The following is a 112,566-nucleotide window of genomic DNA, read 5'->3' as shown; positions in this document are numbered from 1 at the left end:
ATGTGCCCCTTGCTGATCTCCGCCGCGCGGGCGAGATCGACTGGTCGCATCCGGGCCGCGATCCGGGCGACCCGCAGGGCTTCCGGGTCCTGGTTGAGCGGTGCCCGGACGTGCTGCCGCCGGGGGCGCGAGCTGTGGTGCATGCTGTTGACATTAAGGCGAACTGTTCAAACTGTCTATAGCTTTCTTACAGTTTTTTCAGTGTCGCCAGCGAGCATCGAGAATCGCTGGCCAGGTCCCTCACCAGCCGTTACAGTTCGCCTTAGTTCGCACAGCGAAACACCGATCAGGCGAGGGACCGATGACCACACCGCAGATGCCCGAACCACCGCCGGAGGCGGTGCTTGTCCGGCGCGTCCGCAAGGCGAAACGGCTGTCCATTCCGCAGACCGCGCAAGCCGCCGGGATCAGCGCGGCCAGGCTGAGCCAGATCGAGAACGGCTACGAGACGAAGAAGGGGCAGTACGTGCCGGTGACCGCGCCGGCCGGAACGCTCGCGCACATCTGGGCCGCCCTGGAGATCGCGCCGGAGCGCCTGGCGGAGGTGGGACGTGACGATGCGCTGGGGATCCTTGCCGAGATCCACGCCGCCGACCACGTCGCGCAGGTGGCGCCGGCCCCGACGGTCGAGACGTGGAGGCAGCGCATTCTGGAGATCGAAGAGTTGTCCCAGAGCGAGCGCCAGGCCGTGATCACGCTGATCGAGGCGATGCGCTCAATCCAGCCGCAGGGCAACAACGGGAATGGAGAGACGCAGGCTCATTCCGCCTGATCATTTAATGATCATCATGCATAACGATCTGGTAGCGAACGCCTGAAAATGGCAATTGAACGTTAAATGGGGGGAACATCGGTTTCACGTGGGCGCCTGGGAAGCACACTGCACGTCCGTCGCACTATGCACAAAGGTGTGTACTCCATGCAACCCCCCAACGAAGAGATCCTGGATGTTATCCAAAGGCGTGTCCGCCGCATCACCGCCCTGTCCACCTGGCAGGAACGCGCCACCAGCTCCATCGTCACCATGGGAGCGGAACTCCAGCAGGCTCAAGAAGCCCTCGCCCGAGCCCAGGAGCTGATCGTCATTCAGCAACGGGCACTGGGCATCGACCCGTCCGATCCACCGCCTGAGCACCTCGTCGCCGCCTGGCGCACCGGGAGCCCCCGCTACGTCCCGGTGCGAGTGGAGGTCGACGGAGCGGACGTCACGCTCATCATGCGCGGTCCGGCCCGAGCCGCCGACCCGGTGCGGGAGTTCCACGACTGGCAAGAACTCAAACGTATCTGGAAGGAGGTTCACCACGAGATACGGAGCGGCACATGACGCACGTCATCCGCTACCGGGAGTTACCCAAGGACGTCGCCGTACAGATCGGCAAGCAGGAGCACGGCATCACGGTGATCGTCGTGAACTCCACCCTGCCGCACGATGAGCAGCGGGCCGCGGTCGCCGCGGCGCTTCGCCCCGACCGTCCTCTCGGCGCCCTGCCCTTACCTGTGCTGCTGCTGACGGCCGAGCGGCTGCGCGACCTGCTGTGGGCGCCGGTCGTCACCACCGCGACGTCCACGGCCGCCGCCGTAAGCATCTGCAGAGCGGTCATCCTGGGCGCACCCGAGCCGCGACCGGGCGACCGCCCCCCGCCCGTCGCTGTGGCCCCCGCCGAGGCGGCTCCCACCGCACAGTCCACCAGGCGCCCGTCACCGACGATCCGCTCACCCCGCCGGATCCCGGTGTCACCGGCACCGGATGCGGGCCGCTCCAGCCCTTCGTCTCCGGGCCGGTGGCCACAGCCGTCACCACCTCCGGATTCGCGGCCCACCACCTCCGCGCCGAGTCCGCACGCCGAGCCCACCACCTCGGCACCGACTCAGCGTGCCGAGCCGACCATGACGCCGAGCCCGCGCACCACGTCCACGGCCGAACTCCCGCCCGAGACCAGCGATCAACCGGCGCAGCAGCCGGCTGAACCTTCGGCACACCCGTCATCCGACACTCCGGAGGCCGACAAGCCCCTGGAGAACATCACCGCAGAGACCAGGGAAGCGGTGGGAGAGGTGGCGGGAAGCCTGAGGGACACCGTGCAGAGCACGGTGGAGGACGTAGAAGGCGTGCTCGGCGGCGTGACGGGAGTGCTCCTCCCGTCACGCTAGTTCTCCACAGGTTCGAGTCGGACACTGGCAGGGCCCAGCTCCGGGCCCTGCCACATGGCCGGGAACGCAGTCACCCGGACGCTCTCCGATCGGCCGCCCTCAGCCTGTCCAGCCATGTGTCGATCTCGCTCTGCCAGGCGACCAGACGGCGGCCCTGCTTCCACAGCGGCGGAGCGTCGGGGCCGCCCCGATGCCGCAGGTATCGGAGTGTGCTCTCCGGACGTCGGGTGTACTCGGCGATCTCGGGCATCAGCATGAGCCTGTCGTCGGCTGCCATGCCCCCTCCCTTCCTTCCCGGCCTGCCCGGCGTTCTCCGCTGGGCTGTCGCGCTGGCCAACGTCAACCGTGGTCTATCGGACACAGCCAACGCAGACCATCAAGACTAGAGGAAACTGAAAGAACTAGTGGACACTCATTCGCCATCCTGTTAAGTTCGCCCTAGTTCCTCTAGTCCCCCAGCAAGGAGAGGGAATGAAACGTGCAGGGGTGGTGAAGAAGCGGTGCGGCTGCCGCGACCCACAGACGAGAAAGCAGCTCGGCGACCGCTGCCCTCAACTGCGGGTGCACCTCAAGGACCGCAAGGGCGAACCCAAGCTCGGTAAGGACGGTCAGCCTCAGTGGCGCTGGAACTCCGGCCACGGCGCTTGGTGGGCTCGCTACAGCGCGCCGCCCGGCCCGGACGGCAAGCGCCGCCAGCCCTGGCTCGGCCCCTTCGACACCGAAGAGGAGGCGGCCAAGGCCCTGCGCAAGGCACTCACCGTTCTCGACGAGGGCGGCATCGCCCCCGACCGGAGCCTGACCTTCGGCGCCTACCTGGACCAGTGGGTGAAGGGCAAGAAGTCACTCAAGGACTCCACCCTGGAGTCCTACATCGAGACCGTCGAGCTGTACGGCAAACCGGGCCTCGGCCACCTCAAGCTTGGCGAAGTCAACGATCAGCACCTCAGCCAGCTCTACACGGCCATCGGGCAGATCAACAATCTTCCCGAGGGGGAGCGGCTGTCGGAGATGCTCCGCCGGCTACTGGCGGCCCGCGCGCTCGCGCCGAAGCTCCGCCTGGAGGACGGGGAGACACCGGGGCTCAAGCGCAAGAAGCCCTTGTCCGTCTCCCGCATCCACCGCATCCACCGGGTGCTGTCCTCCGCGCTCGGTACGGCGGCCAAGACCAAGAAGATCCCCCACAACCCGGCCCAGTACGTGGAGCTGCCACGTCTGCCCAAGCGCCGGCCGCTGGTGTGGACACCCGAGCGGGTCGCCCGGTGGGAGGAGACCGGGAAGGTCCCGGGCAAGGTCATGGTCTGGACGCCGGAGCTGTGCGGCCGGTTCCTCGACGTCGTCGAGGAGCGCGGGGAGCGCCTGTACTCGCTGTACCACCTCACGGCCACGCGCGGTCTGCGCCGCGGTGAGGTGTGCGGTGCCCGGTGGGAGGACACCGACCTGAGTGGCGCGAAGACCCTGAGCCTGCTGGAGTCCGACGACGAGGACGACGACGGCCTGAAGTCCGATCCGTCCTGGCGGACCATCGCTCTGGACGACTCCAACATCAAGCTGTTGAAGGCGTGGCGCGCGACCCAGCGGCGCGAGCGCCTGGCGGCCGGTGCCGACTGGATCGACAGCGGGCTGATCTACGCCGCCGAGGACGGGTCGGCGCTGCGCGAGGAGTACGTCTCCGAGCGGTTCACGGCCATCGTGAAGGCCGCGGGCCTGCCGCCGATCCGCTTCCACGATCTCCGGCACTGCGCGGCCACGCTGATGCTCGCCGCCGGGGTGGATATGAAGGTGGTCTCTGCCACACTGGGTCACGCCCGCTACAGCTTCACCGCCGACGTCTACACCTCGGTCGTGCCGGAGGTCTCCCGGGCGGCTGCCGAGGCGACGGCCGCGATCATCCCGAGAAAGAAGACGCAATGAGCCCGTGAAACCGCCTTGTGCTCACCTTGTGCTCACGTCAGTCCTGAACAGCAAAACAGGGGCTCCCTCCGGAAGATCCTTCCGGAAGAAACCCCTGGTCACAGCGGAGGCTCGGGGATTTGAACCCCGGATGGGCGGTAAACCCAAACCGCATTAGCAGTGCGGCGCCATAGACCTGACTAGGCGAAGCCTCCTGGTTGCCGTGTGGCTCAGCACAGAGTACCGGCCATCCGGCGAGGCGGCAAAGCGGTTGGCGATCGAGTCGCGGGTGGGGGTGATGGAAGGGTTGTCCACAGGCGGTGGATAACTCGATCCACATCTGTGGACAAACCTGCGACTTCCCAGCCGAGGAGGGTGGGGGGCCTGTGGATTCCCATTTCCCGAGACATGTCATCTCGACGGGTGATCGCCCGAAGGTCCCTCCACGCAGGGAAGGGGCATGGAGGGACCGAGCCGCCGTGACCCGCCGGGCCGAAGCTCCCTCAGTGAGGGGAAGGGACACGGCCGACAGTCGCCGCAACATCTCCGAGGGCCGAAGGGTCCTCCGCGGGGAAGGGACCCTCCGGCGATCGAACGATCAGGCGCGGTTGGCCTCGCCCTCGATCTCGATCTTGATCTTCTTGCCGACCAGGACGCCACCGGTCTCCAGAGCCTGGTTCCAGGTCAGGCCGAACTCCTCCCGGTCGATCTCGGCCGAGATCGAGAAGCCCCACAGCTCCTGACCCCACGGGTTGGTGCCGGCGCCGCCGTACTCGACGGTGATCTCGACCGGCTTGGTGATGTCACGGACCGTGAGGTCACCGAGCACGGTGAACGTGTCACCGGAGTGGCTGACGACGCGGGTGCTGCGGAAGGTCAGCTCGGGGTACTTCTCAGCGGAGAGGAAATCGTCGCTGCGGAGGTGGCCGTCGCGGTCGGCGACTCCGGTGTTGATGCTCTCGGTCTGGATCGTGAGCTCGGCGGAGGACTCCAGCGGGTTCTCGGCGATGGTGACGCTGCCGGAGAACTTCTCGAAGTGACCGCGGACCTTGCTCACCATCATGTGCTTGACGACGAAGCCGATCCGGGTGTGGGCGGCGTCGAGGGTGAAGGTGCCGGGGGTGGGGATCTGGAGGTTCTCCCAGGTCCGAGTGCTCATGATCTGCTCCCGAAGAGGTACTTGCCGTGCGGATGCTTGCGTCAACAGATTTCTACATGAGGAATATTCCTCACGTCAACTACCGTCGGATACAGTATGAGTGTGATCCCCTTTGACGATTCCCGGCTGACCGCAATGGGCCTCCTGGCGGAGGCGTACACCGGCATCGCGGTGAAGACGCACCGGTCGTTCGCGACGGCGGGGCTCTCAGAGATCGACTTTGAGACCCTGATCAGACTGGCGCGCTCACCGGGGGGACGCCTGCGCATGAGCGATCTCGCCGCCCAGACGAGCCTGTCGACGAGTGGGATGACCCGGGTCGTCGACCGCCTGGAACGCGAGGGCCTGGTGGCGAGGCAGTCATGCTCCACCGACCGGCGAGCCTCCTACGCGGCCATCACCCCGGCGGGCACCGACCGGCTCAGTGGTGTCATCCCGCAGCACCTGGCCGACATCGAGACCTGGTTCACCGGGCTCCTCACGCCCGAACAGCTCAGCGCCTTCCTGGACGCTCTCCGGACCATCAGGGACGCCGTCCGGCCGTGCGCCACCGCAGGTGCGGAGTCGGCCCTACCCGACACCGGCCGGCGGTGCGACGACACCGGCGCGGAGACCACCCGCTCCGGGTGAGCGATCCGCCGTACCGGGGCGACACCTGAAGCCTGCCGTACCGGAAGCGCCGCCCGATCCGCCGTACCCGCAGGGGACCCGGCTCGCCGTACCGGGGCGTCGGGGCTGCCACCCGGGCGTCAGGTCTGCGGTTCCAGGTGACGGGGGCGGGGCTCAGCCAGGACGAGGTCGCCGCGGAGTTTCGCCATCGCGCGCGAGACGGTGCTCTTGACCGTCCCGACACTGATGCCCAGGGTCGTGGCGATCTCCGATTCGCTCATGTCCTCGTAGTAACGCAGCACGATCGCGGTGCGCATCCGGGCCGGCAGCCGGTCGAGGGCCTGCTCGACCTGCTCGGGCAGGTGGGCCAGGCCGTCGGCGAGCACCGGCTCTGGAATCTCCTCCGACGGGTACTCCTCCAGCTTGCGCCGGCGCCACCAGGAGATGTTGATGTTGACCATCGCCCGGCGCACGTAGCAGTCCAGGGCCGAGCGGTCCTGGATGCGATCCCAGGCGAGGTAGGTCTTCACCAGGGCCGCCTGGAGCAGGTCCTCGGCATCGCTGGCATGCCCGGTGAGCCGGTAGGCGGCGCGCAGCAGAGCCGGGCCACGTGCAACGACGTACTCCCGGAATTCCTCGTGGGTTCCGCCGGTCACCGCCATCACCAGCCTGCGCTCCGAGTGCGTAACGTGGTCAGAATCGCAGCCTGAGCTCATAGTGTGGCTGAACCGGAATCTATGTTTCATCCCGTCAACGGCAAAGATCGGCTTCGATGGGCGGCAGGGCGTACAAGAACCATTAGGGGCTGTTTTGCTCGCAGATGGGGGCCGATGCCTTCTACGTGGGAGAGAAACTTTCATACCTGGTCGGAGACCTGGCGTCATTATTGGCCGAGCGACCAGCGACAGGCCACGAAGCATGTGACGCTGGCTGCGACAGCTCGCAGAACCTGGGGAGCGACGATGCCCTATCGCAGCGCCGATCGCCGCCGCACGCTGGCGGCGGCCGCGCTCGGCCGGACCGTGCAGGAACCCGGGCCGGTCTCCGAGGAGGGTGAGTCCTTCCGCGCGATCAGCGGCACGGTCGTCGACGTCAGCCCGCACCTGGTCGTCCTCGACACCCAGGACGGCCGTGAGGAGCGGCTGGTGATCGCGCCGTGGGCGACCGCCTGGCGCGGTGAGGTCGTCAACCCCGCGGACCTCCCCGCAGGCTCCAATGTGATCGTCAAGGCGTTGCGGTCGGGCCGGGTCGTGGATCGGATCTGGGCGGACATCACCCGGATCACCGGGGTCATCCAGTCCGTCGGCACCGAGGGCAAGGACCGCACCCTGGAGCTGTACTGCGGCCCGCACCGGGGGCGGCGCACGATCGTCGTCCCCTACCGCGCCTCGGGGCGGCTGCAGGTCCGGCATCCTAAGTTCGAGCCCGGCTACCTCTTCGACGCCATCGGGGTACGCGAGGACGGGGTCTCGTACGCGAGGTTGCCGGCCACCTCCCAGCCGCCCTACCGCTGGACCGCGGTGCCCCCGTCGCCGACCGGCTACGGCGGCGCGCAGTCGCGGATCTCGGGCACCGCGACCTGGGCCGACACCTTCGACGCGGAGGAGCAGGGGGTGGCCTACCCCATGCTGGAGCGCGCGGACGCGGCCTGCGACGACACGGGGATCTCCTGCACCGGGCTGCCCTACCTCGCGCTGGGCTCGATGGTCAACGTGCGCAACGTGTGCTCCGGACGCACGTCGGTGCTGCCGGTCGTGGCGTGCGGATGCATGGCCGGCCGGTTCTGCGACCGGTGCCTGGAATGCGGCACCTCCCCCCGCGGCCGGATCGTGGAGCTGTCGCCGAGGTCCTTTGTGGAGCTCGGCGGCGACCTGACCGCGGGATGCTTCAACGTCCGGGTCGGAATGGGGTGACACAGATGCTGACGACGATCTCCGCCGCGCAGCTGCCGATCTTGGTTCTGCTGCTGCTGGCCGGCACGGCCGCCAAAGTGTGGACGGCCACGCATGAAACCGAACCGGGCGCGTTGAGCAGGCTCGGACCGGCGGCGCTGGTGCCCGAGCGCTGGAGTTCGCCCACGATGCTGGCCTGCGCGCTCGGCGAGTTGTTCCTGGCGGGCGGCCTGCTCGTGACCGATCATCCGTTCTTCCGGTGGAGCACGACCGCGTTCTTCGCGGTGTCCACCTATGTCCTGTGGGAGTTGCGGCGGCGGCGCCCGGACGTGGGCTGCGGCTGCTTCGGCGAGGTCAGCGCCGTCCCCGTGGGGTGGCGGTCGCTGGGGCGGGCCGCGGTGTTGACCGGCATGTCGGCGGGACTGCTGGCCTGGACTCCGCAGGTGCCCGGCTGGGAGACGCTGACCGGCCTGGGGTGGGAGCACGGGCCGGCGGCGCTGGCCGGGCTGGTCGTGCTTGTCGTGCTCTCGCCCGAGGTGGACGAGAGCGTCGCCCGGCTCCGCCACCGCACCCCCTGCGAACAGCGGCGCCTGGACCCGGCCACCGCCCTCGGCCGCCTGCGGGCGAGCGCGGTCTGGCGCGCGCACACCGAGCTGCTGTCGGACACCGAGCCGGTCGACAGCTGGCGGGAGCTGTGCTGGCGGTTCTTCGTCTACCCGGGGCACAGCCCGGCGGGCGAGCCGGTGGACGTGGTCTTCGCGATCTATCTCAGTGGGCGGCACCCGGCGGTGCGGGTCGCGTTGGTCGGCTCCGACGGACAGCCGGTGACCACCGAGTCTCTGCCGGAATCTATGCCTATATCGGCTGGACGCTAGAGGAGCCTAGGTTTCCCCAGCACGACGATCGGGCTCTATACGGCTCTCTAGCTTCCCCACTAGAGAGCCGTATAGAAGACTACGGCCCGGGAGACAGTATATCGAACATGTGTTCAGATCGGCTGGGAACGCAGGAATCTTCCGAAGTGCGGCACGGTGAACGCGATCAACCCGCGTTCCGCGCTGTAGATCAGCCCTTTCTTGATGAGGCTGTCACGAGCCGGAGAAAGGCTGGACGGCTTGCGGCCGAGCCCCTCGGCGACCTCGGCCGTCGCCACGGGCTCGTCACCGATGGCGGCCATGGCATGCATGTAGTCGCGTTCGGCGGGGGTGGCCCGCTCGTAACGGCTGCCGAAGAAACCGACCGCGAGCTCCTCCTCCGCCTCGGGGGCGGAGACCCTGATGTCGTCGGCGGTGATCGGGCTGCGCAGCGCCAGGTCCCAGGCGACCTTGCCGTACGCCTGGACGAAGTAGGGATAGCCGTCGGCCGCCTCATAGAGCGCGTCGAGGGCTTCCTGAGTGAACTCCACCCCCTCGCTCTGCGCCGGGGCGATGAGTGCCAGATCGGCCGCCTCCCGATCGAGCCGGTCGATCCTGGCGTACCGGAACAGCCGCTCGGAGTAGCTCTTGCTGGCCGACAGCACACTGGGCAGATGCGGCAACCCCGCGCCGACCACGATCAGCGGGCCGCCGCTCTGGGAGAGCTCGTGGCAGGCCGCGCAGAGAGCCGAGATGTCGGCGGCCGGCACGTCCTGCATCTCGTCGATGAACAGGGCGATCCCGACTCCCAGATCGGTGGCGACGGCGGCGGCGTCGACGAACAGCTCGGTGAGGTCGATCTCCAGATCCCCGGAGTCGGCGCGGCCCCGCCCCGCGGGCACGTCGATCGCGGGTGACCAGTGTGAGGTGCCCTTGGCCGCCGACGGGTCGCGCATCGCGAAGGCCTTGAGCACGCCGAGGAACTCCTCGATGCGCTCGGGTGCGCGGTGTCGTGGCGCCAGCTCACGGACGGCCATGTGAAGCGCGGCGGCCACCGGGCGCCGGATCGACTGGTCGGGCCGGGCCTCGATCTTCCCGGTACCCCACAGCCGTTGCATGGCCATCGACTTGAAGGTGTTGAGCAGGACGGTCTTGCCGACGCCGCGCAGCCCGGTCACCACCATGCTGCGCTCGGGGCGCCCGCGGGCCACCCGCTCCAGGACGATCTCGAACTGCTGTAGCTCCCGGTCGCGCCCGGCGAGCTCCGGAGGTCGCTGCCCGGCACCGGGGGCATAGGGATTCCGCACGGGGTCCACGCTCTCGGACTTTATGACGGGATATAGCGGCCGACGTAGATTTCCGTAGAGAGCGCTACGGCGTGTCGCACCGTCTTCGAACGACACCCGGGGCAGCGGGGCACCGGTCGCCGGCGGCGTCGCGACAGTCACCATGACACACCCCTTCGCCTGGGAGAACGCGCCGCCCGAACCCGTGTTCGATCCGACGCCCACGACTGTAGCGCGGTTTCGAACACAGGCACGATACTTTCGATGAAAAGCTCCACCAAAGAACGAGAACCCGTACGCCGAGCGGGCCTCCGATCAATACAATTGATACTTGTCGCTTTTGTCCGACTTGAGAGATCTTTCGGAAGACAGGCGGGGGGCATCAGGTGGGAAGCTCCGGATCGGTGACACACAGGCGTGCGGCACTCGTGATCGTCACCGGCTGCCTGTCGGCGACCGCCTGCGGCGCGACATCCTCACAGCCCGCCACGCCGCCCCCCGCGGCACCGGCCTCGGGGACAGCCTCGGCGACGGCGGCCGTGCCGTCCCCGGCGCCCACGGCCGGTACGGCCATCCCGGAAGGCACTCCGGGACCGGCCACCCCGGGACCGGCCACCCCGGAAGGCACTCCGGGAGCGGACACCGTGACGCCGACCCCCACCGGCCCCCCGAAGTTCTCCGCCACGATCTCCAAGGTCTCCCGCGACCGGCTGAAATACTCCTGGCGACCCGGTTGCCCGGTCCCGGTCGGGGATCTGCGGCTGATCACGATGACGTACTGGGGCTTCGACGACAGGCCGCACACCGGCGAGCTCGTCGTGCACAAGGCCGCGGCCCAGGACATCGTCTCGATCTTCGGGCGCCTGTACGACTGGCGCTGGCCGATCTACAAGATGGAGCTCGTCGACGTCTACAAGGGCAGCGACTTCGCCTCCATCGACGCCGACAACACCTCGGCCTTCAACTGCCGCCCGGCGACGGGGTCGAGCAGCTGGTCCCGGCACGCGTACGGCCGGGCCGTCGACATCAACCCCCGCGAGAACCCGTACGTGTCCGGTGACGGCTCGGTGGCGCACAAGAACGCCCGGAAGTTCGCCGAACGCCCGGTCAAAGGCCCCGGCGTGATCAACCCCGGCGACCGGGTGGTCAGGGCCTTCGAGCGAGCCGGCTGGGAGTGGGGCGGCTACTGGTCGGGGATCAAGGACTACCAGCACTTCTCACAGACCGGCGGCTGAGGCCGGGGAGAACCTTCCCCCCTGACCGACTGCTCCCACCCGGCCTCGCCCTCGCCGGGACCCTGCCCGGCCCCGGCCGGTGGATGGTCGGGTTCAGCCGGGTACCGCCGAGGCGTTGGACTGGAGCAGGTTCCAGCGGTTGCCGTACAGGTCCTGGAAGGCCGCGACCGTGCCGTAGAACTCCTGCCGTGGGAGCTCCTCGAAGGCGACGCCCGCCGCCTTCATCCGTCCGTAGTCGCGGACGAAGTCGTCGGTGTGCAGGAACAGGCCGACCCTGCCGCCTACCTGGTCGCCGACGCGGGCCTCCTGGACGGGGGTGACGGCGCGTGCGAGCAGGACCGCCGTCTCCCTCGCTCCCCGCGGACGCACGGTCACCCAGCGACTGCCGTCGTCCTGGAGTCTGTCCTCCAGGAGTTCGAGACCGAGGGAACCGACGTAGAAGGCGATGGCCTCGTCGTAGTCCCGTACGACGAGGGAGACCAGCCCAAGGTACGACACGGGATCGTCGGCTCCGGGCGGCGCGGGCTCTCCGAGGGGCGGTGCGGACCCGGATCGGGCCCTGGCCCGGGCGGCCTCCTGAAGTCCGGTGATCGTCATGACGACCCGCGCCGCGAGCAGGGCCGCGGCGAACGCCAGCACGATGTCGGCGACCAGGAGGGCGGTTTTCAGGGCCTTCGCGTCGGTGTCCGCCACAGCCGTGGACGTGATCTCCGCACCCCACCACGCAAGCCAGGTCAGCCACCACGCCCGGACCTGACCGGAGGGGCGGATCCTGAGGAGATCACTGCCCGGCGGCAGGCCACCGGGCCTCGAAGTGGCCCGGATGTCGTCGACGATCCCCTTGGGGACGAACAGGTTGACCAGGGGGATGGACCAGCCGAGCACCATGAACGCGGCGGGGTAGGTGTGCGACACCCCCGGGGAGATCGCATACGCGTTGGCGCGGGCACGGAACAGCCAGCACAGGAAGGCGACCCCCGCCAGGAAGAGGACCAGGGAGTAGAGGAGCGTGTACAGGATGGACCACCGGTGGACCGCCTGCCACGACCAGTCGCTCTCCCGCAGGAAGTCGATCACCGGCTCCTCCTCGAGAAGGAGAAGCAGCGCCGAGATGCTGGACGACCCTATGGAAACCAGAACGGCCAGAATGACGAAGACCATCGCGAACGGGCGAATCGGCCGTAGAGAGCGGACGGGGGTGCGGGAGGTGCTCGACGCCATGGAAACCCTTCGGCGGGGGCTATAAACCCAGCCAGTATGTCGTATTTACATATAAGGCGTGAGTATTTCCTCATATCATACAGGCGTTCTCGATCACCCCGACGCCGGTCCGAACCCCGCGCTCTCTGCCTTCCGGGCCGCCGCTCTCGCCGTCCTCTGTTTCCCGTGAAACCTTTGCCCGGAGGCCATGGGATAGGAATAATGCATCCGTTTTCCATGACGTTCCTCCGATTTTTACGAATAATCGGACTGTGAGTGGATCGGCACCGCGGCGAAACCGCATCCACCGGCCCGTGGACCGCGCGGCGCTCCCCGGGACCGGTCGGTCCGAATGGGCCGGTCGGGGCATCATTGGCTCATGGCGGCCATGGACGGTGACGGCTGGGTCCGGTGTGACCGCGGGCACCGGCATCGGGGTGTGCACGGGGCCTCGGGGGTGCTGGCCGTTCACCACGACGACACCGGCGAGGCGCACGTCCTGATGCGGGAGCACTCCCCGCGGAGCCGCCACGGCGGCGGCTGGGCTCCACCGGGCGGCTGCCGCGACGGTCACGAAGACGTCGTGGCGAGCGCCATGTGCGAGGTCCGCAGGGTCACGTTCGACGGGAGCGGCCTGCGGGTTCGGGACGGGCTCCGGGTTCGGGACGGGCTCCGGGTTCGGGACGGGCTGCGGACTGGGGACGGCCTACGGGTTCAGGGCAGCCTACGGGTTCAGGGCGTCCACCTCGACGACCACGGTGGCTGGTCGTTCGGAACCGCGATCGCCGAAACCATGATCGCCGAAACCGCGGTCACCGCAGGCGCGGAACCGCCGGAGGTGGTCCCGGCCGGCGGCGGGCTGCGCTGGCTGCCCGCCGAGGAGGTCACCGCCATGGGGCTCCATCCGGATTTCGCCGGGGCCTGGCCCGCGGTCCGTCTCGCCCTCCGCCCGTGCTCGGTCGTCCTCGACGCCGCCAACATCGTGGGGGCTCGTGCCGAGCGCGGCTGGTGGGCGGACCGCGCCGCCGCCGCGGCGAAGCTGGTCGCCCAGCTCGGCGCCCGTGCCACGCTGGGCTTCACCGCCCCGGCGGAGCACGTGCCGCCCCTGGTGCGCTGGTTCCCCCGGATCATCGCGGTCGTCGAAGGCGCCGCTCGCGGCACCGCCCCCGTCACCGGGGTCGCCGTCGTCTCCGCCCCCGGCAGCGGGGACGACGCGATCGTGCGGGTCGTGCGGGAGGCACGCCCCTGGGAGCGTGTCCTGGTCGTCACCGCGGACAGGGAACTGCGCGAACGGGTCACGGAGCTGGGTGCCGCGGTGGCCGGGCCGCGGTGGTTGCTCTCGCAGCTCTGACTGTTCCGCGGGAGTACCTCCGGAATCTGGCACGATGGAGCGCATGCCCGAGCTTCGGACTGATCGACAGAGTGCCTGGGCCGGCGAGGAGAGCCCCCTTCCCCCGGATTCCTGGGGGCGTGCCGACTCGCCGAGGCGTGTCGTCCCGTGGGGGTTCGCGCTCGTCGTCGTCCTGCTGGTGGTGGGCAGGTTCACGCTCACGCCGTATCTGACGGCCCCCGCGCTCCAGACCTGGGCCACCATCTTCGTGGCGATCTGCGTGCAGGCTCTCCCGTTCCTCGTCTTCGGCGTGGCCCTGTCCGCGGCGATCACCGCGTTCGTCCCGCCGTCGTTCTGGACCAAGGCGCTTCCCCGGAGCCCGGCCGCGGCCGTTCCGGTCGCCGGGGTGGCGGGTGCCGTGCTGCCCGGCTGCGAGTGCGCGTCCGTACCGGTCGCCTCGGGGCTGATGTCCAGGGGCGTGACCCCGGCGGCCGCGCTGGCGTTCCTCCTCGCGTCGCCCGCGATCAATCCGATCGTGCTGGTCGCGACCGCCGTCGCCTTCCCGGGGCAGCCGATGATGGTGCTGGCCAGGTTCGGCGCGTCGCTGGTGGTGGCGGTGCTGGTCGGCTGGCTCTGGCTGCGGTTCGGCCGGAGCGAGTGGCTGCGTGTCCCCGCCCGGCCGTCGGGCGACGGGCCGAAGTGGGCACGGTTCGGCGAGGCCATGCGACACGACCTGCTGCACGCGGGCGGGTTCCTCATCGTCGGGGGCCTGGCCGCCGCCACGCTCAACGTCACCGTGCCCCGCGAGTGGCTGACCGCGGTTGCCGAGGTGCCCTGGCTCGCCATCCTGGTCATGGCGTTGCTGGCGGTGCTGCTGTCGATCTGCTCGGAGGCCGACGCGTTCGTCGCGGCCTCGATGACCGCGTTCTCACCGACCGCGAAACTGGCCTTCCTGGTCGTCGGGCCCATGGTCGACCTGAAGCTGATCGCGTTGCAGATCGGCACGTTCGGCAGGGCCTTCGCGCTCCGGTTCGTCCCGTTGACCTTCGTGCTCGCCGTGCTGGTGAGCACCCTCGTCGGATGGCTGCTGCTGTGAACCGTGTGACCCAGAACCTGGTCCTGACCCTGCTGGGCTGCGCCGTGCTGCGGATCTCGGCGTTCTCCACGACCTACCTCAACTACGTCAAACCGGGGTTCCGGCCGTTCCTGATCGGTGCCGGGGCGGTTCTGGTGATCCTGGGCGTCGCCGGGCTGTTCCAGGCCACCCGCGTGCGGGAGGCCTCCGGCGGGGACGGGGAGCGGGCCCGTTCCGGCGCGTCCGGGGAGCGCACCGGAGACGAGGCGGCGACGGAGTCAGACGATCCGTCGGAGGGCCCGTCGGGGGATCCGGCAGGGGATCCGTCCGGTGGGCTGTCGGGGGATCCGTCCGGCGGGTCGCCGGGGCGGCACGGTCATGACGCGCCGGGAGACCGTGCCGCCCACGGCCCTCATGACTCCCCCATCTCCCACGAACCTCAGGACCACCACGGCCACCACGGCCACTCGCACGGTGGCCCGCGAGTGGCGTGGCTGATGTGCCTTCCGGTGTTCGCGATCTTCCTGATCGCGCCGCCCGCCCTGGGTTCGTTCGCCGCCGCGCGCGAGGACATCCCGCCGCCCCGCGAGCAGAGCCTCAGCGCGTTCACCCCGCTGGGTGGCAACGGCACACTGGACATGACGATCGGCGAGTTCATCGGCCGGGCCTGGGACGACGAGAAGAAGTCCCTCACCGGCCGCGAGGTGAGGCTGACCGGTTTCGTCGTCCCGGCCAAGAAGGGGCAGTGGTACGTCACCCGCATGCAGATCGCCTGCTGCGCCGCCGACGCGTTCCCGCTGAAGGTGGCGGTGAAGGACCTGCCTGCCCCGCCTGCCGACACCTGGGTCGAGGTGACGGGCACCTGGATCCCGCAGGACTTCGGCAAGATGCCCAACGGAGTCGTCTACCCGCAGCTGGCCGGCAAGAGCCTCATGAAGATCGAAGCCCCCGACGAGCCCTACGAGTAGACCGGCGGGCCCCTCCGGATGGATGGACGAGCCCTACGAGTAGACCGGCGGAACGGAACGGGTGCGGGCCGAGCGGGCGGTGGACGCGGGCTCTGGAGGTCAGGCACGGGACGGCACCGGCTCCAGGACCACCTTCCGCTTCAGATCGCGGGTGGCGCGGTGGAACAACCAGTAGCTGACCACCGCGACGACGAGGAAGAGCAACCGGGCGGCTCCGGGGATGTCGAGGACGAGCAGGCCGTCGTTGAGCGAGTGGAGTACGGCCGCCGTGACGACGGCGGCGACCACGGGGAGCGTCACGGTCACCCGTCCGCGGGCCTGCCAGGCGCCGAAGGCCACCGCGCAGACCAGGCCGGTCCAGATCAGGTGCCCGAAGGGGGTGGTGAGGCCGCGCAGGAAGAGGACCGTTCCCGCCTCGACGACACCGGCGTCCGCGTGGATGCTCTTCCAGGCGTACGACATCGACTCCATGATGGCGAAGCCCGTGGCGCAGGAGAGGCCGAGCGCGACCCCGGCGGCCTTGACGAGGTGGCGGCCGGTGAGCGCCACGGCGAGGGGCGGGACGAGCTTCGCCGGTTCCTCGATCCACCCCACTCGCAGGATCGAGGGGCTGTGCTTGTCGGGGATGAGGACGGAGTCGAGGTATCCGCCGATCAGGAGGGCGACGCCGCCACCGAACAGGAACATCCCGGCCAGGGTGATGGGCGGCACGCTGGCGCCGAGCGCGGTGCGGTCGTGGATGGCGAGCAGGAGGGCGACGGGCCCGGCGGCGGCCCCGTAGAAGAACGCCGCCGGCAGGACCGCCCGGTTGCCGACCGCCTCCATCATGGCGATGAGCGAGAAGGACAGTGCGATCATGGCGATCCACACTCTGAACCATCTGTGACGGTAAAACCGTAAATGCTCTCGCATGGGGAGTAGTTCCCCGGTGAGCATTACCCGAATTCGGAGGAAAAGTCCATTATTACCTAAAAGACCGATTCTGCCACGATGGCGCCACCGATCACCATGAACACCAGCGGAACCAGCCACCTGCCCGTCCGCTCGACCAGGGCGACGACCTTCCCGTGCGACCCCAGCCAGGAGGCCGCCGCGCACCAGACCGCGACGAGCACGGCGAACACGGTCACCGTGACGAGGCTGGGGGCCGGGCCGATCGTGCGGAACATCGGGGTGTAGACGGAGATGTTGTCGGCCCCGTTGGCGACGGTCACCCCGGCGACCGAGAACACGCCGGAGGCCACCGGCTCCGGCTCGTCACCACCGCTCCTCCCCGCCCTGACCAGCCCCCGCAGGCCCATGCCGAACGGCACCAGGCCGAGCAGCCCCACCCAGCGATCGGGGACCACGGCCAGCCCGAGGGCAGCCACCGCGGAGACGGCCACCAGGGCGGCGATGCCCGCGTACTGGCCCGCGACGATCTGCCGGGGACGGGGAAGGCCCCTCGCCCGCGACGTCAGGAACAACACCGTGAGGATGAGGATGTCGTCGATGTTGGTACCGGCGAAGACCGCGGCGGCGGTGGCGATCGTTCGTCCCACGGGCGCATTATGTCTTCTCCAGAATGCTCGTCCCGGGGCGGTTCGGGAAACGGCGACCGTGGTCAGCCTTGCGCAGCGAGAGTTATGATCACGTCCATCCGCTCTTGTCGGCCGTCCGGGGACCACACGTGGGCTATCCGCAGCAGCATGGCCCGCCGCCGCGGGGTGAGACGGGGCGAGGGCTGGCCGCCATAGTGATCATGGCTGTCGGCGTGGTCATCGGAGCCGTCGTCACCGTGCCCATGGTGCTCGACCCGCCCTCCTCACCGCCGAGCACCTCCTCCAGCACCGGCGTGGCGCACTCGGAGACCGAGGTGCGGCAGGCCGCGCAGCCGGCGCTCGACGCCTACGCCGAGGGGGCCTACGGCGACTTCTGGGACCTGTGGACCCCGGAGGCGCAGGAACTGATCTCCCGCGGGGAGTACATGAGGCTGTTCATCGTGTGCCCGCCGCCGGGAGCGGTCACCCCCTTCGCGATCACAGAGGTCACGGTGACCGGTGACGACGCGACGGTCCGGGCGACCAGGCTGGGCGACAGCACCGACTTCGCCTTCCGCTACGACGACGGCACGTGGCGGTACGTGCTCCCGGAGGACGAGGAGCTGGAGTACGAGACCAGGACGGTCGACGAGATAGCCGAACGGCGCCGGAGCGCCGGGTCCTGCGGCGTCGCCCCGCCCGCCTCCGGCGGCCCGGACCCGGCCCAGCCGGGTGCGGGAACCCAGGCGCCGGGAACCGGCACGCAGGCACCCGGCACGGCCACGCAGGCACCGGGGCCCGGCGTGGACACGGGAACCGGCATGCAGACACCGGGGACGGGAACACAGGGCCCGGGAACGGGCATGCAGACACCGGGAATGGGAACACAGGGCCCGGGGACCGGAACGCAGGGCCCGGGAACGGGCATCTTCGACGTGGGCCCCGATACGGGAGCCTTTACTGCGGACCTGAACACGGGAATCTCCGCGTCCTATAAAGATTCGCCCCAATGATCCGTTCTATTTCCGGAGATATGCCACTGTCGGACATTCAGAAGTGGTGCCAAAACCAGGAATTCGCGGCTACTGTCGGACGCATGGCCTCCTCCATGCCGGCCTGGCGAGACGGCACAGGGTCAGACAGACCATCGCCGGACGAACACGACACCGTCAGGCGGCAATCCGATTCGGTTCCACTCTGGCTGGCACACCTTCACCCCAGGGAAGGGCAGGAAGCGATCAACACGCCGGCCACTGAGACCTCTATCACCATAGAGCTGGACAAAGCGGATTATGAGGCGCTCGCCCGCAAGGCGCGGCTGACCGGGAACAAGATCTCCGATGTGATCCGCACGGCGGTCCAGCGGGAGATCGGCAACAAGCCTCATGTGATCACACTGATGCACCGATGGAACCTGCACCGGGAAGACCTCGACGTGGCGGCCGAATCCCTGGGGGTCGACCAGCTCTCCGAGGCGGAGTGGCGCCAGATCGGCATTCGCGGTTTCCGGAGGAGCTGATCATGATCCCCGGTCGGGTGCTCGACGTCAGCGCGCTGGTCGACATCGCGGTGGCCAAGACCGAATATTCCCGAAGCGTCGCCGCCATGTGCCTGTTCCGCGGCGGCGGGATATGCGTCCCCGCGACCAGCCTGGCCGCCGTGCTGTCCATCTCCCCGATGTCCACCCAGGTGGAGCTGTTCGAGCTCGTCACGACGCCCGGCGTGCGTATCGACGACTTCACCCACGGAAAGGTCGGGGACATCGCGGAGATCCTCGACGGTTCGCGCGACATCACCGCCGGGCACGTCGTCTGGTGTGCCCGCGCGACCAGGTGGCCCATCCTGACCGACCGTGGGGCGGAGCTGGCGCAGTACGACCAGCACATCGAGATCGACCCCCTGCCGTAGGGGCACATCTCCTCCCGCCCTCCCGCGCGGGAGGTGACCGCGAGCCACCGCAGGCCCTGCGGGAAATCCCACGGGGGATCCGCCGGGCCCACGGGGACCCGCCGGACCCACGGGGATCCGCCTCGGCCGCCACAGGCCCTGCGGGGAACCAGCCGCGACCACCCGCCCGTCCCGTAGGGGGCCCACCCGGACCGTCTCGGGGGCGTTCCACACCGTTTCGCCGTCTCGCGAGTGGATGTCGAACCGCTCCTCACGCCTGCCCCATCGCTTTTCCGGGCTCGGGGTTCCACACTGGAAAGGTGACGTTCGAAACGAGGCGCATCAAGCTCGACATCCCGGACGAACCAGAGTACGACCCGATACGTGAGATGCACGGTCACACGGTCACGGTGTTCGCGTCCACGGAGATCAACGGCGAGCGGTCACTGAAGATCGGCGGGCGTACGCTGTCGCTGCGGAAGACGGGCGTGGACGAGGACGTCGACGGCTCGATGGACGTCTACCGGGCCGAGTCGATCTCCGACCCCTCCTACTGACCACCGACCGGCCCCGGCACACCCTCACCCGACAGTCCTTCCCGGCTCCGCGGTGCCGGTCATGCCCGGTCATGCCCGGTCACCTTCGATCAAGGATGGCCACGTCCGGTCATGGTTGCTCACGGCTGGCGCGGCGCCGGATCCGGGTGACACCGTAAGCGAAAATCTACATTGGCTAATGTAGACATGCTGGAGTCTGGAAAATAGCATCTATGTCGTCGGACGAAGAGGAACTCTCGGACGACATACGACGAAGTGAGACGGCAAGACCGCCGGGCGCGGCAGGACCAGGCAGTGAGGGGTCCGGTGCCCGGCGGGCCGGGCGGCCCGCGTCGGGCCCCGGGCTGAGAGAACGAGAGAGAAAGGAGAGTTGGACGCCATTCGGCCCACTCGTGGCGGCCCTCAGTCGGCCGGGCGGGTGCCGAGTCCCACAGGATGGAAGGTGGTCCTCCGTCACTCACATACATCCTCGCACCGCCGCCGGTTCCCGGCCGTAGGTGCATGAAGACGAGCCGACCTGACAGTCGGCAGATGGTGTTGAACTCTTCGGGCCCCGGCGCACAGGCGCCGGGGCCCCTGGCATATACCGCTGCTACCGCGGAAGGCGCGATGGAACCAAGTGATTCGGCACTGTCCGAAAAACTCGACGACGATCACTACCCTGCCTACACGATGGGCCAGGCCACCGAGATGCTCGGTGTCACCGCCGCGTTCCTACGCGGCCTCGGCGCGGCCAACCTGATCGAGCCGCTCCGCTCGACCGGCGGTCACCGGCGCTACTCCCGGCACCAGCTGCGTCTGGCCGCCCGTGCCCGCCGTCTCGTCGACCAGGGCACCCCGATGGAGGCGGCCTGCCGGATCATCACCCTGGAGGACCAGCTGGACGAGGCTCTGCGTCTCAACGCCGAGTTTCGTCGCCGCGCCGAATCGTCCCGGGAAACACCGACGTCGTGACCCCCGCTCTCACTGACCCGTCCCGGGAAACACCGGCGCCGTAGCCCCGGCCTCACCGACCCGTCCCGGGAAACACCGACGTCGTGACCCCCGCTCTCACTGACCCGTCCCGGGAAACACCGGCGCCGTAGCCCCGGCCTCACGGGACCGGGCACAGGACGACCGGCAGCCGGCTGGTGCCCGGCCGGAGGCCGTGCACCTCCTGGTCCTTCAGGATGCGCATGTCGGGGAAGCGCCGGGTGAGCGTGCCGAAGACGATCCGGGCTTCCGCTCTGGCCAGCGCCGCCCCCAGGCAGTGCCTGTGGCCGAGCCCGAAAGCCATATGCGGGTTGTCGGGCCGTTCGGGGTCGAAGGTGTCAGGATCGGTGAAGTGGGCGGGATCCCGGTTGACCGCGCCGAGCGCGCAGTGCACCCCGGCGCCTTCCGGCAGCAGCACGCCACCGATCTCCACCTCCTCCTTGAGGTTCCGGGACGAGAGCGCGATGGGCGTGACGATCCTGAGCAGTTCCTCGACGGTGGCGTCGATCCGCGTCGGGTCGTCCACGAGCCGTTGCCAGTGGCTTCGATCGTGCAGCAACACCCCGAGACTCTTGGTCAGCAGGCGGGTGACGGGCCGGTTGCCGGCGACGAGAAGCAGCCTGACGGCCGACAGTACGTCCTCCTCCGACGTCTCCGGGCCCTCCGTCTGCGCCATCGCGCTGATGAGATCGTTCTTCGGCTCGGCCCGCCTCTGCGCGATCAGTGTCCTGAGGTAGTCGGCCAGGGCGAGTCCGGCGCTCTCCGTGACCGGTGTCGCCTCGCCGGCTTCGGCCACCCAGCCGTAGATGTAGTCGCGGATGTACCGACGTCCGTCCTGCGGGATCCCCAGCAACTCGCAGAGCACCGCCACCGGGAACGGGCGGGCGAAGGACGCGATGAAGTCCACGGCCTCGGAAGGCGGCATGGCGTCCAGCAACGCGTCCGCTTCCTTCTGGATCCGGTCGGTCAACGCCGCGACCCTCCGGGGGGTGAGCGGCCGTGAGATCATGCGGCGCAGCCTCGCGTGCTCCTCATTGGGCAGGAAGAACAGGTCCTCCTCGTCCGCGAGCTCCCCTGGTGCCCGCTTCCTGGAGTAGGGGGACTCGCCCCTCATCCGCGGATCTACCAGGGCCTTCCAGGACGTGTCATGGCTGGTCAGGAGCCAACCGGCCTCACGGCCTCCCAGGTTGACGCGATGCAGGTCACCCGCTTCGCGCATCCGCCGGAGCGTTTCGGGGTCTCTGAGCATCTCCACGTTGATCACCGGAAGGCCCTCCGGGCATGCTTCGGCTCCCAACAGGCCGACGAGGTCGGCACCGCCCGGCTGATCATTGATGGTCATATGGCTACGAGCCTTTCTCGTGTTCCCTCGGTCGAGCTTTCTGGGCGAACGGCTTTCCGGGTGGACGGCTTTCCGGGCGAACGGACGGACGCTTTCCGGGCGAACGGACGGGCGTGCCCGCCGCGTGCTCACCCCGGTGCCGGCCGGACGACCCTCCCGGAGTCGGCCGGGCGGCCTACCCGGCACCGGGTGGGCGGCCCTCCCGGTGCCGGGCCGGCCTCCCTCACCGGTGGTTGGCGGGGAGGAACTGGGTGGTGGCGAGCTCGGCGTAGAGCGGCTCCGCCTCTATCAGTTCGGCGTGGGTGCCGATGGCCAGGATGGTGCCGGCGTCCACGACGACGATCCGGTCGGCCTGCGTGACCGTGGACAACCGGTGCGCCACGACCAGCACCGTCGTCGTCCGGGCCACCTCGGTGACGGTCTTCCGCAACGCCGCCTCGTTGACCGCGTCGAGTTGCGAGGTGGCCTCGTCCAGCAGGAGGAGACGGGGGCGGCGCAGCAGCGCGCGGGCGATGGCCACCCGCTGGCGCTCGCCACCGGACAGCTTCGTGCCGCGGGAGCCGAGCAGGGAGTCAAGACCGTTGGGCAGCCGTTCCACGAGGTCGTCGAGGCGGGTGGTGCGCAGGACGCGCCGCATCTCGTCGTCGCTCGCGTCGGGAGCGCCGAGCAGAAGGTTCTCACGGAGGGAACCCGAAAGGACGGGGGCGTCCTGCTCGACGTACCCGATCATGGCGCGGAGCTCCGGGAGGTCCCAGGCACCGACGTCGCGGCCGTTGAGGAGGATGCTCCCCGAGGTCGGCTCGTAGAACCGCTCGATGAGCGAGAACAGGGTGGTCTTGCCCGCGCCGGAGGGCCCGACGAAGGCGGTCATGCCTCGCGCCGGGACGCTGAAGGTCACCCCGCGGTGGACGAGCGGCAGGTCGGGCGCGTAGCGGAAGTGCACATCCCGGAACTCCAGCGAAGCGGGTGCCGTCTCGGGGGCGGGGAGCGGGGCGGGCGGGTTCTCCGGCTCGGCCGGCAGGCGCTCCGCCTCCTGCAGCCGGGTGATCGCCGCGGCGCCGACCTGGTACTGGCCGAACGCCCGGATGAGCAGTTGGAGAGGCCCGATCAGGAAGTACACGTACATCAGGAACGCGATCAGCGTTCCCACGTCGATCGCCCCGGAGGTCACCCGGGCTCCGCCCACGGCGAGGACCGTGAAGAAGGCCAGCTGGATGGCCAGCTCCCCGGTGTTGCCGGCGAGCGCGAGCCACTTCGCGGCACGCACGCTCGACCGCCACGACTCCTCGGCGGCCCGGTGCACGGCCGCCCCCTCGCGTTGCTCGGCGCCGGACGCCTTCACGGTGCGCAGGGCGCCGAGCACACGCTCCAGGGCGGCGCCCATCAGCCCCACCGACTGCTGCACCTCCTGGCTGGCCCGCTGCACCTGCGGCATGATCAGACGCAGGACCGTGCCGGCGACGGCCAGCACGCCGAGCGTGACCACCAGCAGCACCGGGTCGAGCACGCCCATCATCGTCGCGGTCGCCACGAGCGCGACGCCCCCGGTGATCCCGCCGATCAGCGAGTCGGCGGCGACCTGGCGGATCAGGGTGGTGTCGGAGGTGACCCGGGACATCAGGTCGCCGGGTTCGGAGGAGTCGAAGGCCGATATCCGCAGCCGCATGAGATGTGAGATCAGGCGGCGGCGGGCGGTGAGCACGATCGACTCACCGGCGCGGCGCAGCACGTACTCCCCCAGTGGTCCGGCCGCCGCGGAGAGGACGACGAGCGCACCCATCAGCAGCAGCACGCCGGCCACCGGCCGGTCGGCACCGAGGTCATCGACCAGCCGCCTGACCACGAGCGGGAGCACCAGGCCGATCACACTGGCCAGCAGGCCCAGCACTCCGCCGAGGAGGAGCGGACGCCACGACTGGCGCATGTGACGCAGCAGCACTCGCCAGGCGGAGTCAGGAGGGGGAGGGGCCGGGGGCCGGTCACCGCCGGGAGCCACCTGCCCGGACTCGGGGACTCGAGGGCCGGCCGCCACGGCCGCCTCCGGGGCGTCACGCTGATCACGCTGCGTATCCACAGGGATTCCTCGCGGGATGTTCGGTAGGGACAGGTGTTTCCGGCAGCGGACCGCAGGTCGGACAATGGGTGAGAGGTGCCGGGGGCCGCTGTGACCGGCCCCCGGCACCGACTACTCAGCGGTCACTCAGCAGGTGCCCTTGTACGACGTGACGTGGCTGTAGCAGCCGGCCTGCTGCGCCTTGGGGGTGCTGAGGGCCTGGAGCTGGAGAACGTAAGCCATGGTGTTCACCTCCTTCCTTTCTCCTCGACCGCGGAAGACCGCAGATCGAGGACGGGGATGATCGACGCGTTCTGGTTGAACGCGACGCCCAGAGCGGCGAGGACTCCGGCCGAGCCCGTCGCCAGGTCCATGGAGAGCCGCAGGAGCTGGTTGCCGGGGAAGGCCAGATGGCCTTCGTGGGAGAGGGCGTGCCAGGCGAGCCGTCGTACGTGGTCGCGTACGACCGGCCGGTCCTCCGGCAGTCCCAGAAGATGAAGTGCGGCGATGGTGCCCGCGCGTCCCATGAACAGGAACGGGTGGCGGATGAACGGTGCCCGGCAGGCCAGGCGGGCACCGGCGACGAAGCCCTCGAAGTCCGGTTCCGCGCGCCGGGCGAGGTACTGGCTGAGGACCAGGGCCAGGCCGCTGCTGCCGGTGCCGAGGTAGGCGTGGTAGCGGTTGCCGTCCAGCAACTGGAACGTGCCGTCCGGCAGCATGTGCCCCCGGTCGATCTCACGGCGCAGCGCCTGCCCGGCCAGGTCGAGGTGGCGCGGGTCCCCCGTGAGGTCGTGCAGCCGGAGGAAGTAGTGCCCGACCCCGGTCAGCCCGCGCTGGAGACCGGTCCTCAACTGGGGGGTGAACATCGGCGACCCGTCGTCCCCGAGTTCCGCGGCCAGCCTCTCCCCGATGTCGAGTGCCTCGGTGCGCAGCTCCCCGTCCCCGGTGACTTCGGAGAAGTGCAGGAGACTGAGGCCCGCTCCGGCCAGCCCGCTGTGGATCCCGGGCGCCGTGAGGCCGTCGTGCAGCTTCCGGGCCCGGTCGAGCATGTCGAGGGCGTCGTCGCGGCGCCCGAGCGACTCCAGCACCGCCGCCACGCCGTGCAGCCCGTCCAGGAGGCCGGGTCGTGGGTCGGCGTCCCGGCGCGCGGCCGCGACGAGCCAGTCCACGTGGTCGGGCGACACTTCGGCGCCGGCCTGGTGCAGCGCCCAGAGCACGCCCGCGGCCCCGTAGGCGACGTTGAACCCGCCGGTCACGAACTGCTGCGGGTCACCGGGGAAGAGCCGGTCCTCGCGTTCGGGGGTCGCGCTCGCGGTGATGCCCGCCACGAGCGAGTCGCGGATGGCCGGCCAGTCCGGGTCGTCGACGTCGAACATCCGGGCCGGTCCGTCCTCACCGAGAGGGCCGTGGGCCGCCTCGAACCGCCGGACCATGCGTGCCCCGAACCCCGGCGGCACCGGGAAGTGCCCGGCGATGACGTCGGTGAGGCTGGAGAGCTTGACCGGGTCCCGGTCCTGCAGGGGACTGATCGGGAGGAACACCCACTGCCGCAGGCAGTTCATGGCGTAGTCGTCGGCGGCGCGGCCCGACAGTCCGGCCGGCGCGGCGAATCCCGGGGCGGCGAGACCCGGGGACCGAAGGTCGTCCAGGTCCGAGGCGACCTCGAAGTCGATCAGCGCGACACGCCCGTCCGGGCGGACGATGATGTTGCCGGGATGCAGGTCGGCGAGCCGCACGCCCTTCGCGTGCACGGACATCAGGGCGTGGTCCACCTTGGCCAGGACGTCGGTCGCCCACTCGACGTACGCGGCCGTCGACTCGGCGGACGAGCCGGGACCGACCAGCGGGTAGCGGGCGAACACCTCCTCCATCAGGGTCGCACCGTCGATGTACTCCTCGACCAGGAAGTGGTGCTCCCAGATCACCCGGTGGTCGAGCACCCGGGGGACGCAGTCGAGGCCGTCCAGCCGCTCCAGGACGTCGCGCTCGTGCGCCAGCCTGGCGACCGCGTCGACGCCGTCCCCGTCCAGTCCCGCGTGCGGGCGGGCCTCCAGCAGGACTACATACCCCCCGGCCGCGGCGTCCCGGGCGAGGTACACCCCGCCGCCGTTGGAGAAGTGCAACGGTCGCTCGATCTGGTACGGGAACTCCTCCCCGTCGCCGGAGTCGCGTTTCGCCAGCGACCCGCGCAGCACCTCCGGGACGCGGACCCACTCCGGCACGGTGAAGACCGGGGAGCGGTCGTCGGGCACCAGCCGCCCGTCGGGTGTCCGGACGGCGTAGACCGGGTCACCGTTGGGGTCCGCGTAGCGCATCGGGTGGAACGCGCCGTAGCGCACGTAGACCGGTGAGTCCTCATACCGCAGGTCGCTGAGGATGTACGGGCCGGTGAAGCCCCGCAGGGTCGCGGCGAGCGCCGGCAGCACCTCGCTCAGCTCGTCCTCGTCGGCCGGATACAGCGTGATCAGCTTGCCGCTGCTCCCCCGGTCGGCGTACTTGCTGTTGAGCAGCCGTGCCGCGGCCCTGCTCCGCAGGAACTTCATCGCGAGGTTCCGGCCGAGGCAGAAGTCCACCACGAGGTCGCAGACGGCTCCGGCGTCGGCGTCGGTCGCCGAGACATGGATCTTCCACCCCTGGTCGGGAAGGGTGACGCCGGGCGGCTGGAGCACGACCCACAGGCCCTCCTCGGCCGAGCGCCAGCCGTTCGGGAGGGGCCTGTCCGCGGCCGGGAAGCGGGTGTCGCGGTCCGCGATGTGCGAGACCGGTTCGAAGAACAACCGATCGGCCTGGCAGAAGACCAGTAGTTGCGGGACTGCGTCGTCCATGGGGGTGAGCTCCTGACGGGTGGGGGGCGGCGGTGGCTATTTCGGTTCGAGCACGACCGGCAGTTCGAGCAGGTAGCGCACGCGGCTCTGCCGGTAGTGCAGGCTCCGGGAGTCACCGGCGAAGTCCATGGCCGGGAAGCGCCGGACGAGCGTGCCGATGGCGATCTGCGCCTGGGCCCTCGCCAGCGCCGCCCCCAGGCAGTAGTGGTGGCCGTGCCCGAAGGCGAGGTGCGGGTTGGCCGCCCGCCCGACGTCGAGCACGTCGGGGTCGGTGAAGACAGCCGGATCCCGGTTGGCCGCCACGAGCGAGGCCGCGACGAGATCGCCCTCCGGAATCCGCGCGGCCCCGATCTCGATCGGGGCCGTCGCCTGACGGGCGAGACCCACCGGGAACGGGGTGACGAACCGGAGCAGTTCCTCGACCGCGCCGTCGAGCAGGCCGGGGTCGTCCACGAGACGCGTCCACTGGTCCCGGTCCCGCAGCAGGGCGGCGACGCCGCTCGCCAGCAGGGTCGTCGGCGCCCGGTGCCCACCCACCATCAGGAACCTGGCCGCCGCGACGAGGTCGTCCTCCGACAGCCGGTCGCCCTCCGCCTCGACGACCCAGCCGAGCAGGTCGTCCGAGGGGCGGCTCTTCCTCTCCTCGATCAACGCGCGCAGGTAGTCGTCGACGTCGTCGTGCGCGACGGGCGGCACCGCGCGCATCCTCTCCACGAGCCACTCGTGGATGTAGCCGCGGTCCCGCTCCGGCACACCGAACAGCTCGCACAGGACGACGGTCGGCAACGGGAGCGCGAACCTCCGCAGGAGGTCGACCGTCTCGCCGGGGGGAAGCCCGTCCAGCAGGTCGTCGACCACACGCTGCATGCGCGGACGCAGCGTCTCCACCCGCCTGGGGGTGAGGTACTGGCCGACGAGCCGGCGCAGCCGGGCGTGCTCCCGGCCCTCGATCGTGATCAGGTCCTGCTCGCCCCGGTGCGTGACGTCCGGAGACTGCAACCGGAACCCGGGGGTGATCGCCACGTCCGCGACCAGCCTGGAGTCGGCCAGCGTCGTGGTGGTCGCCCCGTGCCCGGTCAGAATCCAGGACGTCGCCACACCGGCCGCGTTGAGCCGGTGCGCCGGCCCCGCCTCACGCAGTTGCCCGATCACGTCGGGGTCGTTGAGGAGGACCGGGGTGAGTGCCGGCAGGCGTGCCGGGCACGTCCGCGGGGCGTCCACCGGCCGGTGCAACCCGTCCAGGAAGGACACGGCAGCCGACACCACGGCCCGTGGGTCGGCGGTGTTGAGGGCCAGCACCGGGCAGGACAGGTCCGACGCGCGGAGCCGGCCGACGCCCGGGGAATCCACGGCCGCCACCGGGGCCGGGGAACTCCCGTTCACCACCGCATCCCGGGAATCCACCGTCACCACCGCGGTCTCGTCCTGCGGCGAACCCGTGGTCGTCACCGCGGCCTCACCCCGCGGGGAAGTCACGGTCACCACCGCGACCACACGCTCCGGATGACGGTCCGCGATCTCCATCGCCGCCCGCCCCGCCTCGCCGTACCCGAGGAGCACGGCGCGAGCCGGGCTGTCCGGTGCGGCCAGCAGGTCCGTGACCCCCTCCACACACCCGGCGAGATCGCCGCCGGACAGGTCGGCCATGCGCACCTGCCAGCCCCGGTCCGTCAGTTCGCTCCTCAACAGGCCGCTCCCGGCCCCGGGGTTCAGGACCACAATGACTCGGCCCGCGGCGTCCCGCCCCGATCCGTCACCCCGCAGGGTGGTCACGTCCGTCGTTTCGGTCACATCGCTGACAGTCGCCATCATCTGGTTCCCTCCCGCGGTAGCGTGATCCGGAACGACTTCCTGGCCCTCGCACATTGGCGCTGAGCGCACTTGCATTTCTCTTGTGGATCACTTGTGAAGGCGACGACAGGGCCGGTGAGCTGCGATTTCTCGGGGCGTGAAACGCCGGGGAGCGCGGCCCCCTCCCACCGGCCCCCGCCCCGGTGAGGGCTCGCCCGGTCGCCGGGGACGGCGCGCACGGACTCGGATGACGGCCCGTGCGGCTCCAGATAACGGCCTAAAAGACTCCGGATAACGGGCCGCCCGGTTCCGGAGTCGCGCGGTCCGTACGACTCCGGGCGGCGGCGCATGAGAACTGTCGGACGGAAGGGTTACGTTCCGCCGCATGGGTCTTGCGATATCTGTGGGAATCGAGACGTTTGCGATCGACGAGGAGGGCTACGCGTACCGCCGCGCGGAGATGGACAGGCTGAGCGCGGTCCTGGCGAAGGAGGGTGTGACCTGGCGGCAGCCGGACGACCCGGTCTGGCGCGGGCCGGAGGGCACACCGCCGTTCATGCGCAGCCATGTGGGTTCGTTCCCGTACGGCTACCTGCGCTACCTGCACAGGGTCGTCGCCCTCGTGAGGAGCGGGGGGGCGGTGACGCCGGTCTCCAGCCAGGAAGAGCTCGCCCGGGACAACGACCTGGTCGTGGAGGAGGCCATCCTGCTCTCCTCCCACCTGCTCTGCCACTCCGACTACGACGGCTACTTCGTGCCGGTCGACTTCGACGACCCGATCTTCCTGTTCGACGAGGCGGGGGGCGGCGGGGCGAGGGGCGGTGGGGCCGAGGTCATCGGATCGAGCCATGGGCTTCTGGCGGAGCTGCGCAGGTGCGCTCCGGCGATCGGCATCCGGCTCGAGGAGGACGGGTCCCTGTCGGACGCCGAAGCCGCCCGGGTGTTCGAGCTGCCGCAGAGCGCGCCGTTCGAGATCGAGTCCGTGGTGTGGCTCACCCTGCACGAGGCGTGCCGGGCCAGCATCGCGACCGACTGCGCGATCATCTTCCACTAGGGACGGTTCCACGGCTACAGGCGGTTGACCCCCGGCCGCGACGCCGCGGCTCGCCGGCTCGCCTTCCGGAGCCGGCGAGCCGGATGGCGAATCCGTCATGGCCGTGCTCGTCGTGCTTTCAGGAGGGATGACCCTGCTCACGGCGCGGCGCCCCTGCCCGGCCGTGGCGTCCGGCGGGCCGGTCATACCGAAGGCAGGTGATTCACCTCCGTGGACGATCGCACGCGCCGTCGTCGTCCCGCCGGGGCCGGCCGACGGACGTCCATCCCCGCCGCCGGAACCGTTCGAATCCGTCCAGGAGAAGATCCGGCACGGTGATCAGACGACTGTGGCGCGGGTCACGTCGTACGGGTCCCAGTCGAGGTCCCGGAAGGCGTCGAGGCCGTTGTCCTGGATGAAGCGGCGTTCACTGGAGTGGATGGGGTAGCAGCCGATGATGGTGACGGGGAGGTCGTCGCCGACATCGATACCCAGGAAGTCCTCCTCGGCGAGTCCGGCAGGGGTGGAGAGCACGAAGGCGTCCATGTCGCTCTCCTTGGAGATGCGTTCCCCGAAGCCGATGGTGTCCCCGTAGGCGAAGTGGCAGTCGCCGCCGCGGAGTCGCTCGGCGAGGTAGGCGATCGCCCAGGCCCAGGCGTCATCGGTGGAGCGCACGCTGATGCACAGCTCCGGTGTGCTGCGGGTCCAGCAGGAATGGCCGGACAGCGACAGTCCGTAGGTCAGGCCGGTGACGAATCCGGGCTTCGGGAAATCGTGGTAGACGATCGCGGTGACATCGCGCATTCCCGGCTTGGTCGAACGGAAGGGGGTGAACTTCGGCTCCTGTCCGCCGGAGAGATCGTCCAGATGCGCCAGGTAGCGCTCAACGCGGGTCTGCATGTGCCGATTCTGCCGTGAGATCACCGTTCCGGACGATCATCCGTACTCTCCGAGGACACCTCCTGGCAGGGACCGGACGCGGGAGAACGCCCGATACGCAGGACCGGATGCGGGAGAACGCCCGGTACGAAGGATTGACGGGATCGGTTGCGGGAGCCGGGCCGGCCGGGGAAGCGCGTTCGGCTCACCTCCCGCAGAGCGCGCGGTCGACCAGCTCGCCGGCGGCCTTCTCCTGGGCCTGCGTGCGGGCGTCGCCGAACTGGGTGGACATCGCCAGCACGACGCTGCGCCGGCCGTCGGCGGTGACGCCGGTGCGGGTCCGGTACCCGAGGTCGTCACCGCCGTGACTCCAGTAGACGCCACCGCACGACAGCGGACGCGACATCACTCCCAGTCCGTAGCGCACGCCCGGCCAGGTCGCCTCGAACGCCGTGGCCGGGACGGTGGCGCGCATCTGCTTCAGCAGCGCGGGCGGCAGCAGCCTGCCGCCCGCCAGGGCACGCAGGAACCGGTTGACGTCGCCGGTGGTGGAGATGAGGCCGCCGGCCGCGTCGCCGTCGAAGTGCTTGGTGACGTCCACCGGTGTGTTCCGCACACCCACCAGGTAGCCCTTGGCGTGGGGTGAGGGGACGTCCACCGAGGCGCCCGACCAGCGGGTGTGCCGCAGCCCGAGAGGTCGGCTGATGCGGTCGCGGACCTCGACGTGCCAGGGGTTGCCGGTGGCCTTCTCGATGATCATGCTGATCAGCATGTAGCCGGTGTTGGAGTACATCCAGCCCTTGCCGGGAGCGAAGTCCGGCTTCTTCTTCATGGCCTCGGCCACGATCTGCTCGGGCGTGAAGGGGTCGTAGCGGTGCTTGAGGTATTGCTCCACCGAGGTGAAGGCCGGGTAGGCCTCCGGGACGCCGGCGGTGTGCTGGAGGAGCCGGCGGATCGTGATCACGCTGCCGTCGTTGCCGTTGCCCTCGACCACGCCGGGCAGCCAGCGTTCGACGGTGTCGTCCAGGGACAGCGTGCCCTCCTCGGCGAGTTGCAGGACCACGGTGGCCACGAAGAGTTTGGTCACGCTGGCGATCCGGGTGTGGCCGCCCGCGGGGACAGGCCGCTTGGTCCGCAGGTCGGCGACGCCGCCGGTGGCGACCAGGCGTCCGCCGTCGGCGGTGACCACCTGCGCGTCGACGCCGATGACCCCGATCTTACGGAGGGTGTCGACATCGCGCTGGAGCTGCACCCGGCCGTACCCGGCAGCGGTGGCGGCGCGCTCGGCCTCCGGACCGGAGGCGGACGCGGAGGCGGGTGATGACACGAGGGAGCCGGCCAGGACGACGGTCGCGGCGCAGGCTGCGGAGAACACCGCCAGGCGCCGCCCGCCCCCCTGCGGCGCCGACGCGCCGGAAGGCCGGGGAGCGGTGGGCCGAGGAGCGGTGGGCCGGGAAACGGGGTGGTTCATGGGATGGTCCTCCTCGTGGTCGGTGCCGGTGGTCTCGGCGGATGGTTCGACCCTAGGAAGGGAGATCGTCCGCCGGATCGGACATAAGCCCGGAGTCTCATCAGCTTGTGGGGGGAGTGAGCGGACATGGACGCAACTTTGGATGCGTTCCCCCGGCGAGACCGGTGTCCTACGCTTGGCCGTGTACAGGTGATCGTCGGCCTGGCCGGCGTCCGGACCCCTGAGGCGAATGAAGGCAATCCTCCCAGGCTCGATCCCCGCGATGCGGATCTTCGCCTCGGTCTCCGCGACGCGGCGGGGTCTCCAGGCCCGTCCACTGCTCGCGGACGGGCTGCTCGCGGCCGCGCTGGCCGCGCTGACGCTGCTGTTGCGGCTGGGCGAGGGGCTCCCCGTCGGCACGGCCGACGGGGCGAGGGTGACCGCGTTGCTGCTGATGCAGGCCGTGCCGCTGGTATGGCGCCGATCGCACCCGTGGCCGGTCATGGCAGCGGTCGCCGCCGCCTACGTTGCCTACGAGCTGGCCGACCCCATGGTCGACTTCAAGGACGGAGTGTGCATCCTCTTCGCCGGTTACGCCGTCGCCCGTCACGCGCGTTCACCGGGAAACACCGCCGTGGTCGGCGTGGTCGCGGCCGCGGTGCTGACACCGGAGTTCGCCGGGCCGTGGCTGAGCCTGCCGGTCCCGCGGGAGCCGGTGGCGGGCCCTGCCGCGGTGATGCTGGTCGTCGCGCTGTCAGTGGGAGTCTGGCGGCTTGGCGTCTCTCAACGTCACATCCACGCCGACGCGGCCCGTTTGCGGGAACTGGCGGAAAGGCTCCGTGCCGAGCGGGAGATCAGCACCCGGCGCGCGGTGGTGGCCGAGCGCGCACGCATCGCCCGGGACCTGCACGACCTGGTCGCCCACCACGTCAGCGCGATCGCGATGCAGGCGCGCGCCACGGCCGACGTGATGTCCGACGATCCCGGCCACCCGCTGGTCCACCGGGGCGTGACGGGGATCGGGACGGCCGCCGACGCCGCGCTGATCGAGATGCGGCGGTTGCTCGGGCTGCTCGTCGACGACCGCGACCCGTCCGGCTTGCGGCCGGAACCGTCCCTGCGCCACCTGGACCGGCTTGCCGCCGCAGCCACCGCCGCGGGGTGCCGGACGGAGATCGACGCCGACCCGGTGGACGGTCTCCCGCCCGCGGTGCAGGTCTCGGCCTACCGGGTCGTCCAGGAGGCGCTCACCAACGTCCTCAAACACGCGGGCCCGACCGATGTACGGATCGTCGTGCGCCGGAACGAGACACGGTTGACCGTCACGGTGGGCAACGGGCCGCCGGCACCGGCGCACGCACCGCTGGCCGGCTCCGGACTCGGCCTCATCGGCATGCGCGAACGTGTCGCGCTGTTCGGCGGCACCCTGCGCGCCGGCCCCTGTGAGGACGGCGGATGGCGGACAGAGGCCGACTTCCGCCTCGCGGGTACGGTGCCGGCCCCGTCGCCCGCCGAACCTTCCTCGGAAGGCGCAGCGTGATGTCCATCCGCGTGCTCGTCGCCGACGATCAGGAGCTGGTCAGGTCGGCGTTGCGCGTCATGATCGAGCGGCGTGCCGGGCTGAGCGTCGTGGGGGAGGCCGCCGACGGCCAGGAGGCCGTGGCCGCGGCCTTCGTCCTGAGGCCCGACGTGGTGCTGATGGACGTGCGCATGCCCGGCCTGACCGGCGTCGAGGCGACCGGCCGCATCCTGCGTGACTGGCCGCACGGGGATCCACGCCCGCGCGTGCTGATGCTGACCACGTTCGACGTGGACGAATACGTCCACGCCTCCTTGCGTGCCGGCGCCAGTGGGTTCCTGCTGAAGAACAGTTCCTCCGACCAGCTCGCCGACGCCATCCGCACGGTCGCCGCGGGGGAGGCCATGCTGGCCCCCACCGTCACCCGGCGGCTCATCGGTGCGTTCACCACCATCCCGGAGGTCCTGCTCGCCGAGCCGCGCTCCGGAACCGGCCCGCGTGCGCCGAGGCGGACCGGGCGCCTCGGCGCGCTCACCGCACGGGAGAGCGAGGTACTGATCCTGGTGGCCAGAGGGCTGTCCAACGTCCAGATCGCCAGGAGCCTGGGGTTGTCGGAGGCCGGGGTCAAAAGCCGGGTGAACCGCATCCTCACCAGGCTCGGACTGGAGAACCGCGTCCAGGCGGCGATCCTGGCCTACGAGGCCGGTCTGCTGGAGGGCCCAGCCCGGGACGCCTCTGGGTGAAGCCGCCACCGGAGTACGGCATGGACGGGCCGCTCCCACCTGAGATGCTCCACGTCTTCCGGACAACGGGAAATGCGACTGCTCGACAGCCCGATCACTTCTCCTCCCCGGAATCTGCAGCCGCGGAGTCGTTCTGAGGGATGACACTCCGGAAATCCTCGATCAGCGGCCACAGTGGACTGTCCTTCTGGTGGAAGGTGTCGACATCGATGCGCTGGTCCTTGCTGATGATCTTCGCGTTCGACGCGTCGTCCTCCTCGACCGGTGTGATGGCTGATTGACTCGTTTTCTCCGAGTCATCGCGACCGGCCAGATGGACTCCTACTACGACAATCAGAGCAACGCCCGAGGCCGCCATCAGCCAGTAGCGGCATGCCCGGCCAAACCTGGAGCACGTCGAATCTTCCACAATCACCCGTCTTATCCAATACCTACGGACAAGTCCGGTGTTTCACGAACGAGGCGTTAGAGCAGCAAGGGCCTGATGCCTTGCCCCCAGCTTGGAAGACTGCGGTACACACAATCCGGTGGTCTGCGGCGCTCCAGGTCAGGGTGGGATCGGCTCTCCCCGCGAGTCCCCGTGATTCCCCCTTGGTAACCCTTCTGATGGGCACGCAGCTTGGTCACCCTCCTGATGGGCACGCAGCGGGCACAACCACCTCAGACGGGTCAAGGTGGAGGGCCCAGGTGAGGGCCGGCTGACGGTTCCACTACTTCCCGGCTTGGACGTTCGGCACCTTCCGCGTGACATCGGTGTTCGCCCACCGGTCATGAAGCGTCCGGCCTTCAGGGTCGAGAAGCGCCCACACCCCGTCCACGATGAAAACGATCGGCCCGTAGAACGGCACGAAGACCAGAATCGGGAAGATCAGCGTGCGGAGGGCCGTCCTTCCCACCGTCGGCCGTACCGTCGTCCGCGTGGAGACGAGGCGGATGCGCAGCAGACGCTTGCCTGGTGTCTGTCCCCACAGACTGTGCTGCACCCAGAAATACAGAAACACAGCGAACAGGGCGGGTAACCGTTCGGGATCCGCGTTGTCCAGCGAGAGCTCCGCCTCGTTCAAGAGCCCGTAACGCAGGCGGATGGAGGGCGAGAACTCGTCGACGCCGGTCAGCAACAGAATGGGTTGGACGACGAAGGTGAGGACCACGACGACGATCGCGTAGTCGACCAGCAGCGCCACCGGCCGGCGCCAGGTCACACCGGTCGACGAGGCGACCTCCGGTCGTTTCGAGGTGGTATCGCTCATCATCCGGGTGACGAGCAGGACGAGCGCGGCGGCACCCAGGAGGCAGAGCTGGGTGCTTCCCCAGCTGCTCATCACCGTGGCGAACCATTCGGTACTGAGGATGGGGATACCGTCGCACACCTCCGCCGAGGCGTAGAGGGGGGTGACCGGTTTGATGACCGCGATCAGGACGAGAACACCTGCCGTTCGCCGGCCTGTGCTCCGTGGATTCCTGCGGCCCAGGCAGGCGAGAAATCCCCCCAGGACCAACAGTGCCGGGACAGCCCACGCCTCCACGTTCTGCATGATCCCATCGAGATCACCTCGCAGGGCGTCCAGCGGTGACGCCTCCGACCACCCGGAACCCACGCATGCGTACATCTTGACCGGACCGGGGTGAAGCCGAAAGCGCCACTCCTCCCACGTCGGGAAGGCGGCGACGGCCGCGGCCACCATCCAGGTCAGTAATGCCGGCCTCGACAACGGGGGGGAGCTCGACAAGGCGGTCCCTTCATAGGCTGGGACACACCTTATCGATCTTGAGGTGACACGCGCCGACAACTGGCCAAAATCAGCGGAAAGCTATTTCCGCTTACGCAAACCAGGAAATCAAACCTCCAGACACCCGTCCGGAAAGACGCATGTTGATCATGACCGTCCTACGGAGAAGCAGTTCGGCACAGTGATCATGTTCACCGTGACTCCCCGCCGTTCCCCTCGTTCCCCGCCACATTATTCACGCGACGGACACGGCCGGCAGACTCACCACGCGATCAAGGATGCACCCGTCTTCCTTCAGTCCCGATACGCCTCCTGCTGTCATGACGACCGGGAGCACAGTTACGGCGTGACAGTCGACACCTTGGACAATCCGGGATGGCGCCTGAAGGCCGACCTCGTCAACACATCTCTTGCCGGGGTCTTGCCGGACCGCCTAGTGGTGGAACGCGCCAAGGATGACTGGGGGCACGCCCGGAACGACGGAATCCACTTCGAAGGAGCATATGGGCCTCTGAACCTCGGTGAGGTGTCGGAAGCATTTCGAGACTCCGCCGGCAATGCTGTCTCACCCCTGACCGATGCTCTCCCCGGGCGGGCAAAAGACGACTGCCCGGGAAGCCCCTGCGACGGCATCCGACATAATCACCGAATGTTCAACTTCGGAATCCCCGGATACAGGCCGGAATGGTTGAGCGGACGCTCGTCGATCACTGCTGTTCATGGGGCGAGACTGGGCCGCCTCGTCGACCGACGACTGACCCGAGCGCTGCTGGTGTGGGATCTTGACGAGGACAAGTGGTTCGCCGACTGCCCGGTCCTCTTGGACTTCGAGGGCGAACAGGTCGAGATCAACCACTGGAAGTTCGACGAGCTCTCCATCACCTGGAACACCATCGATCCGGTGCGCTCGCCCGACTGGCCGGACTTTCACCTCGCGTGGCGAGACGACGTACCAGATGAACTCACCGCACTGGTCGGGCAGCCTTGTTCGGCAGTGGACCTGCTGATGTGGAGGGACAGGGATCTCGTGGAGGGGACGATCGTGTCTTTGGGTTTCGGCTTTCCGAACGGCCAAGTGACGATCTACAACGCGCTTGATGAGAACGGCATGGAGTTCACTCCACCCGACGACCACTACACGCGATACAGCCTGGCCTTCTGACACGTGCAGAACCGATCCCCGGCATCGACGCCCTTCCGTCCGCGATCAGGATGCTTCATGCTGCTGACCTCGCTGGTTGCACTGGTGAGCGACGGGGAGTGACGACGCGTGAAGAGGCGGAGCGTGACCCTAATGATGATCATGGTATTAGCCGCCGTGCCGACGCTCAACACCGCCGCCCCGCTGGATTGTCGAGTGCGACCACTCACAGACGCCGACCACCTCACGCTGGATGAGTCATTCCTTGAGTGGCAGAGGGAGGAGCTGCGAAAAGAGAGGGTTCTCTCGGCTGGCCCGTCCCCGTCTTGGATGACGGCCAGCGGTGCTGTACATGATGGAAGAGCGAGGGCTGTAGCGCCGCCCGTCGGCGTTGAGATCGTGGAGCCACCAGGCTGTCCCGAGATCAGCGATTCACACTGGGCTAGGAGCTGTTCGGGGTTCGGATCATGCGGTTGAGGTGAGGAGCTTCAGCCACATGATCGAGCCTCGAAGGTGGAGTCCGGCCTCGTAGCTTTCCGGGGCTTTGTCGTAACGGGTCGCCAGACCACGCCAGGCCTTGATCTTCTGGAAGCAGCGTTCAACGGTGTTGCGCTCCTTGTACAGGCCGATGTCGTGGCTGACGGGCCGGCCGCCCCGGCTGCCTTTCTTCTTGCGGTTGGCGGCCTGGTCCTTCTTCTCTGGGATGACCGCCTTGACATGGCGTTTGCGCAGGTAGGCGCGGTTGGCGCGGGACGAGTACGCCTTGTCCGCGGCGACCGCGTCCGGCCGGGTGCGGGGCCGGCCGACCGGACCGGGAACGCGGATCTTGTCCACGACGGTGATGAACTGCGGGCAGTCGGCGGCCTGCCCGGGTGTGAGCACGAAAGCCAGCGGCAGCCCGGCGGCGTCGACCGCGGCATGGACCTTGCTGCTCAGCCCGCCCCGGGATCGGCCGAGCCCGGCAGCCTTGGCCCGGGCCCTGCGGCGTCGCCGCAGCGCGGCACGATCTTGGTCCGACGACGCGTCCGCGCCGTCCGCGCCGAGGGCGACCTGCGGCGCATCACCCGCAGCACCGGCGGCTGCTCCGGCAGCGGAGCCCCCTTTTCCTCGGTCAGGGCCTGCTCCAGCGCATCCAGGGTCTCCCCGGCCACCGCCAGCCCGGCCGACTCCTGATGCGCCCGCACGATCGTGGAGTCCACGCTGACCAGCTCCAGCCCGACCTGCCCGCGCGATGCGGCCTCGGCGATCAACGCGTCCATCAGAGCCTGGAACACCCCGGCCCTGGCCCAGCCGTTGAACCGGGAGTAGAGCGTGGACCAGGGCCCGTAGCGTTCCGGGACATCACGCCAGCCCGACCCGGTGCGAAACCGCCACAGGATCCCGTTGAACTGATCACGCATCCGCCGCGGCAGCGGCCCGGTGGCCGCCACCGGCAGACACGGCTCGATCAACGCCCACTCGGCATCCGTCACATCAAAGCGCGCCACGTCCGAGTTCTACCAGCCGCGGCCGGCTCACCACCGGACCCCACCTAGATCCGAACCCCAAACAGCTCCTAGGAGCTGTTCGGGGTTCGGATCATGCGGTTGAGGTGAGGAGCTTCAGCCACATGATCGAGCCTCGAAGGTGGAGTCCGGCCTCGTAGCTTTCCGGGGCTTTGTCGTAACGGGTCGCCAGACCACGCCAGGCCTTGATCTTCTGGAAGCAGCGTTCAACGGTGTTGCGCTCCTTGTACAGGCCGATGTCGTGGCTGACGGGCCGGCCGCCCCGGCTGCCTTTCTTCTTGCGGTTGGCGGCCTGGTCCTTCTTCTCTGGGATGACCGCCTTGACATGGCGTTTGCGCAGGTAGGCGCGGTTGGCGCGGGACGAGTACGCCTTGTCCGCGGCGACCGCGTCCGGCCGGGTGCGGGGCCGGCCGACCGGACCGGGAACGCGGATCTTGTCCACGACGGTGATGAACTGCGGGCAGTCGGCGGCCTGCCCGGGTGTGAGCACGAAAGCCAGCGGCAGCCCGGCGGCGTCGACCGCGGCATGGACCTTGCTGCTCAGCCCGCCCCGGGATCGGCCGAGCCCGGCAGCCTTGGCCCGGGCCCTGCGGCGTCGCCGCAGCGCGGCACGATCTTGGTCCGACGACGCGTCCGCGCCGTCCGCGCCGAGGGCGACCTGCGGCGCATCACCCGCAGCACCGGCGGCTGCTCCGGCAGCGGAGCCCCCTTTTCCTCGGTCAGGGCCTGCTCCAGCGCATCCAGGGTCTCCCCGGCCACCGCCAGCCCGGCCGACTCCTGATGCGCCCGCACGATCGTGGAGTCCACGCTGACCAGCTCCAGCCCGACCTGCCCGCGCGATGCGGCCTCGGCGATCAACGCGTCCATCAGAGCCTGGAACACCCCGGCCCTGGCCCAGCCGTTGAACCGGGAGTAGAGCGTGGACCAGGGCCCGTAGCGTTCCGGGACATCACGCCAGCCCGACCCGGTGCGAAACCGCCACAGGATCCCGTTGAACTGATCACGCATCCGCCGCGGCAGCGGCCCGGTGGCCGCCACCGGCAGACACGGCTCGATCAACGCCCACTCGGCATCCGTCACATCAAAGCGCGCCACGTCCGAGTTCTACCAGCCGCGGCCGGCTCACCACCGGACCCCACCTAGATCCGAACCCCAAACAGCTCCTAGACGGGCTGATGTCTCTCGCGCTCCGAAATCGCCGCTCTGTGGGGGCAGACAATGAAAGCCGCTTCTCCTGCGTGGTCGGCGTCGAATACGACCCGGCCACCGGGGAACCCATCCGGACGGAACTCGCCAGTCCCCTCTACCGGTACGAGGAGCCCTGAAGCCGATGCGCGTCACCTTCGCCACCGAAGCGGCCCCCGGCCATCCCGATCGCCCCAATGAGGACTTCATCGCCGCCACCCCGGACGCGGTCGTCCTGCTGGACGGCGCCGGCACCCCGGCCGGTTCGGAGTCGGGCTGTACGCACGGGGTCGCCTGGTACGTACGCTGTCTCGGCTCCACCCTTCTCGCAGCCATGACGCAGAACGCCAAGCCCCTGACCGCGATCCTCGCCGAGGGCATCAAGGCCGTGGCGTCCCTGCACGACTTCACCTGCGACCTCGCGCACGCGGGCTCACCCTCGGCCACCGTGGTCATGCTCCGCCGTGCGGACGACGCCCTGGAGTGGCTGGTCCTGGCCGACTCCGTCCTCGTCCTGGACGTGGCCGGCACGGCGGAGCCGACAGTCATCTGCGATGCTCGGGAAGCCCAGGTCGGTGCGGCCTACCGAGCGGCCATGGACGCCCTCGCCTCGGGCAGCCCCGAGCACGTCGCCGCCCATCGGGCGTACGTGGAGACCCTGCGAGACCACCGTAACCGCGACGGCGGCTTCTGGGTCGCCTCCGTCGATCCCCTCGTAGCCGGCCAGGCCCTCACCGGCACGATCTCCGCTGACCGGGTACGCGCCATGGCGGTGCTGAGCGACGGCGCCTCCCGCCTCGTCGACCGCTTCCACCTGGCCACCTGGCGGGAGCTCCTCGGCCTTCTCGACCATGATGGTCCGGCCGAGCTGATCCGCCGGGTCCGTGAGGCCGAGCGCTCCGACCTCCACGGCACGCGCTGGCCCCGCGGCAAGACCTTCGACGACGCCACTGCGGCCTACTGCCGCATCTGACCTGCTCCACCCACCATCAGCCGTCTCCCAGGTCACGGACAGGACGGTCGATGTCGCCCGCGGCGTGAGCCCGCGAGCCGTGACGGGAGGGTCCCGACTACCCCGGGGCTTCTTTCTCCATGCTGAGCTGGGGAACGCCCGTTCCATCCCTCGGACGTCCCCCGACCAGCGACATGGGGCCGCTCACGGCGGCACACGGCTGCGTACCCCCGAAACGATCAACGGCGTCCCACCCGGGGAAACCCCCTGGTCAGACGCCGTTTCTCAAGGTCGGCGGAGAGCGTGGGATTCGAACCCACGAGGACTGTCACCAGCCCTAGCGGTTTTCAAGAGGGCTGCGTTCCGAGCAATGACAGTACCTCTGACCAGGGCGAAGACTTCTGCCTGACCTTCAGCCACCGAAGATCATCCCGCACATATCCCACACGTCGACACCCGGTGGGCCGGGCTGAAGGACGAACCCCGACCCACCGATCGCCTGGTCTACGGAGCAGAAGTTAGGACTGTGCCCGAGCCATGAAGTTAGCGATGGCCAGGGCGAGGGTCATGAAGCCTGCGAACCCCCCCGCACCAATAAGTACCGCAAGCGCGGCCGGAGTCCCTCCAATCCAGGCCAGAGTTCCCCCAATGATGCCGACAACGAAGCTTGCGGTGGCGATGACTGCCACCCAAAGGCCCTGGGTGTTGCCCATTCATTCTCCTCATGACGTGACAAGGCAAGGTCGTGATCCCGCCGAGCGGCGCCGGACCGCCGATTGCTCATGGGCACAAGCGCTGGTTAGTCTGCACGTGCAGGAACAGTTACCTAGCGCCTGGATCCAAGCTTGGAGTCCGGTGTTTTATACCGCTAGAGGGCTCGGAACCGCTGGTACCGGTTCCGAGCCCTCTAGCGGCTACCGCCCCCCTTCCACACTCGTACTCATGCTTGAACTCCTGTTCCTCTCGATGCCGAGAGGCCTTGACACGTCCATCGTGATACCCCGAGAAGGAGAGCGCTCCATCGAGCCATTGACCTGTTGCCCCGCATGCAGTTATGTAGTCACGCGCGCGCACGCGCGCACGCGACACTGGATGCGGGTCAACAGGTCAGAAGAAGGTGACCGTGAGTACCGAAAGTGCACAGCGGCTAGAGACTAGAGCGAAGAAGTTGAAGGCCAATGCAAAGATCTATGCCCATGCGCGCAACTCCTGCAAAAATCTCTACTATCGCTCGCGTAGACATATTTGGGAAGTCCACATCCGCCGCGCTTTCATTTTGGCGAGATATGAGCCATTTAGATTAAGCCTCGACAAGAGTGATTCCATCGAAGAATTCTCCCCGTCATGGGATCGCTCTCCACTCACCTCACTTATCTCGTCTCGCGGAATCGCAATTCAGCTATTTCTAATTTGCCTATTTGAAGCTCAATCCAGATGTCAACCGGGCGTCGAACCGAAGAATAACCGACCGCTTCAACCAAAAACGGACGAGGTGGCATGGCTAGATTTGCTCGCAACCCACGCGAGCGCGAAAGCGCCAGCAACCCCTAGAGATAATCGCCTTCGCCAGATAAAAAAAGCCCTTCTCCACTTGGAGCGAGAGCTTCTCGTAGAGATTCCGGGGGGCAAACACACTAATGACAGATTCCAAGGATTCAGGCTCTTAAACGAGAGCGGCATGCCTACTCAAAGCAATTCGCTTGTCAGGTATAGCGTTCCGCTTGACCAGGAGGACACACTAAAGCTACCCATAGACTTCTTCTTGATGGGATGGGTCCATGTACTTTCTCCTGCAGAAATCGCAACCTACCTTATGCTCCTCGACCTGAAAGAGCAACACAAAGAGGCCCACGATTCACATGGAATTTTTTCTCCATCTCACATTAGAGTCGAGAGGTACACACTGAGCCGAGATTCTTATGAGAGCCACCAGTCTCTGGCAAAATACGGACTGATCAAGAAAGTTCCAAATGCCAATCGTTACGATAATGGAAAAGTTTCAAGCTTTCGATCTCCACTCCAGTCGCATCATTTCAAGATTAGCAAAGGCGCACTGTCGCGCGACGCATTCAAGATCACTTCGGGGATATCACAACAAGCAATACCTGGCGAGGAATAGAAAGTTCACGGGCGAAAATCCCAGCATGGAGGACTCTCTCATCACTCATGCAAGGCACCATGGCCAGGTACACGACTGATTGGGAAAATGAGTACGTGACCTCGATACCTTTGCGTAGGACGGCTGCCCGGTATTCGGTGGGCTGGGGCTGAGGAACGAAGTCCCAGACCTGCGATCGCCCCCGGCCCTGAGCGGGGATCAGCCGTCTTCTGGCGATCGTCGGGTGCAACCGTCCGCGACCTGGGAAGAGCACCCTGGGCCGGCGTGTTGATCTGTGCTCGGGGTGGCGGTGCGGCCCTCGTGCGGCGGCCGGTGGTCGGGTACGGCGGGCGGTGGGTGCGGTGCGCGGCCCGGAGTCCCGCGCCGGCCGGGACCGGCCCCCAGGCCGCATGCCCGGACGGCTGGCGGGCGGCGGGCCGTGCGGCGGCGCGCCGCGCCGCCGCGCTTGATACCCATGAGAACAATTCGGCAGTGCTCGCGGTACGTGCCGGTGCGTCACTCGTGAAGCTGTGGCGTTCCGAGCAGGCGGGTACCGTCGTGGTGGCGGATGGCCGGCGGCTGGTCGTGGTGCATGGCGTCGAGGACGCGGATGGCGAAGGCTTCGGAGGCGAGTTCCCGGACCTCCTCGGCGGTGACCCAGCGGAAGGCGCGGGTCTCGTCGGTTTCGGTGAGGTGGCCGCCGATGACCTTGCAGCGGAAGACCAGGGCGACGATGCCGCGGGCCATGTTCTTGTAGACGCCGGTCAGGGTGACGGGTTCGACCTCCAGGCCGGTCTCTTCGCGGATCTCGCGGAGCAGGCCGGCGGTGATGTCCTCGTCGCGTTCCAGGACTCCGCCGGGTGCTTCCCAGTGGCCGTTGTCGCGGCGTTGGGTGAGGAGCGCGCGGCCCTGGTCGTCGATGATCACACCGGCCACGCTGACCGAGTGCGTGTTGTGGTGATCCATCGCATTACCTCCGGGGCCGCTGATCGCTATTCTCGAACGGCGGTACACGTATGTACGAGTTGAGGAGTGGTCGTGGCCGAGCTGCCGTTGCCGGATCTAGACCCGACCAGTGATCGGGCCGTCTTCCGGCAGATCGCCGACCACATCCGTACCGTGATCGAGCAGGGTGTCCTCGCCGAAGGCGACAAGGTGCCCTCGGAAGCTCGGCTCATGCAACATTACGGGGTCGCGCGGATGACCATCCGCAACGCGCTCCAGGTCCTCCAGGGTGAAGGACTGACCGTGGCCGAGCATGGGCGGGGTGTCTTCGTCCGTTCGCATCCTCCGGTGCGGCGGCTGGCCTCCGACCGGTTCGCGCGTCGCCATCGCGAGCAGGGCAAGGCGGCGTTCATCGCGGAGACGGAAGGGGCCGGCGGAAAGCCGTCCGTCGACTCCATCGCGATCACCGAGGAGCGGGCGTCGGCGGATGTGGCCGAGCGGCTTGGACTCTCCTCGGAGGATCAGGTGATCCGGCGGTCGCGCCGGTATCTGATCAACGGTCAGCCGGTGGAGACGGCGGTGTCGTACATCCCGGCGCAGATCGCCCGAGGTACGCGGATCGAGCAGCCGGACAGCGGTCCGGGTGGGATCTACGCCCGGCTGGAGGAGTTGGGTCACCGGTTGGACCACTTCGTGGAGGAGATCCGGTCCCGGATGCCGCTGCGCGACGAGGTGCGGGCGCTGAAGCTGGCTCCCGGTGTTCCGGTGTTTCACCTGGTCCGCACGGCGTATGACACCGACGGTCGTGCCGTGGAGGTGTGTGACACGGTGATGTCCAGTGACGCCTATGTGCTCTCGTACGAGCTGCCTGCGCGATAGGACTTGACGAACTCCTCTAGAGGAGTCATAAATGTCTTGCACCATTACTCCTATAGACGAGTAGGCGTCTGTAGTGGTTGATCTCCGGCGCGGTTCAGTGGACCCGAAGGGCGAGGCCTCATGACGAATCAGTGCGTGTCCTGTGAGGGGCGGGGGTGGAAGTACGTCAGTCCGCGGGGCGGTTTGCTCGCCGGGACGCGGGAGGCGGTGCCGTTCTTCCGGGTGCGTGATGACTGCTCGGCCTGCTGGGGGACGCACCCGGCGGAAGCGGTCGAGCCGGCGCGGCCGGACGTCGCTTCGGGGCGGGCGTCGTGAGCGGGCCGGTGGGCTTGGGGGCGGTCCTGCCGCGGGAGGCGGCCGAGTCCCTGCGGGCCGAACTGGGCCGCCTGCGGATCTCCGCCGACGTGCACGAGGGCCACCGGCTGGCGCTGGTGTCGGTCTGGGTGGGCCTGGTCGTCTGGTGCGACGGGCAGCGGTTTTGGTGGCGTACCAGCTGGAACGCGCGGCGTCGGCGCTTCGTCTATGCCTGGCATTCCTCGTCGGAGCCTGAGGGTGCGGCGCGCCGGGTGGCGCTGTGGTACGCGCAGTTGCGCCGTGAGGGGCCGGTGCTGCCCGAGGGGGTCGACCATGGGCCGCGTTGAGGGGGCTGAGGCGCCGGTGACGCTCGCGCAGTTGGTGGCGCGTTTCGGGCGGGCCTGGACGATCTGCGAGGCGGTCGGGGGCGGCTGGTACGCGGTGCGGCGGGCGGGCATCTCGGTCTATGGGCGCCATCACGGCCTGTCCGATGTCCGGTGCGGGGCCACCCTGGCGGAACTGGCGCGTCACCTGGAGGCGGAGAAGCGGCTGGAGGGCCAGACCTGGCAGCGTGCACCGACGCGCCCGGCGCCCTGACCCCATGGGCGAGTGCGGCGGTGCGGGCGACGACATCGGCGGAGGGCCTCCCGGCGTCCGCGCCGCCGCGCTCTTGTTTGTGCAGGTGACCAGCTAGGTGAGGTAGGCCGTCCGCGTCTATGCTGACGATAAGTCGAGCAGTTGGGTTATTGTCATGTCTGTTTCCGGGGAAGAGTACGCTCCTCCGAAGTATGCGCAGATCGTCACGGCGATTCGGAACAAGATCGCTGACGGTACGTATCCGCCGGGTTCTCAGCTGCCGTCGGAGACACAGCTGATCCGGGAGTTCGCGGTCAGCCGTCCCACCGTGGTGCGGGCGCTTCAGGTGTTGCAGCTGCGCGGTTTCATCGATCGCGAGCACGGCAAGGGCTCGTATGTGAAGGCGGCTCCGCCGGTGGCTGAGGATGACTTCTCCCGGCCGGCCCGCGCCGTGCTCGATCGCGCCGAAGCGGTGCAGGGCGGTTCGGTGGTCGAGGCGGGGGCGTGTCCGGCTCCGGCGCATGTGGCCGCGGCGCTGGCCCTGCCGGAGGGGACGCCGGTGGTGATGCGCCGGGTGCTGCTGAGCGACGGCACCGACCCGTGCGAGCTGATCACTTTCTGGTGTCCGATCGAGCTGGCCGAGGGGACCGATCTGGGCAAGGCGGTGCCGCTGTCGGCGGGCATTCGCCAGCACATGCAGGCGGTCAAGGGGCTGCGGCTGGATCACGTCACCGAGCGGCTGGCGGCGCGTCATCCGTCCCGGGAAGAGCGGGAGTTGCTGGGCCTGGAGACGACGGCGGCGGTGCTGGGCGTGGTGGCGCGGGTGTTCGCGGCGAACCGGCTGGTCATGCTCATCGAGGTGGCGCTTCCCGGGGTGCTCCATGAGCTGGAGGACACCTACGCCCTGTGATGTGACACAGATCACACGACACGACGGAAACTCGTATTGTCGAGTATCCGTTCCTCAGTTAGCTTGTAACTCGACAGTACGAGTTATCGACAGTTCGACAGGAGAGAACATCATGGCCATCCACGGCCCCATCCCCGTCACCTTCGAGCAGGTCTTCCCGCACGGCTGCTACATCGTCGGCGAGATCGAGCAGGTCAAGGACTTCGACGCCTCCTCCGGCGGACGCACCGTGTTCGCCAAGGACAAGACCACCGGCGAACTCATCTGGCAGGTCGCCGTCATGGACGCCGACCCGAACGTCAAGGCCGGGCAGAAGACCGTCTCGGTCAAGCTCCTGTCCCCGGTGCAGCCGGTCGTCCCGCCCGCGCTGCCGGGGCTGCCGTTCGTGCCGGTCGAGTTCGACGGCATGACCGTCACTCCCTACGTCGCGCAGAACACCGGCCGCCTGGCCTACTCCATCCGCGCCACCGCGCTGCGCGCTCCCCGCACCACCGGCACTCCGGTCAAGCAGAACGGCGCGGTCAAGGAGGCCGCGGCATGACCGAGCCCGCCCCCTATACCTTCGTCACCGCGTCGATCGACGAGGCCGGCACCCGGCTCGGCATCTCCTTCCGCACCGCCGACCTGGCGGTCAGCGTGCTGGGCGCCGACCGACACCGGCCGGTCCTGGACATCTCCGGCCTCCAGGCACGGGTGTCGATCTCCACCACCGGCGGCGGCCCGGTCACCGCCCAGGACCTCACGCTCGCCCGGCAGCTCGCCGACGCCGCCACCCGCTACCTGACGGCGTGCGAACGCCTACACACCGACCAGGTGACCGATTCCACCGCCTCGGCCTCCGGCGAGGCCGCGGCCTGACACGCAAGCGGGGCCGCCGAAAGCGGCAACTTCCGGCGGCCCCTCGACTCTCCCTCGCACGCGAATCCAAGGAAGAAGGCACCAGCCTAATGTTCAAAAAGCTGCCCGGTGACGAGGCGCAACACCTCGTCACCACCACCCCCGACACCGCCGTGGTGTTCCGCCCGGCCGTACTGCACACCCCGGCCATCATCACCGTCCTCATCTTCGCCTGGCGCATGCTCGCCGGGCTGATCCGGGTCATCTGGCGCCACCCGATCGCCGCGGCCGTCGTCGCCGTGCCCGCCGCGCTCGGCTGGTTCTCCGGCTGGCCGTGGGCCCTAGGCCTGGTCGCCGTGGTCCTCGTCGGCCTCACCGCCTGGTTCCTTCTCGCGCGCGCCTCGTTCCTGCGCCTGGTCGGCTGGCGGCTGCTGGCCTTCTGGCGCCGGATCTGGGTGTACCGGCGGCACTGGCAACCCGTGATGATCGTCTCCGGGCTCGGGCGGCGCATCCACGGCCGCGACTACCTGCCCCGCCTGGCCCACGTCACCTGCACCTCCTGGGCCGACCTGGTCACCGTACGGATGCTCACCGGCCAGTCGGTCAAGGACTGGGCCGACCGCGTCGACCACCTCGCGCACGGCTTCGGCGCCACCACCTGCCGGGTGTCCATCGCCCGCTCCGGCCGGTTATCACTGGTCTTCCCCCGGCAAGACCCACTCGCCGTCCCGCTGCCCGCCCTGCCCATCCCGGACAAGGTCTCGGTCGGGCCGGTGGAGATCGGCCGGTGCGAGGACGGCACCCCTGGCGGCTGAAGGTCCACGGCACCCACGTCCTGGTCGCCGGCGCCACCGGCGCGGGCAAGGGCTCCATCCTCTGGTCCACCATCCGCGGCCTCCTCCCGGCCGTGCGCGCGGGCCTCGTCGAGGTCTGGGCGCTGGACCCCAAGCGGATGGAACTGTCCTTCGGCCGAGACCTGTTCGGCGACCGGTACGCCGCCACCCCGGGCGCCTGCGCCGACCTGCTGGAAGCCGCGGTGGCGGTGATGCAGGACCGCGCCGACCGGTTCGCCGGCCTCCAGCGCACCCACACCCCCACCACCGAGGACCCGTTCGTCCTGGTCGTGGTCGACGAGGTGGCATTCCTGACCGCCTACCAATCCGACAAGGGCCTCAAGCTGCGCATCTCCGCCGCGCTGGCCACCCTCACCACCCAGGGCCGCGCGGTCGGCGTCGGCGTCCTGGCCGCCCTCCAGGACCCGCGCAAGGACGTGCTCAGCATCCGCAACCTGTTCCCCGACAAGATCGCCCTGCGCCTCGACGAGTCCGAGCAGGTCGACATGGTGCTCGGTGACGGCGCCCGGGACCGGGGCGCGCTGGCCGACCACATCTCTCCCATCCCCGCCCAGGGCGCCGGCGTGGCGTATGTGCGGCTGGAGACCTCCCCCGACCCGATCCGGGTCCGCGCGGCCTACGTGTCCGACGCCGACATCCGCGACATGGTCGCCGTCTTCACCGGCGCCACGCCGTCCCTGCCGGGTGAGGGGGCCTGATGAGGATCGTCATCGAGGGCACCCGCGCACAGATCGACCGGCTTCGCCAGGACCCGGACCTGTTCCTGTGCGCTCCCGCTCACCCGCTCTTCCTCGTCCTGCGGGATGTCCGGATCCGCAAAGACCCCTACCGCGACGCCTACCGGCTCACCGCCGACGCATCCGACCGAGAGGAGGCCGCGTGATCGACGTTCTCACCCACCCGTCCACCCCCGAGACCCCCAACGGCGCCGACCGCACCCTGCCCCGTCTGGTCCGCGAGACCCTGCCCCTGGCCCTGGATGTGGCCATCGAGGTGGCCAAGCTCAACGGGGTGTGCATCCGCCCCGTCGAGATGCGCCGCCTCGACACCAACACCGGGCAGAGCGAGACGTTCAACATCCCGTGCGGCACCACCCAGGAGGCCAAGTGCCCGCCGTGCGCCAAGCGCAACCAGCAGCTGCGCCGCGCACAGTGCCGGGAAGGCTGGCATCTGGACCACGAGCCCGTCGCCGACCCCCACCCCTCCACCGAGGATCAGCGGTGGCTGATCGAGTTCCGCGCCGACGTGCAGGCCAAGCGCGATGCGGCCGAACAGGCCGGAGAACACGAACAGGTCGCTGACTGGGACGCGGCCATCGAGAGCATCGACGCGGAGATCAACGCCGCCGGCATGCGCGGCACCGTCACCGGTGGCCGGGCCACGCCCCGCCGTTCCCGCTCCACCCGGCGCCGTCAGGACGCCCCGGACCTGCCTCGGCGCGCCAAGCAGAACACCACCCTGGGCCGGACCTTCATCGCCCCGGACGGGCGGGTGTATCGGCCCTCGCTGTTCGTCACCCTCACCTTGCCCTCCTACGGCAAGATCCAGTCCGGGCGCGGGGTGCCGGTCGACCCGGCCACCTACGACTACGCCCGAGCCGCCCGCGACGCGCTGCACTTCGCCAAACTGGTCGACCGGTTCGTGCAGAACCTGCGGCGAGTGGCGGGCTATGACGTGCAGTACTTCGCCACCGTCGAACCCCAGAAACGCCTCGCCCCGCACCTGCACATGGCCATCCGCGGCACCCTGCCCCGCGCCGAGATCAAGGCCATCGCCGCGGCCACCTACCACCAGGTGTGGTGGCCGGCCGTCGACGAGGTCCGCTTCGACGGCGAGCACCTGCCAATCTGGACGGAACGGGCCGACCTGCCCGACGGCGCCGCCTACCCGGACGGACAGGCCGGCGACTACCTCGACCCGGCCACCGGGGAACTGCTGCCCACCTGGGACCAAGCCCTCGACCGGCTCGACGCCGACGAGGACGCCGAGCCCCTGCACGTGGTGCGCTTCGGCCCCCAGGTCGACGTTCAGGGCCTCGTCGCCGGATCACCGGACGCCCACACGCGCATCGGCTACCTGACCAAGTACCTCACCAAGAACCTCGGCGACCCCCTCGACCCCGACGACCCGTCCACCGACGATCCGGCCCGCCGCGACCACGCCGCCCGGATGGTCGAGGCGCTGCGCTACGAACCCTGCTCGCCGACGTGCGCGAACTGGCTGCGGTACGGCATCCAGCCCAAGGGCGCCAAGGCCGGGATGGTCCCGGGCCGGTGCAAGGGCAAGGCACACAAACCCGAACACCTCGGCTACGCCGGACGCCGGGTCCTGGTCTCCCGCAAGTGGTCCAACAAGACCCTCCGCGAACACAAGGCCGACCGCCGGGCCTGGGTGCTCGACATGCTCGGCCTGCCCGACGACACCCCCACCGACCCGCACCGCTACGTGTGGCGGCCGGTCTCGGCCAAGGACCCGACCCGCACCCCGCTGGCCAAACGCCTGCTGCGCGAGGTCGCCAACCGGCACCGCACCAAGGCACGTCTGGACGAACTCCGGGCCAGAGCAGAGGGACGAGATCTTTCGGCAGTCGAACTCCGGGAGGCGGCGTGAAGAAGGACGAACTGATGACCGTTCCCGAGATCCTCGACGAGCTCGGCGGGGTGTCCCGGCGTACCTTCTACCGCTGGCGGGAGATCGGCCACGCTCCGCAGGGGATCAAGCTCCCGAACGGCGAGATCCGCGTCTGGCGCAGCGAGTTCACCGCCTGGCTGGAGACCCTGCGGGAGGCGGCGTGAACGCCTCCTATGACGTGAAGTTCTGGGAGATCCGCCGGAACGCCTCCAGCAAGACCCCCTCCTACGTGGTCCGCTGGAAGGTGGGCGGCCAGGAGAGGTCCAAGACCCTGCGGACGAAGGCGCTCGCCGAGAGCTTCCTGTCGGACCTGCGCCAGGCGGCCAAGCGGGGTGAAGCCTTCGATGTGGAGACGGGTCTCCCGCTCTCCCTGCTGGCGGTCAAGAACGCGGTGACGTGGTTCAGTTTCGCCATGGCGTACGTGGACATGAAGTGGTCCCACGCGGCGGCCAAGACACGCGACAGCCTCACCGACGCCCTGGCGACCGTGACTCCGGCGCTCGTTGACGAGGACGCTCCGAGCCGGCCTGACGCGCGTCTGCTGCGGGAGGCTCTTCGGCAGTTTGCTCTTCCTCCCGCCGCTCGGAAGCTTCCCCGTCCGCAAGAGATTCGTACGGCGCTGGCCTGGCTCGAACGTCACTCGCTCCGCGTCTCGGATCTGGCCAAGATCCGGAACGTACGACTGGGCCTGGACGCGCTGACGCTCCGGCTCGACGGTGGGGCCGCCGCCGCTACCACGATCGCCCGTAAGCGATCGGTCTTCTACAACGCTCTCCAGTACGCCGTGGACCTGGAGGAGCTGCCCGCCAACCCGATCGACAAGGTGAAGGCATGGAAACCCCCGAAGGTCCGTGAGGTGGTGGATCGGCGCGTGGTGGTCAACCCGGCCCAGGCACGGAAGCTGCTCACCGCGGTGACCTATGTCGGACGGCTCGACCGGGGCCGGCACCTGCGCGGGTTCTTCGCCTGCCTGTACTTCGCCGGCCTGCGTCCGGCCGAGGCGCTCGGGCTCCGTAGGCAGGACTGCCACCTTCCTGAGAGAGGGTGGGGCCGGCTGATCCTCGCCAAGTCCAAGCCTCAGGCTAACAAGAAGTGGACCGACAGCGGCAAGGCTCACGACGAACGCGGACTCAAGCACCGGGCAAAGGGTGAGGGCCGTCCGGTGCCCATCCCGCCGGAACTGGTGGCCGTCCTGCGAGAGCACCTCGACGAGTTCGGCGCCCATGAGGACGGCCGGCTGTTCCGGACCTCGCGCGGCGGGGTGATCTCCATCGGGACCTACTGCGAGGCGTGGAAGGCGGCGCGGGCCTTCGCCCTGACTCCAGAACAGCAGGCGTCCCCGTTGGCGGCCCGCCCGTACGACCTGCGTCACGCGGCCGTGAGTCTGTGGCTCAACGCCGGGGTGGCGGCCCCCGACGTGGCCGAACGGGCGGGGCACGGGGTGGACGTGCTGCTCAAGGTCTACGCGAAATGCATCGATGGCGGCACAGAGCGGGCGAACCATCGCATTGATGGCGCGCTGACCCTGTGAGGGACGCGTGGTGGAGGAGCTCCGGGGACCGGGGCCCTTCTGCTTTTCCGGTCTACCTGGGAAAACACCGCCAAGATCATTCCGCGTATATTCCGCGAACACCGGCCGAGAGCCGCTCACAGTGGCCTACCGCTGCACACCCCGGAAACGATCAACGGCGCCCCACCCGGGGAAACCCCCTGGTCAGACGCCGTTTCTCAAGGTCGGCGGAGAGCGTGGGATTCGAACCCACGAGGACTGTCACCAGCCCTAGCGGTTTTCAAGACCGCCGCCATCGTCCACTAGGCGAGCTCTCCTGGGACGCGTTCTCCGAACGCGTCAGATTGCACCTTAGTCTCTCATTGCCCCGGGCGTGCCCGGGACTCGAAGGCGCCTCGTCTTCCGGAGAGACAGGCTTCCGGAGAAGACGGAGAAGACGAGGCGCCTGCGAGACCGCGGGTCAGGTCTGGGGGCCGCCGGCGAAGCCGTCGCCCACGGAAGCGGCCAGACGGAGATAGGAGTCACGGGTGGCGGCCTGGAGCCTTTCCAGGTCGATCTCCGCACCTTCTTCCAGGTGCGGGTCGTAGGGGACACGGACGACCGCACGGCAGCGGGCCGCGAAGTGGGCCTCCAGGCGGTCGAGGTCGACCGTCGACTTCGACCGGGGACGGACGCTGCACAGCACCACGGTGGCGGAACGGACGAGGTTCTCGTAGTGGTGGGCCTCCAGCCAGTCGAGGGTCGCCGAGGCCGCGCGGGCGCCGTCCACCGACGGGGAACTGACCAGGACGAGCTGGTCGGCCAGTCCCAGCACACCCGACATGGCCGAGTGGAGCAGGCCGGTGCCGCAGTCGGTGATGCAGATCGAGTAGAAGTTCTCCAGAACCTGGGCGACCGCCTGGTAGTCGGAGGCGCCGAACGCCTCGGAGACCGACGGGTCGCGGTCGGAGGCGAGGATCTCCAGGCGGGACGGCGCCTGCGAGGTGAAGGCCCGGATGTCGACGTAGCGCCTGATCTGCTGGCGCTCGTTGAGCAGGTCGCGGACGGTCGCGGAGGTTTCCAGCTCGACCTTGTCCGACAGGGTTCCCCGGTCGGGGTTGGCGTCGACTGCGATGACGCGGTCACCGCGGACCTGGGCCAGGGTGGCACCCAGCCCGACCGTGGTGGTGGTCTTGCCGACGCCTCCCTTCAGGCTGAGCACCGCCACGCGGTGGTGGCCGGTGGCCACCGGGGTGCGGGCGCGGGTGATCAACTCGCGGCGACGGCGGACCTCCGGCGACTCACCGGGCTTGATCAGACCCGCCGACGCCTTGTACACCAGCTTGCGCCAGCCCCCGGAAGGCGCGTTGCGACGGCCCCGCAGCAGCGAGTCGGGGTCCAGGCTGTCGGCCGACGGACGGGGGGCACCCGTCCCCTGCTGCCGGGACGGGGGGAAGGCGGGCGGCGGGGCCGACTGGCGACGCCGTGCCTGGTACGGCTCCCGGGCCGGCTCGGCGGTGTCCCGGATGGGAGCGAAGGCGTCCGCCCGTTCCCCGGACGGGGCAGGGGTCTCCTCGGCGGAGGCGGGTGCGTCCGGATCGAAGGCGGACGCGGCCCGGCGAGAAGCGGTATCCGGGTCGGAAGCGGGAGCCGCCCGGCGAGAAGCGGCGTCCGGATCGGGGGCGGAAGCGGCCCGGCCGGGCGGGAAGGCCGTTTCGCGGTCGCGTGTGAAGCTCGACGAGGCGGAAAACCCGGAGAAACCAGAGAAAGCCTCAGGTTCAGCCGGAGCTGAAGGTTCCGGAGAGTCGGAGATGTCGGGCGCGGGCGTACCGGCGGAACCGAAGGAGCCGGGGGCGGATCGCTCCACCGTGGGCGGCTTCGACCGGTCGGCGCCGGAGGCCGGGGTGGAGCGGAACGGTTCGAACGCCTCGGCGGGTGGGGCCCTGAACGGCTCGGGGGGCTCCGTCCGGAACGTCTCGTATTCCGGTGCCGCCTCCGGCGCGGAGGTGGGGGCGGCCGGTTCGAGGCGTCCCTCCTCCTGCCTGGAGGGTTCTCCTCCCGGGAAATCGTCCCGGGAGGGCTCTCGTGTCGTGAACGGCGTGGCGGGCTCGAAGGTCGACTCGAAGGTGATCCGGTCGCCCTCGCGGCCCGTACCGCCGAGCCCCGGGTCCGTGGCGCCGAAAACCGGTTTCGAATCCCGCAGCCCCGCGTCGGCACCGCGTGCTTCCGGGGCGGCGTCGCGGAGAGCCGGATCGCCGGCGTTGAAGCCGGTTTCGCCGGACGCGAATGAGACGGGCTCGGCACTCGGGAAACCCGAAGCCGGGGAGCCGCCAGCCGGAGCACCGGGCAGGCCGGAGGGAAGGTCCGCCTCATCGGCCGGGCGTCCGCGGCCCCGGCCGCCGGAGGAGAACCGCCCGGTGCCGGAATCACCGAGTTCGGAACCGCCGAGGTCAAGACCACCGAGGTCGGGACCGTCGAAGGAGAAGCGCTGGGTGTCGCCCCCACCGGCGCTGCCGAAGGAGAAGCGCTGGGTGTCACCGCCGCCGGCGTCGGGACCGCCGAAGGAGAACCGGCCGGTCTCCTGGGCCTCGGGCACGGCCGGTTCGGGCACGGAGCTGCGATCTCGATCGGAGCTCTGCCCGAAACCGGGGTCCTGATCGGCGCGGGAGGGCTCACCGGAACGCCTGGGCTGCTCGAACAGCCCTCGGGACGACGGCTCCTGACCGGGTTCGCTGAGCGGCGTGCGGATCCGGGGCTCGGTGAAATCACCCGGACCGTAGTCGCCGGAGTCACCCGGGCCGTAGCCGGCAGGCTCACCGGGATCGTTACGGGGCAGGGGCTTCAGCGGCGCGAGGAAGCCTTCGTTGTCGTCGGTTCCGGAGGTCGGCGCGGGCACGACGAAGGAACCGGCCGTGTCGGACGCCTCCAGCCACTCGGCCGCGTCGGCCTCCTCGGCCTGCCGGGCGGCCGAGGGTGCGTCCGGCCCTCCGGGCAGGTGGGCGGAGTCGGCGGCCGCACGGAAGAGCGGCGAGGACGTCGCGTCGGGCTCGGCCGGCACCAGGCTCCACGGATCCTTGGGGTACGGCGAGACGACCGTGTCTTCCACCACGGTGACCGGCACCACCAGCTCGGGCTCGTCCTCCTGCTCCTTGATGGCATCGAGCCAGGCCAGCTGTTCCTCGAGAGATTCCTCACGATCGTGTCTTGCCACCGTGTTCCCCCTCGGGATGGGCATAAAAGGGCAGCAAACACATAGCAGGTTAACGCCCTGTGTTCATGTCGACGCGTGCATCCACCAAGTTGGCGCCCAGCGGACACCTGCCGACGCCCGGCGGATACCTTTGATCACATGCACGCCATCGTGATCGATAAACCAGGCGGACCGGAAGTCCTCCAGTGGCGGGAGGTCCCAGATCTCCGGCCGGGGCCCGGGGAGGTCCTCATCGATGTGGCCGCCTCGGCGGTCAACAGAGCCGACGTGCTGCAGCGGCTGGGCTTCTACGACCCGCCCCCCGGTGCCTCACCGTATCCGGGTCTGGAGTGCTCCGGCGTCGTCAGCGAGGTCGGAGCGGACGTCGAGGGCTTCGCACCCGGTGACCGGGTGTGCGCGCTGCTCAGCGGCGGCGGATACGCGGAGAAGGTCGCCGTACCCTGGCAGCAGGTCATGCGGGTGCCGGAGGGGATGGACCTCGTCGAGGCGGCGGCGCTGCCCGAGGCGGTGTGCACGGTCTGGTCGAACGTCTTCATGACGGGGCGGCTGCGGAAGGGAGAGACCCTCCTGGTTCACGGCGGCGCCAGCGGGATCGGCACGATGGCCGTGCAGATGGCCAAGGCGTTCGGTTCGCGCGTGGTCGTCACCGCCGGATCACCGGAGAAGATCGCCCGCTGCCTGGAGCTGGGTGCCGACCAGGGGATCGACTACCGGCGGGAGGACTTCGCCGAGACGGTCGAAGCGGATGTGATCCTCGACATCATGGGCGCCAAATACCTCCAGGGGAACGTCAAGGCTCTCAAGACGGGCGGACGACTTGTCGTGATCGGCCTGCAGGGCGGCGCGGCGGGTGAGCTGGATCTGGGTTCCCTCCTGGTGAAGCGGGCCTCGGTGCACGGCACGACCCTGCGCGCGCGGCCCGTCGACGAGAAGGGGGCGATCGTGCGAAGCGCCGTGGACAACGTCTGGCCGCTGCTGGACGCGGGGGCGGTCCAGCCGGTGGTGTACGCCCGGGTGCCCATGGCGGACGCCGCCGAAGCTCACCGGATCCTGGAGTCCGGCGACCACGTTGGGAAAATCCTGCTAGTAGGTTGAGGCTATGAACGCTGAGGAGAGCACTCCGCACATTGTGGTCGTGGGTCCGCAGGGCTCTCAGTCCGACGAGAACGGTGAGAGCCGGTCGATCACCGAGCTGGTCGAGCAACCGGCCAAGGTGATGCGTATCGGGAGCATGATCCGCCAGCTCCTTGAGGAGGTCAGGGCGGCCCCCCTGGACGAGGCCAGCCGTAAGCGCCTCAAGGAGATCCACCAGAGCTCCATCAAGGAGCTTGAGGACGGCCTGGCGCCGGAGTTGGTGGAGGAGCTGGAGCGCCTGTCGTTGCCGTTCACCGACGACAACGGCACCCCTCCGAGCGAGGCGGAGTTGCGGGTCGCCCACGCCCAGCTGGTCGGCTGGCTTGAGGGGTTGTTCCACGGCATCCAGACCACGCTCTTCGCCCAGCAGATGGCGGCCCGTGCCCAGCTGGAGAACATGCGCCGGGCGCTGCCGGGCGGGATCTCCATCCAACAGCAGCCGTCGGAGGGCCAGCACCAGAGCGGCCCCTACCTGTAGGCGTCGCGGCCTGTCGTCCGCCCGTTCGCCGAACTGCCTCACCGGCCGGTCCCCGGGGAAGCCTCCGGGGGCCGGCCGTGCGGCTCACCGGAGATCGGTCGTCATGCGGAGAGCCTCCCGGGGTGGGCCGTCCCGGGGGAGGCCCACCCGGGACCGGCGTGCGGCCCGTCAGGGACCGGCCGGCCCATCCGGGATGTCCCGGATCTCCAGGGCCCCTCGGAGCCCGTAGAGCCTCTCGATGACCCTGGCGACCCCGTCGTCGTTGTTGGCCGCCGTCACGTGGTCGACCGCGGCCAGCACCTCGGTGTGGGCGTTGGCGACGGCGTACGAGGTGCCGGCCCAGCGCAGCATGGGCAGGTCGTTGGGCATGTCACCGAAGGCGACCACGTCCGCGGAGTCGATTCCCAGCGTCAGCGCCAGGTCGGCCAGGGCCGACGCCTTCGTCACACCGTGCGCGCTCATCTCGATCAGTGCCCGTCCGCTGGAGTGGGTGGGGGTGACCAGGTCGCCCACCAGGCCGAGGACCACCCTCTGGAGGAGGTCCGGGTCCATTCCGGGGTGAAGCGCGAGCAGTTTCGCGCAGGGCTGAGAGGTGAGTGTGGCCGTCCCCACCCGGAGTCCGGCGACCACCTCGCTGTCCCATCTACCGAGACGGAAGTCCGATTCATGGGCAAATCCGCCCTCGTACTCCACGGAGAAGGCAAGTTCCGGCATCTTTTCCCGCAGTCGTCGCACGACCTCTTCGAGCACATCTGGGGGGATGAGGTGGGATTTGACGATCCGCTCGGTGTGCAGGTCGTAGACGAGGGCACCGTTGGCGCATATGGCCAGCCCACGGTGGCGGACCGCTCCCGCCACCGCATGCATCCAGCGGGGCGGTCTGCCGGTCACGAAGACCAGCGTGGCGCCGGCGTTCTCCACAAGCGAAAAAGCTGCCGCGGTCCGGGGGGAGACGGTGCCGTCCGAGCGCAGAGCGGTGCCGTCGAGGTCGGTGGCGACCAGTCTGGGGCTTCGCATAACACGTCCCAGTCTGCACCGTGATGCCGGGAACGGCGGTGCCGGGGATCCTCTCCGAGGAATCTTCCTGATGGCGGGAACACCCGCCCGCCAGATAGTGTTAGATGTGATGGCGTTGTATTAGCTGAATCCCGTTGTGAAAACCCAGTTTGACTGAGCCACCCCGGGGCCCGCTGTACGACACATGGGGTTCATGAGGTGTGAATCCCGAAGTTTCAAATCCTGAGGAGAGCTTTAATGGCTCAGGGAACCGTCAAGTGGTTCAACGCTGAAAAGGGCTTCGGCTTCATCGCACCGGACGGCGGTGCACCGGACGTGTTCGTGCACTTCTCCGAGATCCAGGGCTCCGGCTACCGGAGCCTTGAGGACGGGCAGCGGGTCGAGTTCGAGATCACGCAGGGTCAGAAGGGCCCGCAGGCCTCACAGGTCCGCGCCGTCTGACGCATAGACCTCTGGTTGGTCGGGAAGGCGGGGTTCGCTTCACGCGAACCCCGCCTTTCCCGTTCCCGGCGCCGGCGCGCACGCGGCGACCCGCCCTCGGTCGCGCTTCAGCGCCTCTCAGCGCCTCCCGGCCGCATTCAGGCGCTCTCGGCCGCCTCCCGGCGTCGCTCAGTGCCGCTCAGTGCCGCTCCGTGCCGCTCAGCGCCTCTCGGTGCTCCTCACGCCTTCGGTCGCATTCCAACGCCTCCTGGACACCTCTTCAGCGTCCCCAGCGTGCTCGGACACCCTCGGCGCCTCTCAGCATTCCCGGCGACCTCTCAGAGCCTCCCTCCGGCCCCGCCATCTCCCGCATACCTCCGTGCCCCTCAGAACGATCGTGAGAGCCCGAGCCGGAGGGAGCGTCCGGGGATACCCGCCGGGACCCGCCACCGGCCCTCCTGCGGCGTCGTGGACACGGGACGCCGTCGGCCCGCGACGCGGGCCCGGCGCACACCCGGCGTGTACTCAGTGACCCAGGACACGCCCGGACACGCCCGGACGGTCCCGGATGTGAGAACGCCCCACCGGGCATCCGGCGAGGCGTCCGTGGCGGCCCTCTCCCGTCACGGGCGAGAGCCCCGTACCGGGGCAGAATGCCCGCGGCGGGCAGAGCACCCGTCACGGGCGGGAGCCGCCCGTGACGGGCGGAACGGCTACTTGACGGGCTCCAGCACGTCGAGGCCGACGTAGGGACGGAGTGCCTTCGGGACGACGACGGAGCCGTCGGCCTGCTGGTGGTTCTCCAGGATGGCGACGATCCAGCGGGTGGTGGCCAGCGTGCCGTTCAGCGTGGCCACGTGCTGCGGTTTGCCGTCCTTGTCGCGGTAACGCACGCCGAGGCGGCGCGCCTGGAAGTCGGTGCAGTTGGAGGTCGAGGTGAGCTCCCGGTAACGGCCCTGGCTGGGCACCCACGCCTCGCAGTCGTACTTGCGCGCGGCCGACGTGCCGAGGTCTCCGGCCGCGGTGTCGATCACCCGGTAGGGCAGCTCGACCTTGGCCAGCATCTCCTTCTCCCACTCCAGCAGCCGCAGGTGCTCGGCCCGCGCATCCTCGGGACGGATGTAGGAGAACATCTCCACCTTGTCGAACTGGTGGACCCGGATGACGCCTCGGGTGTCCTTGCCGTACGAGCCCGCCTCGCGGCGGAAGCACGAGGACCAGCCGGCGTAGCGGTAGGGCAGGGCGGCGCCGTCGAGGATCTCGTCCGCGTGGTAGGCCGCCATGGGCACCTCGCTCGTCCCGACGAGGAAGAGATCCTCCTCGGGCAGGTGGTAGACCTCGCTGGCGTGGGCGCCGAGGAAGCCGGTGCCCTTCATGGACTCGGGCTTGACCAGCACCGGAGGGATCATCGGGATGAACCCGGCCTCGATCGCCTGCTGCATGGCCATGTTGAGCAGGCCGAGCTGGAGCCTGGCGCCGACGCCCTTGAGGAAGAAGAAGCGCGAGCCGGAGACCTTCGCGCCGCGCTCCATGTCGATCGCGCCGAGCAGCTCGCCGAGCTCGAGGTGGTCCTTGGGTTCGAAGTCGAAGGACGGTTTCTCACCGACCTCCTCCAGCACGACGTAGTCGTCCTCACCGCCGGGCGGCGCACCCTCCTCGACCAGGTTGGGCACCGTGTAGATCAACTCGTCGAGCTCGGCGGCCAGCTTCTCCGCCTCCGCCTCGGCCGCCTTGACCTGCACCGAGAGGTCTTTCGCCCGCTCCAGCAGGGCGGCCTTCTCCTCTCCCGCGGCGCGGGAGACCGACTTGCCGACGGTCTTCTGCTCGGCGCGGAGTGATTCGAAGCGACTCAGCGCACCGCGCCGCCGCCCGTCGAGGTCGAGCAGCGTGTCGACGACGGAGTCGTCCTCGCCGCGGGCACGCTGCGATGCCCGCAGCCGGTCGGGATCCTCACGAAGGGTACGCAGGTCAATCACACCACAAGGCTACCGATGCCCGGCCCGCTCCCGCGCCCGGATCAGCACGAAGCCGGACACGCCCGCAAGCCGGACCCGGCGGGGAGATCTGCCCGCCGGCCCCTGACCCGGCGGGCGGATCCGGCGGCCGGCCCCGAAACCGAACTCGGCCCCAGGCCCTGCCCAGGCCACGCCGGGGTCAGACCCGGCCGGTGCGGATCCGGGTCAGCCAACCGGCGGCCTCGGCGAAGTCGACGTCGGTCGTGCCGCGCTTGGCCTGTGGGGCGAGACCGTCGGCACGCGGGTAGCTGCCGAGGAATCGCACGTCGGCACAGATGCGGTGGAGGCCGGAGATCGCCTCCCCGACCCGGGCGTCGGCGACGTGACCCTCCAGGTCGAAGTGGAAGAAGTAACGGCCGATGCCGTCGCCGGTGGGTCGCGACTCGATCCGGGTCAGGTTGACGCCCCGGACGGAGAACTCGGTGAGCATCTCCAGCAGCGCACCCGGGTGGTCGTCGGTGAGGAAGACGACGAGGGAGGTGCGGTCGGCACCGGTCGGCGCCGGGAGCGGGCCGGGCGGGGAGACCCGCACGAACCGGGTGACGGTGTCGGCGCGGTCGCCGATGCCGGTCGCGAGCTCGACCAGGCCGTAGTGCTCACCGGCGATGCGTGCGGCGATGGCCGCGTCGTACGGCGAGCCGGGGAGGGAGACCTCCTGGGCGGCGGCGGCGGTCGACGGCGCGGCCACCACGACGGCGTCGGGCAGCTCACGCGCGATGAAGTTCCGGCACTGGGTGATGGCCGCCGGGTGGGTGAAGACCCGCTTGATGTGACCGACCTCGGTGCCGGGGCGTGCCAGGAGGGAGAAGTCGACGGGCAGCAGCAGCTCGGCGGTGACGATCAGCGGCTCGCCCCAGGCGAGCTCGTCGAGGGTGGTGGTGATGGCGCCTTCGAGCGAGTTCTCCAGCGGCACGACGGCTCCGTCGGCGTCGCCGCGCCGGACGGCTTCGAGGGCCGCGGTGACGTTCGAGCTGGGCAGACGCTCGGCGTCCGGTGCGAGGACGCGCAGGGCCTCTTCGGTGAAGGTGCCCTCCGGTCCCAGGTAGGCGAGTTTGGGCATGACCACAGGCTATCCGCACCTCGACCGGAAATGCGGGAGGAATTCCGCATTTCCGCAGCTCATCCTTCCGCCTCCCGATGGCCGCCGGGTGGCGGAGACGTCCGGAAAACCTCCCTGCGCCTGGGCAGCCAGACTCCCAGCAGCCAGACCAGGACCAGCGCACCCAGTCCGAACCCGTTCTGCACGATCTTGCCGATCACCGGACTGAGCACCGGGATCTCGGCTGCCTTGATCGTCACCCCCCACCAGGGGATCGGCAGCACGTAGTAGAGCCAGACCCCGGCGGCCACCCTGAGCCTGACCGGGTCACGCCCGTCCCCGGCCAGCGCCCCGAGGACCACGACCACCCAGGCGAGGTGGTGGATCCAGGCCACCGGGGACAGCAGCACGGCCATCAGCCCGGCCAGGGCCGCGCCGGTGATCGGATGCCCGTCGAGCAGCGCGCGGCGTGCGTACCGGAAGCCGAACCAGGCGACCAGGGCGACCGCCGCCACCCACAGCAGGCTCGTCAGCACGTCGGGCCAGTAGAGCCGGATGAGCATGCCGCGCATCGACTGGTTCGTGGTCGCGGCGTTCGCCCCGACCCGTTCGGAGTCGAGCAGCGCGCGGAACCAGAAGTCGGCGGCGTCGGCGGGGATCACCAGGAACGGCAGCAGGGTGAGCAGCGCGGCGGTGAAGGACGCCATGAGGAACGCCCGGCGCTGCTCCCGCCCCCCTCCCGGGCCGAATCCGGCGATGAGCAGGTAGATCAGGAAGACACCGGGGGTGAGCTTGACCGCGGTGGCCAGGCCGATCAGCATGCCGCGCGGCCAGAGCGGGCGACGGGCCGCGCAGTCGGCCAGGCAGAGGGCGACCAGCAGGATGTCCACCTGGCCGAAGCGGACCTGGTCCCTGATCGGCATCAGGTAGGTGCACGCGATCATCAGGGCGGCGAACACCAGCGGGGGCCACAGCCCGCCCACCCGCTCCAGGGCCGGGCGGAAGGACAGGCGGACGGTCACCGCGAGGGTCGCGAAGATCAGGGCCGTCCACACCCACTGGGCAACCGGCCACGACATCACCGCCAGCGGGGTCGCCAGGAGCGCGGCGATCGGCGGGTAGGTGAACGGCAACAGCTGCGGCGCGGGCGTGACGAAGTCGTAGACCGGCCGGCCGCCGAGGACCGCCTGGCCGCCGGTACGGTACACGTCCAGGTCGACCAGGCGCTGGTCGTCGACGTTGCCGAGCCAGTGGAGCACGAGCGGAGCCACCGCCGCCGCGATGAGCAGCAGCGCGGGCAGCCACGTCCACGGGCGCCGGACGGTCGTCGTCACCTCGCCAGTCGTCACGAGCAGGCAGGTTACCGTGGGGCCGGAGGACACGGCCGCCGACGGGGTACGGGCATGGGGGACTGATGGCTTTGACGCACCGCGGTCACGGGTCCGCGCACCGGCCCGCCGGGCACCCGTCCGGTCAGGTGACACGGCCGGGCGGCCGGGCGGCGCGAGCGGAGGGTCTGATCGCAGCGCGGGGCGGGCCGGTGACGGAACGGAACGGCCGGGTGACGCGGCCGGGCGGCTCGATGACGCGGCCGGGCGGCCGGGCGGCGCGACCGGACGGCTCGGTGATCCGGAACGGCCGGGCGGCGCGTGCCCGGTGGGCCGCCCGGGCCTCTCTGGCGGCGCTGCTGGCGCTCCTGACCGCGTTCTGCGGGCTCACCGCGGTCCTGGGCACCGGTACGGCCTCGGCGGCCTCGGTCGCGCGGGCGCTTCCCAGTGGGGTGGTGGTCGTCGGGCTGCCGGGGCTGGAGTGGAGTGATCTCGACCCGGCCCGGACGCCGAACCTGTGGCGGCTCGTGGCGGAGGGCGGGGCCGCGTCCATGTCCACCCGGGCGGTGCCGCTGCCGGAGCGGGGCGTCACCTGCCCGGTGGCGGGCTGGCTGACGGTCTCGGCGGGTCAGCGCGCTGGCGCGCCCGGGGCGGGTTGCACGGCGCCGCGGGCGCCGGAGCCGGTGCCGGGCGGCGGGGTGAGGGTGCCGGACTGGGCGGAGCTAACGGCTTTCAACGCCGCCACCGACTACCGGCCGGTTCTCGGGCAGGTCGGTCAGCTCGCCGCCGACGCGGGGGTGGCGGTGGCCGCGATCGGGCCGGGCGCCGCACTCGGCGCCGCCGACAAGTCAGGAAATGTTGCTAAATACGCGGCCAGTGTCGAGGAGCTCGGCGATCCTGTCCCGTACCGGCTCATCATGCTGGAGGCCGGCGACCTCACCCGGGCGTGGCTGGGTGGGGACACCGCGGCGGGCCGCACCACGGGCCCCACAGCGGGCCCCGCGCCGGGTACCACACCGTCCCCCGCGACGGGCGCCACCACGGGCCCCACAGCGGGTGACGTTCCGCCCGCGATGACCGAGCGGACCAGGCGTGACGCGGTCGTGCGGGCGGACCGCACGGTGGGCACGCTCCTCGGCCGCCTGCCGTCACGGCCCGCGGGCACGACGGTCCTGGTCGCCGGGCTGGCCGACACGTCGACCACCCCGCACCTGCACGTGGCGATCGCCCACGGGCCCTCGGCCGGTGGTGAGCCGTACCCGCGCGGCCGTCTCACCGCCACCTCCACCCGCCAGGACGGCCTGGTCACCAACACCGACCTGACCGCCACGGTCGTCGGCCTGCTGGGCCTCGCGGTCCCCAAGGGCGTGGTGGGCCGTGCCTGGGAGGGGGGCGGGCCGGTCTCCGGTCCCGTCTCCGCGCGGGTCGCCGAGCTGGCCGACGACGACCTCGCCAACCAGGTGCTGCGCGAGGTGCGCGGCCCGTTCTTCGCGGTGTTCGTGGCGGTGCAGATCCTGTTCTACTTGCTGGCCGCCGTCGCGATCCGGCGTGGCTGGGGCGGCTCCCGGGCCCTGACCGCGGTCCAGGTGGTCGCGGTGGTCAGCGGCGCCGTCGCCGTCTCGACGTTCCTGGCGCAGCTCGTGCCGTGGTGGAGCCTGCCCGTCCCGATGGCCGGGGTGATCGTGACGATCCTCGGCATCGCCTGCGCGATCGCCGCCCTGGCCTTCGCCGGGCCCTGGCGGGCACATCCGCTGGGCCCGTTGACCGCGGTCGCCGCAATCACCTCGGTGGCACTGCTGGCCGACGTGATGACCGGCTCCGCACTCCAGGTGAACGCGGTCACCGGCTACGAGCCCATCATCGGCGGACGCTTCTACGGGTTCAGCAACATCGCCTTCGCCGTCTTCTCGGCCGGCACGATCCTGGCGCTGGCCGGTGTCGCCCAGTGGCTGCTCTCGCGGGGACGCCGGGCGCTCGCGCTCGCGGTGTGCGCCGTCTACGGTGGGTTCGCGGTGTTCGCGGACGGCTGGCCTGCCTGGGGTGCCGACTTCGGCGGGGTGCCGGCGTTCCTCGTCGGGGTGGCCGTGCTGCTGATCCTGCTGTCCGGCAGCCGGGTCTCGCCGGTCAAGCTCGGCCTGGTCGGCCTGGCCGGTGGCCTGCTGATCGGGGCCATCGCGGTGGCCGACTGGCTCAGGCCCGCCGACCGGCGTACCCATCTGGGGGTGTTCGTCCAGCAGGTGCTCGACGGGGAGGCCTGGACCGTGGTCGGCCGCAAGTTCCGGGCGATGATCGGGGTCACGGTGGGCAACTGGTCGCTGTCGCTGCTCTCACTGGTGGCGCTGGCGTTCCTGTTCCTGGTGCTGAACCGGCCGTCGCGATGGGGTGCCCCGGCGCTGGGGCGGGCCTACGCGCTGGCCCCCGCGTTGCGCGCCGGGCTGCTGGGAGCGCTGGCCTGCGCGCTGATCGGCTTCCTGATGAACGACTCGGGCATCGCGATCCCGGCGATGGCGCTCACGGTCGCGGTGCCGCTGACCCTGGCCGCCTGTGTGCGCGTGTTGCAGCTCTCACCGCCCACCACAGCAGAGCGGCCGTCAACGCCAGCAGCGTCCACGGCACCGCCGTCTCCCTGAGCAGGGTCTTGGTCCACTCCAGGTCCGCGGGGCGGAGGATCTCCCTGGCCGGCAGGTAGCCCAGCGACAGCACGGTCACCCGCGCCACCATGAAGCCCTCCAGGGCGGGCCAGGAGGCCATCGCCAGCAGCGCGAAGGCCAGGCCGTCGTACCAGGGCAGCGCGTACGGGGCGGCGAACAGCCAGGCGACCACCAGCACCGCGGCGACCGCCGGGGCGGTGCGGGCGGGCACGGCCCGCAACATCGCCCAGGCCAGGGCCGCCAGCAGGATCAGCGAACCCGCCTGGATCCACGCCGAGTAGGCGCCCGGCCCGAACACCCCCTGGAGGCCGCCCTTGACCAGCTGCCAGGGCGTGGCCAGGGAGACCTTCCTGCTCGCGGCGCTCACCTGGTCGAACGCGTGCGATCCGGCGAGCGCGTAGACGGCCGCCACGGTCGCCGTCGCGGTGCCGGCCACGACGGCGAGCCGGGCGGGCGAGCGGCGCAGCTCCCAGGCGGGGCCGAGCGCGACGAGCCCGGCGTTCAGTTTGACCCCGATGCCGAGCCCCAGCAGCAGCCCCGACCGGGCACCGCCGGCCATGAGCGCGGCGACCATGCAGGCGACGGCGAGGGTGTCGACGTGCATCCCGGCCGACAGGTGATAGATCATCAACGGGTTGGCCGCCCACAGCAGCACCGCCCGCAGCCGCAGTTCGGGGTCGCCTGCGGTGAGGCGGTGCAGCAGCAACGCGGTGCCGATGAACGCCGCCGCGTTGACCAGGGCCATCGCGAAGACCGTCAACCTGACCGAGTCTCCCCCGGCCAGGCTCGCGAGTGCCTGCACGGCGGTCGCCACCGGGCCGTAGACGCTCGTCACCCCGGTCCACTCCTGTACCGCGCCGGTCACCGGGTCGGCGGGCAGTTCGGCGGGCGTGACCGCGTACGGGTCGTGGCCGAGGGCGGCCAGACGGCCGTAGGCGGCGTAGTTGAGGTGGTCGGCCGAGCCGGAGGGCGGCAGGAGGGCGAGCAGCGCCGCGACGGCGCAGCCGGCCATGAGCGGCCAGCGCGGATCGGGTCGCCAGGGCGACCGCAGCGCCGCGGCCAGTCCCGCCCCGCCGAGCAGGATCGCCGCCGCACCCATGGCGATGACGAGATGGGGGCCGGGATCGGCCTGGAGCGAGTAGGGGGGGTGCCAGGACGGGCCCGGCAGGCGGGGCACCATGGCCGAGGGGCCCAGCAACCCGATCAGGACCGTCAGCACGGCAGAGAGCCCCATGGCCCCGTACGCGGCGACGGCGGACCACCGGGTCGGGCCGCCCGTGCGGCCCCGCCCGCGGTCGACGACCGACGCTTCCCGAGTCACCCGCAAATTCCAGCACATCCCGCCCGCTGCCCGGACGGGACCCGGTCACCTGCGGGTGAGGAGAGCGCAGGCCACGTCGCGGAACTGCCTGGCCCGGTGGAGCTGGGCCCTCCAGTCGGTGCCGGTGGCGCGGTGCGCCATCTCCACCGGCACCTCCCGCACCCGGAAGCCCTTGCGGAGCAGGTCGATGGTGAGACCGGTCTCCACTCCGAAGCCGCGGGCCAGCGGCAGGGCGGCCTGGAAGGCGGCCCTGGTCAGGCAACGCTGGCCGTTGAGCGGCTGGGAGGGGCTCCAGCCGGTGGCGCGTTCGACCCCTCCGCGGGCCAGGCGCACGACGAAGCCGTGGCCGCCGAGCTTCACGCGGGTGACGAACACGGCGATCGTCATGTCGGCCTCACCCGCGGTGACCGGCTCGATCAGCGGTGCGGCCGTGCGGGCGCTCTCGCCGAGGTCGGCGTCCAGGAACAGCAGATGGCGAGGGTCGTCGCCGTCGAGCACACGCACCGCCTCGGCGCCGCTCTCCATCGCGGCCGCCTTGCCGCGGTTGCGGCTGTGGCGTACGACGCGGGCGCCGGCGGCCTTGGCCGCCCGGCCCGTCCGGTCGGTCGAGCCGTCATCGACGACCACGACGAGATCGACCCCGGGCAGGGCCAGCGCCGCGGCCACGGTGGCCGCGATCCGTTCCTCCTCGTTCTTGGCGGGGATGATCGCCGCGGTGCCGGTCATCATCCCTGAGGTTCGGACGTCAACAGCTTCTCGGGCACCGCGTCGTGCACGACGAACACCGAGTCGAGGCCCGTGACCTGGAGGATCTTGCGCACGGCCGGCCGGGGCCCGGCGACCTCCAGCGTGCCGCCACGCTCGCGCAGCCGCTTGAGGGCGGAGAGCAGGACGTTCATGCCGGTGGAGTCACAGAACTCCACGGCGGACATGTCGAGGACCACGAGGGTGGTGCGGCCCTCGTCGAGCAGCCGGGCGAACTCGGCCTGCAGGCGGGGCGCGGTATAAAGATCGATCTCACCGACGACGGCCATCACGGCGTGTCCGGCATGAGATCGAGTTGCGACTTTTAGCTCCACAGCGGGCACACTAGCGGCGCCGGAGCCGCTGGTCACGTTCTCTCGGTCAACCCGAGTCGTCCGGCCCTTTGTCCCCGGTTTCGGTCTCATGGAAACCCTCGGTGCGCGAGACTTGACACAGCGCAACGCCTGCTTGGCCGGAAAATGGGAGGAGACCCGGGGCCTCCCGACCGCCGCTGCGCCACGCCAGCGGCGGCCGTTGAGTTACAGAAACGGGCTCGAACGCATCGATGAACACAGACCTGCCTGAGGATCTGCAGCGGCAACGGCTCCGGAACCACCTGGAGTCCATGATCGCCCGCACCGACAAGGCCACCTCGTGGCGCGACGCCGCCAGTTCCCTGCGGAGCCTGGTGAACCACGAGGGATACATCCCGGTGAGAACGCACCTGTCGGTCGAAGACCTCGACTTCCTGGAGGGGGCACGCGAGGAGCTGCTCGACTTCGCCACGCTCGGAGTGAGGTTGCTCGACCTCCATCAGCCGCGTGACGCGGGCGGCATCACCAGCGACGCCGCCAACCCCATCCTGCGCTGCCGGAGCTGCATGTGGCGCTGGCCGTGCCCGACGTTCCGCGCGATGGTCGAATGCCTGGGCACCAGCAGGAGGCTCACCTCCTGCCAGCGGGTCGAGCCCGACGACGGCCAGTGTGCCCGGATGACCCTCATGGTCCCGGTGAGGCCCGGCGAGCCCGGCGAGCCGGTCTCCTCTGCGACGACGCCCCCCGACCGGGACGTCTCCCAGGCACCGGCGTCCAACGGGGCCGCCACCCCGTGACGGGTTCCGCCGGCCGGGTCGCTCAAGCCGGCCTCAGGCCGACAGGGGCAGGCGGATCTCGAAGCGGCAGCCGGGACCGGTGTTGACGACGCCGATCGAGCCCTGGTGCGCCTCGACGATGCCCCGGGCGATCGCCAGCCCGAGGCCCGCCCCCGCCCCCGCGCCGTCCGCCCTGGGGGTGCGGGCGGCCTCGCCGCGGAAGGCGACGTCGAAGACGCGGGGCAGGTCGCCCGGCGGGATGCCGCCGCAGCAGTCGGTGACCGACAGGCAGGCGACCCCGTCCCGCACGTCGGCGCGCACCCAGACGGTGCCGTCGCCTGGGGTGTGCCTGATGGCGTTGACCACCAGGTTGCGCAGTGCCCGGGAGAGTTCACCGGCGTCGGCCTGCACCGGCACCACCGGCCCGACGTCGCCGGTGAGCCGCACCCCCTTGGCTCTGGCCAGTTGTTCCACCCCGGCCAGCGCGTCGGCGACGAGGTCGCCGAGACCGATGCGGTGGCGCGACAGGCGCAGGGCGCCCGCGTGGATCCGGGAGAGCTCGAACAGGTCGTCGACCATGTCCGACAGGCGGTCGACCTCCAGGCGGATCTGCCGGTGATATCGGGCGACGGTCTCCGGGTCGTCGACCACGCCGTCTTCCAGGGCCTCGGCCATGGCCCGCATCCCCGCCAGCGGGGTGCGCAGGTCGTGGCTGACCCAGGCGACGAGCTCGCGGCGGGCGCTCTCCAGTGCCCGCTCGCGTTCGTGGCTGAGGCGCAGCCGCCGGTATGCCTGGTCCAGGGTCCTCGCGATCGTGTCGAGTTCGGCGGGCAGGCCGGTGGGCGGGGTGAACTCCCCCGACGGCGGTACCGCCCGGACGGCGTCGACCAGCCTGCGGCTGGCGGCCACGACCCGGCGGGCGAGCACCGTCGCGACGCCCATGCCGACGAGGCCGCCGACGGCGACCACGCTGAGCACGATGTCACGGGGCGTGCCCTCGATGATCATTTTCAGGGTGATGGCGACCACACCGCCCACGGTGGCCACCACGGTCACCACGGCGACCACCGCGAGCATCGCGCCGATCGACCGGCCGCGCAGTAGCCACATCACCCCCAGGCCGGCCACCGCGACCAGCAGGCCGAGCCCGGCGGTGACGGCGACGATCACCAGCATCTCGGGGATCACGGTTCCGCCAGCGGTTCGTAGCGGTAGCCGACGCCCCAGACGGTGACGATCCTCCGGGGCGCCGTCGGGTCGGGTTCGATCTTCTCGCGCAGACGCCGGACGTGCACGGTCACCGTGGAGGAGTCACCGAAGGACCAGCCCCAGACCTGGTCGAGCAGGGTGGAGCGGCTGAACGCCTGGCGGGGGTTGCGCATCAGGTGGGCCAGGAGGTCGAACTCACGGGCGGTCAGCATGATCTCCGTGCCGCCGAGTCGCACCTCGTGAGCCCCGACGTCGACCGTCAGGTCGCCGTCCCTGAGCACGCCCGTGCCGGCCGGCACCGAGCCGCCGCGGGCCCGGCGCAGCACCGACTGGACCCGCAGCGCCAGTTCGCGGGGGCTGAACGGCTTGGTGACGTAGTCGTCGGCCCCGGTCTCCAGGCCGACCACCCTGTCCATCTCGTCGCCCAGCGCGGTCAGCATGATCACCGGGACCGGCCAGCGCTCCCTGAGCTTCCGGCAGACCTGGAGTCCGTCCATCTTGGGCAGCATCAGGTCGAGCACCATCAGGTCCGGCGGGTTGGACAGGGCACGTCTGAGCGCCTCGGCGCCGTCTCCGACGCACTCGACCGCGTGGCCGTCACGCTCCAGATAGCGGGCCACGACCTCGGCCACCATCGGATCGTCGTCGACCACCAGAATGCGCGCGCTCATGGTCACCACGGTAGGCCCCACCGGGGACCGTTCCCCAGCCTCGTCACCGCTCCGTAAGGATCCGTAAGGATCTGATCGTTATGTTCCCCGGTCACGTCCCCGGGCTTCCGGACGTACGGTAGATCTCATGAGTCGTGTCGTGCTTGCGGTCATCGGTCTCCTGCTTGCGCTCTACGTGGTGTTCGGGCTGGTGCTGCCCGCCTTGTTCGGGCTGCTGAAGTTCGTGCTCGTGCTCGCGGTGGTGGCCTTCGCAGTCGTCGCCGTGGTCACGATGGTGGGCAAGTCCGGCAGGTGAACCTGCTGGTCGCGCTCCAGACACTCGCCGCCTGGCTGGCCGGTGACGGCGGGCTGACCATCGCCGCCGTGGTCGGGTTCGGCGTGCTCCTGCTCGCCTGGGCGGCGCTGCGCCGGATGCCCGTCGCCTCCGAGGCGGAGCGGCGCGTGCCGCCGTCCCGGCGGGAGCGGGCCGGGCGGGGCCTGTTCGTCCGGCAGCGCGACCCCGACGCGGCCGGGAGGTCCCGGCCCCGAGCACCCTCGGCGGGCCCGGCGCCCGCGTGACTTTCGCGGACCCGCTCGGGTCCGCTTCCCGACGTCCCGTTCCGCGGGCGCCTTCTGCGCTGTCCACGCACCAGTCAGAAGGGCCCTTCGCATGTTCGACTCCGTCATCGGCTTCACCGCCGGTCTCATCACCGCCCTCGCCGAGCCGCTGGACTCCACCGCGCTGGCGATCGTCGTCTTCACCCTCGGCGTACGGCTCCTGCTGCTGCCGCTCGGCGTCATGCAGGCAAGGGGTGAGCGGGCCAGGGCACGGCTCGCACCCGAGGTCAGGAAGCTGAGGGAGCGGTACGCCCGGCAACCCGAGCGGCTCCACAGCGAGCTGAGTGCCCTGTACGCCCGGGAGAAGACCTCGCCGCTGGCCGGTTGCCTGCCAGGCATGGCGCAGTTGCCGTTCTTCACCGTGATGTACCAGGTCTTCGTCTCCTCGACGATCGCCGGACACGCCAACGCGCTGCTCACGCACGGGCTGTTCGGAGTGCAGCTGGGGCAGCAGTTCGCGGGCACGGTCGCCGGGTTCGGCCTGATCAGCGGGCCGGCGCTGGTGTTCGCCGGACTCTTCCTGTTGCTCGCCGCCGTCGCGACGATCACGTCGCGGCGGATGCGGCGCACGATGGGCGAGGAGGTCCAGCCGGCGCTGCGCCGGGTGCTGCCGCTGCTGCCGTACGGGACGGTGCTGGCCGCGGCGGTGCTGCCGCTCGCGGCGGGAATCTACCTGCTCGTCACGACGGCGTGGACGGCCGCCGAGCGGGCGGTGCTGCACCGCCCGGCACTCACCGCGCGGTGAGACCCGGCCCGGCACTCACCCGGACGGAGGGGCCCGCCGGGCGGCGAGACCCGCCCCGGTCCGTATCCCGCCCGGTCCCATGACAGGTGGGCATCGGACGGAACGCGGCGGGGCGGGAGGCTAACCGCACTCGCGAAGGGCCGGGGCCGGCTCGGGGGCTGAGAGATGGCCGTTACCCAGCGTCTCGGACGCGGTGACCACGGCCCACACCGTGGTGACGTCTCCTTCGTGCCGGACCCCCCACCGGGAGGCGATGTAGTCGACGATTCCGAGACCTCGTCCCCCCAGGGAGGAGAGCGTCGGACGTCCGGCGCGGGGCTCGGTGGCGGCCCCACCGTCACTCACCGCGACCTCGACGTGGTCTTCGATCCAGTGCCACGCGACCCTGATCTGCCCTGACGGTAACGGGTGCGCATGTCGAAGCGCGTTGCTCAGCAGTTCGCTGACCACGAGCACCGCGTCGTCGATCGCAGGCTCGGAAACACCCCGTTCTTGCAGGTCAGAGCAGAGGCGTTGACGTGCGACAGCGACGCTGGACGGTGCATACGGCAACAAGACGACGCTCGACGCACTCACCTCCCCGTTATGCCTGTTCCCCCTGAGGGACACACCCCACTACGACCGAAATGCCCCGTTAGATGGGCTGAGAAACCGAGTGCCAATTACGGGTTGTGCACATTCGACAATAGATCAGCTCATCCGTTACCGACTTGTTACCGCCTCGGCGTGTCGATCAGGTATGGGCCCCGGGCGTGTCGGCGATGGGCAGGGCAAGGCGCATCCGGGTGCCCCCGGTGGGCCGCGGATGGGCCGAGACGTCACCGCCCTGGGCCCTCGCCAGACTCCGGACGATGTACAGGCCGAGCCCCACCCCGCCGAACCTGCGACGGTCACCGCTGTCGCCCTGGACGAAGCGCTCGAAGACCCGCTCCCTGCTGGCAGGGGAGATGCCCACGCCCTCGTCGTCGACGACCAGCACCACCCGGTCGCCGTCCGCCCACGCCTCGACCCTGATCAGGCCGCCGTCCGGGGAGTACTTGAAGGCGTTCTCCAGCAGCTGGCCCAGCAGGATGTCGGTGGCGAGCACGTCTCCCGAGACCGGGGGCAGGTCGTCGGGGAGGCAAACCTCGATCCGGTGCAGGTCCGACAGCACCGGCAGCCCCATCGTCGCGGCCCGCACCAGCTCGGCCAGGTCGAAGTCCTCGATCCTCAAGGGGAGCTCCGGGGCCCCGGCGCGGGAGCCGAGCAGGAGGTGGTCCATGAGCTGGCCGAGCGAGCGGGCCCGTTCGGCGATGGTGTGCACGGCCGAGCGGCGTTCGGCGTCGGTCATGCTGTCCCAGCGTGTGTCGAGCGTGCTGGCGAAGCCGCGGACGACGGTGATCGGGGTGCGCAGCTCGTGGCTGGTGGTCGCCAGGAACAGGTCCTTGGCCTCCTCCAGCTCCTTGGCCCGGGTGACATCGCGGAAGTCGACCACCATCTCGCCCGTCTCCACGATCTCGGCGCAGAGCACGTCCAGCCAGGTGCCCGAGGGAAGCTGGATGGTGAGTTTGTCCCCCGGCCCGGGCAGCCGGAACGGCGGCGGCCCGCCGATCACCTCGGCGGCGTGGAAACCGGTCAGCTCGGTGGCCGCCGGGTTCCACTGGGTGACCCGGCCCGTCTCGTCGAGGACCGCGATGCCGTCGGCGCTGGCGTCGAAGACCGCGCGCTCGTGGGCACGCTGCCGCACCGCCTCCTGGTAGGCCGTGGCGTTGCCCACCGCGATGCCGGCGTGACCGGCCAGGAGCTCCAGCAGCTCCAGTTCCAGATGGCCGGCCTTGCGCTTGGCGAACAGCGCGTACAGCGCGCCGTACGGCCGTCCGCCCACCACCGCCAGGCCGAGCGCGATGGTGTGCAGGCCGGGCAGCTGCGACCAGATCAGCTCGTCCAGCCGTGCCCGGTCACCGGTCTCCAGCATCACGGTCCGGCCCTCGCGCAACAGCTTGCCGACCAGGCTGGTGCGCAGGTCGGCGGTGGAGTTGCGCAGTGTCTCGGGCAGCTTGTGCCGGGCGACGAGCCGGAGCCGGTCGCCCTCGATGAGCACGAAGCCGCCCGCGTCGGCCCCGGTCAGCTCGGCGAGACTGGCCGCGATCCGGTCGAGCACGTCCGGCAGTTCCCGCGCGGCGTTGATGTCGGCCACCACGTCGGTGAGCCTGCGGACGAGTTGCGTCCTGCGGGCGTGGCGGTCGTTGGCGGTCTCGTCGTCCTGGGCGAGGTGGTAGACGCTCACGTAGCCGAGGAGCTCCCCGGTGTCCGAGCACAGGACGCCGGTGTCGACCCGCACGTCGAACAGGCTGCCGTCGCGGCGGAACCGCTTGGTCCGCAGCGACACCTGGCCGCCGGTGCGGACCTTCTCCAGGACCGCGTTGTGCTCGGCCCTCAGCTCCTCGGGGACGACCGGCGCCCTACGGCCGATCATCTCGCACGCCGACCAGCCGAACAGGCGCTCGGCGGCGGGATTCCATGCGATGACCGACTCCTCCTCGTCGATCGCGACGATCGCGTTGGGCGCCGCGGCGACGACCGCACGGCCGATGCCTCCGTCACTCCCGGCCCTGTAGTCCAGCACACACCCATAGTGCCGTCTCGACCGGCCTGATCTTGGCACTTTCATCCCGCACGTGTTGCCACTCGCGGGGGCGATCCGTCCGATACGCTGCGGTCACCACACACCTGGCTACGAAAGGGTGGGGCCGTGTCATCCGGCGACATCGATGCACTGCTACGGGTGACGTCGCCCGACTACATCGGCACGAGCCACCCCGAGATAGCCTTCGGAACACTCGACGGCCCGGTGGGGCGCCTCACCCTGGCCGTCACGGCCCGGGGCGTGGTGGCGTGCAGCTACGAGGACGAGAACGTCGTCTTCGAGCGGATCAGCAAGGAGGTCGGCACGTTCATCGGGCCGGACGCCCGGCGGCTCGACCCGGTCCGGCGGGAGCTCGACGCCTATTTCTCCGCCCGGCTGCGCGCCTTCACCACCCCGGTCGACCTGCGGCTGACCACCCAGTTCGCCAGGACCGTGCTGCAGATGATGCTGTCGGTCCCGTACGGGACGGTGACCACGTACCGCGAGATCGCCGAGCGGATCGGCAGGCCGAGGGCGTTGCGCGCGGTCGGCAACGCGCTCGCGAGCAACCCGGTGTGCGTGATCGTGCCGTGTCACCGGGTGGTGGAGAGTGACGCGGTCCTCGGCGGCTACGCCGGAGGCGCGGCGGCCAAGGAACGCCTGTTGCGGATCGAGAGCACCGGCGCGCGCCGCCGCCCGTCCGCCGGCGCGTAGCACGCCCCGGCGGTTCTCCCGCCGTCCATGCCCGTCCATGCGTCCGTCCATGCCCGTCCATGTCCGCCCATGCCCGTCCATACTTCATCGCCCGCTGCCCATGCTCATCGTCCACGCACGCCGTCGTGCCCGCCGTCGGCGCGCGGGCCGGCGGACGACGGCACGCGGCCGGCGGACGGCCCCGGACCGCGGGGCCGGTCGCTCACCTGCGGCGGCGCAGGGCTCCCAGGGCCAGGGTCACCAGCCCGGCGACGAGGAAGGCTCCGACGGCGGAGCTCATCCACGGCTGCGGGACGAACCCGATCGCGTCGCGGGCGCCCGTCCAGAACGAGGTCCACCACCTCAGTTCCGGCGCGACCGGCAGGGCGGCGAGCATCCACCAGGCCACGAAGCCGAGTGCCCACGGCACCATCATGAGCGGCCGTGCGGGCGCGTCGTCGGAGGTGTCCCAGCGGCGGGAGCCGCCGAGCACGAAGTAGTCGACGGCGAGCACCGCGAACATCGGCACGAAGACCGCCCCGATCAGGCCCAGGAAAGCGGTGTAGGCGTCGGAGGTGGCGAAGATCGCGATCAGCGTGACCAGCGCGCCGACGGCCACGGAGATGACCCGGCGGTCCAGCCGGGGCAGCAGGTTCTGCAGGGACATGGCGGTGGAGTAGACGTTCACGAACGACTGGTCGGTCTCGCGCAGCACCAGGATACCGAAGAACAGCGGACCGAGCGCCGCGGCGACGAAGGGGTCCCAGACCTTTCCGGGGTCGTTGCCGACCAGCGCGAGCGCCGCGATTCCCAGGGTCAGGCAGGCGACCTGGGCGATCGTGTAGCCGCCGACGACGCCGGTGAAGGCGGCCCTGCCGGATCGGGAGAACCGCGCGAAGTCGGCCGCGACGGGCACCCACGAGACCGAGAGCGCGATCACGTAGTCGACCGAGGGGGCGAACGCCTCCCATGATCCACCGCTGACCGTCGGGACCTGCCGGAACAGCGCGACGAGGAACCAGGCCATCGAGATGATCACACCGACGGTGACGTACCTGCGCAGGATCCGGACGGCTCCCAGCGGTCGGATGGTCAACGCGGTGGTGATCACTCCCGCGACGACCACCCAGACCGCGTAGGGCACCCCGGTGGCCCCGAGGGAGCCGGCGATGGCCTGGGCACCCCGGGCGATGACCCAGAGCTCGAAGATGCCCCAGCCGATCATCTGGATGATGTTCAGCACGGTCGGCAGGTAGGACAGCCGCGCGCCGAACAGGCCGCGGAGCAGGACCATGGCCGGGGCGCCGGTCCGCTGCCCGGGGATCGCGGCCAGGCCGACCATCGCGGTGCCGATGAGGCTGCCCGCGACGGCGGCCAGGATCGCCGCCGCGAAGCTCAGCGGCCGGTCGCCGAGCGGGTTGATCAGGGTGATCGCGCCGGAGAACCCGAGCAGGCTGACACCGAGGTTGGCCCACAGCGCACCCTGGTCGAGCACGCCGAGGGCCTTGGGCGGGGCCTCGTCCAGGGTGAGGGGCGCCTCGGCCGCTTTCGGGTCGACGGTCTCGGAAGGGCCGCTCCGGGGGCCGACGGCGGCAGACTTCATCACACGCTCCCTACGCCGGCATTACCCGGACAGGTTCATGCGGTCGGCGGCACGGCGGGGGCCCGTGTGACCCCCTGCGTGGTTCCGCCCTCTCAGCCCGGTCTCGCCCGAGCTCCCGCGGTAAGCAATTCGTGCTGATTATGTCATCTATTTCCTTTCTGACAAGGGTTCGCCCCCGATGAGCGGTTCAGGCCACGAACGGGTCACCGCCGGTCTCCGCGACCATCGGGCGGCCGGCGTAGTGCCACGACTGCATGCCGCCCCCGACGTTGATCGCGTCCCAGCCGACGTGGTTGAGCCAGGCGGCGGCGTTGGCCGAACGGCCGCCGACCCGGCAGATTACGTAGACGGGGGCGTCCTTGGGCACCTCGCCGACCCGGGCCTGCAACTCGCCCAGCGGGATGTGGACGGCCCCGGGCGCGTGGCCGGCCCGCCACTCGTCGTTCTCTCGCACATCGAGCAGGAACACGCCCTCGGGCACCGCCTGCGCTTCGACCTCAGGAACACTCATGAGGCCATTGTCCCAAGTCCGAGCCCCGGTGGAGGGCGAAGCCGCCGGACACCCCCTCCCTCCGGCGTGCGAACGGTTGACGAGATGGTCAACGTGATTTACCTTTTCGGCATACAGTCAATCAGGTTGACCATATCTGGAGGCAGCATGACCACCGCGAAACTGGCCGACGCCCCCGTCTTCGACAACGGCGGCATCACCATGCGCTCGCTCGCCGTCCCCTCGCGGGGCTCGTCGGAACTGGCCGTCTGGTCACTCGAGATGGAGCCCGGCGCGGAGAGCAGGGAGCACAGCGTCGACCGCGAGGAGGTGTTCGTCGCCCAGTCGGGGCGGATCGTGGGCGTCATCGGGGGCGTCGAGCACGTGATCGAGGCGGGAGACGCGCTGATCCTGCCGCCCGGCGTCCCGTTCTCGATCAGGAACGGCTCGCCGACCGAACCGGCCGGCGCCATCGCGTGCACCTCCGCCGGGATCACGGCGACCCTGGACGGGCGGACCGTCCTGCCGCCGTGGGCCCGGTGACCTCTCCCTCACCGCCTCCGGGTCAGGGCACGTCCCAGAAGGCCAGCTCGTGCGCCATCCCCTGAGCGAAGAGAGCCTTGGCCCGTTCGGCGTCGACGACCGCCTCGTCGATCATCACGGCGATTCGCTCGGTCAGCGCGGCGAAGCCCGGATCCGCGTACGTGTCGACCCAGGCGCGGTAGCGCGGTTCGGCCGGAGGATTCTCCGCGAGGGCACGACCGAGCGCCGAGTAACCCCACATGCACGGGTAGAGCGCGGCCAGGCCGTCGGCGTAGGAGGCCGCGGAGTCGAGCAGGAAGGCGGTGTAGGCGGCGCAGGCCGGCCCCTTCCTCGCCCCGTCGAGGTCGGCGCCGAACTCCGCCGACAGCGACCGGTGCAGCTTCAGCTCGTCGTGGAGCGTGGCGTGGGCCAGGTCCACCAGGTCGCCCAGATGCCCGTCGGGGGCCTGCCACGCCAGCCGGGAGAAGACCCGCACATAGTCGAGGAGGAAGAGGTAGTCCTGCTCGAGCCAGGACCGGAAGACCGGCTCGGGAAGGTCCCCGCGGGCGATCCCGGCCACCGTCGGGTGCGCGAGCTGCTCGCCGAGAAGGGAACGGCCGACGACATGCAATTGCTGTGAAACGCTCATAAGCCGAGCATTGTCGCAGTCCGGCCGGCGGTGTCTCAGGCCGCGGTGTCTCAGGCCGCGGTGTCCGGGGTCAGCGCCGCGGCACCGAAGGAGACACTGAAGCGCTTGCACCAGATGGTGACCGTCTTCAGGCTGTCGAGATCGGCGTCCGCGGGGATGGCGTAGTTGGCGTTGCCCTTGTTGCCCTTGAGGTTGCCCAGCTCCAGGTGCTCGCCGTCGTCGAGGTTGAACCAACCGGCGGTGCCCTCCTTGACGGGCTGGTCGCTCAGCCACACCCGCAGGTCGGGACCGTCGGAGGTGTTCAGGTTCTCGATCCTGAGCACCCGGCTCCCGTCGGCCAGCTCCAGCACCTTCGCCCGGCCCCGGGTCTCGTGCTCGTGGGAGATGAACGTGCCGGCGGCCACGGTCTTCGGCTTGCGGGCCGGCGCGGACGGGGCGTCCGACGCGTCCTGCCCACCCTGCTGCCCCGTCGTGGACGGCGGGGCGTCGGCGACGACGGGCACGGCCTCGTTCACCTCGACGGTGGTGAACAGGCGCCAGGGCTGGAAAAGGTAGAGCGCGACGCCGAACGCGACGGCGGCGAAGGCCGCGACGACCCACGTGGCGGGATGCCTCAGCAGTTTTCTGATCTTCATGATGTCCCTCCGACCTCGGGCCGACGCTATCCCGGCCGGGGGCCCGCGGCGCTTACGGAGTGCTTACGGGGCCGGACACCACCGCGGCACCGGCGGAAACCAGGGCGTCGGAAGACACCGGAGTCGCCGGGAGACGACGGCCGGTCGCCGCCGGTACGGCCGCGGCCGGCCGCCTCCGACGTAGTCTCGAACGATGACGACGATCACCGAGGAAGTGCTCCTTCTCGCCTACGACGAGCAGGAGGGCAAGCAACTGATCGGCTCGACGGAGCTGGACGCGGCGCTCGGCGGGGCCCTGCTGGCCGAACTGGCCGTCGAGGGCCGGATCGACCTCGCGGACCGGAAGGTCACCGTACGGGACACGACGCCCCTCGGGGACGAGGAACTCGACGCGGCGCTGGAGCGGATCGCGGCCGAGTCGAAGCCGCGCAAACCCGAGTGGTGGGTGCAGCGGTTCAACTCGGGCAAGCTCCGCAAGCGCCTGCTGGCGCGCCTGGCGGAGCGGGGCGTGCTGCGCGAGGAGCAGCGCAGGATCCTGGGGATCTTCCCGAGCACCCGCTACCCGGAGAGCGACCCCGAGATCGAGCGGGGCATCCGGGAGCGGGTGCGGGGCGTCCTCGCCGGGGCCGACCCCGACGAGCGGACCGCCGTCCTGATAGCGGTCCTGCACGCGGCCAAGATCGACCGCAAGGCGTTCCCGGACGCGCGCAAGGAGCGGATCAAGGAGATCACCGAAGGCGACTGGGCGGGCGAGGCGGTCTCCAAGACCATCGCCGCGGTCAACGCGGCCGTCATGACCGCGGTGATCGCCGGGGCCGTCGCCGCGAGCACCTCGGGCGCCGCCTCCGGCTGAGCCCGCCGGCGGACGGGCTCCCGCACCGCACTCACTTGCCGAGGACGTCCTTGGGAACGGGCTTGTCCTCGGCGAGCGCGTTGAACAGGCGCAGCGCCTTCTCCCGGTCCCACTTGACGACGGCCTGGCCGTTGATGGTGGGCAGGGATCCGACGGGGACGGCCGTGGTGATCGGGTTGCCGCCCATGGCCAGCCCGAGGGAGAGCAGGTTGAAGGCGCCGGTCTCCTCGCCGACCGCCACCGAGTCGGTGGCGCTCAGCGCGAGCGGTACGGAGGTGAAGGGGTTGAGCAGGACGCCCGGGCTGGCGGCCTTCTTCACCACGGCGGAGAAGAACTGGCGCTGGCGCTGGGTCCGGTCGAGGTCGGGGATGGCGCCGGTGGCCCTGGTGCGGACGTAGCCCAGGGCCGTGGCGCCGTCCATCACCTGCCGGCCCTTCTTCAGGTCGATCCCCGCCTTGGGGTCCTTGATGTCCTGCTTGACGTCGATCTCGACGCCGCCGATGGCGTCGACGATGCCCACGAAGCCGCTGAAGCCGATCTCCATGTAGTGGTCGATCCGGACCCCGGTGACCTTCTCCACGGTCTTGGCCAGCAGCTTGGGGCCGCCGTCCTGGAAGGAGTAGGCGGCGTTGAGCTTGTCGCTGCCGTGGCCGTCGATCGGCACGTACGAGTCGCGGGGGAGGCTGACCAGGGTGGGCCGGCCGTCGCCCTCGGGGATGTGCAACAGCATCATCGTGTCGGTGCGGCGGCCGACGGCCTTGCCGGTGGCGAGTTTCCTCCGCTGGGCCGCGGTCAGGCCCGCGCGGCTGTCGGAGCCCACCAGCAGCCAGTTGGTGCCCGGACCGTCGGCGGGGCGCCCCTCGTAGTCGCCGAGCGCGTCGATCCGTTCCAGCCGGGAGTTGATCACGAAGTATCCGCCGACGGCCAGAACCAGCACGACCACGAGCAGGCCGATGAGGACGCGTGCGGCCAGTCTGCCCGGACGCTTGGGCCGCCAGCCCTTCAGGCCGAAGCCGCCTCCCGAACCCGGCGGGGGACCGGCCGGACCGCCGGGGACAGGACCGCCGGGGACAGGGCCGGGGGACGGGCCGATCGGCCTGACCGGGCCGGCCCCCGACCTCGCCTTGCCGTACACCCGCGCGCTCCCCTGTCGGGGCGACGCCTCCCCGGGGCCCGACGCAGCGCCGAAGGCCGCTTCACGGGAGGACGCTTCGCGAGGTGACGATCCGCGGGAGGAGGCGCCGCGGGATGAGGCCCCGCGTCCGCCAGGTGAGGGATAGGCGGGCTGCCCGGCCGCGCGTGGCTGCACGGGCAGGGGCTCGGTCGGTCCGAGCGCATTGATGCGGTCGTGGTCTTCCGGCCAGTCAGCCACGTCGTGTTCCGCCACTTCTCGTTCTCTGTTGAAAACGTCATTATCGACGCTACGTCGCGGCCCCCGCGCGTGTCGGGTGGTCGTCAAGGTTTCCCCATGCAAAAGTACGCAGAAGGGTGTGGAGGCACCAACAATGTGATCGTCAACCCATCCGGAAACATTGACCGCCATCCGCATCGTTACGGTAGAGGACTACCTCTGCTCGAAAGGATGATCGTGTCCGCTCCCGATCCGTGGAGTACCTGCCCGTGCGAAGGCACGGGAACCGCTGATCCGACCGGGAGAGCCACCCGGTGAACACGGCTCTGGGCCTGCTGGCCGTACTCCTCCTGACCCTCGCCACCGGCTACTTCGTCGCCCAGGAGTTCGCCTTCGTCGCGGCGGACCGGGGCGTGCTGCGCGAGCAGGCCGACGCCGGTGACACCTCCGCCGCCAGAGCGCTCCAGGTGACGGGGCGCCTGTCGTTCATGCTCTCGGGCGCGCAGCTGGGCATCACGGTCACCGCGCTGCTCGTCGGCTTCATCGCCGAACCGGCCATCGCCACGGTCATCCGTCCCGGCCTCTCCGCCGTGGGCGTGCCCGAGGCCGCCGTGCCGGGCATCGCGGTGGCGCTGGCCGTGGCCGTCGCCACCGTCATCCAGATGGTGTTCGGCGAACTGGCCCCCAAGAACCTGGGCATCGCCCGCCCGGAACCGATGGCCAAGTTCCTCGCCCGTTCGACGCTGATCTACATGAGGATCGCCGGCCCGGTCATCCGGCTGTTCGACTCCGCCGCCACCGGCCTGCTGCGCCGCGTCGGCGTGGAGCCCGTGGAGGAGATCGAGCACGGCGCCAGCCCCGAGGAGCTGTCCCGCATCATCTCCGAGTCCGCCACGGCCGGTGATCTGCCGCCGCGCCTGTCGGAGCTGCTGGAGCGGGCTCTGGAGTTCGGCGACCGCACCGCCGAGGAGATCATGGTCCCGCGTCCGCGCCTGGTGCTGCTCCGGGACGACCGGCCGATCTCCGACCTGGTCGCCGCCGTCGGCGAGCACGGCCACTCCCGTTACCCGGTGCTCTGTGACGTCAACGGTGACGACGTGGTGGGCGTGACCGGTGTGCGGGAGCTGCTCAGGTCCGGTCTGACCGAGGGACCGCTGAAGAAGATCACCCGCCCCGCCCTCCTGGTCCCCGACTCGCTGCCGCTGCCGGTGGTGCTGGAACGCATGCGGGCCGCCCGGGACGACATGGCGTGCGTCATCGACGAGTACGGCGGCCTGGCCGGCGTGGTCACCATCGAGGACCTCGCCGAGGAACTGGTCGGCGAGCTGATCGACGAGAACGACCCGGAACCGGCCGGGGTCGTCGCCAACGACGACGGCACGTGGGATCTGCCGGGCACCCTCCGGCTGGACGAGATCGAGCGCGCCACCGGCCTGCCGCTGCCCGAGAGCGACGACTACGACACCGTCGCGGGCCTCGTGCTCGCCACCCTCGGCCGGATGGCGGAGCCCGGCGACCGGGTGAAGGTGACCCTGACCATGGAGCACGACCTCCTGGAGGGCGACGGGGTCGAAGAGAAGGACGCGGTCCTCACCGTGCTGTCGGTGCAGCGCCGGGTGCCCGAGTGGGTGCGGCTGGCGCTCGCCCGGCCCGGCGAGGACGATCCCGGTGCCCCCGGTGACGCCGCCGGGTCGGGAAGCGCCGGACAGGACGCCGGAAGGTCGGAGAGCGGGCGCCCGGACGGTGCCCCGCGAAACCACCGGAACCACCGCGACCACCGCGACCACACGGCAGGCGACGACGTGCGGCGAGACGCCGGACAGAGCGACACCGGGCGGGAGGGCGTGCCGGGCGACGGCGTGCCCCGGGACGACACGGAGCGGGACGGCGCGAGGAGAGATGAACCCGTGACGACCGCGTCCCGGATGGCCGGACGCGGCTCCGGCGCGCCGGGATACGGCCGAGGCCCGGTGGGGGGACGATGAGCACCACCGGTGCCCTGCTGATCGGTGTGGCCCTGCTGATCGGCAACGCCTTCTTCGTCGCGGCCGAGTTCGCGGTGATCTCGGCCCGCAGGCACCGCCTGGAGGAGCTCGCCGGCAGGGGAGGACGGTTGGCCCGGATCGCCGCCCGCGCGGCCGTGCGCGGCGGCCGGGAGCTGTCGCTGATGCTGGCCGGGGCACAGCTGGGCATCACACTGTGCTCGCTGGGCCTGGGCATGGTGACCGAACCGGCCATCGAGCATCTGCTGGAGCCGGTCTTCGCCGCGATCGGCGTCCCCGAGTCGCTCCAGGTTCCGATCGCGCTGTTCATCGCGCTGGCGCTGGTCACCTTCCTGCACATGGTGGTCGGCGAGATGGCCCCCAAGTCGTGGGCGCTGACCCACCCCGAGGCCGCCGCGATGGGCCTGGCCCTGCCGTTCCGCGGCTTCACCTGGGTGGTCCGGCCGGTGCTCGCCGCGCTCAACGGCCTGACCAACGGGATACTCAGGCTGTTCGGAGTGCACCCGCGCGACGAGCTGGCCACCACCAGGACCCCCGTCCAGCTGGCCATGCTGGTCGGCGAGTCGGGCCGGATGGGCCTGCTCGACCGTGACGAGCACGACCTGCTGACCCGGGCGCTGCGGGTCCACCAGCAGCCGGTGGAGCGGCTGATGCTCCCCCTGGCGGAGACGGCGTCGGTGCCCGCGGACGCGCCGGGTGCGCGGGTGCGCGAGGTCGCGGCGGACAGCGGGCACCTGCGCCTGCTGGTCACCTCCGGCGAGCCGGGCGACGTCCTGGGCGTGGTGCACGTCAGGGACGCCCTGGTGCGGCCCGAGGCGAGCCCCGCGCAGCTGGCCCGCCCGGTGCCCCGGCTGGCGAAGACCACCACGATCCCCGAGGCGGTTCACGCCCTGCAGGACGCCCGGGCCCACCTGGGCCTGGTCACCGACGGGGACGAGGTCGTCGGCATGGTGAGCCTCACCGACCTGGTCGGGGAGCTCCTGGACGTCCGGGGGCTCGCCACCCCGGCGGGCCCGGCGCCCGCGCGGGCCTGACGCCCGCCGGACGCTCCGGAAACGCCGAAGGCGCACCGGGCACCGGGCATCGCAGAACGGGCCGGGAGGATTCTTCCGGCCCGTTTTCTCTGTCAGCGTAATCACGAGGTCGCCCGAAACCGGTGCAAGTCATCCGAAAGTGATCGGCAAGTGCGGGCCCATAGAACTGGGAGGCGCATGGTCGTACCGGTCCGGAGCCCCCAGATCCGTGCGTGACCAGCGAAGCCTCCGCCGACGGAACGAGCGACGACCATGACCGACCATCCAGCGCCTACGCGCGGAATCACGCAGAAGGCCCCTGCCGCGCGAACGGCCCCGGGGGGACACCGGACCCTCGGGAAGCAGAAAGGCCCCGGCCTCGCTTTTCGCGAGGCCGGGGCCTTGATCTGGTGGGCGAGGAGGGATTTGAACCCTCACGTCCTTTCGGACACACGGACCTGAACCGTGCGCGTCTGCCGTTCCGCCACCCGCCCTTGCTGGGTGCGGTCGAAACACTAGCACGAATCTGCCGGTACCCACGAACCCGGATACGATCCTCCTAGATGTGAAGCGGAACGACTGGGTGCGGAAGAGCAAGGAACGAACCGACGAGCCCCAAGCGGCCGCGACCATATAGACGGAGGAGGGGAGGTACCCGGTGGGAGTCCTGCAACGTTTCGAGCGGAGACTCGAAGGCTTGGTTGAGGGGGCCTTTGCGCGGGCGTTCAAATCTGACCTTCAGCCGGTCGAGGTCGCCAGCGCGGTCCAACGGGAGATGGACGAGCGGGCTGCGATCGTCGCGCAGGGGCGCACTCTCGTGCCCAACGACTTCGTGGTCGAGTTGTCCACGACCGACAGCGAACGTCTGGAGGTGTACGCCGACAGCATCGGCCAGGAGCTGGCGAACCTCGCCAGGGAGTACGCCAAGGAGCAGGGTTACTCCTTCGTGGGGCCGGTGCGGGTCCGCTTCGAGACGGCCGACGACCTCGCGGTCGGCCTGTTCCGGATCCGATCCGGCGTGATCCGCGGCGCCACGGTCGAGCAGGACGAGATCCGCCAGCCGGTGAGCGACGTGCCCCCGGCCCGGACCCACGCCTTCCCCGGCCGCCCCCGTCTGCTCGTCTCCACCCAGGACGACCCGCAAGGACAGCGCTCCTTCGACCTGACCACACCGGTCACCCTGCTCGGCAGGGGCACCGACTGCGATCTACGGCTGGTCGACCCGGGTGTGTCCCGGCACCACGCCGAGCTGCGGGTGGAGGGTCCCCTGGTCGCGCTCGTCGACCTCGGCTCCACCAACGGCACCTTCGTCAACGGCCAGCCGGTTCGCCGGGTCGAGCTCCAGAACGGCACTCGTGTGACGCTGGGGCGGACGACTCTGGTTTTCCGGCGCGATTAAAGGTAAACAGACGGTCCATGTCCGAGCTCACGCTGCTGCTGATCCGGCTCGCCTTCCTCGCGGTGCTGTGGTTCTTCGTGATTGCCGCGGTCGGTGTGATCCGGACAGACTTGTTCGGATCGCGCACGCCCGCCGCCGTTCCCGTCAAGGCTCCCAAGCCGGTGAAACCCGCGTCCAAACCGCGGAAGGGGGAGCCCCGGCAGATGGTCGTCGTCGGCGGCCCCCTGCAGGGCACGATCATCCCTCTCACGGAGGTGCCCATCACCATCGGCCGGGCGAGTGACGCGACGCTGGTGGTCAGCGACGATTACGCCTCCAGCCGGCACGCCCGGCTCTTTCCTCAGGACGGTCAGTGGATCGTGGAAGATCTCGGTTCGACCAACGGCACATACCTCGACCGCTCTAAAGTCACCCGTCCGACTCCGGTGCCGCTCGGCGTTCCGATCCGCATCGGTAAGACCGTCATCGAATTGCGCAAATGACCATCGCACTCCGTTACGCCGCCCGCTCGGACGTCGGCCTCCTCCGTGAAGGAAACGAGGACTCGGCGTACGCAAGCGGCCGCCTGCTCGCCGTCGCCGACGGCATGGGCGGCCACGCACACGGCGAGGTGGCCAGCTCGGTCGCCATCGCCGCGATGTCCTCCCTCGACATGGACGCGCAGGGGGGTGACCTGCTCAGCGCCATCGAGGCGGCGGTACGCGACGCCAACCGCAGGCTGCACGAGATGGTCGGCCGCGATCCCAGCCTCAAGGGCATGGGCACCACCCTGACCGCCATGCTGTGGTCCGGTACGAGAGTGGCCCTGGTCCACGTCGGCGACTCCAGGGCCTACCTGCTGCGCGCCGGGGAGCTGTACCAGATCACCCACGACCACACCCTGGTGCAGTCGCTGGTGGACGACGGCCGGATCACCCAGGAGGAGGCCGCGACCCACCCGCAGCGGTCCATCCTGCTGCGGGCGCTCGACGGCAGCGGCGAGGTCGACCCCGACCTGTCGTTGCGCGAGGCCCAGGTCGGCGACCGCTACCTGCTCTGCTCGGACGGCCTGTCGGGGGTGGTGAGCGCGGAGACCCTGCACCACACGCTCACCACGATCGACGACCCCGACACGGTGGTCCGCACGCTGATCGACCTGGCCAACCGCGGCGGCGGCCCCGACAACATCACCTGCGTGCTCGCCGACGTGCTGGAGGTGGACGAGGGCGTCCCGCCCGCCGGTGAGGCCGCCGTAGTGGGTGCCGCGGGGTCGACCATGTCGAGGTCACAGCCGCTCGGCCAGCCCTTCGGCCAGCCGCCCGGCGCGCCGCCGGACGAGGGCGGCGTGGTCACCGCTCCGCAGCCGGTGATCACCGACGACGATCCCGGCGGCGAACCGGTCGTCAGGGCCGTCGCCCGGCCCGCCAGGCGACGGCGGCGGTGGCCGTTTCTGGTCGCGGCGGGCGGCGTCGTCATCGCCGGGGGCGGCCTAGGCTGGTACTTCGGCAATCAGTGGTTGCAAGACCAGTATTTCGTCGGGGCCAGGGGTAACGAGATCGTGGTTTTTCAGGGTGTGAAGACCAACCTCGGCCCTTTCGAGCTCTTCGACGTCGCCCGGAGCACCACGGAGTCGGTCTCGGCTCTCGGCGCGTTCCAGCAGGGCCAGGTTCGCGACGGCATCCCCGTCCCCGACGTCGAGGCGGGCCTGAAGAAGATCGAGGAGCTCAAGTCGTCCACGGCCGAGTCCGACGGCGGGAAACCGACCCCCACTCCCAGCGCCTCCCCCTCCGCGACCGCCACCCCCTCAAAGCCCCCCCAACCCACAAGGACTCCCCAACCCACAAGGTCACGGTAGAGACATGAGCACCCCAAGCGCCGAGCCGGTCCTGATGCCCGCCAAACGGCGGCTGGCCCAGCTGGCGATGCTGGCCTTCGCGGTCGGCATCGTGATGCTCGCGTACGCCAACGTGGGGCTGGCCATCGACGGGCAGATCCCGTCCGGCATGCTCACCTACGGCCTCGGGCTGGGCGGCTTCATGCTGGCCGCCTACCTGGTGCTGGCCAAGTTCGCCCCGTGGGCGGATCCGCTGATCCTGCCGCTGGTGACGCTGATCAACGGCCTCGGGCTGGTGATGATCTACCGCCTGGAGCGGGTCAACACGTTCGGCGCCTCGGCCACCACCCAGCTCCTGTGGACGGCCGTCGGGGTCGTCATGTTCTCCGTGACGCTGATCGTGGTGCGCGACCACCGGTCACTGCAGCGGCTCACCTACACCATGGGAGCCCTCGGCCTGGTCCTGCTGGTCTCGCCGCTGCTGCCGTTCATCGGTCAGGAGACCAACGGCGCGCGCATCTGGATCGGCATCCCCGGCGTGGGCCAGCTCCAGCCCGCCGAGTTCGCCAAGATCGCCCTGATCGTCTTCTTCGCCGGTTACCTGGTGGCCAAGCGCGACGTGCTGGCGCTGGCCGGGCGGCGGCTGCTCTTCATCGACCTGCCCCGAGCCCGCGACCTCGGCCCGGTCCTCATCACCTGGGGCCTGAGCCTGGGCGTGCTGGTCCTGCAGAAGGACCTCGGCTCCTCACTGCTGATCTTCGGCACGTTCATCGCGATGCTCTACATCGCCACCCAGCGCACCTCGTGGGTGCTGATCGGCATCCTGCTCTTCGTCGGCGGCGCCGTCCTGGCCGGGACGATCTTCGACCACGTCGCGGCCCGCTTCGAGGTCTACCTCAACCCCGAGGACCCGAAGCTGTACGACCGTGAGCTGGGCGGCAGCTACCAGCTCATGCAGGGCCTGTTCGCCATGGGCCACGGCGGCGTGCTCGGCACCGGGCTGGGCGAGGGCCACCCCGACGAGATCCCACTGGCCATCTCCGACTTCATCTTCACCGCCGTCGGCGAGGAGCTCGGCCTGACCGGGCTGATGGCGCTGCTGATGCTGTACGCCCTGCTGGTGGAGCGCGGCCTGCGCACCTCGATCGTGGCCCGCGAGCCGTTCTCCAAGCTGCTGGCCGGCGGCCTGTCGTTCATCCTCGCCTGGCAGGTCTTCATCATCGTCGGCGGCGTGACCAACCTGATCCCCCTCACCGGTCTGGTCACCCCGTTCATGTCGCAGGGCGGCTCCGCGCTGCTGGCTAACTGGATCCTTATCGCCCTGCTGGTACGGATGTCAGACACGGCCAGAAAGCCGCCGCCCCAGGCCATCCAGGACGAAGGAATGACGCAGGTGTTCCAGCGATGAGCGCTCCCGCGATGAACAATCCCCTCAAGCGCGCGGCCCTCGCCTGTCTGATCATGTTCGGCCTGCTCATGCTGAACGTGAACTACCTGCAGGCCGTACGTGCGGACGACCTGAGCAAGGACTCACGCAACAAGCGCAACTTCTTCGCCCGCTACGAGGTCGAGCGCGGGCGGATCACCGCGGGCAACAAGGTCCTCGCCGAGTCGGTCGACACCGGCGACGCCGAGTTCCGCTTCCAGCGCCGCTACCCCGAGGGCAAGATCTACGCGCCGGTCACCGGCTTCTTCGCGCCGGAGAGCGCGCAGGACATCGAGGGGGCCGAGGACGACCTGCTCGACGGGTCGAGCGCCGACCTGCTGATCAGGCGCAGCATCGACCTGTTCAGCAACAAGACCACCAAGGGTGCCAGCGTCGACCTGACGATCAACCCGAAGGCGCAGGAGGCGGCCTACAAGGCGCTGAGCGCCAGCGGCAAGAAAGGCGCACTGGTGGCGATCGAGCCGAAGACCGGGGCGATCCTCGCCATGGTCTCGCTCCCCACCTACGACCCGAACCCGCTGGCCAAGCCGGACAAGGGCAAGGTCAACGAGGCTTACAACAAGCTGGCCGAGGACAAGGACCAGCCGCTGGTGAACCGGGCGATCAAGCGCACCTATCCGCCGGGCTCGACCTTCAAGGTCGTCACCGCCGCGGCGTACCTGGAGAGCGACGACACCCTCGGCCCGCAGACGCAGGTCGACGCGCCGACCCTGCTCGACCTGCCCAACACCACCCACGACCTGCCCAACTCCGGCGGCGCGGCGTGCGGCACCGGGCGGGTGACGCTGTCGTACGCGCTGGAGAAGTCCTGCAACACGCCGTTCGGCAAGATCGCGCTGGACCTCGGCTACGACGCGCTGAAGGACCAGGCGGCCAAGTTCGGCATCGGCGGTGAGCCGGTGGAGATCCCGATGAAGGTCGTGGACAGCAGCATCGGCCCCGAGGAGGACGCCGCGGCCCTCGCCCAGACGTCGATCGGCCAGCGCAGCAACCAGATGACCCCGATGCAGATGGCCATGATCGCCGCAGGCATCGCCAACGACGGCGTGGTCATGAAGCCGTACCTGGTCAAGAAGATCGCCGACGCCGAGGGCACCGAGATCGACGGCGCCGATCCCGAGGAGCTGACCACCGCGGTCAGCGAGGACAACGCGCGCAAGCTCAAGGAGATGATGGTCAACGTCGTCAGCCTGGGCACGGCGAGCGCCGCGCAGATCCCGGGTGTGACGGTCGGCGGCAAGACCGGCACCGCCGAGACCGCCCAGGGGCGGGCGCCGCACGCCTGGTTCATCTCCTTCGCCCCCGCCGAGGACCCCAAGGTCGCGGTCGCGCTGATCGTCGAGTCGGGGAGCGCCGGTGACGACGCCTCCGGCGGCCGCACCGCCGCTCCGATCGCCAAGAGCGTGATGGAAGCGGTGCTGGGTAGATGACCGCGTTGCTCGGGGGCCGATACCGCCCGCTGGGGCGGATCGCCTCGGGCGGCATGGGAGAGGTGTGGCGGGCCCAGGACGAACTGCTCGGCCGTGAGGTCGCCGTGAAGCTGCTGCGGCAGCACATGGCGGCCGATCCGGCGTTCCGCGAGCGTTTCCGCACCGAGGCCCGCATCGCCGCCGGGCTGGCCGACCCGGGCATCGCGCAGGTCTTCGACTACGGCGAGAGCGAAGGCGTCGCGTACCTGGTGATGGAGCTGGTCCGCGGCGAGTCGCTGGCCGCCATTCTGGCGCGTGACGGCAGCCTGAGCGCGGAGATGACCCTGGAGGTCGTCTACCAGACGGCCATGGCGCTGCACGCCGCGCACAGCGCGGGGATCATCCACCGCGACGTCAAACCCGGCAACCTTCTGGTCACCGGGAGCGGCGTGATAAAAATCACAGACTTCGGCATCGCCCGGGTGATGGAGGCCACCTCCGTCACCCAGACGGGCACCCTGATGGGCACCGCCCAGTACCTCAGCCCCGAGCAGGCGTCCGGCGTGCCGCTGACCCCCGCCACCGACGTCTACTCGCTCGGCGTGGTCGCCTACGAGTGCCTCGCGGGCCGGCCGCCCTTCCGGGCCGAGAACCACGTCGCGATCGCGCTCATGCATCTCAACGAGCCTCCGCCGCCGCTGCCCGAGAACGTGCCGCCGGCGGTGCGCGAGCTGGTGATGTTGTGCCTCGCCAAGGACCCCGCGCAGCGTCCGGCCAGTGCCCACGAGCTGTCGGGGCGGGCGTACGCGCTGCTGAGCGCACCTGCGGCGGGCGGGGAGGCCGACCTGTCCACGCTCACCGACCCCTCGGGCTGGCGTGCCGAACCGGTGTCCGAGTGGCCCCGGGAGGTCACGCCGCTGCTCGCAGACCCCGTGGAGCCGTGGCCGGGCCCGGATTCCGGTGCGGGTGCCGACGCCGGCCTGGGTGCGGGTTTCGGCCCAGGTGCGGGCCTCGGTGCCGGTGCGGGTGCCGGACTGGCAGCGGGTGCCGGTGCCGGACCGGCGGCAGGTGGTGCGGGTGCCGGTCAGCGGGCGGGCTTCGGCGCGGAGGCGGGTCCCGGCGCCGACGCCGGTGCGGGGACGGCTCCCGGGGGCGGTACACGCCCCTCACACAGGCGTGGGCGACGCAGGACCGCGGTGATCGCCGTCGCGGTGGCCGGGTGTGCCGCCGCCGTCGGACTGGGCGCCCTGGCGGTCATGGAGGCGCAGGAGCAGCCCGGCGAGCCCGGGCCCAGCGAACCCGCCGTCCGGACGAGCCCGACGGTGACCCCGTCGCCGACGGTCCGGCCCTCCCGGAGCAAGTCTCCGGTGAGCAGACCGCCGGTCGTGCCGACGCAGCCGATCCGTCCTACCGTCACGCCGTCGGCTACGGTAAGCACATCGGTCACGCCTTCGGCCCCGCCGAGCACGCCGTCGCCAAGCTCAAGTCCCACCCCCAGTCCGACGATTCCCACCCCCACCCCCACCCCCACCGCCCCGCCGGTGACACCGAGCCCCATACCGAGCGAGACCCCCGACTCGGGCGAATCAGACCCTCCAAATGGGGAGACGTGATGCGGCAACGGGTTGATGATGGACACCGGTGGCCCAAGAGTGCACCGGCACCCAAGATGAACGGTAAGGGACAGTGCAGGAAATGACTCAGCCTCGACGCCTCGGCGATCGCTACGAGCTCGACGGCGTCGTCGGGCGCGGTGGCATGGCCGAGGTCTATCGTGCCCGAGACATCCGGCTGGATCGGATCGTGGCCATCAAGACCCTCCGTGCCGACCTCGCCAGGGACCACATCTTCCAGGCGCGTTTCCGCAGGGAGGCGCAGTCCGCCGCGTCACTGAACCACCCGGCCATCGTCGCGGTCTACGACACCGGCGAGGATGTCTCCGAGGGTGCGCCGGTGCCCTACATCGTGATGGAGTACGTCGACGGCCGGACGCTGCGCGACCTGCTCCGGGCCGACCGGCGGCTGCTCCCCGAGCGGGCGGCCGAGCTGGTCGACGGCATCCTGCGGGCGCTCGACTACAGCCACCGCGGTGGCATCGTCCACCGTGACATCAAGCCGGCGAACGTCATGATCACCCGCAACGGCGACGTGAAGGTCATGGACTTCGGCATCGCCCGCGCGATGGCCGACTCGGCCGCGACGATGACGCAGACCGCCCAGGTGATCGGCACCGCCCAGTACCTCTCGCCGGAGCAGGCCCGGGGTGAGCGCGTCGACTCCCGCAGCGACATCTACTCCACCGGCTGCGTGCTGTACGAGCTGCTGACCGGCCAGCCGCCGTTCACCGGCGACTCCCCGGTGGCGATCGCCTACCAGCACGTGCGCGAAGACCCGATCCCGCCCTCGCAGATCGACCCCGACATCCCCAGGTGGGCTGACGCCATCGTGCTCAAGGCGATGGCCAAGGACCCGGCGCACCGCTACCAGAACGCCGGGGAGATGCGGGCCGACATCCAGCGGGCCCTGTCGGGCGTGCCGATGGACGCCCAGACGATGGCGCTGGCCAACAACTACGGCGGCGCCACCCAGACCATGCAGCCTCCGCCGTCGCAGGGCGGCCCGGTGCAGCACACCACCGTCGCCCCGGCGTACGAGTACGGTGCCGAGGAGACCCGGCACGGCGGCGAGCGCGGAGGGGGCGGCGGCGGTCGGCGCCGCCAGCAGAGCGGCGGCGGCACCGCGGTCAAGACCGCGGCCTGGATCCTCGTCCCCCTGCTGATCATCGGTGCCTTCATCGGCGTGGGCTACATGTTCCTCAGCTCGCCCGGCACGCCCAGCGGCGGGGGCAAGGTGAAGATCCCGCCGCTGGCCTCGCAGACCGTCGACGCGGCGACCAAGACGCTCGAAGAACTCGGCCTGAAGGTGAAGAAGGTCGAGGCGTTCGACGCGGAGATACCGAAGAACTCGGTGATCGACACCGAGCCGGCGGCCGACACCGAGGTCGAGAAGGGTTCCGAGGTCATCCTCAAGGTCTCTAAGGGCGTCGAGAAGATCGAGGTGCCCAACGTGGTCAACATGACCACGGAGGAGGCCACGAAGGCGCTTGAGGAGGCCGGCTTCAAGGTCAGCGTGCAGAGCAAGGTCTCGGCCGGCAAGCAGGGTGTCGTCATCGAGACCGTGCCCGCCGCGGGCCGTAAGGCCAACAAGGACAGCACCGTCCGCATCTACATCCCCAAGGAGGCGGCGGAGGTACCCCCCGTGGTCAACCTCACGGTCTCGGACGCGCGGAACATGCTGCGGAGCGCGGGCTTCAAGGCAAAGATCGTCGAGCAGCCGAGCGACCTGCCCAAGGACACCGTAATCAGCCAGTCTCCGGAGCCGGGCACCAAGCTCCAGCCGGGAACGACGATCACGCTGATCGTCTCCAGCGGTCAGGCGCCGGAGCCGACCGAGCAGCCCACCTACCCGACCGAGAACCCGGACGTCCCGACCGAGGACCCGAACATCCCCGAGGACGAGGGTCAGCAGGAGGAGCCTCCGCCGCTGGAGGAAGATGGCGGTCCCTTCGACGAGTCGCCCTTCGACGGCAACTGATCCCGGACGACGTGACGAAGACCCCCGCCGGCGCGGGGGTCTTCTCCGTGTCGCGGGTCCTTCCGGAACGCCGCACCCCGGAGCCTTCCGGAGGGGCCGGCCGTCCCTTCCGGAGTCCGGAGCCTTCCGGAGGGGGCGACCCCCTCAGGAGCCCGGAGCCTTCAGGAGGAGCCCGGCGTCTCTTCCGGAGCGCCGGAGCCTGCCGGAAACGGCTCCCGGAACGGGGAAGAGCCCTTCCGCCACTCGGGGGCGATGGCGGAAGGGCTCTCGATGGTCAATCGCTCAGGGCGAACGCGGCGTTACGCCGATCCTCCGAGTCCTTCGAGCCAGTTCCCGAGCAGCCGGTGGCCGTACTCGGAGATCACCGACTCGGGGTGGAACTGCACGCCCTCGACGGGGGCGGTGCGGTGGCGCAATCCCATGATCACGCCGTCGGCGGTCGTCGCGGTCACCCGCAGGATCTCCGGGACCGTCTCGGGCAGCACGGCCAGCGAGTGGTAGCGCGTCATCGCCACCGGGGACGGCAGTCCGGCGAAGACACCGCGCCCGTCGTGCGTGATCGCGCTGGTGCGGCCGTGCACCAGTTCGGGGGCCCGCGCCACGGTCGCGCCGTGGGCGACCGCGATGGCCTGGTGGCCCAGGCAGACACCGAGCAACGGAAGGTTCCGGGCCTCGCAGTAGCCGACGAGCGGGACGCTCACCCCGGCGTCCTCCGGAGCGCCGGGGCCGGGGCTGATCAGCACCCCGTCGAAGCCCGCGGCGTCATCGGCCGCGACCCGGTCGCGCGGGCGTACGTCACAGGTGGCGCCGAGCACGCGCAGGTACTGGACGATGGTGTGGACGAAGCTGTCGTGGTTGTCGACGACGAGAACGCGGGTCATCCGTCGACGGTCGCCGGGTCGAGCGGGATACGGGGTTCGAGCCAGGGGAACACGACATACCAGAGTACGGCCACGACCAGGCCGGTCAGCACCAGCGCGGCGAACGTCCTGACCGCGAGGTTGCCGGGCAGGCGGCGCCAGATCCATCCGTACATGACGGCTCCTTTCCGGTCACCCGGCTTCCGGGTCATCCTGCTTTCCTTTCCGGTCGCCCGGCGTCGGGTCGCCAGGCTCCGGGGCATCCGGCTTCCCGGCCACGCGGCGGCGGGTCATCCGGCTCCGGGTCATTCCGGTCGCACCCTGGTCACCCGACGCGGTCCTCTCGCGCGTCCAGCTTGCCGAAGACGATGAGCCGCTGGGCGGCGGAGTACTCCGGGTGACAGGTGGCCAGGGTGATCATGGCTTTGGACGGCGCGCGGCCCGGTCTGCCGGGGACCGGGGCGATGACGTCGAGCTCCGTGGGGGCGACGACGCGCTTGCCGGTGACGCGGTAGGTGTAGCGGGCCTCGCGGGCGTCGACCACGATGTCGTCACCCCGGCGCAGCTCGTCGATACGGTTGAACGGCGCGGCATAGGTCGTTCGATGCCCCGAAAGAACGAAATTTCCTACTTTCCCTGGCATGGCGGTGCCGGGGTAGTGACCGGGTCCCTTCCGCAGATGCTCCCAGTCAACGCCCTCCACCACGGCGTACCGGTAGTCGGCGCCGAGCCTGGGGATGGTGAGCATCGCCAGCGCTCCGCCCAGCCGGATCCGGCCGAGCTTGGCGGGCCCGCCTGTCCCCTTCTCCTGGAGGAACTCCCGCTGCAGCAGCGTCTGCTGCTCGGCGGTGTAGGATCCGGTGCCCCACATGAGATAGGCGCAGAACAGCAGGATGACCAAGCCCGCGGTGATGCTCAGCTCTCCCACGGCTCTCAGCGCGGCTCTCATGAGCCCAGGCTATTGACGGCCCGACCGCCGAGCCTGCGAGAAGCGCCCGATTGGGCCAAGATTTGCCCCGAGATGGGGCTGTACGGAATCGCCATGGCCCACGTACGCCGACTATTCTTACACCGGTCTTCGCCCACCGGCGACTACGCTCATCGACAGGGCCTGCGCACGAGCCGGATCGCGCAGGGTTGACGCAGGAGAACCCCAGTGCCAAAGTCCAAGACTCGCAAGAAGGCGGTCTACACCCCGCCGCAGACGGCCCAGCAGATCAAGGTCAGCCCGCGCTGGCTGGCGCCGGTCATGGTGAGCTGCTGGATCATCGGCATCCTGTGGATCGCCACCTACTACGTGGCACCCAACGCCCCCCTGCTCGGCACGCTCCAGAACTGGAACCTGCTGGTCGGGTTTACTTTCATCATCCTCGGTGTGGTCTTGGCCACCCGCTGGCGCTGACTTTTTCCACAGGCGTTGTCCACACCCTGGGGAAGAGGCAGGGTGTGGATCCGACGGGACGCGGGCTCAGCCGGCGATCCCGAACTGAGCGTTGGCGGCGAACGGCGGCAGCAGCAGCACGAGTGCGACCAGCACGACCAGCGCCGCCGCGCAGCCCGCCCACTGGACCGCGCTGCGGTTCTTCCTCGGCGCGAAGGCGAAGATCGCGGCGATCACCGATCCGACGACCAGACCGCCGAGGTGGCCCTGCCAGCTGATGTTGGGGACGACGAAGGTGATGACCACGTTGATGCCGAGCAGCCAGAGCACACCGCGGGCGTCGTAACCGAGTCGCCTGGCGAGCACGAACAACGCGCCGAACAGGCCGAAGATGGCACCCGAGGCACCCACCGCGGCGATGCCGAACAGGTAGATCGCCACGGACCCGCCCAGCGCCGCGAGCAGGTAGAGCGTGAGGAACCGGGCCGAGCCGAGGCGCCGCTCCAGGTCGGGACCGATGGCGTACAGCACCCACATGTTGAACAGGATGTGAGTGATCGCGAAGCCTCCGCCCAGCGGCTGGTGGAGGAAGGCTCCGGTGATCAGACGCCACCACTCGCCGCCGTAGGCGACGGCGAGCGAGTTCATCGCGAAGTTCCCGACCACCCGGTCGACGTCGAGGTTCTCCGCGACGTAGGCCAGGACGTTGACGGCCAGCAGCGTCCAGGTCACCCACGGCGTGACGACCGCCCGGCCGCCGAACACGGCCTGCGCCTGCCGCACGGTCTTGTTGCCCTCGGCCACACATTCCGGGCACTGAAAGCCCACCGCCGCGTCGCGCATGCAGTCAGGGCAGATCGGACGTTCGCAGCGCTGGCAGCGCACGTAGGTCTCGCGGTCGGGATGCCGGTAGCAGGTGGGGGCGGCGGTCTCAGGCTCGTTGGGTGGTCGGGTGGTCATGATGTGTGGCTGGCCCCTTCGAGCGTGCTGTTATCCACAGACTGCCAGCCTATTCATGATCCCGAGCATCCGGATACGCGCGGGCGGTCACAGTTGCGGTGACCCGGCCCTCGGGCGGCCGGCCCGTGGATGCGGGTGACCCGGCCCCGGGCGGCCAGCGTGTGCACACGGGCGATCGGAGCGCGGACGGCCTGCGCGGGAGCGCCCCGAAGAGACGGAAGAACAGTGGCGACCGGCACCCCGCAGCAACCGGCCCGTGCGTGCGACCGGCGGCCTCCCTTCGGGGAGACCGCCGGAGGGCGGTCAGCCCTGGACGCGCTCGATGGTCACCGACTCCAGGACCACCGGCTCGGTCGGCCGGTCGCGGTTGTCGGTGGCGGTCTTCGCGATGGCGTCGACGACCTCCCTGCCCTCGATCACCTCACCGAAGATGCTGTGCTTGCCGTTGAGGTGCGGGGTGGGGACCACGGTGATGAAGAACTGGGAGCCGTTGGTACCGCGGCCGAACTGGATGCCGGCGTTGGCCATGGCCATGAGGTACGGCCGGTTGAAGAAGAGGTCCGGGTGGATCTCGTCGTCGAACTTGTATCCGGGACCGCCGACGCCCTTCCCCAGCGGGTCGCCGCCCTGGATCATGAAGCCGTCGATGACCCGGTGGAAGACCGTGCCGTCGTAGAGCTTGGCGGTGGTCTTCTCCCCGGTCTCCGGGTGCACCCACTCGCGGGTGCCCTCGGCGAGCTCGACGAAATTACGCACGGTCTTGGGTGCGTGGTCCGGGAAGAGCTGGACCTTCACGCTGCCGCGGTTGGTGTTGAGGTTCGCGATCAACTTCTCAGCCATGATCGGTATGCCCCCTTCAGGTCATCAGGCAAAGCCTGGGATAAGCATTGCTTTCGTGCAGTTTTCACTATTACGGCCGTGGCCGATCCCTCAAGCATCCTCCCATGGGTCGTCATGATTGAGCCGCCTTCGTTCGGGAAGGGGTGGCGTCGGGGCCCAACAACATGGGGAGGATTTTCGTGCCTCTTACATTGTTCACAAAGCGCAACGTAAAGATCGTTGTTCCGGAGAGCCGACTGAGCCAGGTGAAGGTTCAGGCCGCCAGAGCCGCGGATCGGGTCGGTCCGATGGCCGCCAAGGCCGCGGATCGGGTCGGCCCGATGGCCGTCCAGGCCCGTGACGCGGCGAGTCATGCCCGTGACGCGGCAAGCCATGCCCGTGAGGCGGCGAACGAGAAGATCATCCTCGCACGGGGATGGGCCGCGCCCAGGCTTGACGCCGCCGCCCACTCGATCGAGGAGCAGATCGCGCCGAAGCTGAGCGCGATGATGTCGCAGGCCGCGGCCAAGATCGATCCCACTCCCGCCGCCAAGTCCCGCAAATGGCCGATGATGCTGCTGCTGACGGGTATCGCGATCGGCGCCGCCGGATTCGCGCTCTATCGCAGAAGCGCCGAGCAGTGGGCGGACACGCTGAAGGACAGCGCGTCCGACGCCTCCCAGTGGGTCGGCAGGAAGACGGAGTCGGCGGCGGGCCAGGTCTCCGGCACGGCGAACGACGCCGCGTCGAAGACCGAGTCGAAGGCCGACGCGGTCGGTGACCGCGCCGACGCCAGGGCGGACCAGGTCGCGAACTCGAAGAAGACGCCCTGACGCCGGACGGTACGCCCCCGGCGGAACGAGGGCGTACGCACTTACGGGGTACGGCCCGCACCACCTGGTGCGGGCCGTACCCCGTCGTGGAGGGATGAAGGCCGGGCGTGTCGGCGTCCCACCAGGCATTCGCCAGGACACGCTCCCGAGACCGAAGAGACCCGGGACGCTTGGGCATGTCCCCCCGTCACGTGCCCGTTTACCGGGTGCCCGCCCGCCACATGCTCGCCTACCGCGTCTGCTTACCGCGTGCCCGTTCGCCGCGTGTTCATTTCTCCGTGGCGCAGGTGACCGCAGGCGCGCCGACGGCCGGGGAGACCTCGACCCCCTTCTTCGGTGCCCCCTCCGCGGCGGGTCCGGCCGGGCCCGCGGTCGTCTTCTCCTGGTTGGAGAACAGCCCGGCGGGGAGGTCCTTCTCGTCGACCACCTTGCCCGTGGCCCGGCTGAAGACCTTGACGGCTCCGGCCGTACCGCTGGCGGCCTCGCCCGGAGCGCTCTTGAAGACCTTCACGGCCCCTTCCTCGCCCTCCGCACCCGGCGTTCCCTCCGTCGCCGGGGTCGCGGGAGTAGCGGGGACGGCGAGCACGTCACCGGCGCTCCCCGCTTCCGCCAGTTCCCTGCGCTGCGCGTCGGTGAGCGGACGCCGCGTCAACGCCACCCGGCCGCCGTCGCACTCGACGTACGTGACGTCCGCCGGCGGGACGGGGGTGGTGTCGGCGCGCGCGGCGGTCAGCGTGGACATGAGGATCCCCGCGGTCAGCACGGCGCCGGTGAGGAAACGGGAACGACGAGTGAACATGTGTTCTCCTTGTCCGTGGTGAATCTGGAGATCACAGGTTCGTCTCCTGCGGCTGAACCCAGGCTGAAGGCACCCGAAACCGTCTTCAGGTTGGCTTTAGGTGATCTACGGCAGTCTGGGCGGCATGCGCGTGCTGCTGGTTGAGGACGAGAGACGCCTGGCACAACTCCTGAAGGACGGGCTGGCAGGTGAGGGGTTCGCCGTGGACATCGCCCACGACGGACGCGACGGGCTGTGGATGGCGACCGAGAACGCCTACGACGTGATCGTGCTCGACGTCATGTTGCCCAGGATGAACGGTTACACCGTCTGCGCCAGGCTCAGGGACGCGGAGAACTGGACGCCCATCCTGGTGCTGACCGCCAAGGACGGCGTGCACGACGAGGCTGAGGCCCTGGACACCGGTGCCGACGACTTCCTGTCGAAGCCGTTCTCGTACGTGGTGCTGCTGGCCAGGTTGCGTGCGCTGGTCCGCCGGGGCGGCCGGGCCCGGCCGGTGTCGATCACGGTCGGCGACCTGGTCGTCGATCCGGCGGGGCTGCGCTGCCGCCGGGGCGAGGTGGAGGTCTCCCTCACCCCCAAGGAGTTCGCGGTCCTGCACGGCCTGGCCCGCAGACCGGGCGAGGTGGTCTCCAAGAGCGAACTGCTGGCCCAGGCGTGGGATTTCTCCTATGACGGCGACCCCAACATCGTCGAGGTCTACATCAGCGCACTCCGCAGGAAGATCGACTCACCGTTCGGACGCTCGTCGCTCGTGACCGTGCGCGGCGCCGGTTACCGGTTGGAGGCCTGAGGTGTCCCGCCTGTCCATGCGGCTCAGGGCCACTCTCGCGGCCACCGCCATCGTCGCCGTCGCGCTGGGTGTCGCCTCGGCGGTGCTCGCGGCCGTGCTCGCGGGCAACCTGGAGGAGAGCCTGTCCGACGAGGCCGCTCGCCGCGCCGGGGCCGCCGCGCGGATGCTCGCCGCCGAACCAGGTGCGATCGCCGTCACCCGGCTCTCGGTACCGGCGCTGGGCCCGGATATCAAGGTCTTCAGAAGGCCCGACACGATCATCATCGCGCAGTCCGCGACCCCCGCCACACCGGCCTCTCCTACGTCCGCCGTCCCGGCTTCTCCCGCCCCCACCGCACCGGCCTCTCCTACGTCCGCCGTCCCGGCTTCCCCGGCCTTCACTGCACCGGCTTCTCCTGCGTCCGCCGTCCCGGCTTCTCCCGCACCCACCACGCCGGCCTCTCCCAACCCTGCTTCTTCCGTCTCCGCCATCCCGGGTTCTCCCGCCTTCGCGGGCGATGACGGGTGGGCGCCGGACGACTCCTTCGCATTGGCGACCATGCCCGTGGACACCACCGAAGGTGCGTTGATGGTGCAGGCCAGGGCGTCGCTGCAACCGGCGGAGGAGGCGTTGCGGACGCTGCAGAACCTGCTGCTCCCCGGCGTGCCGGCGCTGCTCGTGCTGGTCGCGGTCCTGACCTGGCTCGCCGTGGGCCGGGCACTCGCGCCGGTCTCGGCCATCCGCGCCGAGATGGCGGACATCACCGCGAGCGACCTGCACCGCAGGGTCCCCGTCCCCCGTTCCCGGGACGAGATCGCCCGCCTCGCCGAGACGATGAACCGCACGCTCGACCGCCTGGAGGTGGCCGTCAGTCGGCACAAACGGTTCGTCGCCGACGCCGCCCACGAGCTGCGCAGCCCATTGGCCATCCTGCGGACCCGGCTGGAACTCGCCCCCCGCGATCCGCTGGCCGCGGAGGCGCTGACCGACGTGGACCGGATCCAGGCACTCACCTCCGACCTCCTCCTGCTCGCCCGCCTGGACGCCGGCGAGTCCGTCTGCCACGAGGAGGTGGACCTCGGCCAGGTGACCGCCGAGGAGGCGACCAGGTCCCGGCCCAGACCAGAGGTCCGGATCATGCTGGAGGTCGCCGCCGACACGGTGGTCAGCGGCTCGGCCGGGCAACTGCGCCGGTTGGTGGCGAACCTGGTGGACAACGCGGTACGGCACGCGAGCACCACGGTCACCGTACGGCTGGCCGTCGAGGAGGGTGAGGCCGTGCTCGACGTCCGTGACGACGGGCCGGGCATCCCGGTCGAGCACCGCGAGGCGGTGTTCGACCGGTTCACCCGGCTGGACGAGGCCCGGGACCGGGACGCGGGCGGAGCGGGCCTCGGCCTCGCCATCGCCAGGGACATCGCTGCCCGGCACCGAGGCAGCCTGGACGTCGTCGGCGAGGGCCCGGGGGCCTGGTTGCGGGCCCGGCTTCCCCTGACGTGAACCGGGGCCGTGCCCATCCAGAGCGGGGCGGCCGTGCCCATCCAGGGCGGGCCCCGGCCGCCCAGCCGCCCCGGACGGACCCGGGAGCGGGTGGGGCCCGGGAGGGCGAACCCCGGACCGGATCCCGGGCCACGTGTTGCCCTCCAGGTCGTAGAACTTCTTGGCCGGCGGGCCGGTGATCCGATTCACCCAGACCAGGGCACCGTCACCGCTCCACTCGAAGTCACCGCAGCCGAGCGTCGGCCGCTTCGGATCCAGGGGGACCGCACGGAACGCGACCCGCCCGTCGGCGAGGTCGACGACGGTGAGGGATCCGGGTCCGCGGCGGCCTCGGCGTGCGCGTCGTCCCCGGTCAGCAGGAAGGCCAGGCGCATCAGCGCGGGGGACCGCACCGGGACGAACTCGCGAAAACGTCGCTCCTCTGCGGCGTCCGCAATCACCTCCACTAGGTGATCACGGCCTACAGACGCGCTATGGAGGCGTCGCTGTGCTCCTGCGGCAAAAAGGTTTCACGTGAATCAATGCGCCTCAGAGGGCGGAGATCGGCCGACGGGCCGGGGCGAAAAAGCCGGTGCGGCGCTCCGGCCCCGCACGGCATGATTCCCGTATGCGGAGAGACGCGCGGTGAACGGCATCGGCATGCGTCCGTACGACGGTCCGGCCGACCTGCGCAGGATGCAGGAGCTTGCGCGGGCGACCTGGACCCCCTCCGCCCGCCACCACATAGGGGGCCTGGCCTGGAGCAGGTTCCAGCACGTAGGCCGGGAACCGCAGTGGCCGACGGCGCTGTGGGAGCGTGATGGCGAGACGCTCGCGTGGGGGTGGGTCACTTCCCCCGGCACGCTCGACCTCCTCGTCCACCCCGGACATCCCGAGCTCGCGGACGAGGTCCTCGGCTGGTTCCGGGAGGTGGCGACCGGTGACGAGCTGACCGTGACGATCCTGGAAGGTGAGGAACGGCTCGGCGAGGCGCTGGTCCGGCACGGGTACCGGCGGCGGACCGTGGACTCCCCCTTCCTCGTGCATATGTCACGCGATCTCGACGGTCTCCCGGAGGCGACGGTGCCGCCAGGTTTCGTCCTGCGGCATGTGCGCGGCGAGGAGGACGTGCCCGCCCGGGTGGCCGTGCACCGGTCGGCGTTCGCCCCCTCCTCGGTCGTCGAGGAGAGCTACCGGAACGTCATGGCGGCCTGGCCGTACCGGCCGGAGCTGGACCGCGTGGTCGAGGCTCCGGACGGCCGGTTGGCCGCGTACTGCCTGGTCTGGCTGGACGAGGTCAACGGCGTCGGGGAGCTGGAACCCGTGGGCACGCACCCGGATTTCCGCCGGATGGGCCTGGCCCGGGCGGCATGCCTGGACGCGCTGCACCGGCTCAGGGAGGCGGGGGCCGGCACCGCGGTCGTCTCCCCGCGGGGAGACGCGGGATACCCGGTACCGATGCGGCTGTACGGGACGCTCGGCTTCCGCGTCGGCGACCGGACGACCGACTACACACGCCCCCGTTGATCCGGCCCGCCGGACCGCCGATCCGTCCGCCGGTCTCGGTCACACCGGCTTGAAGGCACGGACCGAGTCATACCGGACTCCAGGCACGGGCCGGGTGGCGCTGCCCGGCTCGAACCGGCCCGGTTACGCGCGTCGGGCCACGTCGGACGTGCTCTCCGGCGCCCGACTCAGATGATCTCGAAGCGAAGCCGGTGGGTGATGACGTCATGTGCGACGTCCGCCAGGCGGAGGTCGTTGGCGTAGGCATGGGCACGGAGACGGGCGAACGCCTCGGCGAGACCGACCTCCAGCTGCGCGGAGAGCATGCCGACGGCCCGGCGCACCTCGGACCAGCGCCCGGCGAGCCCTTCCCCGTCTCCGGCGGGGGCGCCACCGGCCCCGATCAGGTCATGCTCCAGCGTGACCATCAGGGCGGCGTCGGCGAACAGGAACGCGTCGGCCAGCTCCTCCGGGAACAACCAGCCGGGCTCGGCGCGGCTGACCTCCAGCACGCCGACCGCGGTCGTCCCCAGCAGCAGGGGGAACGCGAACACGGCCCGCCTGCCCAGGCTCTGCGCCTGCGGGACGAACAACGGCCAACGGTGCCGGGCACCGGCCGCCGACAGATCGGGGACGAGCACCGGGCGGTCTTCGCGGAACGCCTCGACGGCGGGTCCCTCGCCCACGGTGATCTGCAGTTCCACGAGGCGGTCGCTGCAGGGGTCGGTGGCGTACACCGGTTCGCCCAGGCCGAGAGTGCTGGCCAGCAGCACACCGCCGCCGCCCACGTTCAGGCGGTCGGCGCAGGCCAGACAGACATGACGCAGCGAGACGGGCAGGTCTTCGACCAGGGCCCGCTCGTTGATCGCGGTGCGGACCCGCTCCACACGCTCTCCGTACACCGACGACACCGTCCTGTCCCGGTGGTGCAGATTGCCCTACGGGGGAACCATAGCCTGATCCTCACCGCCGGTCGCCGCACTTCCCAGCTTTCCTCCGGGACCGGTTCCGCACTCTCCGGAGCCGGACACGGCTCGGAGCCGCCCGCCACCCGGCGTTGCCCGGAGCCGCCGGGCGGCGGGCTCAGGCACGGTCGGCCACCAGGCCGAGCAGGTCCGCAAGGATCCTCGGACCGGCCGCGACGGTGGCCCCGGACCTCATCGTGTGCGGACTGCCGTCCAGGTCGACGACCGACGCTCCGGCCTCGCGGGCGATGACGACCCCGGCGGCGGTGTCCCACGGCTTGTTGCCGAACATGACACAGGCGTCGACCCTGCCCTGCGCCGTCCACGCGAGATCGATCGCCGCCGAGCCGAACATGCGTACCCGCTGGACGCGGGCGGCGAGCTCACAGGTCAGCGCCAGCCGTGGGAGGTTCTTCGCCTGCGCGTCGTCACCCACGGCGTAGTCGCCGACGGCGACCACCGCGGCGGACAGGTCACCGGCCTGGCTCGCCCGGATCTCCCGGCCGTCCGCCCTGGCGCCGTGCCCGTCGGCCGCGGTGTAACGGGAGCCGAGGAACGGCAGGTCTATCACCCCGAGAACGGCTCTGTCCCCCTCGACCAGGCCGAGGGAGACGCCGCAGAGCGGCATCCCGTGCAGGAAGTTGACGGTCCCGTCGACCGGGTCGAGCACCCACATCGGTCCATCGCCGGTCCCGGGCGCCGCCCCCTCCTCCTCTCCCAGGAACCCGATCTCCGGCGTCTCCCTGCCGAGGAGGTCACGCAGCGCGTGTTCGACCGTGTAGTCCACCTCCGTGGCCATGTCGCGGTCGCCCTTACCGGTGACGGCGCCGGGCAGCCTGGTTCTGACGATCTCGGCGGCGAGGGTGACGGCCCGCTCGGCGATCGTCAGCAGTGCGCGGTGGTCGAGGGTCATGGGTGGCTCCGATCTCATACCGGGACGGGCGGGGAAAGGACCGTCGCAAGGCTGCGGACGGGCCATGGTGGGGTCACAAGGCCCTGAGCGGACCATGGCGGGGTGGAGAGGCCGTCACAAGAGCCTCGGACGGGCCGTGGCCGGGAGGCACAGGGGCATCACGAACCGCAGCGGGCGGGAGGGCCGTCACGAGGCCGCGGGCGGGTCGGCGGGAAGACCGTGACGGCGCAAGTACGTGGAGAACTCCTCCGTCGAGCGGACCCCCGTGCTCCGGCACGGCCGTGTACACGTCGGTGCCGCCCATCTCGTCAGGGTAGTGGGGGCTGCGGTGCCAGGGATCCTTCAGCCGTAGGATCGCCATGCGCTGCTCGGGAGTGGTGTCGCGGGCCAGCCTCTCCGCCTCGGCGCGGGTCGGCCGGTCCACCGCGTGAAGCCAACGGTCCGACGCGGCAGATCCGGGTCCACTACTGAAACCAGCGAAAAGTAGGACTGGTCGGCCATTTTTGTGATCTCCACAGTACTGTTTCGCGGTATGACAGAGCCAGGCGAAGGGTTGGTGGACGGGCGTTACCGGCTCATCGAGTTGATCGGCACCGGTGGCCCGGGCCGGGTGTGGCGGGGCCGTGACGAGCTGATGGAACGTGACATCGCGGTCAGGCGACTCGACCTCCCGTCCCACCTGGACGCCGCGCAGCGGGAGGAGTTGACGGACCGCACGACCCGGGAGATCCGGGCGGCGGCCTGGCTGAACCATCCCGGGATCGCCGCCGCCTTCACGGTGATCACCGTCGACGGAGCTCCCGCCGTCGTGACGGAGTTCGTTGACGGCCCCTCCCTGGCTCAGGTGATCGAGCGGGAAGGGCGACTGGACGTGAACCGGACCGCGCGGATCGGCCTGGAGACGGCGGCGGCCCTGAAGCGGGCACACGAGGCCGGGATCACGCACGGCGATCTCAGACCGGCCAACGTGCTGCTGGCCGACACCCGAGTGGTGATCACCGATTTCGGACTCGCCGGCCTGGTCGGGGAGGTCACCACCGCTTCCTCCGAGACGGTGGACGGCATCCGGTCGTACGCGGCTCCCGAACGGGTTCACGGTAGGCCGATCACCGCGGCGGCCGACCTGTGGTCGCTGGGGGCGATCCTGTACGCCGCGGTCGAAGGACGCCCGCCGTATCCGGCGGCCGATCCCCCGATGCCGGCGACCACGCCCGGCCAGGCCCTTGAACCTCCAGTGCACGGCCAGGCCCTTGAACCTCCAGTGCACGCCGGCCCGCTGGCACCGGTGCTGACCGGGCTACTACAGGAGGATCCCGACCGGCGTCTCACCGCCGACGAGGTCGCACGGGCACTGCACGCCATCGTCGACCGCGCCATCGTCGACCGCGCCACCGTCGACCGCGTCGCCGTCGACCGCGTCACCGCTGACAGCGTCACCGGCTGGGAGGATCCTGCCCCCGCCGCCGGCTCGCCGTTCCCGGGCTCGCTGCGGTCGCTGCCCCGTCGTACGCTGCTCCTGGGCGGGCTCGGCGTCCTGGCCGCGGTCGGCGTGCCGACCGCGATCACGTTCATGCCCGACTCCGTCACCTTCGCCGGTCACACCTCGCTCGTGTTCGCGGTGGCATTCGGCTCGAGCGGACGAATCCTGGCCAGCGCCGGGGCGGACAAGACCATACGGTTGTGGGACGTGGCCGACGGATCGACCATCGAGATCCTCACCCACCTCAACGCTGAGATCTACGCACTGGCGTTCAGCCCGCACGGCGATCTCCTGGCCAGCGCCGGTGCGGACAAGGCCGTGCGACTGTGGGAGAGGAAGTACTGGCGGGACGCCGCCGCCCTCGTCGACCCCCTCATATCCTCACGCTCGGTGGTGTTCAGCCCGGACGGACGCACCCTGGCCAGCCTCAGTTTCAAGGCCAGGGATGAAACGGCGCCCAGCTACAGCGTGGAAGGAGAGCAGGCGATACGGCTGTGGGATGTGGCCAAGAGGACGACCGCCGCGGTCATGGCCGACCGCGGCAACGAAGGCGACGCCCTGCTGTCACTGGCGTTCAGCCCGGACGGCCTCACCCTCGCCAGCGGCGGCGACGACGGAACGATCCGCCTGTGGGACATGACCCGTCGCATCGCTATCGCCACGCTCACCGGTCACACCGGCTCCGTCTGGTCGGTGGCGTTCAGCCCGGACGGCCTCACCCTCGCCAGCGGCGGCGACGACGGAACGATCCGCCTGTGGGACATGACCCGTCGCATCGCTATCGCCACGCTCACCGGTCACACCGGCTCCGTCTGGTCGGTGGCGTTCAGCCCGGACGGCCTCACCCTCGCCAGCGGCGGCGACGACGGGACAGTGCGGCTGTGGGACGTGCCCGGCAGGACGACCGCCGTCACCCTCACCGACCACACCGGCTCCGTCCACGCGGTGGCGTTCAGTCCTGACGGACGTCGCCTGGCCAGTGGCGGTGCGGACGACACGGTGCGGCTGTGGTGGGTCGGTTGAGCACGGGCACACCCGGACCCCGCACGGGTGGAACGAGAGGACGCGGTTTGAAGATCATCGAAATGGGGTGCGAGTGTTACTGGACATCGTTGATGTCAAGGCGACCTGCCGGCCTGGTCGTGTCGCGCCGCCCGGCCTGGGGCCGGATGGCCGTGCTCCGTTCCGGGCGATTTCAGGAGTCTCGATATGCCGCCGGAAAACAGGGAGGATCACAGTAGATCGTTGATTGCCCGGCTTCTGCGTCACGCCGGGAAGGTCGGCCGGTAGAGTTTCAGGAAAACCCTCCACCATTGGCCGCAAAGGGCTTTCCCTATCACCAAAAAGAGTTAAATCGGGGGATTGACTTTCTCGACCATGTGCGTGTCCGACGCACCACCCCTTTTGACCGGGACGACGACTGGATGGCCCTCCCGCCCGGGGTCACCACGGCCGGCCAGGTGGAAGCCCACCGCGAGCGTCAGCACGACCCCCAGGAAGAGCATCGCCCAGCGGTACCGCCCCCATTTCGGGCTGGACCGAAGCAGATATTTCCTGGCCATCCATCACCTACGGTATGCGTAGCCCAATCTCCTCTTCCAAGGACAAGACTACGGGAGCACCCCGGATTACGGCGCATTACCGCCATAGAGCACCGCCCTGTCGGGTTTGCCACGCCCACCCAAAGGCTGAACGACCACCTCAATTGCTATTGGGGATTTATCCATTTAAGTGATAAAAATTACCTTAAGCCTTATTTGTTATCTTTAATGCTGGACGTCCGCTTTGGTGGCTTTTTGAGGAGGTGGCCGCAGACACTCCCACCCCCGACCGTTCGATGAAGCTGAGGCGACGCCCCGGCCGCGGGCCGTTCGGGCGGGCGAGGCACCCCGGCCGCACCCATCCAGGGCAGACGCGACGACGCCTCGGCCACAGCCCGCCCGGTACGGACGGGACGCCACCTCGCCCGTGCCCCGTCCAGGGCGGACGGAGCGAGAGCCCGACGGAGTCCAGGGAGCGACAGCGCCACCATCCGCCCGAGGCGAGCCGCGCCCCTGACCGGAGCGATCGCGATCATCTAACGCGGGGGTATGTGCTGTGTAATCCATCACATCACCCCCAGAAATCACCGATCGGCACCCATGGATCGGCCCTGATTCATGAGCGACCCCCCGAAGCCCCTCATATCGATTACACAGGGAATATGACAGAGAGTAGCAGAAAAATGATCTTGTAGCGCATCACTCCTGCTTCCTGCCGTTCGCGATCGAACGATGATCCACTCTCGACTACAGCCAGTAGTATCGAGGCGCATAACGCTCGCCGGGTACCTTCTCGGCAGATTCGGGAGGTAAGCAGTGAGTCTCAGCGAGTTGACCGTGCCCGGCGGAGTGGAGCAGGTCATCGGCGCCGATGAGCTCTTCTTCTCCACCACCGACCGGCGCGGGTTGATCCGTAGCGGCAACTCGGTCTTCGTCCGGACCTCCCGGTTCTCTCTCGACGAGCTCACCGGCGCTCCGCACAACATCGTGCGCCACCCCGACATGCCGGCCGGCGTCTTCCGGCTCATGTGGGACCGCCTGCTCACCGGGCGTCCGGCCGGGGCCTATGTGCAGAACCTGGCCAAGGACGGCAGCCGTTACTGGGTCTTCGCCACCATGACGCCCCTGGCGGAGGGTTTCCTGTCGGTCCGGATGGCTCCGCGGGCCGACCTGTTCGACGCGGTCAAGCAGACGTACCGGTACGTGACCGACGCCGAGCTCGACGCGGCCAGGCGCGGCGCGAACCGCGGGCAGGTGGCGCTGGCCGGTATGCAACGACTTGAGGAGCTGCTGGACGAGCTCGGGTTCGGCTCGCACGACGACTTCCTCACCGAGGCGCTGACCGCGGAGATCGCGGCGCGTGGGCGGCTCGCCTCCGCGACCTACGCCCGCCCCTCGGCGCGGGGGCCGATCGCCGGGGTGCTGGCCGGCGCCGGAGCACTGGAAACGCAGCTCGCCGACCTGGTGGAGCGGTTGGAGGGGTACCGGGTGTTCAGCGACCGGCTGGTGCGGTCGTCCGCACAGGTGCTCGCCGTCGCCCGCCGCCTCAACCACACGGTCGCCGCCGCACAGGCCGCCTCCGAGATGGTCGCCGACACCACGCCGGTGCTGCGCAACGTCGCCCGGGTGATGGCCACGCCGACCGACGCCGCGGTGACCGCGCTGGAACAGCTGGTGCCCAGACTCGCCACGTTGCGCGCGGACGTCACGGACCTGCGGTTCCGGATCGCGCTGGGGAACCTGCACAACAACATGGTCGCCGCGTTCGCCGCCGAGGTCGTGGACGGTGTCGCACCGCCGACCTCGCTCAACGAGGTGCCCCTGCTCTGCGACGCCGTGCACGAGAACGTGCTGGAGATGTCGGCCAGGGCACAGCAGGTGAACCAGGCGCTGCACGAGATCATCGCCGGAGTCGCCGAGGCGGGCGAGCGGCTGGCGGGGTTCAGCCGGTTCCTCGGACAGTGGCGGATCCTCGTACTGCGGCACCGGGCCGGGGGCACGCTCGGCAACCTGGTACAGCCGATCGACGAGGAGTTCGCCGCGAGCTGGGACGGCATGGAGATGCTGCGCGCGCTGGGCAAGGAGTTCGAGAGCTTCGCCGTCCCGTTCGACGTCAGGGCTCTGGAGGAGCAGGTCACCAGGATTCGGGCCGAGGCCGCCGAGTCACGCTACACGTTCTGAGCCTCCGGGCCCACGGACCGGGCTTCACGAGCCACCGGCCAGGGCACCACGCACCTGACCTCGCCAACCACCGGCCAGGGCCCGGGAGTTCCCGCGAGCCCCGAGCCGGTGAGTCGGGCGGCGCGGCACGAGGGATCTGGCACCGGACGGCCACCTGCTGCTCGACTTCCAGGTCGGCGACGAGCCGCCGCCCTGGCGGAGGCGTTCAGCCATCAGATCTCCCTCCCGCGACCGTGATCGATCCCGAAACGATCAGCGGCGCTCCCCGGACGGCCAGGATGCTCCGCGTGATCACACGTCGGAACCGTCTTCACCGTCCTCACCCTCAGAACAGGGTCAGCGGCTCGGCCGACTCGGCCGGCTCGATCGGCGCGGGCTCGGGCAGCGGCTCAAGCTCGGGCAGACCGCTTCGTACCTCCTCGTGAAAGCGACGGGCGAGCATCAACGCGTCGGCGTTGTCGGGAGTATGGATGAAAACGGTCGGCGAGCGGCCCTCACGCAACCATTCGGTGACCGTGACGATCCAGTGCCGCCAGCCCTCGATCGTGCGCGCCGTGTCGTCGCGGCCGAGGTAGCGAATGATCGGGCGATCGGTGAGAGCGGACGACCGCCGCGGCACACGCGGCTTCTTCATCCACGCTTCTCGTTCGGCGTCGCTGGTGGGAGGACTTTGGAAGAAAGTGGTGGTGTCGAAAGGGACCCACTCGGCGTCGACCCTCGCGAGAACGCTTTCGAGGAGCCGCTCGGAACGCGCGTCATCGAAGAACGCGCGGTGGCGGACTTCGACGGCGTATCTGTGTGAGCGGGGGAGCCGGCGCAGGAAACCCGCCAGGGTGCCGAGGTCGGTCGGCGCGAACGATCCCGGCAGTTGGATCCAGAGCGCGTGGGCTCGTGGTCCGAGTGGTTCGATCGCCTCCAGGAACGACCGGAGCTCCTCATCGACATCGGTGAGGCGACGCTCATGAGTGATCGACTTCGGCAGCTTGACCACGAAGCGGAAGTCGGGGGTGGTCTGCCCCGCCCACGACTCCACCGTGTTCCTCGTCGGTGTCGCGTAGAACGTCGTGTTGCCCTCCACCGCGTCGCACCAGGTCGCGTATGACCGCAGGCGCTCCCCCGGAGGGAGCGGATGCGGCAGGAAACGCCCCTGCCATGGCGTGTGCGTCCACATCGCGCATCCCACATGAAGCCGCATGACATCGACGCTATCCAAGGTCGGCTGTGGAGGTGACCGCGTGCCTCACGGGGCGGCGCCCGCACCCCTCACGGCGAGCAGGTCCGCGCAGGAGTGGGCGGTCTCCGCACGGGTCAAGAGGTGCGGGCGGGCGGCCCGCTCCTGCCGCTCTGTTCCATCGGTCTGGACCGGCCCAGGGAGACCTGGAAGGCCCATGGAGGCCGCGGGGAGGCCCGAAGAGGCCGTGAAGGCGCAAGAAACGATCGTGGAGAACGCCCCCGGTCAAACGCGCGGATGCCCCCTCCCTCGGCCAGTCCGTCGTACGGAAACATGGCAATCCTGTCGAGAAGATCCCGTACCTTAACAACCATGATCAAAGAGGCGATGGCAACAGCATTGGTGATCGGCTCGGTGCTGAGCGGAACCGGTGTGGCCCACGCGGGCGCCACCGAGATTCCCAAGGGGTTCCTGGTGACCGAGCCCGCAGCGACCGCAGGGCCGATCGTGGAGGGGGAGGAGTGGTGGAAGATCAGCAACAGTCTGTCCCGGCAACTCGAACTCAACCCCTGTCACAAGAAGGAGAAAACCCGCGACGGCCGGGTCGCGATGCGCACCATCACGTACTCGACCAGCGCTCCCTCCAACAGCAGCGAACAGTTGGTGCTGTACGGGAACGCCAAGTCCGCCCAGGCCGCCTTCCGTAAGTTCCGGGCGGACCTGACCAGGTGCCTGAAGCAGGCGGCGGCGAAGCACAACACCAGATCCACGCTCGGCTACGTCGGTAAGCCGTTGCGAGTCGGAGACGAGGCGCTGTCCGTCGCGGGCTACTTCTACAAGAAGGGGAAGCATGACCGTGAGCCCGGCCGGCTGGGGGTCATCGTCCGCCGGGGCGCCGCCTTGTTCCTCT

At 69.9% G+C, this 112,566-nt stretch carries 106 protein-coding genes, 3 tRNA genes and 3 pseudogenes (2 of these 112 cut by a window edge); 62 read left to right on the top strand and 50 right to left on the bottom strand.

Going from position 1 to position 112,566, the window contains the following annotated elements; translation table 11 throughout:
• Positions 1-143, bottom strand: partial view of a helix-turn-helix domain-containing protein gene (locus F4562_RS16450; protein WP_184547621.1) — the 5' portion only. It extends 115 nt beyond the left edge of the window; 143 of the gene's 258 nt are visible here — the first part of the coding sequence; it begins with the start codon at positions 141-143; the stop codon falls past the left edge of the window.
• Between the two features lie 158 nt (positions 144-301).
• Between F4562_RS16450 and F4562_RS16445 the strand changes: the two genes are divergently transcribed.
• From F4562_RS16445 to F4562_RS16435, 3 genes are all read left to right on the top strand, one after another.
• Positions 302-772 (top strand): helix-turn-helix domain-containing protein, encoded by a 471-nt coding sequence (locus tag F4562_RS16445; protein WP_184547623.1) that lies wholly within the window; start codon positions 302-304, stop codon positions 770-772.
• Between the two features lie 147 nt (positions 773-919).
• On the top strand, positions 920-1,324 hold the full coding sequence (locus F4562_RS16440; protein WP_184547625.1) for a hypothetical protein: 405 nt from the start codon (positions 920-922) through the stop codon (positions 1,322-1,324).
• Positions 1,321-2,151, top strand: a complete 831-nt coding sequence (locus tag F4562_RS16435; protein ID WP_184547626.1) for a hypothetical protein — start codon at positions 1,321-1,323, stop codon at positions 2,149-2,151. Before F4562_RS16440 ends, F4562_RS16435 begins: the two co-directional genes overlap by 4 nt.
• A gap of 70 nt (positions 2,152-2,221) precedes the next feature.
• On the opposite strand, the gene F4562_RS16430 is transcribed toward F4562_RS16435, so the two are convergent.
• Positions 2,222-2,428 (bottom strand): helix-turn-helix transcriptional regulator, encoded by a 207-nt coding sequence (locus F4562_RS16430; protein WP_221207836.1) that lies wholly within the window; start codon positions 2,426-2,428, stop codon positions 2,222-2,224.
• Positions 2,429-2,622: 194 nt separating this feature from the next.
• Between F4562_RS16430 and F4562_RS16425 the strand changes: the two genes are divergently transcribed.
• Entirely contained in the window at positions 2,623-4,062 is a 1,440-nt protein-coding gene (locus F4562_RS16425) for a site-specific integrase (RefSeq protein ID WP_184547627.1), read from the top strand.
• A 104-nt stretch (positions 4,063-4,166) separates the two neighbouring features.
• Here the strand turns inward: F4562_RS16425 and F4562_RS16420 are convergent.
• Positions 4,167-4,256, bottom strand: a tRNA-Ser gene (locus F4562_RS16420).
• Positions 4,257-4,639: 383 nt separating this feature from the next.
• Positions 4,640-5,200 carry a YceI family protein gene (locus F4562_RS16415; protein ID WP_184547628.1) on the bottom strand — a complete coding sequence of 187 codons (561 nt, stop codon included), beginning with the start codon at positions 5,198-5,200 and terminating at the stop codon, positions 4,640-4,642.
• Between the two features lie 96 nt (positions 5,201-5,296).
• Here F4562_RS16415 and F4562_RS16410 point away from each other — a divergent pair, with 96 nt between their 5' ends.
• The gene (locus F4562_RS16410; RefSeq protein ID WP_184547629.1) at positions 5,297-5,830 is read left to right on the top strand and encodes a MarR family winged helix-turn-helix transcriptional regulator; all 534 of its coding nucleotides are present in this window, start codon (positions 5,297-5,299) and stop codon (positions 5,828-5,830) included.
• Between the two features lie 119 nt (positions 5,831-5,949).
• Here F4562_RS16410 and F4562_RS16405 read toward each other — a convergent pair whose 3' ends face one another.
• Positions 5,950-6,471, bottom strand: a complete 522-nt coding sequence (locus tag F4562_RS16405; protein WP_246474090.1) for a SigE family RNA polymerase sigma factor — start codon at positions 6,469-6,471, stop codon at positions 5,950-5,952.
• Positions 6,472-6,771: 300 nt separating this feature from the next.
• Between F4562_RS16405 and F4562_RS16400 the strand changes: the two genes are divergently transcribed.
• Both F4562_RS16400 and F4562_RS16395 read left to right on the top strand, forming a co-directional pair.
• Positions 6,772-7,722, top strand: coding sequence for a hypothetical protein (locus F4562_RS16400; protein WP_184547630.1), 951 nt, complete (start codon positions 6,772-6,774; stop codon positions 7,720-7,722).
• A 5-nt stretch (positions 7,723-7,727) separates the two neighbouring features.
• Positions 7,728-8,576, top strand: coding sequence for a MauE/DoxX family redox-associated membrane protein (locus F4562_RS16395; protein WP_184547631.1), 849 nt, complete (start codon positions 7,728-7,730; stop codon positions 8,574-8,576).
• A 113-nt stretch (positions 8,577-8,689) separates the two neighbouring features.
• On the opposite strand, the gene F4562_RS16390 is transcribed toward F4562_RS16395, so the two are convergent.
• The gene (locus tag F4562_RS16390; RefSeq protein ID WP_184547633.1) at positions 8,690-9,871 is read right to left on the bottom strand and encodes an ATP-binding protein; all 1,182 of its coding nucleotides are present in this window, start codon (positions 9,869-9,871) and stop codon (positions 8,690-8,692) included.
• A gap of 352 nt (positions 9,872-10,223) precedes the next feature.
• A complete protein-coding gene (locus F4562_RS35000) occupies positions 10,224-10,415 on the bottom strand; it encodes a hypothetical protein (protein WP_246473451.1) in 192 nt (63 codons plus the stop codon).
• A 70-nt stretch (positions 10,416-10,485) separates the two neighbouring features.
• On the opposite strand from F4562_RS35000, the gene F4562_RS36360 reads away from it, so the two are divergent.
• Complete coding sequence (locus F4562_RS36360) at positions 10,486-11,076, top strand: M15 family metallopeptidase (protein ID WP_311734266.1); 591 nt, start codon at positions 10,486-10,488, stop codon at positions 11,074-11,076.
• Between the two features lie 93 nt (positions 11,077-11,169).
• Here the strand turns inward: F4562_RS36360 and F4562_RS16380 are convergent, their stop codons facing one another.
• Positions 11,170-12,153: a DUF4328 domain-containing protein gene (locus F4562_RS16380; RefSeq protein WP_184547635.1), complete on the bottom strand. Its 984-nt coding sequence runs from the start codon at positions 12,151-12,153 to the stop codon at positions 11,170-11,172.
• A gap of 502 nt (positions 12,154-12,655) precedes the next feature.
• Between F4562_RS16380 and F4562_RS16375 the strand changes: the two genes are divergently transcribed.
• Genes F4562_RS16375 through F4562_RS16365 form a run of 3 tightly spaced genes read left to right on the top strand, consistent with a single transcriptional unit; the run spans position 12,656 to position 15,649 of the window.
• The gene (locus tag F4562_RS16375; protein ID WP_184547637.1) at positions 12,656-13,627 is read left to right on the top strand and encodes an NUDIX hydrolase; all 972 of its coding nucleotides are present in this window, start codon (positions 12,656-12,658) and stop codon (positions 13,625-13,627) included.
• A gap of 43 nt (positions 13,628-13,670) precedes the next feature.
• Positions 13,671-14,702, top strand: coding sequence for a permease (locus F4562_RS16370; RefSeq protein WP_184547639.1), 1,032 nt, complete (start codon positions 13,671-13,673; stop codon positions 14,700-14,702).
• A complete protein-coding gene (locus tag F4562_RS16365; RefSeq protein ID WP_184547641.1) occupies positions 14,687-15,649 on the top strand; it encodes a TIGR03943 family putative permease subunit in 963 nt (320 codons plus the stop codon). The genes F4562_RS16370 and F4562_RS16365 overlap by 16 nt, the downstream gene beginning before the upstream one ends.
• 99 nt (positions 15,650-15,748) lie before the next feature.
• Here F4562_RS16365 and F4562_RS16360 read toward each other — a convergent pair whose 3' ends face one another.
• On the bottom strand, positions 15,749-16,507 hold the full coding sequence (locus F4562_RS16360; protein ID WP_184547643.1) for a PrsW family glutamic-type intramembrane protease: 759 nt from the start codon (positions 16,505-16,507) through the stop codon (positions 15,749-15,751).
• Positions 16,508-16,617: 110 nt separating this feature from the next.
• Positions 16,618-17,190: a cadmium resistance transporter gene (locus F4562_RS16355; protein ID WP_184547645.1), complete on the bottom strand. Its 573-nt coding sequence runs from the start codon at positions 17,188-17,190 to the stop codon at positions 16,618-16,620.
• A 200-nt stretch (positions 17,191-17,390) separates the two neighbouring features.
• Here F4562_RS16355 and F4562_RS16350 point away from each other — a divergent pair, with 200 nt between their 5' ends.
• From F4562_RS16350 to F4562_RS16330, 5 genes are all read left to right on the top strand, one after another.
• Positions 17,391-18,182, top strand: coding sequence for a hypothetical protein (locus tag F4562_RS16350; RefSeq protein WP_184547647.1), 792 nt, complete (start codon positions 17,391-17,393; stop codon positions 18,180-18,182).
• Between the two features lie 83 nt (positions 18,183-18,265).
• Entirely contained in the window at positions 18,266-18,688 is a 423-nt protein-coding gene (locus tag F4562_RS16345) for a ribbon-helix-helix protein, CopG family (protein WP_184547649.1), read from the top strand.
• Positions 18,689-18,690: 2 nt separating this feature from the next.
• Positions 18,691-19,077 carry a hypothetical protein gene (locus tag F4562_RS16340; RefSeq protein ID WP_184547651.1) on the top strand — a complete coding sequence of 129 codons (387 nt, stop codon included), beginning with the start codon at positions 18,691-18,693 and terminating at the stop codon, positions 19,075-19,077.
• A 299-nt stretch (positions 19,078-19,376) separates the two neighbouring features.
• Positions 19,377-19,613, top strand: a complete 237-nt coding sequence (locus F4562_RS16335) for a hypothetical protein (RefSeq protein WP_184547653.1) — start codon at positions 19,377-19,379, stop codon at positions 19,611-19,613.
• A gap of 609 nt (positions 19,614-20,222) precedes the next feature.
• A complete protein-coding gene (locus F4562_RS16330; RefSeq protein WP_184547655.1) occupies positions 20,223-20,567 on the top strand; it encodes a MerR family transcriptional regulator in 345 nt (114 codons plus the stop codon).
• A 139-nt stretch (positions 20,568-20,706) separates the two neighbouring features.
• Here the strand turns inward: F4562_RS16330 and F4562_RS16325 are convergent, their stop codons facing one another.
• From F4562_RS16325 to F4562_RS36355, 4 genes are all read right to left on the bottom strand, one after another.
• The gene (locus F4562_RS16325) at positions 20,707-21,927 is read right to left on the bottom strand and encodes a cytochrome P450 (protein WP_184547656.1); all 1,221 of its coding nucleotides are present in this window, start codon (positions 21,925-21,927) and stop codon (positions 20,707-20,709) included.
• Positions 21,928-22,150: 223 nt separating this feature from the next.
• Complete coding sequence (locus tag F4562_RS16320; protein WP_311734267.1) at positions 22,151-24,001, bottom strand: ABC transporter ATP-binding protein; 1,851 nt, start codon at positions 23,999-24,001, stop codon at positions 22,151-22,153.
• Between the two features lie 227 nt (positions 24,002-24,228).
• Positions 24,229-26,805, bottom strand: coding sequence for a class III lanthionine synthetase LanKC (lanKC, locus tag F4562_RS16315; RefSeq protein ID WP_184547658.1), 2,577 nt, complete (start codon positions 26,803-26,805; stop codon positions 24,229-24,231).
• Positions 26,806-26,841: 36 nt separating this feature from the next.
• Entirely contained in the window at positions 26,842-28,596 is a 1,755-nt protein-coding gene (locus F4562_RS36355) for a cytochrome P450 family protein (RefSeq protein WP_184547661.1), read from the bottom strand.
• A 385-nt stretch (positions 28,597-28,981) separates the two neighbouring features.
• Between F4562_RS36355 and F4562_RS16305 the strand changes: the two genes are divergently transcribed.
• Positions 28,982-29,650 (top strand): putative DNA-mimic protein, encoded by a 669-nt coding sequence (locus tag F4562_RS16305; protein ID WP_184547663.1) that lies wholly within the window; start codon positions 28,982-28,984, stop codon positions 29,648-29,650.
• 318 nt (positions 29,651-29,968) lie between these two features.
• Here the strand turns inward: F4562_RS16305 and F4562_RS16300 are convergent, their stop codons facing one another.
• Positions 29,969-30,529, bottom strand: a complete 561-nt coding sequence (locus F4562_RS16300) for a suppressor of fused domain protein (protein WP_184547665.1) — start codon at positions 30,527-30,529, stop codon at positions 29,969-29,971.
• 184 nt (positions 30,530-30,713) lie between these two features.
• Positions 30,714-31,979, bottom strand: coding sequence for a serine hydrolase domain-containing protein (locus F4562_RS16295; protein ID WP_184547667.1), 1,266 nt, complete (start codon positions 31,977-31,979; stop codon positions 30,714-30,716).
• 229 nt (positions 31,980-32,208) lie between these two features.
• On the opposite strand from F4562_RS16295, the gene F4562_RS16290 reads away from it, so the two are divergent.
• Positions 32,209-33,498: a sensor histidine kinase gene (locus tag F4562_RS16290; protein WP_184547669.1), complete on the top strand. Its 1,290-nt coding sequence runs from the start codon at positions 32,209-32,211 to the stop codon at positions 33,496-33,498.
• Entirely contained in the window at positions 33,498-34,220 is a 723-nt protein-coding gene (locus tag F4562_RS16285) for a response regulator transcription factor (protein WP_184547671.1), read from the top strand. Before F4562_RS16290 ends, F4562_RS16285 begins: the two co-directional genes overlap by 1 nt.
• A gap of 94 nt (positions 34,221-34,314) precedes the next feature.
• On the opposite strand, the gene F4562_RS16280 is transcribed toward F4562_RS16285, so the two are convergent.
• Together F4562_RS16280 and F4562_RS16275 are read right to left on the bottom strand one after the other, a co-directional pair.
• Positions 34,315-34,635, bottom strand: a complete 321-nt coding sequence (locus tag F4562_RS16280) for a hypothetical protein (RefSeq protein ID WP_184547673.1) — start codon at positions 34,633-34,635, stop codon at positions 34,315-34,317.
• A 295-nt stretch (positions 34,636-34,930) separates the two neighbouring features.
• A complete protein-coding gene (locus F4562_RS16275) occupies positions 34,931-35,755 on the bottom strand; it encodes an RDD family protein (protein WP_184547675.1) in 825 nt (274 codons plus the stop codon).
• Between the two features lie 382 nt (positions 35,756-36,137).
• Between F4562_RS16275 and F4562_RS16270 the strand changes: the two genes are divergently transcribed.
• Together F4562_RS16270 and F4562_RS16265 are read left to right on the top strand one after the other, a co-directional pair.
• Positions 36,138-37,112: an Imm53 family immunity protein gene (locus F4562_RS16270; RefSeq protein ID WP_246474081.1), complete on the top strand. Its 975-nt coding sequence runs from the start codon at positions 36,138-36,140 to the stop codon at positions 37,110-37,112.
• A gap of 132 nt (positions 37,113-37,244) precedes the next feature.
• Positions 37,245-37,568, top strand: a complete 324-nt coding sequence (locus F4562_RS16265; RefSeq protein WP_184547679.1) for a hypothetical protein — start codon at positions 37,245-37,247, stop codon at positions 37,566-37,568.
• Here F4562_RS16265 and F4562_RS16260 read toward each other — a convergent pair.
• Together F4562_RS16260 and F4562_RS16255 are read right to left on the bottom strand one after the other, a co-directional pair.
• Positions 37,557-38,578, bottom strand: a pseudogene (locus tag F4562_RS16260) (IS5 family transposase). The gene F4562_RS16265 and the pseudogene F4562_RS16260 sit on opposite strands and share 12 nt — an antisense overlap.
• Before the next feature lie 91 nt (positions 38,579-38,669).
• Positions 38,670-39,691: pseudogene (locus F4562_RS16255) on the bottom strand (IS5 family transposase).
• Positions 39,692-39,926: 235 nt separating this feature from the next.
• Between F4562_RS16255 and F4562_RS16250 the strand changes: the two are divergent.
• Entirely contained in the window at positions 39,927-40,754 is an 828-nt protein-coding gene (locus tag F4562_RS16250) for a protein phosphatase 2C domain-containing protein (RefSeq protein WP_184537108.1), read from the top strand.
• A gap of 497 nt (positions 40,755-41,251) precedes the next feature.
• Here F4562_RS16250 and F4562_RS16245 read toward each other — a convergent pair whose 3' ends face one another.
• A complete protein-coding gene (locus F4562_RS16245) occupies positions 41,252-41,446 on the bottom strand; it encodes a hypothetical protein (protein ID WP_184537111.1) in 195 nt (64 codons plus the stop codon).
• A 410-nt stretch (positions 41,447-41,856) separates the two neighbouring features.
• Between F4562_RS16245 and F4562_RS16240 the strand changes: the two genes are divergently transcribed.
• Positions 41,857-42,852, top strand: coding sequence for a hypothetical protein (locus F4562_RS16240; protein ID WP_184537113.1), 996 nt, complete (start codon positions 41,857-41,859; stop codon positions 42,850-42,852).
• 495 nt (positions 42,853-43,347) lie between these two features.
• On the opposite strand, the gene F4562_RS16235 is transcribed toward F4562_RS16240, so the two are convergent.
• Positions 43,348-43,797 carry an NUDIX hydrolase gene (locus F4562_RS16235; protein WP_184537115.1) on the bottom strand — a complete coding sequence of 150 codons (450 nt, stop codon included), beginning with the start codon at positions 43,795-43,797 and terminating at the stop codon, positions 43,348-43,350.
• Between the two features lie 72 nt (positions 43,798-43,869).
• Between F4562_RS16235 and F4562_RS16230 the strand changes: the two genes are divergently transcribed.
• The 11 genes and pseudogenes from F4562_RS16230 (at position 43,870) to F4562_RS16180 (ending at position 52,288) form a co-directional block, all read left to right on the top strand.
• Positions 43,870-44,655 carry a GntR family transcriptional regulator gene (locus F4562_RS16230; protein WP_184537117.1) on the top strand — a complete coding sequence of 262 codons (786 nt, stop codon included), beginning with the start codon at positions 43,870-43,872 and terminating at the stop codon, positions 44,653-44,655.
• 311 nt (positions 44,656-44,966) lie between these two features.
• Positions 44,967-45,296, top strand: coding sequence for a hypothetical protein (locus tag F4562_RS16225; RefSeq protein ID WP_184537119.1), 330 nt, complete (start codon positions 44,967-44,969; stop codon positions 45,294-45,296).
• Entirely contained in the window at positions 45,283-45,546 is a 264-nt protein-coding gene (locus F4562_RS16220) for a hypothetical protein (protein WP_184537121.1), read from the top strand. Before F4562_RS16225 ends, F4562_RS16220 begins: the two co-directional genes overlap by 14 nt.
• Positions 45,547-45,700: 154 nt before the next feature.
• Entirely contained in the window at positions 45,701-46,435 is a 735-nt protein-coding gene (locus tag F4562_RS16215; RefSeq protein WP_184537123.1) for a GntR family transcriptional regulator, read from the top strand.
• Positions 46,436-46,547: 112 nt separating this feature from the next.
• The gene (locus F4562_RS16210) at positions 46,548-46,976 is read left to right on the top strand and encodes a plasmid replication, integration and excision activator (protein ID WP_184537125.1); all 429 of its coding nucleotides are present in this window, start codon (positions 46,548-46,550) and stop codon (positions 46,974-46,976) included.
• A complete protein-coding gene (locus tag F4562_RS16205; RefSeq protein WP_184537127.1) occupies positions 46,973-47,293 on the top strand; it encodes a hypothetical protein in 321 nt (106 codons plus the stop codon). Before F4562_RS16210 ends, F4562_RS16205 begins: the two co-directional genes overlap by 4 nt.
• Positions 47,294-47,382: 89 nt before the next feature.
• Positions 47,383-48,824, top strand: a pseudogene (locus tag F4562_RS16200) (FtsK/SpoIIIE domain-containing protein).
• The gene (locus F4562_RS16195) at positions 48,824-49,009 is read left to right on the top strand and encodes a hypothetical protein (RefSeq protein WP_184537129.1); all 186 of its coding nucleotides are present in this window, start codon (positions 48,824-48,826) and stop codon (positions 49,007-49,009) included. Before F4562_RS16200 ends, F4562_RS16195 begins: the two are co-directional and overlap by 1 nt.
• The gene (locus F4562_RS16190; protein ID WP_311733777.1) at positions 49,006-50,736 is read left to right on the top strand and encodes a replication initiator; all 1,731 of its coding nucleotides are present in this window, start codon (positions 49,006-49,008) and stop codon (positions 50,734-50,736) included. Before F4562_RS16195 ends, F4562_RS16190 begins: the two co-directional genes overlap by 4 nt.
• A gap of 14 nt (positions 50,737-50,750) precedes the next feature.
• Complete coding sequence (locus tag F4562_RS16185) at positions 50,751-50,921, top strand: helix-turn-helix transcriptional regulator (protein WP_184539413.1); 171 nt, start codon at positions 50,751-50,753, stop codon at positions 50,919-50,921.
• On the top strand, positions 50,918-52,288 hold the full coding sequence (locus F4562_RS16180; RefSeq protein ID WP_184537137.1) for a tyrosine-type recombinase/integrase: 1,371 nt from the start codon (positions 50,918-50,920) through the stop codon (positions 52,286-52,288). The genes F4562_RS16185 and F4562_RS16180 overlap by 4 nt, the downstream gene beginning before the upstream one ends.
• A 207-nt stretch (positions 52,289-52,495) precedes the next feature.
• Here the strand turns inward: F4562_RS16180 and F4562_RS16175 are convergent.
• Both F4562_RS16175 and F4562_RS34240 read right to left on the bottom strand, forming a co-directional pair.
• Positions 52,496-52,584, bottom strand: a tRNA-Ser gene (locus F4562_RS16175).
• 143 nt (positions 52,585-52,727) lie between these two features.
• Positions 52,728-55,457: a nucleotide-binding protein gene (locus F4562_RS34240; protein WP_311733778.1), complete on the bottom strand. Its 2,730-nt coding sequence runs from the start codon at positions 55,455-55,457 to the stop codon at positions 52,728-52,730.
• Between the two features lie 138 nt (positions 55,458-55,595).
• Here F4562_RS34240 and F4562_RS16165 point away from each other — a divergent pair, with 138 nt between their 5' ends.
• Both F4562_RS16165 and F4562_RS16160 read left to right on the top strand, forming a co-directional pair.
• Positions 55,596-56,552, top strand: coding sequence for an NAD(P)H-quinone oxidoreductase (locus F4562_RS16165; protein WP_184537139.1), 957 nt, complete (start codon positions 55,596-55,598; stop codon positions 56,550-56,552).
• 4 nt (positions 56,553-56,556) lie between these two features.
• Positions 56,557-57,069, top strand: coding sequence for a bacterial proteasome activator family protein (locus tag F4562_RS16160; RefSeq protein ID WP_184537140.1), 513 nt, complete (start codon positions 56,557-56,559; stop codon positions 57,067-57,069).
• 168 nt (positions 57,070-57,237) lie between these two features.
• Here the strand turns inward: F4562_RS16160 and F4562_RS16155 are convergent, their stop codons facing one another.
• The gene (locus F4562_RS16155; RefSeq protein WP_184537142.1) at positions 57,238-58,086 is read right to left on the bottom strand and encodes an HAD family hydrolase; all 849 of its coding nucleotides are present in this window, start codon (positions 58,084-58,086) and stop codon (positions 57,238-57,240) included.
• A gap of 237 nt (positions 58,087-58,323) precedes the next feature.
• On the opposite strand from F4562_RS16155, the gene F4562_RS16150 reads away from it, so the two are divergent.
• Complete coding sequence (locus F4562_RS16150; protein WP_179821289.1) at positions 58,324-58,527, top strand: cold-shock protein; 204 nt, start codon at positions 58,324-58,326, stop codon at positions 58,525-58,527.
• 692 nt (positions 58,528-59,219) lie between these two features.
• Here F4562_RS16150 and serS read toward each other — a convergent pair.
• From serS to F4562_RS16135, 3 genes are all read right to left on the bottom strand, one after another.
• Entirely contained in the window at positions 59,220-60,482 is a 1,263-nt protein-coding gene (serS, locus tag F4562_RS16145; protein WP_184537144.1) for a serine--tRNA ligase, read from the bottom strand.
• A gap of 178 nt (positions 60,483-60,660) precedes the next feature.
• Positions 60,661-61,581 (bottom strand): prephenate dehydratase, encoded by a 921-nt coding sequence (pheA, locus tag F4562_RS16140; RefSeq protein WP_184537147.1) that lies wholly within the window; start codon positions 61,579-61,581, stop codon positions 60,661-60,663.
• A 59-nt stretch (positions 61,582-61,640) separates the two neighbouring features.
• Complete coding sequence (locus F4562_RS16135) at positions 61,641-62,909, bottom strand: glycosyltransferase 87 family protein (protein ID WP_184537149.1); 1,269 nt, start codon at positions 62,907-62,909, stop codon at positions 61,641-61,643.
• Positions 62,910-63,100: 191 nt separating this feature from the next.
• Here F4562_RS16135 and F4562_RS16130 point away from each other — a divergent pair, with 191 nt between their 5' ends.
• Positions 63,101-65,518, top strand: a complete 2,418-nt coding sequence (locus F4562_RS16130; RefSeq protein ID WP_184537151.1) for a hypothetical protein — start codon at positions 63,101-63,103, stop codon at positions 65,516-65,518.
• Here the strand turns inward: F4562_RS16130 and mptB are convergent.
• Genes mptB through F4562_RS16115 form a run of 3 tightly spaced genes read right to left on the bottom strand, consistent with a single transcriptional unit; the run spans position 65,400 to position 67,939 of the window.
• Complete coding sequence (gene mptB / locus F4562_RS16125) at positions 65,400-66,860, bottom strand: polyprenol phosphomannose-dependent alpha 1,6 mannosyltransferase MptB (RefSeq protein WP_311733779.1); 1,461 nt, start codon at positions 66,858-66,860, stop codon at positions 65,400-65,402. The genes F4562_RS16130 and mptB overlap by 119 nt on opposite strands.
• Positions 66,861-66,905: 45 nt before the next feature.
• On the bottom strand, positions 66,906-67,586 hold the full coding sequence (locus tag F4562_RS16120) for a glycosyltransferase family 2 protein (protein WP_184537155.1): 681 nt from the start codon (positions 67,584-67,586) through the stop codon (positions 66,906-66,908).
• Positions 67,586-67,939 (bottom strand): STAS domain-containing protein, encoded by a 354-nt coding sequence (locus tag F4562_RS16115; RefSeq protein ID WP_184537157.1) that lies wholly within the window; start codon positions 67,937-67,939, stop codon positions 67,586-67,588. The genes F4562_RS16120 and F4562_RS16115 overlap by 1 nt, the downstream gene beginning before the upstream one ends.
• A 230-nt stretch (positions 67,940-68,169) precedes the next feature.
• On the opposite strand from F4562_RS16115, the gene F4562_RS16110 reads away from it, so the two are divergent.
• Positions 68,170-68,715 (top strand): hypothetical protein, encoded by a 546-nt coding sequence (locus tag F4562_RS16110; protein WP_246473448.1) that lies wholly within the window; start codon positions 68,170-68,172, stop codon positions 68,713-68,715.
• Between the two features lie 33 nt (positions 68,716-68,748).
• On the opposite strand, the gene F4562_RS16105 is transcribed toward F4562_RS16110, so the two are convergent.
• Both F4562_RS16105 and F4562_RS16100 read right to left on the bottom strand, forming a co-directional pair.
• On the bottom strand, positions 68,749-69,882 hold the full coding sequence (locus F4562_RS16105) for a sensor histidine kinase (RefSeq protein WP_311733780.1): 1,134 nt from the start codon (positions 69,880-69,882) through the stop codon (positions 68,749-68,751).
• The gene (locus F4562_RS16100; protein ID WP_221206065.1) at positions 69,879-70,574 is read right to left on the bottom strand and encodes a response regulator transcription factor; all 696 of its coding nucleotides are present in this window, start codon (positions 70,572-70,574) and stop codon (positions 69,879-69,881) included. Before F4562_RS16100 ends, F4562_RS16105 begins: the two co-directional genes overlap by 4 nt.
• Before the next feature lie 127 nt (positions 70,575-70,701).
• On the opposite strand from F4562_RS16100, the gene F4562_RS16095 reads away from it, so the two are divergent.
• The 3 genes from F4562_RS16095 to F4562_RS16085 all read left to right on the top strand — a co-directional run bounded on the left by F4562_RS16095 (position 70,702) and on the right by F4562_RS16085 (position 71,916).
• Complete coding sequence (locus F4562_RS16095; RefSeq protein WP_184537159.1) at positions 70,702-70,869, top strand: hypothetical protein; 168 nt, start codon at positions 70,702-70,704, stop codon at positions 70,867-70,869.
• Entirely contained in the window at positions 70,866-71,132 is a 267-nt protein-coding gene (locus F4562_RS16090) for a DUF6412 domain-containing protein (protein WP_184537161.1), read from the top strand. The genes F4562_RS16095 and F4562_RS16090 overlap by 4 nt, the downstream gene beginning before the upstream one ends.
• Before the next feature lie 91 nt (positions 71,133-71,223).
• A complete protein-coding gene (locus F4562_RS16085) occupies positions 71,224-71,916 on the top strand; it encodes a YidC/Oxa1 family membrane protein insertase (protein WP_184537162.1) in 693 nt (230 codons plus the stop codon).
• A gap of 120 nt (positions 71,917-72,036) precedes the next feature.
• Here the strand turns inward: F4562_RS16085 and F4562_RS16080 are convergent, their stop codons facing one another.
• Complete coding sequence (locus tag F4562_RS16080) at positions 72,037-72,492, bottom strand: ATP-binding protein (protein ID WP_312872136.1); 456 nt, start codon at positions 72,490-72,492, stop codon at positions 72,037-72,039.
• Positions 72,493-72,649: 157 nt separating this feature from the next.
• Positions 72,650-74,566 carry a sensor histidine kinase gene (locus F4562_RS16075; RefSeq protein ID WP_184537164.1) on the bottom strand — a complete coding sequence of 639 codons (1,917 nt, stop codon included), beginning with the start codon at positions 74,564-74,566 and terminating at the stop codon, positions 72,650-72,652.
• Positions 74,567-74,647: 81 nt separating this feature from the next.
• Between F4562_RS16075 and F4562_RS16070 the strand changes: the two genes are divergently transcribed.
• The gene (locus F4562_RS16070; RefSeq protein ID WP_184537166.1) at positions 74,648-75,235 is read left to right on the top strand and encodes a methylated-DNA--[protein]-cysteine S-methyltransferase; all 588 of its coding nucleotides are present in this window, start codon (positions 74,648-74,650) and stop codon (positions 75,233-75,235) included.
• A 202-nt stretch (positions 75,236-75,437) separates the two neighbouring features.
• Here F4562_RS16070 and F4562_RS16065 read toward each other — a convergent pair whose 3' ends face one another.
• The gene (locus F4562_RS16065; protein ID WP_184537168.1) at positions 75,438-76,817 is read right to left on the bottom strand and encodes a purine-cytosine permease family protein; all 1,380 of its coding nucleotides are present in this window, start codon (positions 76,815-76,817) and stop codon (positions 75,438-75,440) included.
• A gap of 187 nt (positions 76,818-77,004) precedes the next feature.
• A complete protein-coding gene (locus F4562_RS16060; protein ID WP_184537169.1) occupies positions 77,005-77,328 on the bottom strand; it encodes a rhodanese-like domain-containing protein in 324 nt (107 codons plus the stop codon).
• A 147-nt stretch (positions 77,329-77,475) separates the two neighbouring features.
• Here F4562_RS16060 and F4562_RS16055 point away from each other — a divergent pair, with 147 nt between their 5' ends.
• On the top strand, positions 77,476-77,850 hold the full coding sequence (locus F4562_RS16055; RefSeq protein ID WP_184537172.1) for a cupin domain-containing protein: 375 nt from the start codon (positions 77,476-77,478) through the stop codon (positions 77,848-77,850).
• A 22-nt stretch (positions 77,851-77,872) separates the two neighbouring features.
• Here the strand turns inward: F4562_RS16055 and F4562_RS16050 are convergent, their stop codons facing one another.
• Positions 77,873-78,478, bottom strand: coding sequence for a TenA family protein (locus F4562_RS16050; protein WP_184537174.1), 606 nt, complete (start codon positions 78,476-78,478; stop codon positions 77,873-77,875).
• 50 nt (positions 78,479-78,528) lie between these two features.
• Positions 78,529-79,113, bottom strand: coding sequence for a DM13 domain-containing protein (locus tag F4562_RS16045; RefSeq protein WP_184537176.1), 585 nt, complete (start codon positions 79,111-79,113; stop codon positions 78,529-78,531).
• 193 nt (positions 79,114-79,306) lie between these two features.
• Here F4562_RS16045 and F4562_RS16040 point away from each other — a divergent pair, with 193 nt between their 5' ends.
• Positions 79,307-79,966, top strand: coding sequence for a GOLPH3/VPS74 family protein (locus tag F4562_RS16040; protein ID WP_184537178.1), 660 nt, complete (start codon positions 79,307-79,309; stop codon positions 79,964-79,966).
• Positions 79,967-79,997: 31 nt separating this feature from the next.
• On the opposite strand, the gene F4562_RS16035 is transcribed toward F4562_RS16040, so the two are convergent.
• Positions 79,998-81,101, bottom strand: coding sequence for an LCP family protein (locus F4562_RS16035; protein ID WP_311733782.1), 1,104 nt, complete (start codon positions 81,099-81,101; stop codon positions 79,998-80,000).
• A 530-nt stretch (positions 81,102-81,631) separates the two neighbouring features.
• On the opposite strand from F4562_RS16035, the gene F4562_RS16030 reads away from it, so the two are divergent.
• On the top strand, positions 81,632-83,302 hold the full coding sequence (locus F4562_RS16030) for a hemolysin family protein (protein WP_311733783.1): 1,671 nt from the start codon (positions 81,632-81,634) through the stop codon (positions 83,300-83,302).
• Positions 83,299-84,354 carry a hemolysin family protein gene (locus tag F4562_RS16025; RefSeq protein WP_184537180.1) on the top strand — a complete coding sequence of 352 codons (1,056 nt, stop codon included), beginning with the start codon at positions 83,299-83,301 and terminating at the stop codon, positions 84,352-84,354. The genes F4562_RS16030 and F4562_RS16025 overlap by 4 nt, the downstream gene beginning before the upstream one ends.
• Before the next feature lie 387 nt (positions 84,355-84,741).
• On the opposite strand, the gene F4562_RS16020 is transcribed toward F4562_RS16025, so the two are convergent.
• Positions 84,742-84,827 (bottom strand) — tRNA-Leu (locus tag F4562_RS16020).
• Between the two features lie 164 nt (positions 84,828-84,991).
• On the opposite strand from F4562_RS16020, the gene F4562_RS16015 reads away from it, so the two are divergent.
• The 7 genes from F4562_RS16015 to pknB all read left to right on the top strand — a co-directional run bounded on the left by F4562_RS16015 (position 84,992) and on the right by pknB (position 93,995).
• The gene (locus tag F4562_RS16015) at positions 84,992-85,732 is read left to right on the top strand and encodes an FHA domain-containing protein (protein WP_184537182.1); all 741 of its coding nucleotides are present in this window, start codon (positions 84,992-84,994) and stop codon (positions 85,730-85,732) included.
• 17 nt (positions 85,733-85,749) lie between these two features.
• A complete protein-coding gene (locus F4562_RS16010; protein WP_184537184.1) occupies positions 85,750-86,214 on the top strand; it encodes an FHA domain-containing protein FhaB/FipA in 465 nt (154 codons plus the stop codon).
• Complete coding sequence (locus F4562_RS16005; RefSeq protein WP_184537186.1) at positions 86,211-87,566, top strand: Stp1/IreP family PP2C-type Ser/Thr phosphatase; 1,356 nt, start codon at positions 86,211-86,213, stop codon at positions 87,564-87,566. Before F4562_RS16010 ends, F4562_RS16005 begins: the two co-directional genes overlap by 4 nt.
• Positions 87,567-87,570: 4 nt before the next feature.
• The gene (locus F4562_RS16000; RefSeq protein ID WP_184537188.1) at positions 87,571-88,953 is read left to right on the top strand and encodes an FtsW/RodA/SpoVE family cell cycle protein; all 1,383 of its coding nucleotides are present in this window, start codon (positions 87,571-87,573) and stop codon (positions 88,951-88,953) included.
• Positions 88,950-90,422 (top strand): peptidoglycan D,D-transpeptidase FtsI family protein, encoded by a 1,473-nt coding sequence (locus F4562_RS15995; protein ID WP_246473446.1) that lies wholly within the window; start codon positions 88,950-88,952, stop codon positions 90,420-90,422. The genes F4562_RS16000 and F4562_RS15995 overlap by 4 nt, the downstream gene beginning before the upstream one ends.
• The gene (locus F4562_RS15990) at positions 90,419-92,014 is read left to right on the top strand and encodes a serine/threonine-protein kinase (protein ID WP_184537190.1); all 1,596 of its coding nucleotides are present in this window, start codon (positions 90,419-90,421) and stop codon (positions 92,012-92,014) included. The genes F4562_RS15995 and F4562_RS15990 overlap by 4 nt, the downstream gene beginning before the upstream one ends.
• Before the next feature lie 82 nt (positions 92,015-92,096).
• Positions 92,097-93,995 carry a Stk1 family PASTA domain-containing Ser/Thr kinase gene (gene pknB / locus F4562_RS15985; protein WP_184537192.1) on the top strand — a complete coding sequence of 633 codons (1,899 nt, stop codon included), beginning with the start codon at positions 92,097-92,099 and terminating at the stop codon, positions 93,993-93,995.
• Positions 93,996-94,294: 299 nt separating this feature from the next.
• On the opposite strand, the gene F4562_RS15980 is transcribed toward pknB, so the two are convergent.
• From F4562_RS15980 to F4562_RS15970, 3 genes are all read right to left on the bottom strand, one after another.
• Positions 94,295-94,876: an anthranilate synthase component II gene (locus tag F4562_RS15980; protein ID WP_184537194.1), complete on the bottom strand. Its 582-nt coding sequence runs from the start codon at positions 94,874-94,876 to the stop codon at positions 94,295-94,297.
• Entirely contained in the window at positions 94,873-95,031 is a 159-nt protein-coding gene (locus F4562_RS15975) for a hypothetical protein (protein WP_184537196.1), read from the bottom strand. The genes F4562_RS15980 and F4562_RS15975 overlap by 4 nt, the downstream gene beginning before the upstream one ends.
• A 149-nt stretch (positions 95,032-95,180) precedes the next feature.
• Positions 95,181-95,804, bottom strand: a complete 624-nt coding sequence (locus F4562_RS15970; RefSeq protein WP_184537198.1) for a class E sortase — start codon at positions 95,802-95,804, stop codon at positions 95,181-95,183.
• Between the two features lie 207 nt (positions 95,805-96,011).
• On the opposite strand from F4562_RS15970, the gene F4562_RS15965 reads away from it, so the two are divergent.
• On the top strand, positions 96,012-96,257 hold the full coding sequence (locus F4562_RS15965; protein WP_184537200.1) for a cell division protein CrgA: 246 nt from the start codon (positions 96,012-96,014) through the stop codon (positions 96,255-96,257).
• A gap of 66 nt (positions 96,258-96,323) precedes the next feature.
• On the opposite strand, the gene F4562_RS15960 is transcribed toward F4562_RS15965, so the two are convergent.
• The gene (locus tag F4562_RS15960; protein WP_184537202.1) at positions 96,324-97,196 is read right to left on the bottom strand and encodes a rhomboid family intramembrane serine protease; all 873 of its coding nucleotides are present in this window, start codon (positions 97,194-97,196) and stop codon (positions 96,324-96,326) included.
• A gap of 303 nt (positions 97,197-97,499) precedes the next feature.
• A complete protein-coding gene (locus F4562_RS15955; protein WP_184537204.1) occupies positions 97,500-98,036 on the bottom strand; it encodes a peptidylprolyl isomerase in 537 nt (178 codons plus the stop codon).
• Positions 98,037-98,323: 287 nt separating this feature from the next.
• Here F4562_RS15955 and F4562_RS15950 point away from each other — a divergent pair, with 287 nt between their 5' ends.
• Positions 98,324-98,848, top strand: coding sequence for a hypothetical protein (locus F4562_RS15950; RefSeq protein WP_184537206.1), 525 nt, complete (start codon positions 98,324-98,326; stop codon positions 98,846-98,848).
• A gap of 268 nt (positions 98,849-99,116) precedes the next feature.
• Here the strand turns inward: F4562_RS15950 and F4562_RS15945 are convergent, their stop codons facing one another.
• Entirely contained in the window at positions 99,117-99,647 is a 531-nt protein-coding gene (locus F4562_RS15945; RefSeq protein WP_184537208.1) for a hypothetical protein, read from the bottom strand.
• A 100-nt stretch (positions 99,648-99,747) separates the two neighbouring features.
• Here F4562_RS15945 and F4562_RS15940 point away from each other — a divergent pair, with 100 nt between their 5' ends.
• From F4562_RS15940 to F4562_RS36350, 3 genes are all read left to right on the top strand, one after another.
• Complete coding sequence (locus tag F4562_RS15940) at positions 99,748-100,440, top strand: response regulator transcription factor (protein WP_311733784.1); 693 nt, start codon at positions 99,748-99,750, stop codon at positions 100,438-100,440.
• A 1-nt stretch (position 100,441) separates the two neighbouring features.
• Complete coding sequence (locus tag F4562_RS35860) at positions 100,442-101,920, top strand: sensor histidine kinase (protein ID WP_311733785.1); 1,479 nt, start codon at positions 100,442-100,444, stop codon at positions 101,918-101,920.
• Between the two features lie 624 nt (positions 101,921-102,544).
• Positions 102,545-103,426 carry a GNAT family N-acetyltransferase gene (locus tag F4562_RS36350; protein WP_184537210.1) on the top strand — a complete coding sequence of 294 codons (882 nt, stop codon included), beginning with the start codon at positions 102,545-102,547 and terminating at the stop codon, positions 103,424-103,426.
• Between the two features lie 167 nt (positions 103,427-103,593).
• Here the strand turns inward: F4562_RS36350 and F4562_RS15925 are convergent, their stop codons facing one another.
• Positions 103,594-104,307: a GAF and ANTAR domain-containing protein gene (locus tag F4562_RS15925; protein ID WP_184537212.1), complete on the bottom strand. Its 714-nt coding sequence runs from the start codon at positions 104,305-104,307 to the stop codon at positions 103,594-103,596.
• A 181-nt stretch (positions 104,308-104,488) separates the two neighbouring features.
• Positions 104,489-105,283 carry an inositol monophosphatase family protein gene (locus F4562_RS15920; RefSeq protein ID WP_184537214.1) on the bottom strand — a complete coding sequence of 265 codons (795 nt, stop codon included), beginning with the start codon at positions 105,281-105,283 and terminating at the stop codon, positions 104,489-104,491.
• Positions 105,284-105,815: 532 nt separating this feature from the next.
• On the opposite strand from F4562_RS15920, the gene F4562_RS15915 reads away from it, so the two are divergent.
• Together F4562_RS15915 and F4562_RS15910 are read left to right on the top strand one after the other, a co-directional pair.
• Positions 105,816-107,786 (top strand): WD40 repeat domain-containing serine/threonine protein kinase, encoded by a 1,971-nt coding sequence (locus tag F4562_RS15915; RefSeq protein ID WP_184537216.1) that lies wholly within the window; start codon positions 105,816-105,818, stop codon positions 107,784-107,786.
• A gap of 1,334 nt (positions 107,787-109,120) precedes the next feature.
• The gene (locus F4562_RS15910; RefSeq protein ID WP_184537218.1) at positions 109,121-110,485 is read left to right on the top strand and encodes a PAS domain-containing protein; all 1,365 of its coding nucleotides are present in this window, start codon (positions 109,121-109,123) and stop codon (positions 110,483-110,485) included.
• A gap of 325 nt (positions 110,486-110,810) precedes the next feature.
• On the opposite strand, the gene F4562_RS15905 is transcribed toward F4562_RS15910, so the two are convergent.
• Positions 110,811-111,680, bottom strand: coding sequence for a DUF72 domain-containing protein (locus F4562_RS15905; RefSeq protein WP_184537220.1), 870 nt, complete (start codon positions 111,678-111,680; stop codon positions 110,811-110,813).
• A gap of 363 nt (positions 111,681-112,043) precedes the next feature.
• On the opposite strand from F4562_RS15905, the gene F4562_RS15900 reads away from it, so the two are divergent.
• Positions 112,044-112,566: the 5' portion of a hypothetical protein gene (locus F4562_RS15900; RefSeq protein WP_184537222.1), read on the top strand. 101 nt of this gene lie beyond the right edge of the window; the window shows 523 of its 624 coding nt (coding positions 1-523); the start codon lies at positions 112,044-112,046; its stop codon lies off the right edge, out of view.

Origin of the sequence: Streptosporangium becharense, assembly GCF_014204985.1 — a bacterium.
GTDB classification, from domain to species: Bacteria; Actinomycetota; Actinomycetes; order Streptosporangiales; family Streptosporangiaceae; genus Streptosporangium; species Streptosporangium becharense.
Note: the sequence above shows the minus strand (reverse complement) of the source record. Positions and strands in the feature narration are given on the sequence as shown.

Coding starts and splice junctions, on each gene's coding strand:
- F4562_RS16445 (WP_184547623.1), top strand. CDS start 302: ATGACCACACCGCAGATGCCCGAACCACCGCCGGAGGCGGTGCTTGTC.
- F4562_RS16440 (WP_184547625.1), top strand. CDS start 920: ATGCAACCCCCCAACGAAGAGATCCTGGATGTTATCCAAAGGCGTGTC.
- F4562_RS16435 (WP_184547626.1), top strand. CDS start 1,321: ATGACGCACGTCATCCGCTACCGGGAGTTACCCAAGGACGTCGCCGTA.
- F4562_RS16430 (WP_221207836.1), bottom strand. CDS start 2,428: ATGGCAGCCGACGACAGGCTCATGCTGATGCCCGAGATCGCCGAGTAC.
- F4562_RS16425 (WP_184547627.1), top strand. CDS start 2,623: ATGAAACGTGCAGGGGTGGTGAAGAAGCGGTGCGGCTGCCGCGACCCA.
- F4562_RS16415 (WP_184547628.1), bottom strand. CDS start 5,200: ATGAGCACTCGGACCTGGGAGAACCTCCAGATCCCCACCCCCGGCACC.
- F4562_RS16410 (WP_184547629.1), top strand. CDS start 5,297: ATGAGTGTGATCCCCTTTGACGATTCCCGGCTGACCGCAATGGGCCTC.
- F4562_RS16405 (WP_246474090.1), bottom strand. CDS start 6,471: ATGGCGGTGACCGGCGGAACCCACGAGGAATTCCGGGAGTACGTCGTT.
- F4562_RS16400 (WP_184547630.1), top strand. CDS start 6,772: ATGCCCTATCGCAGCGCCGATCGCCGCCGCACGCTGGCGGCGGCCGCG.
- F4562_RS16395 (WP_184547631.1), top strand. CDS start 7,728: ATGCTGACGACGATCTCCGCCGCGCAGCTGCCGATCTTGGTTCTGCTG.
- F4562_RS35000 (WP_246473451.1), bottom strand. CDS start 10,415: ATGGCCGTACCGGCCGTGGGCGCCGGGGACGGCACGGCCGCCGTCGCC.
- F4562_RS16375 (WP_184547637.1), top strand. CDS start 12,656: ATGGCGGCCATGGACGGTGACGGCTGGGTCCGGTGTGACCGCGGGCAC.
- F4562_RS16370 (WP_184547639.1), top strand. CDS start 13,671: ATGCCCGAGCTTCGGACTGATCGACAGAGTGCCTGGGCCGGCGAGGAG.
- F4562_RS16365 (WP_184547641.1), top strand. CDS start 14,687: ATGGCTGCTGCTGTGAACCGTGTGACCCAGAACCTGGTCCTGACCCTG.
- F4562_RS16360 (WP_184547643.1), bottom strand. CDS start 16,507: ATGATCGCACTGTCCTTCTCGCTCATCGCCATGATGGAGGCGGTCGGC.
- F4562_RS16350 (WP_184547647.1), top strand. CDS start 17,391: ATGGCTGTCGGCGTGGTCATCGGAGCCGTCGTCACCGTGCCCATGGTG.
- F4562_RS16345 (WP_184547649.1), top strand. CDS start 18,266: ATGGCCTCCTCCATGCCGGCCTGGCGAGACGGCACAGGGTCAGACAGA.
- F4562_RS16340 (WP_184547651.1), top strand. CDS start 18,691: ATGATCCCCGGTCGGGTGCTCGACGTCAGCGCGCTGGTCGACATCGCG.
- F4562_RS16330 (WP_184547655.1), top strand. CDS start 20,223: ATGGAACCAAGTGATTCGGCACTGTCCGAAAAACTCGACGACGATCAC.
- F4562_RS16325 (WP_184547656.1), bottom strand. CDS start 21,927: ATGACCATCAATGATCAGCCGGGCGGTGCCGACCTCGTCGGCCTGTTG.
- lanKC (WP_184547658.1), bottom strand. CDS start 26,805: ATGGACGACGCAGTCCCGCAACTACTGGTCTTCTGCCAGGCCGATCGG.
- F4562_RS16305 (WP_184547663.1), top strand. CDS start 28,982: ATGGGTCTTGCGATATCTGTGGGAATCGAGACGTTTGCGATCGACGAG.
- F4562_RS16300 (WP_184547665.1), bottom strand. CDS start 30,529: ATGCAGACCCGCGTTGAGCGCTACCTGGCGCATCTGGACGATCTCTCC.
- F4562_RS16295 (WP_184547667.1), bottom strand. CDS start 31,979: ATGAACCACCCCGTTTCCCGGCCCACCGCTCCTCGGCCCACCGCTCCC.
- F4562_RS16290 (WP_184547669.1), top strand. CDS start 32,209: ATGAAGGCAATCCTCCCAGGCTCGATCCCCGCGATGCGGATCTTCGCC.
- F4562_RS16285 (WP_184547671.1), top strand. CDS start 33,498: ATGTCCATCCGCGTGCTCGTCGCCGACGATCAGGAGCTGGTCAGGTCG.
- F4562_RS16275 (WP_184547675.1), bottom strand. CDS start 35,755: ATGCAGAACGTGGAGGCGTGGGCTGTCCCGGCACTGTTGGTCCTGGGG.
- F4562_RS16270 (WP_246474081.1), top strand. CDS start 36,138: ATGTTCACCGTGACTCCCCGCCGTTCCCCTCGTTCCCCGCCACATTAT.
- F4562_RS16265 (WP_184547679.1), top strand. CDS start 37,245: ATGATGATCATGGTATTAGCCGCCGTGCCGACGCTCAACACCGCCGCC.
- F4562_RS16250 (WP_184537108.1), top strand. CDS start 39,927: ATGCGCGTCACCTTCGCCACCGAAGCGGCCCCCGGCCATCCCGATCGC.
- F4562_RS16245 (WP_184537111.1), bottom strand. CDS start 41,446: ATGGGCAACACCCAGGGCCTTTGGGTGGCAGTCATCGCCACCGCAAGC.
- F4562_RS16235 (WP_184537115.1), bottom strand. CDS start 43,797: ATGGATCACCACAACACGCACTCGGTCAGCGTGGCCGGTGTGATCATC.
- F4562_RS16220 (WP_184537121.1), top strand. CDS start 45,283: ATGGGCCGCGTTGAGGGGGCTGAGGCGCCGGTGACGCTCGCGCAGTTG.
- F4562_RS16215 (WP_184537123.1), top strand. CDS start 45,701: ATGTCTGTTTCCGGGGAAGAGTACGCTCCTCCGAAGTATGCGCAGATC.
- F4562_RS16210 (WP_184537125.1), top strand. CDS start 46,548: ATGGCCATCCACGGCCCCATCCCCGTCACCTTCGAGCAGGTCTTCCCG.
- F4562_RS16205 (WP_184537127.1), top strand. CDS start 46,973: ATGACCGAGCCCGCCCCCTATACCTTCGTCACCGCGTCGATCGACGAG.
- F4562_RS16195 (WP_184537129.1), top strand. CDS start 48,824: ATGAGGATCGTCATCGAGGGCACCCGCGCACAGATCGACCGGCTTCGC.
- F4562_RS16185 (WP_184539413.1), top strand. CDS start 50,751: ATGACCGTTCCCGAGATCCTCGACGAGCTCGGCGGGGTGTCCCGGCGT.
- F4562_RS16165 (WP_184537139.1), top strand. CDS start 55,596: ATGCACGCCATCGTGATCGATAAACCAGGCGGACCGGAAGTCCTCCAG.
- F4562_RS16160 (WP_184537140.1), top strand. CDS start 56,557: ATGAACGCTGAGGAGAGCACTCCGCACATTGTGGTCGTGGGTCCGCAG.
- F4562_RS16155 (WP_184537142.1), bottom strand. CDS start 58,086: ATGCGAAGCCCCAGACTGGTCGCCACCGACCTCGACGGCACCGCTCTG.
- F4562_RS16150 (WP_179821289.1), top strand. CDS start 58,324: ATGGCTCAGGGAACCGTCAAGTGGTTCAACGCTGAAAAGGGCTTCGGC.
- pheA (WP_184537147.1), bottom strand. CDS start 61,581: ATGCCCAAACTCGCCTACCTGGGACCGGAGGGCACCTTCACCGAAGAG.
- F4562_RS16120 (WP_184537155.1), bottom strand. CDS start 67,586: ATGACCGGCACCGCGGCGATCATCCCCGCCAAGAACGAGGAGGAACGG.
- F4562_RS16110 (WP_246473448.1), top strand. CDS start 68,170: ATGAACACAGACCTGCCTGAGGATCTGCAGCGGCAACGGCTCCGGAAC.
- F4562_RS16100 (WP_221206065.1), bottom strand. CDS start 70,574: ATGAGCGCGCGCATTCTGGTGGTCGACGACGATCCGATGGTGGCCGAG.
- F4562_RS16095 (WP_184537159.1), top strand. CDS start 70,702: ATGAGTCGTGTCGTGCTTGCGGTCATCGGTCTCCTGCTTGCGCTCTAC.
- F4562_RS16085 (WP_184537162.1), top strand. CDS start 71,224: ATGTTCGACTCCGTCATCGGCTTCACCGCCGGTCTCATCACCGCCCTC.
- F4562_RS16075 (WP_184537164.1), bottom strand. CDS start 74,566: ATGAAAGTGCCAAGATCAGGCCGGTCGAGACGGCACTATGGGTGTGTG.
- F4562_RS16065 (WP_184537168.1), bottom strand. CDS start 76,817: ATGAAGTCTGCCGCCGTCGGCCCCCGGAGCGGCCCTTCCGAGACCGTC.
- F4562_RS16060 (WP_184537169.1), bottom strand. CDS start 77,328: ATGAGTGTTCCTGAGGTCGAAGCGCAGGCGGTGCCCGAGGGCGTGTTC.
- F4562_RS16055 (WP_184537172.1), top strand. CDS start 77,476: ATGACCACCGCGAAACTGGCCGACGCCCCCGTCTTCGACAACGGCGGC.
- F4562_RS16050 (WP_184537174.1), bottom strand. CDS start 78,478: ATGAGCGTTTCACAGCAATTGCATGTCGTCGGCCGTTCCCTTCTCGGC.
- F4562_RS16045 (WP_184537176.1), bottom strand. CDS start 79,113: ATGAAGATCAGAAAACTGCTGAGGCATCCCGCCACGTGGGTCGTCGCG.
- F4562_RS16040 (WP_184537178.1), top strand. CDS start 79,307: ATGACGACGATCACCGAGGAAGTGCTCCTTCTCGCCTACGACGAGCAG.
- F4562_RS16025 (WP_184537180.1), top strand. CDS start 83,299: ATGAGCACCACCGGTGCCCTGCTGATCGGTGTGGCCCTGCTGATCGGC.
- F4562_RS16010 (WP_184537184.1), top strand. CDS start 85,750: ATGTCCGAGCTCACGCTGCTGCTGATCCGGCTCGCCTTCCTCGCGGTG.
- F4562_RS16005 (WP_184537186.1), top strand. CDS start 86,211: ATGACCATCGCACTCCGTTACGCCGCCCGCTCGGACGTCGGCCTCCTC.
- F4562_RS16000 (WP_184537188.1), top strand. CDS start 87,571: ATGAGCACCCCAAGCGCCGAGCCGGTCCTGATGCCCGCCAAACGGCGG.
- F4562_RS15995 (WP_246473446.1), top strand. CDS start 88,950: ATGAGCGCTCCCGCGATGAACAATCCCCTCAAGCGCGCGGCCCTCGCC.
- F4562_RS15990 (WP_184537190.1), top strand. CDS start 90,419: ATGACCGCGTTGCTCGGGGGCCGATACCGCCCGCTGGGGCGGATCGCC.
- pknB (WP_184537192.1), top strand. CDS start 92,097: ATGACTCAGCCTCGACGCCTCGGCGATCGCTACGAGCTCGACGGCGTC.
- F4562_RS15980 (WP_184537194.1), bottom strand. CDS start 94,876: ATGACCCGCGTTCTCGTCGTCGACAACCACGACAGCTTCGTCCACACC.
- F4562_RS15975 (WP_184537196.1), bottom strand. CDS start 95,031: ATGTACGGATGGATCTGGCGCCGCCTGCCCGGCAACCTCGCGGTCAGG.
- F4562_RS15970 (WP_184537198.1), bottom strand. CDS start 95,804: ATGAGAGCCGCGCTGAGAGCCGTGGGAGAGCTGAGCATCACCGCGGGC.
- F4562_RS15960 (WP_184537202.1), bottom strand. CDS start 97,196: ATGACCACCCGACCACCCAACGAGCCTGAGACCGCCGCCCCCACCTGC.
- F4562_RS15955 (WP_184537204.1), bottom strand. CDS start 98,036: ATGGCTGAGAAGTTGATCGCGAACCTCAACACCAACCGCGGCAGCGTG.
- F4562_RS15950 (WP_184537206.1), top strand. CDS start 98,324: ATGGCCGCCAAGGCCGCGGATCGGGTCGGCCCGATGGCCGTCCAGGCC.
- F4562_RS15945 (WP_184537208.1), bottom strand. CDS start 99,647: ATGTTCACTCGTCGTTCCCGTTTCCTCACCGGCGCCGTGCTGACCGCG.
- F4562_RS15920 (WP_184537214.1), bottom strand. CDS start 105,283: ATGACCCTCGACCACCGCGCACTGCTGACGATCGCCGAGCGGGCCGTC.
- F4562_RS15915 (WP_184537216.1), top strand. CDS start 105,816: ATGACAGAGCCAGGCGAAGGGTTGGTGGACGGGCGTTACCGGCTCATC.
- F4562_RS15905 (WP_184537220.1), bottom strand. CDS start 111,680: ATGCGGCTTCATGTGGGATGCGCGATGTGGACGCACACGCCATGGCAG.